The sequence below is a fragment of the Lacticaseibacillus mingshuiensis genome (assembly GCF_016861785.1).
In the GTDB taxonomy this organism is placed as follows: Bacteria; Bacillota; Bacilli; order Lactobacillales; family Lactobacillaceae; genus Lacticaseibacillus; species Lacticaseibacillus mingshuiensis.
The window spans coordinates 57,672-173,014 of record NZ_BOLS01000004.1; the positions used below are offsets into that span (position 1 = coordinate 57,672).

Consider the following 115,343-nt stretch of genomic DNA (forward strand, 5'->3'; position numbering starts at 1 on the left):
TCGTGTACCGTGGCACAATGTCGTTGGGCCAGCTGGTCGCATTCTCCCAATTAGTGATCTTCATCTCCTATCCGTTATTTGCGGCGGTCGATCTGTTGGCGGCTATGAATGCCGGCCGGGCGGTGAAAAAACAATTGAGCGCGTATCTTGCCTCGGCCCCAGAAGATACGACAGGGACATCGGCACTGCCGCTGGGCCAGATTCGGTATTCGAACGTCACGGTTCAAGCGGATGATCGCACAATTCTTTCTTCGATCACTGCGCATATCGACCCCACGGCAAAAACAGTGATCGTCGGCGCCAGTGGCAGCGGCAAGTCCACCTTGATGCGAAGCCTGTTTGGGTACTATGAGCATGTGACAGGCGGGATCACCATCGCTGGTCAGGAGACCAAAACCGCCGGCCAAGCTGCCGTTAGTTCAGTATTGGCGTATCTACCGCAGGATCCCTATGTTTTCAGCGGGACACTCAAAGACAATGTCACATTGTTTGCATCGGCTGAGGACGAAGATGTCGCCAAAGCGTTAAACGAGGCAGGCTTGGGTGACTGGGACAACAGATTGAACGAACCGTTGCACAACAATAATGGCCGATTGTCAGGCGGTGAACGGAAACGGCTAGGACTGGCACGATTAGCCTTAGGGAGTCAGCGTTTGCCAATTTACGACGAGTTGACCTCGGGCCTGGATCCGCTGCTTGCCGACACCATCGAACATCAACTGTTCGCGCGTGCGGGCGGCTTTGTCTATATCACGCACCGAGACAATCCCGAGGTATTTGAAAAGGCAACCCAGATCCTGGTCCTTTCAGCGGGCCATCTGATTGCTGCAGGGGCCATGACGGAGCCTGCCGTGACAGACGCGATGACTCAGATGGGCCTCTTGAGGAATCCGGCCTAAAAAAGAAGCCATCTTCTCGCAGCAACGCGAGGGGATGGCTTCGTTTTTATTGAATCGGTTTTGGTTTCGGCGCCGACTGCCACTTGCTCAGGCAGGCGCGGGCCACCAGCCAGGCCAAAAACGTGCCGATCGCGAGGGGCACCAAGGCGGTCGGATGCAGGTGGCTGACTTCAAAGAGCATGAACATCGCCATCAGGGGGGCCTGCTGGGACGCCGCGAGCAGCGAGGCCGCACCGAGGACCGCGACTTGCCAGATCGGCAGGCCGAGGCCAAGTTGCGCCAGCGCGATGCCGGCCGTCATGCCCAGCACCCCACCGATCGCGATACTCGGCGTCAAGGTCCCGCCAGCCGCGCCGGCGCGCAGGGTGAAAACAGTGACCAGTGCTTTGGCCAAGGCGGCAAGCAGGAAAAAGCCAATCAAGTTGGCCTGTGTGTTGGTCATTGCTGGTTCTGCCAGGGCGCGGCCATTGCCCATGATCTGCGGCATCTGCATCGCGATCAGTCCAGTGATGGCCGCCATCAGTGGCAGTTGCCACAGGAGGTTTTTGTCCCGCGTCGAATGCAGGGTGGCCCATCTAAAGCCCATCCGGAAAAGCGCGCCGACCACGCCGCAAACTGGGCCGAGCACCACCGCGATCAGCGCCACGCGCCAATCAAAAGCCCCACCGCCCAATGCGTAGTACGCGGCAAAGCCCCGGTGCAGCGAGCCGATCAGCATCGCGATCACCGCCATGGGCAAGCTGACGAGGACCGCGCGCAGATCCGCTTTTTTCAAAAGCAATTCGAGGGCAAACATCGTTCCGGTCAGTGGCGATAGGTAAATGCCGGCAAATCCCGCGCCGGCCGCGGCCGCGATCAACAGCCGCCGGTCCTCTTTAGACAGAGTGATCGCGCGCATTTTATGAAGTACGCGCTCCCAGCTTTGGGCGAGCATCGCGCCGAGCTCACGTGGGGCAAGCTCGCGGCCCACCGACCCGCCGACACTGACGTACAAGATCTGGGTGAGAACATGGACCGTTGTGGTGGCTGGCGGCATTTCCTTTTTTTCCAAAAGAGCCTGCGCGATGCTGACGGTGGGGCGCATGCGGCGCCGCATCAGATACCAGATCACCGCCGCCAAACAGCCGCCGATCAGCAGGCTCACCAGACGCCGCGTCGACCCCGCCGCCCAGGCTACCGGCTGCGCCGCGGTCTCGGTGAAGTTGAGAAAAAGATGCACGATGGCTTCGGCGATCAGGCCCAGCAAAAGCGACGCGAACCCGACACCGACGCCGAGCACAACGGTTGAAATGGCCAAAATTAGATCATGATGTTGCGATTTCATGTGGCAGCCTCCCGGAATTTCTTTTTCTACCTTATCGAGCAAAGGGCAAAATAGCAAGGGCCTTGGCAGCTGCAAGCAGTCCTCCATGCGGTAAGTGGGGTGGCGACTCACTTGCGCGCCCCCCTGGTCAGCAGTATCATTCGTGTGTGAATACAACTTTACGTGATGCGCAGAAAAGAGACTGTTATGTCAGACACTGAAGAATTGATGCAGCTCGTCACCCGCGAGCGCCAATATCGGGTGCGCCACGAAGATGCCAAGTTGGCCGCGCAATACTGGCCGGATGCGGCGGTCGAGACCTCTTGGCAGCGCGGTGGCGTCCAGAGTTTTGTCGCCCACGCCCCGGCGGAAATGGACACCGGCCTGCCGATTATCACCCGCGTTTGCGGGCCCGTGGTGCATCAGCGCAGTGCCACACGCGCCTATATCGAGGTCCCGACGATCTCCAACTATTGGGAAAGGCTCCATGGAAAAGAGGTCGTGCTGACGGAATATATGCGGCTTTTGGACCGGGCGGAAAAACGGGATGGTATCTGGAAGCTGGCGGGGATGTTGTCGATCTACGAAAGTGATAGCCTAGCCCCAGCAATTCCCGGCACGGCCCTGACCATCGACCCGGAAGCACTCAAGGGCCTGCGCCATCCGTATCGCTTTTTGGCCTACACGCGCCTAGAAGCTGGCGGCCAGATCAGCCAAGAGCTCTTAGGCATCGACCAACCAGACGCCCTGGCCGCCGCGTATCAGGAAGCGGAAGCGTGGGCGAAGGCCGGGGCATGACATCCTGCGTATCCGGAGAAAATTGGCCCACGAAAAAAGTCGATTCGGGCATCTGTTTTTCACGAAAACAGATGCCCGAACCGACTTTTTGAATCCAGAAGTTAACGAATCTCGCCGCCACGCGCCTTGATGATCTTTTTCCCAAAGGCACTGTTGTAAATGTGGGCCAGCTTGTCCGCAAACTCGGCGCGCGGAATCGCCTCGCCGAATAGCGGACTGCCAGGCTCGAGTACCAGCCCGAAGCGCAGTGGCCCGAGGTCGAAGGGGTCAAAGCCAAAGTCGCGCAGCACAGCCTCCACCACCGGCCGGATGTCGTCGTGGTCCGTCGCATACGCCATCGCCCGCGGCACATCGGGATGACGGTCGACTTCGATCTCCAGATCGTGGTAGCCCATGTGGTTGAACGCCTTGGCGACCTTGCTTTGGGCCAGATGCGCCTGGACGACCTCAGACGACGACTCGATGAGGCTGGAGATCGTATTCACGGTGCCATCGACCTCCGCCCAAAAATTCGTGGCGTCCAGCACAATCTTGTCCGCAAACGCCGCGGGCTCCAAGTCCTGCACGTGACTCAGCGGAATGGCGAGGATGATCACATCAGCCTGACGTACGACCTCGGCCGCCGAAAGAGTTGTGGCACCAGGCGCCAGGGTATCGATCACCCATTTGAGATCCGCGACGGAATGGCGGCTGCCAATCAAAATGGGCAGATCGCGCGATTCGCCGATGCGGGCCAGCGTCGAGCCGAGTTTGCCGGCGCCGAGAATGCCAATGGTTGGTTTGTCTGTGTTAGGCATTATCGTCATCTCCCAGCAGTTCCTTGACCCGCGGCACGACCTTTTCGCCAAAGTTGCGGATGGTGGCTTCGCGCTGGTGAATCAGCTGGCCGCCTGTGCCATAAACCAGGTCGAAGCGCGACATGTCCAGTGCCTTCATGTTATGCGCGATCTTTTGGGCGACCTGTTCCGGCGTGCCGACATAATAGGAGCCCTTGTCGATCTCGAATTCAAAGCGGTCGCGCGTCATCGGTGCCCAGCCGCGATCGATGCCGATGCGATCCATTTCGGCCCGGATGTATTTCCAGCCAACCTCGACCGCTTCGTCGGCATCGTCCAAAATAATGCCGTGGGCGTGCATGCCAAGTGGGTGCTCAGGCATGCTGAGCTGCGCGGCGGCCTTGTGATACAAGTCGACATACGGGCGGAAGCGCACCGGCTCGCCGCCGATGATCGCGATCACCACTGGAATGTTGTAGTGGACCGCGCGGATGATCGACTCAGGCGAGCCGCCGACCGCCAAGCTGGTGGGAATCGTTTCGCCACTTGGCAGTTTTGGATAAACCGTGGTGTCGGTGAGCTTCTGCGTGAATTCACCCTTCCAGTTCATTGGCTTGCCCTCGAGCAATTTTTGCCACATCGCGATCTTCTCGATGAAGAGCTCATCGTAATTTTCAAGCGAGTAGCCGTACAGGGGAAAAGACTCAGTGAATGAGCCACGGCCCAGCATGATCTCCTCGCGCCCGTGTGACAGGCCATGCAAGGTGGAAAAGCGTTCGAACACGCGCACCGGGTCGTCGGAGGACAACACGGTGACGGCGGTGCCCAGCTTGATGTGGTTGGTCACTGCGGCCATCGCCCCGAGCACGACCTCGGGACTAGAGATCGCAAACTCGCTGCGGTGATGCTCACCCAGCGCGATGCGGTCGAGGCCGAGCTTGTCTGCCAAGACCGCCTCCTTGACCACCTGACGCAGCGTCTCGTCGCCGTCCATGGCCGTGCCATCATCATGGAACCCAATATCGCCGAATGTGTTCAAGCCGAACTCATATTTTTTCGTCATCCTGTTGTCCTCCGTCTTCTTACTTTTAGTAAGTACATTTATAGTTTAGCAGGAAAAAACGCAATTGCAACCCTGTTTTTGTTTGAACTCTATCGGGGGGGGGGTTACCCCCGAGACTTCTGGTTGACTCACCTTAGCTAAAACTTGAGACTCGTCCCCAGTGTGAGTGCGGTATATTAAGGTGTCTAACCATTGCCCGCACAAACAGCGGGGCAGACCACTTCACGAAGACGGGGGATCATTCAGTCAATGAAAAAAATACTGATCGGTGGCATCGCAGCGCTTGTCGTTGTTGCGGCGGCGGTCGGCGGCTTCTTCGGCTACAAAAAGTTCGAAAGTAACCGCCAAGAAGAGGCTGCCAACAAAGCGGCGACCACGTATCTGAACGCGTTTCAAAAACGGCAATATGACAAGCTGATCACGGTGATCGACGGCAACAAGTTGAAGGGCAAAGGCTACCACTACACCCTGAAACAGGTCGAGGCCCGCAATCAGGCCGTCTTCGACCGAGTCGGGGCGGATGACATCAAGATCGAGAACAAGAAGGTGGTGCGCAAGAACGCGACGACTTTTACCTTGTCGTTTGATGTCAAAATGGCGACGACGGTGGGACCACTCACCGCGCGGGGTTACGAGACCACCGTTCATCAAGTTGGCGATCAATGGCAGGTCGTCTGGAATCCGCAGATGCTGTTTCCACAAATGTCAGGTAGCGCGACGGTTCAGCTGACGCGGACGGCTGCGACTCGAGGCTCGATTCTCGATCGCAATGGCGAGGTGCTGGCGACCAATGGGACCCGGGTCGAAGCGGGCCTGGTGCGCGGCCAGCTCGGGACCGGCGCAGCGAAGACCGCCAATCTGGCGAAGATCGCGGATGCGTTGGATGTGACGTCCGACTCGTTGGATAAGCTGCTCGCCCAAAGTTGGGTGACCGATGACAATTTTGTCCCGATCAAGGTTGTCACCGCCCAGCCCAAGCTGACTGGGGTCACCTATGAGAATGTGGCGATGCGGACGTATCCGACCGGCGCGGCCAGTGCGCAGCTGATCGGGTATGTCGGCGAGGTGTCGGCCGACGACATCAAGAAGGACCCGCAGCTGGCGGCCGGTGATGAGATCGGCAAGACCGGCCTTGAGCAGACTTACAACAGCGAGCTGGCGGGCAAGGCTGGCGGTGAGCTGTGGATCGAGGATAACGGCAAGACCGTCCAAACCCTGACCTCGCGCAAAATGGTGCCGGGGAAGAATGTTCAACTGACGATCGATGCCGCAGCGCAGGAAAAGGCCTATGCCCAGATCAAGGGTAAAAAGGGCGCGGTGGTCACGCTCGATCCAACCACGGGCGCTGTGATGACGTTGGTCAGCGCCCCCAGCTATGATCCAAACGACTTCGTGGCCGGTATCAGTCAAGCAGATTACGACAAGCTCGCAAATAATTCCGCCGCCCCATTTTCCAGTCGCTACCTGCAGGGGTATGCGCCGGGGTCGACGTTCAAGATGGTCACGGCCGGCGTGGCGCTTGACAACGGGACGATCACGGCGAGCACGACGCGCAAGATCAGCGGGCTGAAGTGGCAAAAAGATTCCAGTTGGGGCGACTACAAAGTGACCCGGGTCGAGGACGTGGCCAGCGAAAACATGGCGCAGGCCCTGGCCTACTCCGACAACATTTGGTTCGCCCAGACCGCGCTGGAAATGGGCGCTGATAAATTCACCAGCGGCGTTTCGCCGTTCTTGAAACAGGGGGACACGTTGCCGCTGACCCAGCAAAAGGCGCAGCTGGCCAATGACGGCTTGAAGCGCGAGGTCCTGCTTGCGGATACGGCATATGGCCAAGGCGAGTTGCTTTTGACGCCGATTCAGCAAGCCACCGCGTACACGGCCTTGGTCAATGGCGGCAAGATGACCCTGCCGCATCTGCTTGAGTCGGACAAAACGCAGACGAAGACCGTCCTCACTTCTGCCAGCGCGGATCAGGTCAAAACAGCCTTGCAGTCCACAGTCACCGATCCGGCCGGTACGGCGCATGCGCTGACCAGCCTCGGCCATTCGATCGCCGCCAAGACCGGCACCGCCGAGCTCAAGGAGAAGCAGGACACGACCGGCAAGACCAACGGCTTTTTAATGGCGGAAGACGCTGCGTCGAATAAGTTCCTGGTGCTGGCCATGCTTGAGGATTCGGACAGCGGGGCGGTGGTCACGGCTATGACGCCTTATCTAGCGAGCTTGTATTGAGGCGGGAGCGTCGAGTCATTGGCAAAGCGATCAAGTGAGAGATCGAAGCGTGGTGTGCACCCTGGAATGGGCGGCACGTCACGCTTTTTGAATGGCGAGGGGCTTATTTGCATTGAGCGGAGGGGCCTTGCTAAGCTGAAATTAAGAGGCGGTCTCATAATGCCAGAAAGGATGCAGGACCGATTCGAACCCAGACGCAACCTATATTGAGAGGTGAGACAAGATGGCAACCCATTTACCCCCAGGCTTACAGGACATGGCGACCCTGGCTGCGGCGCATGCGCTGCGCGAATTGAACACGGATCAGATGACTGAAGCGCCGGCAACAGATGTGCCCGACCGCATCGCCGAAACTTTGACGCGCCAAATGGCCGCAGTGTTTCAGCGAGACTTGGAGACCCAGCTCGAGGCCAGGAAACGGCAAGCACGATAAAAGTGAAGGGGCTGCTGGCTGGATGGCTGGTGGCCTCTTTTTTCGTGGGTGTGGCTGACTGACTCTTGAAACTTATGTATAGAAATACGGCCTGTTTTCCAAAAATGCGAACAGGCCGTATTGTCGTGTATTGGGTCACTTCAAGCGTATGCTTCGGCGGAAAACAGTGATTGCCTTAGATCCGCCTTTCGCTTGTCGCTGGGGGTGAATTTGCGAATCTCCGAGCGATTGAAGCCGACCAGCACTTTCTCGCCATCCATGATGATTGGGTACCGCAAAAGGCTGGGGTCTTCGACGATCTTAGCAATCAAGTCGTTAAGTTGGAGGTTGGCGAGCGAGTCCTTCAGCGAGGCATAGGCCCGACCGCGAACCGAGAGAATGTCGAGAAAACCGTGCTCGCAGCGAATCAGGAGCTTCAGGACTTCATCAAAACTTAGCGGCGACTCGCTGCTTGTCCGTTTGATGTGGGGGATATCATTGTCTTGGAGCCAGGCAACGGCGCGGCGACTGGAACTGCAACTTGTCCGGGTAATGACGGTAACTGGCATGGTGGGGGCCTCCTCTGATAATTTGATTCTCAATATAATCATAATTATATGGGGAGGCGCACACGCACAACAATAGAAAGCAGACGCGTTTTGGTCGCAAAAATAAGGTGGCAGACGTTATTCAATGACGCGCAGAAACAGGATATCGACAACACTCACTTACTAGCCGCCAAGCTCTCAAAATAAGCCTAAAAAGTTGAGACAGTGGTTGAAGCTGTCGGACACGGCATTCGCGACGCAGACTTAAGTGAACTTGGGGGCGGGTGGTCAGTGTTGCCGACTTTTTATCTTTCGCGCTTTGATCGCGTTACGGGGAGCAAGGCTATCGACAAAGCGCCAAGGATGAACAGTCCCAGTGGCATCAATGCAGAGGCTCGCTCGCCTGTTTTTGGCAGTACCTGATCTCGGGTTGGCGCAGCGGCTTTAGGTGAGATCGTAATGGCTGGAGTGCCTGATGGCGGGGTAGAAGTGGTTTTTTGGTGATTGCCGCCGGTCGCGGTCTCCTGACGTGAATAGACATAGACAACTTCAAGTGGCGTTGCGCCGAATACGCTCTTTTCAGAGCCAATCACCTTTGTCAGGGTATAGCCGGCGAAAGATCGACGGGGTGCCTGAAAGGACGTTCCGATCGCGCCCTGAAGATTCACTGAATCGGTCAGCGGCTGATTGTTTTCATCTACATAGCGAACCGTGACAGTTCCAATCTTTGCTGGAACCGGCGCATAGACATAGCGGACCGTCTGAGGCGCTGTTGTGAACACGCCGGTTGCATTGGCAGGAGTAGTGGTCAGGATGTAACCTGGAATCACTTCGGGATGGGTCATGAAAGCTTCACCGACGTTGCCATTCAGGCTAGTGCTTGCGCGCAATGGCTGATCATTCTCGTCGACATAGACGACGGTGACCGTCCCAGCCTGCACTGGGTCTTGGCGATAGATATAGGTGACTGACTGCGGCTCATCACTGAAGACACCTGTCGCATTTTTCGGCGAAGCGGTGAGCGTGTAGCCGGCGAAGGTCTTGGCGTCTGTGGTGAATGGGTCACCGAGGTTGCCAGTAAGAGTGAGCGGTTCAGTCAAAGGCTGCCCATTTTGATCGACATAGGAAACGGTGACGGCCGCACCAACCACTGGGTCTTGCCGGTAGACATAAGTCACAGACTGGGGTGCTGTATTAAAGTGGCCTGCCGCATTCGCGGGCATAGCAGTCAGTGTATAACCCGGGAAAATCTTGGCTTCGGTGGTGTACGCATCCCAACGGTTCTGGTCAGGGTAATCGGGGTCGCGAGTGGTGTACCGGCCTCGTCGACGTAATGGACGGTGACGGTGCCTTGCGCGACAGGAAGCGGGACAAACGGGTTGGTCGATTCGCCACCAAAAATATTGGCTGTGCCAGTGAACGTCGCGTCTTGTTCCTGCACGAGCGCGTTTGGCGCCAGAATGTGAATGCCATTGAAGTTGCGCCCGGCATTGACCGTATCAACGGTTGAGGCGGTCGGTAGATTGAACAGGATCTGATTTGGATTTAGGGCCGAATCAACATTGGATGTGGCGCCTTCAAAAGTCACGTGGTCGTCATTCGTCACGTTGACCACAACTTTTGCGTCAGCGGGAATCGTTTCTCCAGTGGCGGGCGCGAAATCATAGACGGCGTTTGGCTTCATGGCCGCGCCGTCCATCGTGAAGTAGTACGTGTTTGTGGCGGCGTCGTAATGCGCCTCGCCTGGTCCAGCGTGAACGTGTATTGATTATAGGATGGCTCCGTTGGCGTGGCGGTCTGCGCTTGACTGGCATAGAAGCTGGCCAGCGTGTTGACGGCGGTCTTCAACTTGGTGAAATAGTCCTGGTCAAAATTGGGGAATGCCTTCACTTGGTCGGCATTTGCCTTGAGCCAGTTGATCAGGCCCCAAGGTACGGTGCCGCTCCCGGTTAAGCCATGGTCGCCGGAAAAGAGAATCGGCGCAGTGGTCGACAGGGAAAAACTTTCGCCGGCCGCGAAGATCAGATCGCCGTTCAATAGCGCGGCATAGTCTTGCCCGGCCACGTTCGTCAGGTTGAGGCCACTGCCCGCATCGATCTCAAGGTCTGCCCCTGTGGCAAGACTGCCGGTGTAGGTACCCTGGCCGCGCAGCGTTGAGTTTGCAAAGACTGTCATACCAAAGCTGTTGAGATAGTCGACGAGGCGATTTGGATCTGTGCTGATCGCAGATGCGCTTATTAGATAGGTGTCCTCTAGAGTCGCAACAGTGCTGGCATCAGCCGTTGCGGTTGGGACGATCTTCCAACTATTGTTTTTGCCTTCGATCAGCTTGAAGCCATCGGGCAGGGTGACGCCGGATGGTAGGCTGGACTGTGTGCTGATAGATGACGTTGCGGCCGCTGCGACGGTAGAGATTGGCTGAATGATGGCGGTCATCAGGACGGCCACCATAAATAAAACTAAACGCTTCATGTTTGTTCCCCCAAGTGTGACCGTTTCTGTTGATGCGAAGTTTTGTGCGCTTCGTTACTAGTTCAGTCACGTATTTTGATGATTGCTTTTCCAAAACTGTGAACCGAGCTGCTTGCCCAGGGACAGGTCGATCATGCGGCAAAAGCAAAAATGTTTTGAGCATATCACATATTTGTAAAAACAACAACAGTCTGCTCATATTGGGCAACCAATCTTAACAAAATAATTCCGTTTTTCCCGTTGCGTGCCTATTTGAGACGAGCTTTCCAAGTGGCATATTTTTCTGTGTTTTTTCGTCATGCCGGGGGGAAAACCTTCTGTGTATCGCCCGACTAATTCAGTCGCCGCACCGTGTGACACCATCACAAAAGTTTTTGCTGGGCCGCCCCGGGCGTGCGGATCTTCCAAGATGAAATGGTGGTGTCGTAGTCGAGATCACCGTCGAGTTTAGATTGGTTAAAATTGCACCGTTTATTCTATCTTGTGTGCGTCCATGACCACTAATTTCAGTATAAAGCATGAACTATTCGCGGATTTTCAGCGATTGCCGGAACCCGCACTACATCAGCGTTTTAAAATTTCCGATCACATTTTTCTGCGCTCATTCGCTTTATATAGTGTAAGGCCTTCGAAGGTGGTGGCCTTAACGACCCTTTGGGAAGCATGGCGGCAAACAGATACTGTCGTCTGCGCATCACCCGTATCTGACAGGGCTGAGGAGAAGCAACCACACCTACAGAGCGCACGCCCGATCAGCAGCGTTCAGCACAAGTATTACGGGCACCGGTGCCCCAAAGTACCACCCAGTCTTTCATCACAATGTCGTGCAGCCCACCTTCGTTTGCAGGACCTGGAATGCGGCCAATCTTGAGATGGACGCCCAACTCTTCGGGGAAGGGAAGGTCAACGAAATTCTAAGCCAAGATTTCCTATGCTGACTGCACAAGCGATCGATTATGGCGGCGACTCCGAAGAACTCTTTTGGGATGAAAGGCGCACGGCCTGCCTCGGCAGGTCGTTACAAATGCGACGTCACTGGCTGAAAAGCCAAGTCACGCTCTTTGACAACTGAATAGTACTACCGGCATCCACACAAATGTCGTGCAGCCCACCTTTGTTTGCAGGACCTGGAATGCGGCCCATCTTGAGATGGACGCCCGAGTCTTCGGATAAGGGAAGGTCAACGAAATTCTAAGCCAAGATTTCCTATGCTGACTGCACAAGCAATCGATATGGCGGCGACACGGATGCCACAAAAGTTTCAAAGAGCCATAACCGGCACAGCTCACTTCGTTTCCACTGCAGCGAAGTAAAGCTTGCCGCCCTCCGACTTGCAGTGGGGTCGGAGGTACATAGGACACGCTGGATTCCAGAAAAAAACGAGTGGCTTCGCAAGAGATGATTTCAAGTTTGAGTTCGAAAGTGAATTAGTTTTGATCGAAGATGTTCACTCCTCTTTTGAAAGCCGTCTGCCATTTTTTCGTGATGGCCTGCGTTGTGCGAGTAAGTCATCTTTGATCAGTGCGCGCTCCATCGCAGTCCTGGCGGCGACGGCATCGGCAAAAGTAGCGAAGGTCTTGTTCAACACCAACTCACCATGCACGCTCATTCGCGCGACCCAGCGATGAGCCTGCTTGCTCCAACTCACCCCAGGGACGCCGCTTCGGTTGTTGGTGCGCAGGTTGATCGAGGTCTTCGCCCGCATTATTTCGGTCAAGCCTCGCGCGTTCATTTGTTCGAGCATGACGGAATCTTCCAAAATGCGGGCGCGTGATCGTTCACGACGTACACAGCCGCAACTCGTGGTCAGCCCGCGGCGGAGCTGTTGTGCGTCAACGGTTGCCTGTTTGCCACAGGTACAGATGCAGGACCATTGTGAGTTCCCATTTCGTGGATTTGTGCCAGCATATTTTTGGACCACGAGGCGGCCAAATTGCTGGCCGGTCAAATCAAGACGTTTCACGTGGCGGCCTCCTTTCATGCGCATGTCGCGTGTTGAGGCCAATTGTAGAAAGTGACAGGACCAAGGTTGCTGGGAGCCTCGATTCTGCGACTGCGAAGAAGCATCGATGAAAAATCAGTTGTCTCCGGCTGGCGGGGAAAAGAATCGTATAGGGAGGTTAGTCGCTTCACCAGACTCTCGAGAATGCGCTCAAAATTGAGCCTATTTTCGTATCGAAAGATCGAGGTGCGTCCTTGAAAAATTGCCAGAAATACATAATGAGCCCTTTTGCAATGGCGTTTTGAAGACGACAGAAAGCCCGGCCGATTTGTTTTTTAACTCCCAGAACTGCTTGAGCGTGTTAATTGCGGAACGCCGCCCGAACTCGATATGGTTAAAGTGCAGGGCGGGTCACACACGGTCCGCACCGCGTCTGTCTGCCATGACGAAAGGAGGTGCTCCATGTGAGCACGCAACCATCAAGCAACGAGAGTAAGCTCGGCTTTCTGGCACTGACCGCAATGGTGGTCGGGTCGATGGTCGGGGCAGGGATCTTCATGTTGCCCCGGCGCTTTGCGGAAGCGACCGGAGTGATCGGCACCGGGCTGACCTGGCTGATCGCGGGAACTGGAATGTTGATGTTGGCCCTTGTCTTTCAAACGCTCGCCGTTCGCCAGCCAACCTTGGACGCTGGGGTTTTCGCTTATGCCAAGGCTGGGTTTGGCAATTATGTCGGCTTCATCGCCGCGGTCGGCTTCTGGGCCAGCGCCTGCGCGGGTAACGTCACGTACCTGGTGTTGATCAAATCGACACTGGGCGCCGTCATTCCCGGACTCGGCGAAGGAGACACAATTCTAGCGCTGGTTTTGTCGTCTGCGATGATATGGGCGTTTGTGGCGCTGATCCTGCGCGGCGTCCAGCAGGCGGCCCTGATCAACACCATCGCCACCGTCGCGAAGCTGGTGCCGATCATCCTGTTTGTGATCGTCACCATACTCGCCTTTGACCACAGGGTATTTATCGACAACTTAATGGGCGGCGAGGCCGCGACTGCCGACGTGCTGTTCGGCCAGGTGCGGGCGACGATGCTGATCACCGTGTTCGTGTTTCTCGGCATCGAAGGCGCCAGCATCTACTCCCGCTACGCGAAAACACGTCGGGATGTGGGCCGTGCAACGGTGCTTGGATTTGTGTCGGTGTTGGCACTTCTAGCGGCCATCACCATGCTGGCGTACGGCGTGATGCCACGCGCTGAAATGGCGGCACTGCGCCAGCCGTCACTTGCCGGGGTCCTGACGCACGCGGTCGGGCCGTGGGGCGGGGTGCTGATCAGCGCCGGCCTGATCGTGTCGGTGCTCGGTGCGTACCTCGCTTGGACGTTAATGGCGGCGGAAGTCGTGCTTGCGGCGGCCAAGAATCAGGACATGCCGGCCGCGCTGGGACGTGTGTCGAAGACCGGCGTACCGAAAAATGCCTTGCTGGTGTCGGCCGCGTTGACGCAGCTGATCTTGTTGGCGACATTTTTGACGGATGGTGCGCTGGATTTTGCGCTCGATCTGACCGGGTCGCTCGCACTCTTGCCATTTTTCCTGACGGCGGTGTTTGCGGTGAAGATCGCGCTCACCCGCGATGGTTACGACGAGGTCTCAGCGAAAACGCGGCGACGGGACCTGATTGTCGGGGGCATCGCCGTCGTGTATACCGCGTTTCTCATCTATGCGGCGGGACTGAAATTCCTGTTGCTCTCATGCTTGTTGCTGGCGCCGGCCACGGTGCTTTATTTGGTGGCCCGCCGCGAACAACGCCACCCCTTTTTCAAACGCTATGAGACGCTGATTCTGGTGGTCCTCATCATAGGCGCGGCGGTTGCGCTGCATGGCTTGTTGACCGGCTGGATCGCGATCTGATGACGGCGTAACTCGATATTCAACTAAGGAGGAACTCTGATGACGCAATTCGAACCGAACTTCGGCGTGTATTCCGAGGTGGGCCAGCTGCGCCGCGTGCTTGTGTGCCGGCCGGGGCTTGCCCATGAACGCCTGACCCCCTTGAACAACCATGACCTGCTCTTCGACGACCTGCCATGGGTCGACCAGGCCAAGCGCGACCACGAGGACTTTGTGGCAAAAATGGTGGCGCGGGGTATCGACGTCCTGGAACTCCACACACTTTTGGCTGAGACCCTCGCTGTGCCAAGGGCCAAGGCCTGGCTGCTGGACCGCAAGATCACCGCCAATGAGGTCGGCCGCGGCCTGATCGCCGGCACCCGCGCATTTTTGGAAACGCTGGACAATGTGATGCTGGCCGAATATCTGATCGGCGGGCTGGCGGCCAGCGAATTGCCGAAGGAGTATCGAACCGACTACCTCGGGTTGGTGCGCGACTCAAGCGGCGTCAATGAATACCTGATGCCGCCACTGCCGAACACGCTGTACACGCGCGACACGACCTGCTGGATCTACAACGGCATGACATACAATTCGCTGTATTGGCCGGCGCGCCACGATGAAACGCTCTTGATGAAGGCCATCTATCTTTTCCACCCACTGTTTGCCAAGCAGGACATCAACATCTGGTGGGGCGACCCCGAGCGCTCATGGGGACAGGCCACGTTTGAAGGCGGGGATGTGATGCCGGTCGGAAATGGTGTGGTGCTGATCGGCATGAGTGAGCGCACTTCGCGCCAGGCAATCACCCAAGTCGCCCAGTCGCTGTTTACTGCGCGCGCCGCCGAGCGAGTGATCGTGGCGGCGATGCCAAAGTTGCGCGCTGCCATGCACCTCGACACTGTTTTCACCTTCGCCGACCGGGATCTGGTCACCGTGTACCCGCAGATCGTCGACCAGATTCAGCCCTTCTCGCTGTATCCGGAAGACAACGAGCAGCTCAAGGTGGTCCGCGAAAAACAGGGCTTCATTCCGACAGTCGCCGAGGCGCTCGACCTGCCGAAGCTGCGCGTGGTCGAGACCCCGGGCAGTCTGTACACCAGTGAGCGCCAACAATGGGACAGCGGCAACAATGTGGTGGCGCTGGCGCCGGGCGTGGTGATGGCTTATGACCGCAATACGCACATCAACCGGGCTTTGCAGGAGGCCGGAGTTGAGGTGGTGACCATTGCCGGGGCTGAGCTTGGTCGCGGGCGTGGCGGCGGCCACTGCATGACTTGCCCGATTTTGCGGGATTCGGTGGACTATTGAGTTTGATGCGCAGCTCGTGCTTGCCAGTTTTGGCGGGGCGGGCTGTTTTTTTGCTTTGGATTCGAAAATGGCGGGCCGGTCTCATTTTTGAGCGACTCGCGAAGGTGCCTGGTGCGGCGCGCTACACTACCTCAATGGAACATGTGGTCGGCTGGCTGTGGGTCAGCGGGTGACAAGACGTTACAACAAAACTAACTAAGGGGAGATAGTTATGAAGAATCGCGATGGAGCAAAAAAACTGTACCGAGCACATAAGACCTGGCTCGCCGCTGGATTGACCGCAGCCACGCTGTTGGGGGTCCAGGTGATGGGGGCCAACGCGCATTCCGTTTCCGCAGCTGAGGTCGAGACGCCAGCTGCACGATCGGCCGTAACTGTCACCGCACCAACGCAGGCGGAGATCGAGGCAATCATTGCCGCCGACCAAGATGATGCCGCAACTGGCGCTTATGTCGGCGCAGAAGCGGGGCGAACGGGCGGTGATCTCACTGATCTGAGTGCGCATAGCGCCGCCTATATCAATGCCTACAATGAGGCAAAGGCGAAGGCAGAAGCGGACAAACAACAAGCCGCACTCGCTGACACGGTCGCCAAAGTCACGACCCCTGGACCATCGGCTGAGGAACTCGCGGCAATCGTGAAAAAAACACAAACAGACGCGAAAAACGGGGCAGAGGTTGGCACAAAAGCCGGGCAGACTGGCGCAGAGCTGGCGGACCTTGACCAACAAAGTAGTGCCTTTATCAATGCCTACAACATTGCGAAGGTAGACGCCGAAGCCGGGACTCAGGTTGGTACAAAGGCTGGCGAAACCGGGGCAGACTTAGAAGATCTGGCACAACACAGCGATGCGTTTGTCGCCGCCTACAATTTGGCGAAGACCAAAGCTGCAGCGGAAAAGGCCGCGGCGCAACAAGCTGCCGAAGAGGCCAAGCTTTAGGCGGCCTACGATAGCGGGTTCCGCTACGGCTCGACCGGGGCCGACCTCGGCAATGTAGGCGTTGCAAGCATGACGCCGGACGAACAAACTGTTTTCAAACGTGGTTACAGTGATGGTGAGCGGGTCCACGCCGAAAAGATGGCGCAGGCTCAAGCTGCCAAAGAGGCCAAGCTTCAGGCGGTCTACGATAGCGGGTTCCGTTACGGCTCGACCGGGGCGGACCTCGGCAATGCAGGCGTTGCAAGCATGACGCCGGACGAACAAAATGTTTTCAAACGTGGTTACAGCGATGGTGCGCGGGTCCATGCCGAAAAGATGGCGCAGGCCCAAAAGGACGCGGCGGCCAAGGCACAACATGCCCAGGATATTCTGAACAGTCACAAGAAGGGGCAGGACTACACCGACTATAAGAAGATCGATGCCGCCTATGCGAAAGGCTTAGCCGATGCAGCGAAGAAAGCGGCTCAGACTACTGACAGCGGCAACCGGTCGACGGACACCTCTGAAAACACGCAATCCACAGAACCGGACAAGACATCGGCCACAAAGACTGATGGAACGACAGCTGCTACCGCCACGACAGCCACCCAAACAAAGGCCAAGGCAAGCAATAGATCTACGTCCAACGCCACTACAAGCGATAATGACCAGAAGACCGAAGCGGCAACGGCTAACGGGACAACGCAGGGACAGCTGCCAACAACTGGTGATCATGTAGACACAACGGCTGCCTCACTTGGATTTGTTGCGGTTATCGGGATGCTGTTTGGTCTGGCGGGGACCTCGTTGAAGAAGCAACGCTAATTCGGCGACATGGCGCCACCCGAGGCCTTTAAATCAATGCGCCACCACCAGACTGAAAATACCAAAAACGCGCCCCATTCCGATCCGCGGAATGGGGCGCGTTACTGTATCTGGTTTAGTCTGCTGGTAAAAGATTGGTCCACATTTCATCAAAGCTGATGTTAACGGCATGTCCCAGGAACGGGTCAAAGCGCACAAGAGTGGTCTTCAAAGCGAGAAAGTCGGCTTCGGCTGTCGAACTGCTGGCGATTCGCGCGCGGGCCAGGCCAGTAAACTTGGCGATCGACCGCGACATGACGGTGGTCTTATCAGCGGTGGCCCGGGCCAAAAGCGTCAAGGCTTCAGCTTGCATTGCGGCATTCTCGGCCAGCCCGGACGCGTTGATCAGGCTCATATAAAGGATCTCGCGCAGACGGTCATCCAGTTGGGCCTGGGCATCGACCTGTTTGATCACATGGGTGTAAGCGGCCACGACCGGTGCGATCGGAAGGAGGTCCGCCACGACTAATAGAGCGAGGTTCATAAAATGGTTCCAGTCTTCGATGCCAAGCACCTGATGGAGGACCGATAACGCCAAGGTCTGAGCCTGCGGGTAGTCGACGCGCAGTTTGGCATTTTAAAATTGCGCAATGGTGACGACTAAATGATTGGCCGGGGTTGGGACAGCCTGCGCCTTGGCCTCATATTCTGCGATCAGATCCAGCAACGCATGCTGTTGCGCGCGCGGCGAGATGTGGGCCACAAGTACCTCGTTGACCCGGCCGATGCCGTCAAAGGACCGTTCGTGGATGAAAATTGGCTCGGTATAGAGGCTTTGCAGCTCGTCGGCGCGCACATGGAGCCAGTCGAACACGCGCACAACGGTCGATAGCGGTAATTGTGCCGTTTCCTGGCGCACCAGCCGCCAGTAAGTGGCCTTGGAAAGGCCGACGCCGTGACAAAGGGTTGCTACGCTCATTTTTTTATTGAGGCGCAGTTCGTTCAGATCGATGGCGGCGTTGCTCGGCGGACAGGGGATGCGCGGCTTTTCGGTCAACGAGCGCCAGTCTGTGGCTTGGACTGCACGCCACAGATCTTGATACGCGGTAGTTAACGCACCATCCGGATACAAGAGTGTCAAGTCACGGTGAAAAGTGGGCCAGCCATCTGGCGTCTCTTGCAGGCCGATTTTTCCTAGGGCCATGCGGGCGAATCGTCGCTCCAGCGCACAAGTCCGCAAAAGATTGGCGCTTGAGCCGTTATGGTCGTTGCTCGCGACCCACAAAAGCGCCTGCGCCCGCTCCAGTGGCGTGGCGCGGCTGAGATACAGGCGGCCAATCTGTTGCAGGGTCACGCCATCCGGCCGAATGCGCGAAAGGAGGGCTTGATGGGCGGCGGAAAATGGGAGCCACGGGCTGATTAGATAAAAGAGGTTACGCTCAAAGCCGGTCCACTGGGAATAATTGCGTAATTTGATTAAAAGCGCGCTCGCCTGCCTTGTTTGCCCGGCGCGGTCAGGTTGGCGATACAGCGCAATGGCGCCGCTGAGTAGTTGATAGGCTTCGGGTTCCAACTCGTGGACGTGGACGAGGAGATATTTTTGCAGGTCTTCGCCTGCTTCTAGCGAAAGCGCGTTGGGGGCGATGGCGCCCAGCTCACCGATAATGTGTTGCGCCGTTGTGGCCAGCGGCATCATCGTATTTTCCACGCGGACTTCCACGTCTTCCCAACTGAGCGCAAGCGTGTCGAATGCGCGCAGGAGCGGTCCGAGGCGCCAGTCGGCCTCGCCGCGAACGAGTCGCGTGTAGGTCGCATGGGCGAGCCCGGTCTGCGCGCAGAAAAATTGAACCGGAATACCTTGGACGCGGCGCTGGTTGCCAATGTATTCGCCGAGCTCGAGTTCTTGTGACGCCATGCGGGGCCTCCTTTTGCAGTGGTGGTGGTTGATTCCAGTTTACAGGGCTGCTCAGGCGCGGGTCTAGTTTGTGCTCAATTTTGAGACGCGAAGTTGCCACAAATGAAAAAAGCCCGCGAGATGCGGACTGATTGGGGAAACCTGATTTGTAAGCGGCAGGCCTAACTTAGAGAACTGTCCGGACCCCGACGAGTTTTCAGCGCATCGCTTCTGCGCTTGTGCCGAGCGTTTCATTGATTGTTACCTGCTTGCCGGCACGATAGATGGTGAGCTTGACTGTTGCGCCCGGTTTTTGCGCATAAAGCGTTTGGTAAAAATTGCCCGCTGATGTGACGGGCTCGCCATTGAGGCTGACGATCACGTCCTGCGTTTGCAGGTTGGTGCCGGACCCCACTGCCACGACCACGACACCTTCCGTCACGCTGGCGGGCAGGGCAAGCACGCTGCGCTGCTGGGAGCGTGCGATCCGACTGAGGTCGATCGCGGTTGCGGCCAGCGTCGGGCGTTCGATCTCGCCGTCTTTTTCCAGCTGGGCGACGATCTCGGCCACTGTGGCGCTTGGAATGGCAAAGCTCATGTCTTCAATCGTGGCACCGCCACCGGATGTGCCGGAAAGTTTCATCGAGTTGATGCCGACGATCTGGCCGGCCATGTCCACCAGCGGCCCGCCGGAATTGCCACTATTGATGGCGGCGTCCGTCTGCAAAACAGTTGTCTGGATCTCTTTTCCAGTATTCCCGACCGGCAGCGTCATCTGGCGCTCGGTGGCGGAGATCACGCCCTTGGTCGCGCTTGCGGCAAAGGCCAGGCCCAGCGGTGAGCCGACCGCCAGCACGGATTGGCCGGTCGCCGCGGCGTTGCTTGCCGCAAATTGGGCAGTCGTCAGGGCTGAGTCGCTGGTGATCTTCAACACGGCCAGGTCGGTCAACGGGTCGTCACCGACCAGAGTGGCTGTGTGCGTCGTTCCGTCGTTGAGCACGACCTCGATCGCCGTCGCATCGGTGATCACGTGCTCGTTGGTCACAATAAAATACGTCTTATCATCGCGCTTGTAGATGACGCCGGACCCCGCGCCGCTGGATTGGCCGCTCGGTTGCTGGTAGGGGTACAGCGCCTGACTGCCGGCCGTGTAGTTGACCACGGTCACGACGGCTGGGCTGATCACGCGGTACGCCGCAGCGGCGCTGTCATCGGTGGTGACGGCGCTAACGGGCTGGGAGGTGGGGGTCATGGTGCTGTCCGCCAGCGTGGTTTGGGATTCCAGTACTGCGTGGAGATACAGCCGCGCACCCGCGTACCCAGCGCCAAGCGCCAGCCCAAGGCCAATGATTGCGAGGAGGAAGGGCCGGAGCCACTTTGAGATCGGTTGCTTCATGTTTTTACACCGCCTTCTTGTTGTTTGTACTTCAAGCGTAGCAAGACGGTTGGCGCGGTGTCGCGGAATAGGCGCGGGGACTTAAAGCGGTGAGAATGGTGAATTGACGGCGTTTGTGGGCTGATTCCTCATAAAATGCAGCGTGTCTGCTCAAAATTGAGACGGCCATCAGGGACGTTGAAAGGCGGACAACGGTCTTTTAAAGAAAACGAACAGATAACGAGCCGTTTGTGCTTCCTTGCCTTTACTGAGGTGAGCAGCTTTTTGAGGGCGAGTCAGAATTGTAGCTAAATATCAGTATGCTTATTTTTCTTTGATGAGCGGGCAGTCTATGATGGGCTCAAAATCGAAGGAGTTGATCAAGATGCAAGACATTTTTTCAAATACCGTAACAATCGCCGCGCCCGTAGCCCTAGTAAAAGCGTGGCTGCTTGACCCCGCAAGATTGAACGCGTGGAATCCGGAAATCACGGCTATTAGCCCCGCGCAGCCGATTGGCCGGCTTCACATCACCCGGAGCGGACAAGCGTTGAACCGCGAAGAGGATATCCAGATCATTGAAAGCGATGATCTCATTATTTACGCCAGCACAGGCGGTCGCCTCGCATACCGGCTGACGTTTCAATTGACCGACTCGGAAGACCAAACTGTCATTGAGGAACACCTGCTGGTGGACGGCGAGGCGCATCCGCTCTTGCCATTTGAGCTTCTTGCGCCAATCGCGAAGAAGGCCTTTTATGACAATTTGGTTCGGCTCAGTATTCTGGCGCAGGCCGACTCGCCGGCGGGGGACGACAAATGAAGGCAATTATTCAACGGAATTTTGAGGGTATCGCCGCACTGCAAATTGGCGACGTAAAACAGCCGCCTGTCACACCAATCACCGCATTGATCAAGACCGCCTTCACGCCAGTCATACCATATGACTGGATGACCGAGGAAGGGCGGCTTAAAGACTTACGACCGGTTCATCTGCCGATGGTGATCGGTTATGGCTTTTCAGGCGTGGTAACGGCAGTCGGGGCGTTGCGCAGTCCGGCTTTAGTCGGTAAGCGTGTCATCGGATTGAGTCAGAACGGAACGAGTCAGGAATATAATGCGAATCACATCCCGCCACTGTTGATCGAGGTCCCTGATCAAGTCTCCTTGGAGGCTGCCGCAACCGTGATCGGTGGCGCCGATACTGCACAGGCGGTGATCGATGAGGCACGTCTGGCCCCGGGAAGTATTGTTCTAATCACGGGCGCATCAGGCGGTGTCGGAACTGCGTTGATTCAGCTGCTTCGGCGGCAGGAGGTCACGGTGGTTGCAATGGCAAGTACGGAAAATACCGAGTTCGTTCGCGAAGTTGGGGCTACGATCGTGCTTGATTACGAGCAGTTCATAGCGCCACAGCTACAGGGGCTGCCGCCAATCGACCTGATCATCGATACAGTTGGATCAGCAGCACTATTGACGGAACTGTCTGCCGGACTTGATTATCCAGCAATTCTCTCGCTGTCATTACCAAGCTATCAGCCGCATTTAGGTCAGCTCTTTCGCTTCTTGAGTCGGCCAATCATGCCGTCTGCGTACCGGAACTTGTTGCACCTAATGGCAACGGGCGAACTCAAGGCGTATGTGGATCGTGTCCTGCCATTCGAGGAGGTTGTGCAGGCACAACTATTGGCTAAGACTGCCCATTCACGTGGGCGCACACTGTTGTCATACGAATAGACCGGCTCAATAAACGTGAGATAATAGAGACTGACTGGTGCTGAGGGAAAGGCTGAACATAACCGATACATTGCGTGCACATTCCCTGAGGCGCGGTTGTTCAGCACAACTGATCAATGCCTGAACTGTAATTCTCTTCGCCGAGTTTGTGGCCTGCAGTCTCACTATTTCGGCGCAAAAGTGGCGAGGGTTATAAGACCAGATCCGGCTCAACCGAGCGGTCCAACTCCGCCCGGTTGTGATAAAGCCGACCGAACCGGATCGCCAAGGCGGGCTGATCGAGCGTTTTGAACAGAGTGAGCGCAGCCTGCATCTGCTTTCTACCATCCGATTTGGATCGTGTAACGTACTTTAACCATCCACCCATGAAGCGGGCGACGATCCCCGCGTAGTGGTAGGCTTTTCCCAAATTTTGCTGTATCATAGGACGCTGGAAAAGTTAACGAACGTTGGTACCGCTTTCAAAAAAGTTGAGGTGCAACGGTGCAGTTTAGGACCGCAACCTTGAGCTCCAGTAGAAAGGGGGGAGGGGTACCCGTGATCGTCGTATCTGTGGTGGTCATTGCTTTGCTCAGCATACTGGTCATCTTAGTCAGCACACTTATGCGTATGGTCAAGGAAAGCAGCGAATTGTGCAATGTAACTCGTGAGCTAATCCAAGGAAAAAGAAGCCGTCACCTACATCCGGGGTAGCGGCTCCTTTTGTTTAGCAAATTCTTTTCAAAGGCAGTGCAGTATGGTTCCTAAGTTTGCTCGCGAGTATTCAGTACGCAAAAAGTAAAGATTCTAGCTACCTTAAGCATTGGCACTGGGGAGAGCAGCATGATCCTAAAGTCAAAAAAACTTGAAGGAGTTTGCACGCAACCTACAGAGCTTTTACAGCGTAGGTAGACCCGTTGACTGGATTATTCACCCCAAAATAGATGTACCCAGATAAAGACTTTAACGTATACGGGCTTCCACTGGGAGTAATATTCCATTTTTGAGTGATGAATCCGGGATCTGTTGAGCCGGTATTGAACATTGTGAAGGTACTCTTGTTTACTACGATTTGCATCGATCTTGTTGACTCAAGTCCAAACATATAGCCGCTATAGCGCATACCGGCACCCGTGAATGCATTTGAAAGGTATGATTGTCCCTTCTTTAGCCGCTTAATGGTTGTCGGCTGTACGGTACTCCGTCCGGTAAAGCCTGTAGAGGTTGAGTCCGTGGATGGTGGGACGATATTACCGTTCCTATCATAAAGGATTTGTTCTTGCGATGTGAGGCTTGAGTCGCTAACCACCGTGCCGGTACTACTGTTGGTACTAGTGGCCAGAGAATCACCTGGATGCTCTGCAGAGGAATTGGAGACGACGGTGTCGGCTTGTGGAACCTTGTTATTGTAAGCGTCATAAACAACTGCGCTCGCAGCAGTGGAAGTGGCGCCCACGGTTGTGCGAGGTGGATTTACAACAATGAGGCTGATGCCGAGCAGCAATATAGCTCCTAAAGAAACAAACAACATCTTTTTCATTTGAAGCACTCCTTTATAAAATTTCTCCTCTAGTGCTAATTAAGCGTAGCATGAGGGTATTCGTTTGGTTGCTCTGGGCCGGAATTCTTATTGATGATTTCAGCGGTTCTTACATTTGCCTAAAATTTGCGTGTACTCCTGCCTGTGTCGCAACGGGGTATGTTTAACTTAATGGACAAAAACAAAGGCTTCAAAAAGCGCCCGGAATTGTTAGTGTAAAAGAGATGAAAGTACATTGGGGGGCATGTGTCATGTGGCCTGAATGGGCTCTATGGGTTTTTTGGACACTGTGGGAAGTGGCTGCGTGGCTTCTTTCACTAAGCCTGTACGCGATGCTGGCGATTGCAGTGGTGATTTGTTTTTCCTGGGTTTGGGCGGGCGTCCGATATTGCCTCTTCAGGACTATAAAAGGGGGTATCGGAGCAAATTGGATACGGCGCAAACAAGCCGCTCGTGTTGCTTATAAAGAGCTCAATCGGCGACTCCGAAGAAAGTAGAACTTTGACAGATTTACTTGAAATTTAGTAATCATGGAATGGCGGACTGTGATTCGGAAATTTGCTGATTGATAATCTAATAGTTGAGAAGCGTTGCAGCAACAGCGGCTGCGATCTCTGGCTCGTATCCCTGAAAGTTTTGGACTCCTAAGGCGACCGTTAATATAGTTAGGGCTGATTTCAAAGCCGGATCAGCGGGTGCTAAATATTCAAGGGCAGCCAGCGTGACGTCGTCAGTTGTCGTGCCAAAGCGGCTAGTTAATACGCTAGGAATACGAGAGGATACGTCGGATGAATAGTAGTCGTCAAATAACGTAGTAACGAGACTATCGCTATTTTCTTCAGAAAGTACGCGTAAGTTAATGGCGTCTATGTCAGCAAGAAAATCACTCACGCTAAAAGATGAGTCAGTATGAGGCGTTGCAATGTAGTATTCAGCTGCATCGGTGACACTAGAAAATTTGTCTTTGTTGGCTACGGCCTGCCCTGCCGCTGTTACAAGGTCACCGGCCCAACCTGCATAGTCCTCAATTGGAAAAATGGTCGTCAGGATGTTTATGGATAGCAGGGCGTTTAGTGATGCCATCAAATGTTGTAAATCAATAACATTGCCAGAGATTGGGTCGACCAGATCGAGAAGTTGGGTGTCATGAGTGATACTGGTACTTTGTTCGCAATAGGTAAGCCAGGCATCATCAGGCAATCCCGTAAAAACGGTCCATGTGGCGCCACCATAACGGAAGTGCTGATAGAATTCCGCTACCAGTTTTAGAACACTAAGCGTAGCTCCAGTATCCTGTATATAGTCGACCGCGACAGCCTCGATTTCAGACATTTGTTCAAGCGTAGTGGCATTTAAGCCAATTGCGGGCACTAATCCTGTCACGGCTCCATCAAGTCCAGAGGCGGCATCTTGATCAATATCAATCCCATATGCCGTATATTCGACAAACTGATCAAAGGCCCAATTAGATGGCATCTTAAAGCCGAGGTTTCCACTCCAACCATAAGACATATTGGCGACGAAGCTGTAGTTATAGCCAGCTTGTGACTGTGCGTTGAGGCAAACGTTTCGTGTACCATAAACGCCTGCGGTATAGGGACTAATGGCTAATCCGGATACGACCGCTTTCAGATAAGGCAGGATGTTACTGTCAATGTCGCCTTGTTGGGCATCAACATCAACCGCAAAGTAGATCACTGTATTGCGCGGAAGACGCAGGTTGAAGGCGGCTTGCGCAGCAACGTTAGCATCAAGATACCCCTGCGCTGCGGTGAAGTAGTCTAGTGTATACCCACCATCTTCATAGATCGGGAAAAACCGCATCCCACCGTCAACAATAGCCTGACATTCAGGAATTGTGAGAAACTTTGGGGTTTCATTCTCGCCGGTTCCCACGGTACCGGTTAAATAGCGGCCGACATAAGTGAACCCAATCGAAACCATATTTGCGACATCTGCGGCTCCAAGTTGGGTAGCACAGTCCATGGCAGTAGAGTTTCGACTTGTGTCCCCGTTGCTGGTTACCAGACCTTTAATCACCGTGTAGTTAGCGGTTGTTGACGGATTGTCGTAGTGCATAAATTGACTGAAGGCTTTTACGCCATTGGCCGTAGCTGTTGTGTAGGTTGTGCCAAAGTCTCCGGTGTAGTAACCGTTGAGATACAGGCCATATTCAAGAATACGCACGATATCACTGGTGTCGCCAACACTCAGAGATACACTTTTAAGAAGCTCATCGGTTTGCGGGCCAAAGGTACCATTAGCGGTGTCGGGAGCCAGCCCAAGAGCAATCTGAAGAGCGTAAATCAAGCCAACATTAGTATCCCGTTGATAGATGCCATCACAAGGCAAAACTCCCATATTGGTGCTGTATTGTGCGTTTAGCCATTGTTGTAGGCTCCGCACAACCGGGTCGCCGCCTAGCACGAGAACAAAGGCGCTCATATCAAAGAGCGCTGCCATGAGATTTACGGTTACGGTCCCATTCGCCGTAAGGCCGGCGTCGGTTTGAAGTTCTTCAATTGCAGAAACGAGTGAGGAACCGTAAGTATCGGTAAAATCGCCGGGGGAAATTCCCTTACACCAAAATGCGCCTTTGATCAGCTTGGTAATATTCGGCTTTGCTGTGTACCCAGATTTTAGTTCTGGTACGACAGGTATGAGTGCAGCTTTAGTTTGATCACCGAACCCTTCAGCTAGACTTGCTATACCGATTTCATGCTGGAGTCCCATTCGCAAACTATAAATAGTTGGCCAGCCTGTCATACCGTCAGTCGGTGCTTTCTCAAATCCGGACACATCAGCGTAAGTGTCATTGAGCCAATTTTGCACTTCAAGAACCATTTAATCAGCCATTAGAGCTTCCTCCTTTTGGACAACAATTGATTACGAAAAGTTACAACCGGTAGAATGAAAATCGATACTATTCGAACACATTCATTATGAAGTCAACGTCCGCAAATGTAAATTAAAAAATAATACGCTTACACTGACGGCGCGAGGCGTTTCTTGTCTGCACCTGATAAACTGATTTCCAACCGGTTCAAAAAAATCGTTGCCCGAGCGCGAGTTTCGGTTCATACGCGTCAGCGATAAGAACCCTCTAAAGGTTAAAAGTTGATATTCAAGCGAGGACCCGGTGCGTCAGGGATCTCGTGTATAAAAATAGACACGAACCACTCCGCATCAGTATACTTGAGTCGACGAAAACCAAGATGCAAAGTAGAATTCATGTCCATGACAACTAAACAACAACCGGCTACTGATTTTTACCGTTCGATGCATCATTTTGCCAAATTGGTCCAGCTCGGTCATATCTTACGCTAGGCGAATATTCATAAAACTAAAGGCGTCCAGGTCGCGCGGCTCTTTGGTTGGGTGCTTGGCACGATCTTTGCCCGGTACTCGTTCGAGCGGGCCGATATCGATCCAACGTTCACGGCCAAAACGGTGCGTAATTGTCTCAACGACATGCGCACGAACTGGCACGCCTGGTTCTGCTAATGGCGATCCATTTGATCAATTTCGTCTAACACTTCGCCGATGCGCATCGTGCGCAAGCATTGATCATTGATGATTCACTGTTCAAGTGCGAGTTCTCGAAGCACACTGAATTGTTGGCCCGGGTCTTTGACCACGATAACCAGCGGTACTACAAGGGCTTCCGTGCTTTGACGCTGGGTTGGACTGACGGTAATACCTTCTTACCACTAAACCTTGCCTTGATGTCATCCAGGCAATCCCAAAATCAGCTTGCGCCAATGCGCGACTGCGACGAGCGAACATTGGTAGCTAAGCGACGCCACCAAGCCCGTCGTAAGATGAATGATGTTGCCCTTGAACTGGTGGATGACGCCCTTAATGCCGGTAGGCGTGCTAGATATGTGCTTTTTGATAATTGGTTCACCTCACCGCACATGTTTTCGGCCTTGCCTCAACGCGGCCTCGATGGCGTGGGTAGGCTCAAGCGGACTGAGAAAGTATATTTCCGCTACCGTAGTCGCCAAATGAACGTAAACTCACTGTGTCAATTATTACGGCGCAGTAAGAGGCCAGTAAACAACGATTATCTGTATTGTCCCATCGTGAACTTTAAGGTCGATGGCGCAGTAGTACCCGTCAAATTAGTGTTTGTGATGAACCGCGGTGATGCCAGCCGCTCCTTAGTTCTAGGAACAACGAAAACCAGTCTACGTCCAGAACAGATCATTCAACTATATGGTCGGCGCTGGCAGATCGAGGTTTTCTTCTAGGTCGGTGAACAGTACCTCCAATTCGATCATGCGCAAGTACAGAGCTACGACGGTCTCTGTGGGCATCTCGCGATGGTCACAATGAGTTACGATATCCTGGCATTGAATCAACGTAAGAACATCGATGAGCGAACACTAGGTGACTTATTTTATGATTTTGGTCGCGCTCTGCCTAGCGAAAGCTTTACGGTGGTTAATGGAACAGCTGATAGGTCTAGGTGCTCAGTCAGAAGATGCCGGTGACGCCGTGGCCGCGATATTTGATTAGTTTAGCCAAAAAGGCCCGGAAGAAAAAGTTGTCCCAGCTCCATGTGGCTTGAAGCGGATTTCGTACTTATTGTCTGAGATGCCTTGTCCCTCAACGGGTGAGGTCTTTTTAACGTCTTTCAACCATTAGTTGGAAATATATTAGTCGTTTTGATCTCTTAGAATGGCTGGCACACCGGCATCCTGAATCTTCATCAAATCATTTACGGGAATCACTTAATATTGGCTACACCAAGACAAAAAAAATTGTCCATTCGCGGTACGTAAGCTGTTGGCAGACAAGTAGAAACGCTCATCAGAAATGAGCTATAAGATATTGATCCGGTGCTGTCGTGCAGCTATATGAGAGCAATCAAATTGCTGTGTCGTTCCTGAGTGCCCCGACCATCAAGTGCCGCTGATCAATGCCTTTTCAGCAAATTTTCTCGATGAGATTGTGGCCCGGTAGGCACACCATTCCGGCGCAAAAGTGGCGAGAGTTATAAGACCAGATCCGGCTCAACCGAGCGGTCCAACTCCGCTCGGATGTGATAAAGCTGACCGAACCGGATCGCCAAGGCGGGCTGATCAAGCGTTTTGAACAGAGTGAGTGAATCCTGCATCTGTTTTTTGCCGTCCGATTTGGATCGCGTCATGTAAGTTAACCAGCCACCCATGAAGCGGGCGACAATCGTGTAGGCGAGCGCGTCCGCTTTTTTGGCGAGCGTCGCTTCGATCTCGATTGTTGCCGCAGCCGCGTCTAGCTTGTTGGCGGCCATGAAGACTTGAAATTGGGTGAAGGTGATCTCAAGCAAGGCGCTTGTTCCGCCTTCAAGCACCGTTGCTTCTGGCACATGGGTCGCGGCGGTTTTTAGTAAGGGCATATTGACGCTTGGCGGAAACACCAGCGAAAAGAAGCCATATACCAGAATGTCGAAAGTCGTCCAAGTGTCCAAGTTCAGGAGGTAATGCTGAATGACTGTGAGATCGACTGGCAGCGGCGTCAAATCAGGAAAGTGCCGGCGAACATTGTTGAGATGGACCTCGGCCATGCGCAAGGCGATTAGCTGCCAGCGGGTCGGCTGGGCGTGGTAAGCGGCTTGGTCGCGGTGGACCATAGCCTCAGCCTGGGTCAACGTTTGCGGCAACTGTGCCGGCGTGAGAGCCTCTGGCGTCAACCAATATTGCCAAAAGTCGGCAAATTCACCGCGGAAGGTCGATCCGGAGGTTGGGGTATCAGCGGCTGCCAACCGGAAAAACTCGCTGGGCAGGATGTGGAGACGATTTAATAGATGGGTAAATTTGGCCAGGGTGAGATCGGCCTCGCCACGCTCAACGCGGGACAACATTGGCTGGGACAGCTCCGAGTCGACCAGATCCTGCATGCGCAGATGTTGACTCAGTCTGATTTGACGAATGACGGTGCCGTATTCCATGGTGAACCTCCTATTTTAAGGCGATGATCTGATCGAACCGTGCTTGGTTGGCCTGATGTAGCTGATGGGTGATCAATACGACGGTCAGCTCCGACTTGCTGAGCAGGGCATCCTCGACTCCTAGGGCTTCTTGTTCCTCTAGGCTACTGGTCGGCTCATCGAGTAGTAAGATCGCATGCCCGGTCGCCTGCAACAAGCCTCGGGCAACTGCCACGCGCTGCTTTTGACCACCAGAAAGGGCGTGACCGCCTTCGCCAACGGGTTGGTCGAGCCCTTGTGGGAGGTTAGCCACAACGTTGGTAAGGTCCGCATCCTTCAGCGCCTGCATGATGGCTTCTGGGCTGAAGGACTGCCCTAACGTCAAATTTTCTCGCAGGGTGCCGTTGAACAAGTAGGGTGTCTGATCAACATACAGCAGATGACGGTGCAGGTCTGCCCGCGACAGGCTAGTCAGCGGGTGACCGTCAATGGTGATGGTGCCGTGGTAGTCGGTCAGCTTGCCAATCAGGATGCTCATCAGCGTTGACTTCCCTGCGCCACTGGGTCCTGTGACGGCAACCTTACTGCCGGCGGGGATGGCTACGGTCAGTGGAGCCAGGCCACGATGATCTCCGTAGTCGTAGCTCAGCCCCGTCACAGCTAGGGCGGCGGGCCCGACCGGTGCGGGTGTGGCGGACTCGAGCCCGGCTTGGACAGTTGTGGAATCGAGCCCGTATTTAGCAAGCACGGGTGTCAACGCGGTCATCCGCGCCAGGGTAGGACCAAACGCGGCAAACGAATTCAATATATTGAAAGAGAGATTGCCCCCTGAGTTGACCACACCGATTGGAACCAGGTTGTGGATGAACAGCAGGCCGGACCACGCGTAGATGGCGATCTGGCCGAGGATATTCAGGTAACCACCGGTGTTGGTGGCCCATTGCTCAATTTTGACTTGACGTAGCTTGACGTGCATTAACTTGGTGGCCGCGGCGGTGATTTTGGCCGTCAGTCTTGCCTCCAACCCCAGCGCAAAGAGTGTCGGGTAGCCCTGCAACTGATCAGTCACAGTGGCGGTAAAGTTCTCGGCCTCACGCGTGGTGGTTAGGCTCCGGGACTTGAGCCCCCGCCGGAACAATTGCGGGGCAAATACGGTGAGGGCGGCGACGAGCAGCGCGACCACCAACAGGGACCAGTGGAAACTGAGTAACGCGATCACAGAAAATAAGGGATCGAAAACGGTCTGGGCGCAGTCGAAGCAGGAATCAAAACCGTTTTGCTCGATCAAGGTCATGTCGTTGGTCAGCCATGACGCATAGGTGCCAGTGAGATGGGCGCGAAACTCCTGAAAGCTGGCGGCGGTCAACCGAGTCGTAATGTCCTGCCGCATTCGAATGCTCATCTGCTGGACTGCCAGAGCCCGCAGATACCCAGTCAGAACTAGAAGCAGGCACAGCGCGAGGAACACCGCGGCATCGACCAGCATGATCGTCAGGAACCAATCGAATTTCCTGGCGACAAGCGCGGTGAGAATCATTGCGTTGAGCAACGCGTGGGTGACACGAAGCGCAGAACACGCTGCCATCAATAGGACGACTGGCACATTCGACCGCCAACCAGTTTTAAAGTAATGAAAAAGCATGAAGACCCCTCCAATCAAGTTAGGGTCAGCTTAGACGATTACGGATTCTTGTCTCACGAAAAATGCATATCTGCATCTGAAACTAGCGTACCGTTTCTCTCGGATATGTAAACTCAAAGTTGGCGTGAAGTGCCCAGAAAAAAAGAGCGCTCCCTCCAGCGCTAGAATGTTAATTGCTATATAAACATTCTAAGTGAATAGGAGGAAACGCTCTTGTCATCTGTGGAACAACAAATCATCACTGAAATGGTCGAGGCTTTTTCAAAACTTCTGACATCTTTTTTAGAAGGCGAGACATTTATTTAGTCTGTGAGGTGGCTTGCTGACTGGATGAAGGTTTTGCAATTGAAAAAGGGGTAAGTTCAGTTTAGCTTCTGTACCCATACTGTTCGAAGCTACTTGGTTTCTTCTATTACAAGTGAGAATCGGTTTGTTGTAGGCGGGCGATGTCCGCAAGAAATCGGGCGGTATTGTCTTCAAGTTTCAACCTTGTGTCGTTTGTCGTTAGTACATCATTTGCCCGCCACCAAGTGCTAAGTGTGGCTGCGCCAAACGGGTGAGCCTTTTGGTGATTGTTGCGTAGGGTCGCGGCAAATGGCAGATCCAGATAGTAAACGAGCGCTCGTCCTGAAAAGAGGTCAATCAGATGTACCAGCATATTGCCGTAAACATCGCGCCTGAGGATACCTTCGAGGATGATAACAGAATAATAACTCGTAGCCGCGCAGACCATCGCTTCGAGCATGGCGGCCGCTGGGTGGCTGCGTGGTCATTGGCGTGCATAATCTCGCGTCGCATCACATCCTGACTGATCAAAAGACAAGCGTTCGTGCCTAGTGCTTCTTGCAGCTGATTGGCTAGATACGTTTTTCCACTGCTGGAATTGCCGCGAAGAAGAACCAAGATCGGTGCTGGGTGCTTATTCGTCATAAGTGCCTTTGATCACAAAGAACGACCCGCGAATGACGCCAGCCAACGCGGACTTTTGATGCGCGAACTTGAACTTGTCGGCTAATTACGCCGGCACTTCCATGCCATCGGTGAGCTTGAAGCCAACTGCGCGTTTCCCGCCCGCGGCAAGGGTGTACAAAATATTGATCGCCAGGCTATTTTCATAGAAGACATAGGTCCAGCGCACGCCATCGACGGTCAGGTCGGCGACTTCAAGCGGACGATAGGGCAACACTAAGTCGCGTTCTTTCAAGATCGTCGCCACGCGTGCCACCAGATCTGGCCGCTCAGCCGCTGGTTCGGTCGTGAAGACGACTTTATATTTATTCCAGAAATAGCGGGCTTCATTGGCGCGCAGCCCGGCAAAGGCCGTGGCCACAGGCGACGAGGTGAGGCCAACGGTATCTACGTTTTTAAAATCGACTTGATATGACATGAGTGCCTCCATTTATCAAAGAAGTGGTCGTTATGGAATGGATTGTACGCTATCGGCTGGGGACTGGCAACACGCCGAGACGGGTGCGACACGAATACGCCCCGTCATGTTGGCAGGAAAAAGCCGTTGGCAGTCACGCCGGTTATTAGCCCTTCGATATCTCAAAATCTGCGCAACAAATTTCTCAATTATGAGACTGATTTTTCCTTGCGTTTTCACACAACTATCTTGATAATGGCAAAGGTGGTATGGATCTCCCAGTCTTCACCACATATTGTTTGCACAACCCCATGTGCTCTCCAAGTGGCTTACCCCGCTTGGCTCAACATATCAAATAGTCCTCAGCCCGAATATGCCGGTTGAGGACTATTTTTTTGGATTTATGACTGTTTGACTAATTGGATGATCGCTGCCTCTGACAAAAATGGCATGAAGGAGCTGATCTGTTCCTCCGCACCATTTTCCGCGAGGCGGTGGATGTGCGCGGTCAACTGCGCTTCGCTGACAAATGGTGCCAGGGCTTGTAACAGTTTGTTCTGCGGGTCGCGTTTAGCCGTTTGCGCAAAGACGGCATTGTTCTGCTCTTTGGTCAAAAATGGTGCGGCGGCTTTGATCACTTGCGCGTCCGTGCCGGCTTCCTGGACAAATGCGGCCAGTGTCTGGTTCGCGACAAATGGGAATAACTTCTGCAACAAGTTGAGGGGGATGTTTTGGTCGTGCAGGCTCGCCAGCGTGGCGTTGTTGGCGGCACTGCTTCGAAATGGCGCCAAGGCGATGACTGTGGTAACGGTATCTGGCAACTTGGGTGTCACATATTGGGCGATCAGGTGCTCGAGGTCGCTACTCTGAAGAAAGGGTGCCAGTTTCTGCAGGTCATCGAGAAATGTTGGGGTCGCCGAATTTGCCTTGATTCCTTCGACTAAGGTGGTGCTACTTAAAAATGGGGCGAGCGGCACCAGTTCGGCCAGCGTCAACTGTTTTGCGTCGGCCCTGGCCTCGACTTGCTTGGGGGTCATGACCGGCGCGGCATCCTGTAGTGTTGTGGCATCAAGCGGGGCGGCACTTGCCACCTGGATCACGGTACGCGCGGCCTGACTGCCCAAGAGTTGCGCCAGGGGCAAGTCGAGCACCTTGGCAAGGGTCTCGTACTTATCGATATCCGGCAAGCTTTGGCTGCGTTCCCAATTGCTGACGGCTTGGTAGCTGACACCCAGTTCATCGGCTAGGGCACTTTGCGTCATGTTCTTCTGTTTGCGGGCCGCGGCGATCGTCTGCCCAATTCGTTCTGCGTTAAAGACTTCCATGGAGACTACCTCCTCGATCAATGAGATCGATAATTGATTTTGCGTTGGTTGAACGCTGACCTAAGCATCGCACCAGTCCTTTATTTTGCCTATCAAGCAGTGCTTGAGTTGGCCCGCTTGAGCGACTGCTAGCCGTGCACTGCTGATAATATCCCGTTTTTCCAAAGATTTACACAGCCAATTTACCTGAGATCATGTATTGCTCTCAGATCAGCCAGCGCGTAAGATGAAGCTAATCAAAAACGGAAAGAGGGATTCGATCGTGCGTAACTAATTAGCCCATTGCAAAGTCTCAAGCCACACCGTATTTTGGTGTGATTGGATTTGTGTGGTCTAATGCACGATGTCTCCCCCCTTTGATTGCGGTCGTAGTCTCGTGGGGCCGCTATTTTTATCCCGTGAATTGACCACACGGGGAGAATTACATGTTCAAATATCTGACAAAAAAGCGGGGCCAATTTGCCCTGACTTTGACTGTGGCTGTCATGTCCGTGTGCGGTTATATCGGGTGGAGTTTTTTGCTGCAGCTGATCGTCGACATTGCCACTGGTAAACGCAATGGGAGTTTGGTGGCCCTGGGCGGATTTTTCGTCCTGTATTCGATTGTGATGGATACGGTGGGCGGCACGGACCGGTATCTCAGGCCCCGGCTCAAATTGCAGGCGGCGGGATGGGCGCGCGCGGATCTGATGACGCATGCGTTGGCCCTGGCGCCCAGCGCGTTCGCGGAGGTCGGCGTGGGGACGATGATCGGGAAGCTGACGAAGCAGCTAGATAATGTCACGGAGAGCTTCTTTGGTGAGGCGCTGTGGCTGTTTTATATCTCGGCGCAGATGCTGTTCGCAATGATCGCCACGCTCAGCATCAGCCCGCTCATTACCCTGATCATTTTAGTGATGAGTGTGCCGTCTCTATTGTTTCCGTTTGCCCTGAAAAAAATCTTGAACGCTGCCTCCGATGCGCAAGTCGCCGCAATCGATCGGTATACGGCCAAGGCGACGGATCTGCTGGCGGGGTTTGACACGATCAAATTTGCGTTGGCGGGGCGGTCGGCACGCCGCGAACATGCCCGGGTCAATAACCACTTGGTGCAAACTAAGCTACGCAACACACGCATCGAGGCCATCAGCTTCGGTGTGTCGACCCTGTTGAATGATCTGACCTACATTGCCGCATGGTTCATCGGCGCGATCATGGTCCAGCGCGGGGCGATGGACATGGGGCAGATGGTCGTCTTCAGCACATTGACCGGCTACCTGACGTTTCCGATGATGTCGTTGACCCAAGATATTCCCACGATGATCGGCGGGATGCGCGCCGCAGACAAGCTGGCTGCCTTCTTGAAAACGCCGGTGTCGGTCGAAACGAGTGCGTCGGTGGTCTCCTTGACTCAGCCGTTGGTCAGCCTCGATCACGCTTCTTATACGCTGGCGGATCAGTCGGTGCTTGTGGATCTTAACCTAACGCTGCCGCCAACGGCCAAAGTCCTGGTCGTTGGCGCAAGTGGCAGCGGTAAGACCACCTTGTTGCGGCTTGTGCTTGGCGAGATCGCACCGACGAGTGGCCGAGCCGACCTGTTTGCCCAGCCGGCTTCTGAGCTGCCTCGCAGTTCGGTGTACGGCGAGGTGGGGATGTTGGTGCAGTCGGGACATATTTTTGAAGGGACGGTTCGCGAGAATCTCAGCCTCTTTACGCAAGCTTTCTCAGAGTCGCAAATGACGGCGGCGATGACGCGTGCCGGGTTGGGGGAGTGGCTGGCGCGCCACGGGCTCGACACGGCGGTCAGCGAGGCGAACCCGATTCTGTCGGGTGGTGAAAAACAGCGACTGGCCCTAGCCCGGCTGTATCTGCGCCACTACGATTACTTTGTCTTTGATGAGCTGACCACGGGGCTCGATCCCCATGTGGCCGCTGGGCTCCTGCACGATCTGTTTGCCATGCCACAGGGGTTCTTGCTGGTAACGCACACCTACGATCAGGCGGCGTTTGCGGCGGCCGACATGATCGTGGTCATGCATGGCGGGCAGATCATCGCCACGGGGCAGAGTACAGCGCCAGCAGTCGCAGCGGCACTGGCGGAGCTCGAGCTGACGCATGAGGAATTGGCTGTGTAGTTTAGCCTGAACGATGCATCAGTGGATGAGGGCGGGGCATACTTGGCCGAACTACCCCTTGCAGCCCCCTCCGCACGGTGTTAAAGTAGCGATGAAATCAATAGATGGCGATGACGTTCGCCGAAAACACGAGATACTCGTAATGACGCCTGCTGCGCCGCCCCTCACTGAAGGGCGGTGCAACAGGCGTCTTTTGTATAAAAAAGGAGTTGTGAGTGCGATGTTCAAAAGTCTTTTGTTCCCCGCTGCCAAGCCGCCGGATATTAGGGTGTCTGGCAAGGCGATGCTAACGGATCTTCATCTGGATCAGGTCTTTCATGCGATTCAACAGCTAACTGCCCAGCCACTGGACGAGTTTTTGCTGCGCCCGCTGACCACGGCGGATGAGATCACGTATCGGCAGGCAGTCTTCGCGGACCTCGCTGATTCGCAAGTACACGCTGCGCTGACAGCTTTCAGCAAAAATTATGAACCGCATCAGGCCTATGTCGGGCGGGTGACCCGTGTGTATGAGGATGAGGTGAAATGGTACACACTGCTGATTCGGCTGAAGCGCAACCAGGCGGCACTGCACGATCTCGCGACGCAGCTTGCGGCCAGTCACTGCCAAAGTGCGGCGTTGCTAGGATTGCAGGGATATCTTACTGACTATTTTGCCCAGCCGGGAATCCAGAAATTGGAAAGCGCGCTGGTTGCGATTCAGCAGGCACTCGGCGCACTTCGCTATCGGCTGGTGATCGATGACCTGCATGTGACGGTCGAGGAGACAACGGGATTTACTGATGGCCTGCACGAGTCGATCGGCGGCGTATTTGCGCCGATGCTGGCGGACCAGGCGAATGATGATGATTTCTCGGCGATCGAACCGCCCGAAACGGAGCTTGGCGTCAGCAATCTTCAAGCCATGATTCTGCGGGCGCTTCGCCAAGTCTTTCCCGAGGCATTTGCGAAACTGCTGGCCTTTTATCGGCAATATTTGAATGCGCAGGATGAGGTGCTGGACACCGTAGCGGCAGAGGTGCCATTTTATTTGGCCGTGCAGGCGTTTGAAAAACATCTCGGTGCGGCTTACGATTTGCCGTTTTGCCTACCCACGGCGGCGGGTCCGGGCGCCACAGAACAGGTGCAAGCCAGCTTTGATCTGGCATTGGCGGCGCAGCGCGGGCATGGCATCGTGACGAACGACTATCGGTTGGCGGCAGACGAACAGTTTCTCATTATCTCTGGGCCCAATCAAGGCGGGAAGACGACCTACGCGCGGATGGTTGGTGAAAATTATTATCTGTACCGACTGGGCATCCCGATTCCTGGCCGTGATGCCGCGCTGGGCCTCAAAACACAGCTCTTCACGCATTTTGAGAGGGCGGAGAGTGCCGCCAAACTCACCGGTCTGCTGGCGGCCGATGTCGACCGTATCTATGAGATCGTCAACGCCAGCGATGCGGGCAGTTTTGTGATCATGAACGAATTGTTTTCCTCAACCACTGCGGCTGATGCGGAGAAAATGGGGCGCGAGGTCCTGACGCTGTTGGCCGCGCGCGGGGCAAAAGGCATCTATGTCACTTTTTTGGACAGTTTAGCCACGCTGCCAAACGTGGTGCCAATGATGAGTCAGGTTGCGTCTGGCTCTACCGCTCGAACATACAAAGTCGTTCGGACACAACCTGATGGGCAGGCCTACGCGTTGTCACTGCTTGCGCAATACGGCTTGCGGAGCGCCGATATTTTGAAGGAGGCACAGCCATGAATGTTGGATTGCTTGGTGAACGGCTTGATTGGACCGGGCAGTGGACGCCGACTGAGGCACAACGCGCGGTGTTTGCAGATCTGGAAATGCAGCCGATTCTTGAGGCGGCGCTTGATGGCCAGCGGGATCTGGCGCAGGTCGTGACCCGCAGTTGGTTTGAACCGGTCACGGATGCGGCAACGCTGGTGTATCGCCAGCAAATGGCGGCGTATGCGACCCAGCACCTCGACTATTTTCGCCAGGTGCATCAGCTTGCGAAGGACACGGGCGCAGAGGTGCGGCGCAACAACTGGCTTGTTGGGACGCAGGCCGCGGCTTACTCGCTGTCCAGCACTTGCAGTCTGTGTGCGCGCTATCTCAAGGGCGTTGCGGCTATTCGTGCGTTGCCATTACCCCCTGCGCCTTGGCCGGCGGGGCTGACGGCTTTTCACCAGACGCTGACGACGCAATTCGGCGATGGCCGGTTGGCGAAAATGCAGAGTCTGCTCGCGGATCTGAGTGACAATCGCGTGTATGCAGTCGAAGGCCGGCTCAGCGCGAGCTTAGGCAGTGATGTCGGCGAGCGCGAGGTGCAACATGTCCATCGTCTGCTCGATCGGGTGAGCGAACAGCTGCATCTGGGGAAGCGCAAGGCAAGCTTTACCCTGTCGGCCCGGGACGATAACGGGACAAAGGCACTGGTGCGCGTGGAAAATCAGGCGAGTTATGCCAGCGCCAAGGCGATGATGCAGATCTACCATGCCCTTGCCCACTTTTTTGCCGAGCTGGAGGCTGAAACGGGCTGGCTGATCGCAGTCGGTCAGTTGAGTGCGGCATTGACCGGGCCACAAGTCTTCCCAACGGCTGCCCCAAAATTCACGGCCACTGGCTTGACCAATGCTGTCTTGCAACTCCAGCCCGACGTCTCCACTGTGATCGGCAACGCGCTTGATCTGACGCCTGGGCACGGGCTGATCATCACAGGTGCGAATCAAGGCGGGAAGACGACCTTTTTGCGCGCGGTGGGTCAGGCCGTGTTGATGGGCGAAGCCGGGATGCCGGTCTGCGCGGAAAAAATGACCCTGCCGCCTTTTGACCAAGTGCTTACCCATTTCAAGCGGGAAGAGGATGCGCAGGTGGTCAGCGAGAAACTCGATGAGGAGCTCAAACGGATGCGCGGGCTGGTCGATCAGTTGACACCGCAAAGTTTGGTGCTCATGAACGAATCCTTTTCGTCGACAAATGAGCACGAGGGGTCGCAGATCAATTCTGAGATCACCGGCGGACTGCTTGGCCGGGGGTGCACAGTCGTTTCAGTCAGCCATCAGTTCGAATATACGCAGCTTTTGCAGCAAGAGGCACTGCCGGTCCGATTTTTGCGGGCTGAGCGGGCGGAAGATGGAAGTCGGTCGTTCAAACTGATGGCAGGGGCGCCGCTTCCGACCAGCTATGGCCAGGATATCTTTGATCGGCGATTTGGGGCGCTGCGAAAGAAGCACCGGTGAGCTCGCAGTCCCAACACACCGGCTTAGGCAGACGAACAGTGTGAGTGACAGCTGCTTTCAGAGAGATTTGTCTCAGAAAGCCAGTCGTTTTGTCGTTGCACTGGTGACGTCGCCTGTTTTGATATGTTATAATCAAACCACAGAAAAAGGCCACGGGTTCCGCGACCTTTTCTGACGAAGCCGTTAGACGGCTGGCCGATATAAATTACGAAGACACAGAGAATCGTCTACTTCCGGCTAGAAGTTTGGTGACGATTCTTTTTGTGTCCTCTCAGTTCCGCGATTTCTTTCCAAGTCTTTCCACCCAGCCTAATAAGGCCGAACAGTCGGACGAGGAGGTCGATTGCATCATCGAGCGTCAACAAGGCACCTCCCTTCGCATAGAGTCTAACTGTACCCACATAGGTACCACCCCCAGACGATGGAAAGGCCAACCGGCATCAACTTCTTCGCTGGTCCATTATCACATGAATCAAGCGATCTGACCACTATAACGTTATTGATAAAGACTGATATGACGGGCTTTTAACAGGGTGAGGCACCCTGGTCAACTTGAACCAAAACACAAAAAAGATCCGCCCTCAGATTTACGAAGGCGGATCTTTTACTATCTTCTGAAAACAGCTTACTTAAGCCGATCATGTGGTGATTTGAGCTGATTGTTCGGTGGTACCAACCTTTTTTGCCGGCGGGCTTGCCGTTGGAGCACCGATTCGTGTGTTTGCGTTGCGATGCGCATGGTATCGCGATCGCTTTCGTGGACGAATGGCTGCGGCGGGGCGGTCAGCGTTTGGGTCGGATGGCTAGTCCGTGAGGTCGTGGTGCGGCGCTGTTGTTGAAGCGGGGTTGAATGTTGCGCCTGGCTCGCTTGGCCCTGCTGGCGCGCGCTGGCCTGGCCGCGAGACGACTGGCTCACGCGCGTTGCCGGTTGAGCCAGTCGGGTACTAGGCTGCGTTTGGCGCGCACGCTGGACTTGCTGGCTCGCTTGGGCCGGGGCCTGGCGTGCAGGTTGCGCGCGTTGTGACGTCCGGGCCTGTGGTTGTGCTTGGCGGGTCGGCTGGATGCCAGCGTTTTGTCCGGCCTGCTTGCCTTGATTGCGAGCGACGGGTTGTGATTGAGTTGGCCGGGCCGATTGAGCAGGGCGTGCCGCGGTTGTCCGGGCTTGTTGCGTCGGGCGTGCCGTGGCGGTCGGTTTTTGCGGGGCCGCCTGGAACTGGCGCACGATCTCCTTGGCGCGGTCAATGTTTTGCTGGGCGCGCTGGTCGCTTTGCTGAATCTGTTGCTTAGCTCTGGCCGTGATCTCAGCTGCGGTCGGCGTTTGCTTGCGGGCCTTCGTCGCTGCGTTCAACTGCTGGATGCGCTGTTTTTGTTCTTCTTCTTTCCGGCGGGTGCGGGCTTCCTGCTGGTGGTTGAAGAACCAGACCAGCCCCCAAGCGATGGCGGCGAGCCAGAAAATTGCGTTCATGATCAGTCCTTCTGATCAGGCGTCGACTTCGGCGCAGTCTTTTTTTCAATGGCGTTGACCACCGGCTTGTTGCCGGCCTGCTGGGTCAAGGCACCATTGAGCATCCCGCGAATATCGATGCCGGCGACTTCATTAAGCATATCGAGCTGCTTGACGAGGCTGCCGTTGGTCGAATTGGTCAGGTCGCCATCGCCGTAAAGCTTGATGGAATCGACGTTGGCGTACGGGCTCATTGCGGCTTCGATGATCTTCGGCATTGCCTCAATGGTCATCTTGAAGCGGCCGCTTTCATCCAATTGCTTGGCGGCTTCCGCCTGCTTGGCAATGGCTTCCGCTTGGGCGAGCCCCATGGCCTTGGTCTTTTCGGCTTCGGCACGACCGGTTGCGGTGGTTGCTTCGGCTTGGGCGGACCCAATCTTGGTGGTGCGTTCCGCTTCCGCTTCGGCCGCCAGTTTGATCTTGTTGGCATCCGCTTCGGCCGCGAGTTCGACTTGCTTCGCTTGCGCTTCGGCCGCCGCGATCTGCGTGGCTTTTTGCGCATCCGCAGCACGCTGCGCCTTATACAGATCAGCATCGGCTTGCTTGCGGACGGTGGCGGTCAAGGTCTGCTCTTGCAGTTCGGCATCCTTTTGCGCCAGTTCGATATCCTTTTCCTTTTGGACCTGCTTGGCCTTCATCTGTTCAACGATGGCTGCCTGATCCGCTTGGGCTTGGGCGATCTCTTGTTGCTTCTTGAAGTCGGCCAGCTTGACTTGCTGTTCACGTTCGGCGTCGGCGACTTGGGTCTGGCGCTCGATCTCTTGCTGTTTGGCTTCCTGGTCGGCCTGGGCTTGCTGGATCCGGGTGTCACGGTTGGCCGCTGCTTCGGCGATCGCTGCATTTTTCTTCACTTCGGCGATCTGCTTTTTCCCTAAGCTATCGAGGTAGCCGTTGTTATCGGCGATGTCCTTGATGGTGAAGGAAATGATCTGCAGGCCCATTTTGGCCAGGTCAGAAGAGGCAACGTCTTGGACTTTTTCCGCGAAGGCGTCACGGTTCTGGTAGGTGTCCTCAACGGTCAAGGTGCCCAGGATCGCGCGCAAGTGGCCTTCGAGGATCTCGGTGGCTTCGGCGTTGATCTGGTCGTCGTTTTTGCCCAAAAATTGTTCGGCGGCAGTGGCGACTTCTTCTTGGCTGGAGCCGATCTTCAGGATAACTGTCCCGTTGACGATGATCGGCACCCCTTGCTGCGTGTAGACTTCAGGGGTGGAGACTTCGATTGTCCGCGTGTTCAGGGAGAGCACGTCCCAGCGCTGCAGAATCGGCAGAATGAACGACCCGCCGTTGGTGATGAGTTTCACACGGTTGCCGTTGACGTCTTTGAAACTGTGCTTGCCGGAGATCAGCGCCCCGGAAATGATCAGCACTTCGTTAGGCAGTGCCGTCTTGCGGTGCGTGGCGAGAAACGCGAAGATCAAAATAATGACGATGGCTGCGATCAGCCAAGGGATAAGCGGTGCAAAATCCATGGATGACTCCTCCTTTATGCTCCCGGTAACACGAGAGCTTTGACATATGCGGTACCTTGTTTGACTTCAATGATGACGACCTGTGCGCCTTTGGCCAGCGGGGTGGTCTGCGACTCATAAGGCTTTGCCGGGTAAGTTTGGCGCGCCCGGCCGCCCCCGGTGATCATCACTTCACCGGTATGCACGCCGTCGAGCCCCAGGGTCAGGGTCCCCAGCAGATAATCCTGGTCGGGCATGACCGTTGAGTTTTCGCTCGGCTCAAGCGCTTTTTGAATCAACGCGATCACTGGCAGCAAAACCAGCGAAAGCAACATCCAGATCACGGCGACAAAGGCGGCTATCACTAGCAACCCGACGCCGATCTGCCCCCAAAGTGGCAAGGCAGTGAACCAATCAACCATAGCAAAGCCTCCTTTCATGGAAAAGGGTGCGCGGCGGAGCCCGACTGGAAAAGGGTGCGGCGCCCAACTGAAGGGTGCGGACCGCGGCCCCAAAATGCAGTCAAACCAGACGGGGTCAGGATAACATTTTGCTCCGGGAAAATACCGACTTGCTCGGCATTCATACTTAATTATAAAACAATAGTTATTACCCGTCTCGTCAAGGAAAGTATAGCAAACCCGGCCACAGTAAGCGACAATTTTTGGAAAGGGTGTGGAGCCGAGCGATTAGGTCTGAGCAGATAGTTCGGCCTGGGCGGTTGATGGCGTATTTTGCCATCGGGCGCCTGGGACAACTATCTGACTCAGAACTGCTCGGCGGAACCCAACTGGGAAAGGGTGTGGAGGCTCGCGGGATGGTGGGGCGCCGCTTCAACTACCTCTGGGTCCGCTCAGCCCACGGCCTCTCTTCCGCCCTCATAGATTTCGCCAAAATAATTCACGAAATCTGGCAGTCGCCGCCCCATCATATCCGTTATACTTGTCTTATCAATAGAGGGAAGATGACGCTGATGCCGCATATCACAAATGAGCAGATCGCCCCGGATCTGCGCAGCGCCGGCCGGACCGCCCGCACCATGATCAAGGGGATGTCCGTGAAGACTTTTCGCCGCAGTAATTGGCTCATGGCAAAGTTTATGAAGGGCCATTTTCCAAGTGATCTAAACGTTCAGACCCGCGAAGTGGCCCGGCCGGATGGCTCATGGCTGCGGCTGCTGGTGGTGTTGCCAAAAGACCCGAAGCCGCTGGCAACCGGCGTGCTGTGGCTTCATGGCGGCGGTTACGCGATCGGCTTGCCCGAGATGGATTTTGCCTATGTGCGCCGGATTCAACAGGTCGCCAATGCGGTGGTCGTGCTGCCGGATTATCGGTTGGCCACGGAGGCGCCTTATCCTGCCGCCCTGGATGATGCTTACCTCAGTTTGACTTGGCTGCGCGACAATGCGATCAACCTGGGCGTCAATCCCCGCCAGCTGTTCGTCGCCGGGGAAAGTGCAGGCGGTGGGCTGACGGCGGCTCTGCTGTTGTACAATCGCGACCATGGCAACGTCGATGTCGCGTTTCAGATGCCGCTGTATCCGATGTTGGACGACCGGCCAACGGAGACCAATGTCGATAACGACGCGCCAGTTTGGGATAGCACCAGCAACGAAAATGCCTGGAATCTGTATCTAGGCGAGCTGGCCGGGACCAAGGACGTGCCGATCTACGCCGCACCGGGTCGCGCCAGCAATCTCGAAGGCCTGCCGCCTGCCTACACCTTCATTGGCACCATCGAACCGTTTTACGCCGAGACGTTGACCTATGTCCGGCGGCTGCGAGCGGCCGGCATTCGCGCAGACCTCGACCGATATCGCGGCGGGTTCCATGCCCTTGACTTGTTTGGCGCGAAAAAGCCGCTTGGTAAAGAGACCACTGCGCGCTGGCAACGGTCTTTCCGGGACGCGGCCACACACAACTATAGTCAGATCAGACGATAAGGAGACCACCATGACTGCGATCACCAGCACTCGCATCACGCAACTTCTGCTCGGCGGCATGATCGCCGATGCATATGGCGTTCCGTATGAATTTCGGCCTCGGCAGGCAATGGCCAAGCGGCGGATGGATGGGTACGGGACTTATGACCAACCGGCCGGATCCTGGTCGGATGACTCGTCATTGACCTTGATCTTGGCGGCCAATTTACTTGAAAATGGCTCGCTGAACGATTTGATGGATAAAATGGTGACCTACCTCGATGGCGCCTATACGCCAATGGGGGAATGCTTCGATATTGGCAACGCCACGCGCAAAGCCATTATTGCCTACGCCCAAGGCACCGAACCGCGCATGGCGGGGGACCGCTCGCCGGCCGCAAACGGCAATGGCGCACTGATGCGCATCGCCCCGCTGGCTGTGAGTTTGCTCAACGAACCCGATTCCACGGTGCGGCGCCAAGTGATCACGGATACCACGATCGTGACGCACGGCCATGAGCGCTCGGTGATCGCGTCTGTCATTTATGTGGAGCTACTGAGGCACTTGCTGGCAGGAGAGCCCCTGGCCGTCAGCCTGACCGCCGCGCGCGATGCGATCAAGGATGTCGGCTTTTCCGCCCAGGAGCTCAGCTATTACCAGTGGCTTTTCACCCCCTCGTTTCCACTGTTGCCGGAAAGCGACATTCGGTCCTCCGGTTATGTGGTCGACACCTTGGAAGCGGCGGTATGGTTGAATTTTCAGCCGGAGACCTACCCGCAGCTTGTGATGCACGCGGTGGACCTGGGCGAAGATACCGATACGGTGGCGCAGATTGCGGCGACCATTTACTGTGCGGCGCATCCGAACGTGGAATTTCCCAAGGCGTGGCGCAACGACTTGATCTTGCCGCGCGACATCGCCGTGTTGATCGCACGATTTGCCGCCCGGTTCTCGGTGGGCAACTAGGCGAACGCATTGAGCCAATTCAGTCATTGAGACAACAACACCCCAGCCGCGGGTCGACTGGGGTGTTTGCGTTACTCGAATTCGTCCTGATGTTCTCTGAAAAATGCGGCGTAGGCCTGGACTTCCGGCAGTGCCTGCCATTTTTTCGTGCGGACCGGCACACTGTCGAGGTCATAGATCTTGGCATGCGGAATCGCGAGCACGAACGGCGAATGCGTCGCAATGATGAACTGATCGCCGAAAAAGCGGGCGCTGTCGGTCAATAACTTGGCGAGTTCCTGTTGGTGGGTCGGTGACAGCGAATTTTCCGGTTCGTCGAGCAGGTATAATTGATCGTCCTGCAATTTATCCTGAAAATACTGCATCGCGCTTTCGCCATTGGAGTATTCGCGCGCATTCTTCGCCAGGTTATCGCGAACATAGCGCGACTGGGTCTTGCGCCGCGTCTCGAGCACCTTTTTCAACTCGTCATAATCGCTCAAGTCGTGGTAGTGGAAGTCGCCGAACTTGTTTTGCAGATAATCCTTGAACATGTCTTCGCGCGCGTCGTCGATGCCCTGGTTCAGCGCGCGGGTGTGCAACATCGCATCGAACACCTCGTCGGACGTGATGATCGCCGATTTTGCTGGCAGGGCGCGGGCCAGCTGGAAGTCGCACCGCGCCAGATAATCTTCGAAAAAACTGGAGCGGTTGTAGAGCGCCGCCCGGGCCAAGCCGAGTTTTTCCGCAATGATGTTCAACAGTGTCGATTTGCCCGAGCCATTGTCGCCGTACAAAATGGTGACCGGCTCAAAGGAGAGGTCGGTCAATTGCTTGTCTGGAAAAATCTGGAAAGGATAGTAGTCACTGAACGCCCGACTTTTCTGACTGACGAAAAATTGCCACTCCGCGTCTTCATCCGGCAGGCGAAACGACTCGAGGTATTGCATCAGAAAGCTCCTTTACTTGCGTGCATGCGCCGCGGCGCGTTGATGCTTCCGCCAATAGTGAATGCCAAACGTGGCGGCAAACGCGACGAGAACGAAAATGGAAAAGACGGTGTTGGAGATCTCGATGCCGATCGCCGGCACCGATAGCCCGAGCTTCAAGGCGATAAAACCGATGAGCACATAGGCCATCACAAGGAGCTCCGGGATTTTCGCCAGCAGGACGATCATCATCGAGGCCACGAACCGCATGGCCAGAATACCGATCATGCCGCCGAGCAGCACGATCACCGGATTATTATCGATGGCCAGCGCGGTCAGAATCGAATCGATGGAAAATACGAAATCCAGGAAAATGATCGCGGCGACCGTGCCCCAAAACGAGCGCGGCTTGACCGCGGGCTTGTCGACTTCTTTGGGCTGGTGCTGCTCATAGAAGAAATGCAGCGACATCCACAACAGATAAGCCGCCCCCAGCGCCTTGATCACCCAGAACTTGATCAGGAAACTGCCCAGCCCAATGGCGATGAAGCGGAAAATGTAGGAGCCCCACAGGCCCCACAGCAGCGCGCTATTTTCTTTTTTCTTGTCGTGCAGCGAAGCGGTCTGCGCCGCGAGCACCACCGCGTTGTCCACCGACAGCAAGCACTCCATGATGGCCAGCGTGGCGATCGTCATCCAGCCGCTGCCGGTCATGACCGCCGCATGCCAATCGGCGGCGTTAAAAAATGGCGCATATGAGTTGATCAGGGTGTTCATCTGTTTCCTCCGTTTGTTACTGTCCATTATAGCGTAAAACGCGGCCAATTTTGCCCGGACTTGCAGGGGCGTCACTGGCGAGGCAGACAGGCGGCTTGCTACACTGAAGAAAACGGAGGTGTTGCGCGATGAAAAAACAACTCGTTCTGCTGGGGCTACTGGCACTCCTGCTGGCCGTTGGGTCGGTGCTCGTCAGCGTCAGCTATGGCATGGTCGAAGGCGGCGTTTCAGGGGAGGCCCTCTACGTCTCGATGTTCGGCTGGCCGCTGCATTGGCTGATTCTACAAGACGGCGCCACCAATATCGTTGGCGGGCTCTTGTCTCGTGGGCTCGCCCAGCCGGCCTTGCCAAATCTGTTTATGTTGGCGCTGAACTGGGCCTTTTTCTTCGTGCTCTTACTCGGTCTGCGCGCAATGGCTCGGGGCGCGTGTCACCGGATCCAGGCACAACGCGTCAAATAAAGCGGACGGTTCTTGCAATCGCTTTCATTACCTGTCAAACTAGGTGTCAGGTGTCAGGTGTCAGGTGTCAGGTGTCAAGAAGGCCTGACCCAAGCAAAACTGACCCAAGGAGGCAATATATGAAAAAGAAAATGATCTGGGGCTACATTGCGCTCTCCGGCATCCTGACCGCGCTGCTCACCATTTTGGCAAAAAGCGGTGGCGTAGCGGACGGCACAGATGGCGGGTATTTCACAATGTTCGGGTGGCCACTGGGTTGGCTAACGGTGCACAATGGGGAAAACTCGACTTCGGCCGGCTTATTCACTCAACTTGGCCAAGGTAGCGCAAGCGCCAATGTGCTGATGCTATTGATCGATTGGCTGATCCTTTTTGCGGCAGTCATGCTGGTTCGCCGGCTTGTGCTGCGCATCCGCAAGCAAAAAGAAGTCCACGCCTAGGGTAGGCGCAAATTGAATAGTGAGGGAGAACCGGGTCAACTGCAGGCAAAGCTGGCTTGGTTCTTTTTGTTTGAATGGAATCGGCCAAGAGCGGGCGATCAGGAGCATATATCGACTCGGCTAGGTGATTATGGGATATGGGCATGCGGCCCCTCTGAAATTTTGTCTATCGCCGCGCGAAAGGGTACACTTAATAGGAAGATTTTGGCGAGGAGGTCGGCAGATGAAACAGATCACGGCAGGCATTGTGGCGCACGTTGATGCAGGCAAGACTACGCTGTCTGAAGCCCTACTGTACCGCGCCGGCGCGTTGCGGCAGCTCGGCCGGGTCGATAACGGTGACGCTTTTTTGGATACCGAGGCGCTGGAGAAAAAGCGCGGCATCACCATTTTTTCCCACCAGGCCAGCCTCCAGTACGATGACCTGAACTTGACGCTGCTGGACACTCCGGGTCACTTGGATTTTGCCAGTGCGACAGAACAAGTCCTGCCGGTGCTGGACGTGGCGATTCTGGTCGTGTCCGGGCCGGCCGGCGTGCAGGGGTACACCCGCACATTGTGGCGCTTGCTGGCGCGGTACCAGGTGCCTGTCTTTATTTTCGTCAACAAGATGGACGCCGTGGGCGCGGACCGCGACACGGTCTTGGCGCAACTGAAAACACAGCTCGATGATGGCGTCATTGCCTTCGATGCGGACCACGCGTTGGCCGATGCCGCCTTGGAAGATGTGGCCACCACGGACGAAAACGCGCTGGCCACATATCTTGAGACCGGCACGTTGCCCGATGACAAGGTGCAGGACCTGATCGCTCGGCGCAAAGTGTTCCCGGTGTATTTCGGTGCGGCGCTGAAACTGACCGGCGTCGATGACTTGATGGCCGGTTTTGCCAAATGGACGCGAGAGGCGACATCAACGCCTGAATTTGGCGCGAAAGTGTTCAAGATCTCGCATGACGATAAAAATGAACGGCTGACTTGGTTGCGGGTCACAGGCGGGCAACTGCGGCCAAAAGATCTGGTGCTCGGCGACCAAAAGATCAATCAATTGCGTATCTATGATGGCGCGAAATATACCGTCGCGCCGGTCGTTGAAGCGGGGCAGGTCTGTGCGGCGGTCGGGCTGGTCGACACCTTTGCCGGCCAGGGCCTTGGCGTGGCCGCAAATGCCCAGGCGCCGTTGCTTCAACCGGTGTTGACCTACAAGCTCGACCCCATGCAGGAGGACCTGCATGCTTGCCTCGCCGCGCTTCAGACGTTGGCCGATGAGGATCCGCAGCTTCATGTCACCTGGTCCAGCCACTTGCAGGAGCTTCGCGTGCAGATCATGGGCGCGGTGCAGCTGGAGATCCTGCAACAGATCCTTCGCGACCGGTTCGGCCTGACCATTGGCTTTGATGCCGGCAGTATTTTGTACAAGGAAACGGTGACCCAGGCGATCGAAGGCGTCGGGCATTTCGAGCCGCTGCGGCATTATGCAGAGGTCCATTTACTCCTGCGGCCGTCGCCGCGGGGGAGCGGCCTCCAGTTTGATGCGGACGTCTCGCTGGAAGTGCTCGGGAAGAATTTTCAACAACTGGTGCTGGCCAGCCTGCGCGCGAAGGAACAACTCGGCGTGCTAGTCGGGGCGCCGCTGACGGATATGCGCGTCACGCTGGTCACCGGCCGCTCGCATCTGGAGCACACGGTTGGCGGGGACTTCAAGGAGGCCACTTGGCGGGCTTTGCGCCAGGGGCTCATGACGCTTCGCGAAAAAGGGGCCTGTCAGCTGCTCGAACCCTGGTACCGATTTTCCCTAGAGGTGGCTCAAAGTCAGCTGGGGCGTGCGATGACGGATATTCAGCGAATGAGTGGCCGCTTTGAGCCGCCGGTCGACGTTGGCACGGAGATGGCGCTGCTGACGGGCGTGGCGCCGGTGTCGGAGATGCAAAATTATGCGCAGGAAGTCAGCGCGTATACGCATGGCAAGGGGCAACTCGAGGTGTTGGTCGATGGCTACCGGCCGTGTCACAATGCAGAAGCGGTGATCGCGGCTCGCGGGTACGACCCGGTCGGCGATCTGGAAAATACGCCCGGCTCTGTTTTTTGCGCGCATGGGGCGGGGTATCCGGTCCACTGGGATGACGTACCGCGCACCCAGCATTTGGCAAATGTTTATGACGACGCGGCGCTGGCCGCAATGACGCAAGGAGATTCTGATGACAAGTAAAAATGAAGTGACCCCATTGCTCGATGCGTTTATGGACTCGCCTGAAATTGAGGAGATCATTGCGTTTCCGACTGAAGTGATCCGCAAAGTTGCGGAGGGGCTTGGCGATGTGATGGAAAAGGCGTATCACAAACCGATGCAGCAATGGAATGCAGATAGGATCAAGGGCGCTCTCGCGGCAATTATGCCGTCCGATAATGCGACACCAGACGAAGAGGAAGTTTTTGAGACGCACTATTCGATCTGGCGGGCCCTGCTGGTCCACTTGGCATATGAAGGCAAAATTCCGCTGACGCCCAAGACGCTCCAGCCGGTGCTTGATGAATACGAGTGGGTGAACGGCCTTAGTGACGATGATGATGCGTATGATGATGACGACGATCCGATGTGGGATATGGACATCAACGAGGATCCCTCACTGCCAGAATGGCGCGAGTCGGTGTATGACGATATTCAAGGCTATGTGGACGACTGGCTCCACGCGTTTTTCATCAGTCCCGCGTGGCGCAACCACCCGAAAAATGGGCCGGAGCTGGAACAGGACTTTCTTGAGGACATGATTCACGAAATGGTGGATGAAGGGTACAACGAGTACCGCAAAACCCCGAAGTCCTGGTCGAAAGCCGTGCTGCAAAAGATCTACATTCGGCTGGGCAGCACGCTGAACATGAGCCCCGGGGAATGGGTCTTTGCGGTGCAGGACACCAAGGCCTTTTTCACATTCCTGAAGCAGAAGAACTTGTTGCCGGCCAAGCGCGCAACGGATTATCTGCGGTATCTTGAGGAAGCCTCTTCGGCGCTGTTTGATGCGACGGAGGCGGGGCCCGAGACGCCGGCCGACAATGATGCGGTCAATCAGGCCGTGATGCAGCGCCTGGCGGCCAAGGGGGTCGACATTTCTGATGAAGGTGCGATCAGAATGGCGCTACAGGAAATGATCAAGAGTGGGGAATTAAATGAGCTGCTGGAATCGATGCCGGTTGATCAGGAATCGGATGCGGATGATGACGGTGGTGACGCCGCATTGTTGGCATCACTGGATGATCCGGCGCAGCGCGATCACCTTCTTGATCAGGCGGACCCGGACACCAAGCACACGTATTTGACCACGCCGCATACCCCAGTGCTGGCCGGCCGGAAGTGGCAGAAAAAAACGGCGACTGAGGTGCATCGGTTTGCAATCGAAACAGGCATTCGGTTGTGGATGGCGGGCAGTCAGTACACGTTGCCAAATGGCTGGCTCGGCGGGGATGTCATCGGGACTGTCGTGAACATGATGGATATGCAATATGCCAACTTTTTGCTGCAGCCAAAAGAATGGACGGCAGATCCGATCTATCAGATGGGTCGGCTTATGGGTCAGCTGGATCCATCTGAAGGGGCACAGGATATTTTGACTGTTATCTCCGCGATGTTGGCGTTTTTGACGGCGCGCGGCGTCTTGAGTCAGACGACTGGCGCGGCGCTGACTGGGGCCTTACGTGACGGCTTTAGTGGTAAGGAATTCGCGGCACCGGCCACCAAGCCGGGCAAAGTGATCTCCTTTGCGGATGCGAAGAAGAAAAAGAAGAAGTAGTTGGTATGCGGCGGCGTGGCCCTAGGGCGGCGCCGTTTTTTTGAGAGAAGGAGGCGAAACGTGGTGGCCGGCGCTTAGCGGATCGGCGATCACCGTCCGCCGTCCGCCCACTCTGGCCAATTTGAGGGCTTGCACGCAAAAGCGTATGATGGCGGTAATTAGAATGAAGAGGGCCAGACTATGAAAATTGAAGAAGGCTATATGCCATTTCGCGGTTACAAAACATATTATCGAATCGTCGGTGAGCGCACCCCAGGCAAGGCACCACTTTTGCTGATTCACGGTGGGCCTGGGTCGTCGCACAACTATTTTGAGCTACTCGACGATTACGCCGAGACCGGCCGCCAGCTGATCATGTATGACCAAGTCGGCTGCGGGAAGTCCAGCCTGCCCGAAGATGAGTCCGTTTACGTTCGCGAGACCTGGCGCGCAGAGCTGGTTGCGCTGCGCGAGTATCTGCATCTGGACGAGGTTCACATGCTCGGTCAAAGCTGGGGCGGGATGCTTGAAATGTATTACCTCACCACGCTGGATCCAAAGGGCATCAAGTCTGTGATGATCGATGGCTCGCCGTCGTCCATCAAGCTCTGGATCGCGGAACAGCATCGCCTGATTCAATACCTCTCTTATGAAGACCGCGAGGCGATTGCAGAAGCTGAACGCACAGGTGATTTTTCCGGGCCAAAGTACTTGGCGGCCAACGACCGCTACATGGAGCGCTATTGCTGGGATGACCCGACGCCTGATTCGCCGGAGCCGCTGCGCCGCCCGACAAACGGCAAGCGCGCCAGCCTGATCGCCGAGGGCCCAAATGAGTTCACGGAAAATGGGACGATCTCCGATTTTGAAGTGACCGATGACCTGCACAAGATCCACGTGCCGGTGCTGGTGACCAACGGGACAGACGATCTGTGCACGCCGCTGATCGCAAAGACGGTCTATGATCACATTCCCGGCGCCAAGTGGCATCTCTTCGCGAATTCCCGCCACCTTGCACTGCTGGACCAGCACGACGAGTTCATCTCGGTGCTGGATCAATGGCTGAACGCAAACGACTAAACTGAGTGGACCCGCCTGCGGAAAAGGCAGACGGGCCTTTTTATATTATTTAGTTAGTGTGTGTTGACAAAGACTAACTAAGTGATTGTTCTGTTCATTGTAGTTAGGAAGAGTGAAGACTAACTAACAACACGCGAGGTGAACGATGATGAGTGAAAAAGAAGAGACGTTACTGAAGCAATTCAGTCAGTTGTTTGATCACGGTCAGTTGATGTACCTGTTGATGCAAAGCCGCCGACGCCAAGGCGATTGGCGGGAAAATATGCGCGGTCCGCAGCGCTTGCTTCGGCTGATGAAGGACAAGCCCGAATGGACCAATGCCGAGATCAGCGAGGCGCTGGACATCAAGCCAAGCTCCGTGTCTGCGCTGGTCAGCCGGCTGGAAGAGGCGGAATTGGTCGAGCGCCACGCGTCCGCCCAAGACGGTCGGGTGATGTTGATCAGCCTGACGGAAAAGGGCAAGAACGTGATCGCTGACGCGGAAAATAGTCACGAGACAGAGGCCACCAAAGTCTTTGCCGCCTTGACCGAGGAAGAACAGACCGAGCTGTCTGCGCTGATGGCAAAACTGCTCAAGAATCTGGATGACCAGGACACCGTCAACGAGGCCACTGGCTGGGAGCCACCATTTGGCTCCCGCGGCTTTGGCGGGCGGGGTCCGTGGAATGGTGGACGCCCCGGCCCATGGAACGGCGGGCGTCCGGGCCAAGGCACCTGGAACGGCCGGCCGGCGCAAGGCTCGTGGCATGGGCGCGGCGGACAGGGCTTTGGCCCCGGCGCTTGGCAACAGGGCCGCGGTCCGCAAGACTTTGGTGGCCGCGGGCAGGATGATTCTGACGACAAGCCGCGCGCCTAAATGAGCCGAAACAAGGCGTCCGACTGACTGGAACGGATGCGGTCCGCGCAGGTGATGTGCCTCGAGACGATTTCGCATTTTCGCGGAGGGTTTCTGCTTGAAAAGAAACCGCTTCCATGCTATACTCATTCTTGTAATAAGGAATGAGCGATGTCCGTGGGAATGCAGGTTCATCGCCTGCCACCGCTATAACAGTTTATGAACGCCGTCCGAAGCCACCCATTATAAGGAAAAAAGTTCGCGAGCTTCTTAAACTGTTTCCTTGCAGCCGCTACCAGAAATGGTGGGGGCTGTTTTTTTGCCACAGAAAAAGGCCCGCGATGTGGCGGGCCTTACATATAGTCAGGTTTTGGGCCCACCATCCCGCGGGCCTGCACACCCTGTAGTTGGGTTCCGGTCCGCATGGTCGAGGTATCTAGTTGTCTTGTGCACTCGATGGCCAAGAACGCCATCAAGCACCCAAGCCAAACTAGCTACTCGACCATCCCGCGGGCCTGCACACCCTGTAGTTGGGTTCCGGTCCGCATGGCGGGGACATCTAACTGTCTCGTGCACTCGAGGCGAAGTGCGCCTCAAGCACCCGAGCCAAGTTAGCTGCCCCGCCATCCCGCGGGCCTGCACACCCTTACTTTGTCTTTGCTTCTTTTCGCCGGCGTTTCATGACATCGGCCAAGGCTGAGATCTCATTGGCTGAGGCTTTGCTGTCGTTGAGTTGCAGATATGGGAAACTCTTCAACAAACGGCGCTGGACTGCGTTGAGTTGCGGCAATTTATTTTCCGTATCACCGTGTTTGCGGTAGTCTTCCAGCCAGCCTCGATCCGCCGCGAGCTTGTCGGCTGCCTCGGTCGCCCGGGTGCGCAGCTCTGTTTTCTTCGCGTCGATCGACTCGCCGATGCGCTTGGTCGCCGCGCCGAAGGACAACATGTTGGCCAAGGTGAAGCCGAGGTCGAACATCATTAAGGCGATGAATACGATTGCGGCGAAAATGCCGTAAGCGGTGTCCAGGCGGGTGACGACGCTGGCGACCAGCGGATGGACGAATTTCACGATCGCGACGACGCCGAGGCCCCAAAAGGCGGAGATCGGCAGGGCGACGCGGCCGTTCAGGTTCAGGGGCACGTTGCTGTAATCCCACCAGCGGGCGTGGAAGAGTTTTTCCATCAGCCAGCTCGTGATGTATTCGATCACCGTGACCACCAGCGCGGACAGGAGATAGAGGACCACCAGATTATTTTGAAAAGGCGCGATTGCCGCAAGTACGGCGGTCATGGCAAAGCCGTAAACGGGGATGACCGGGCCGGTGAGAAAGCCGGAATTGACCCACTGGTGCTTTTTCACGCTGACATAGCCGCTTTCCCACAGCCAGCCGACAAAGGCATAGGCAAAAAAGTAAAGGACCCAATTCGTAAACGCCTGCTCAACCGCGATCTGATTCATTATAACGCCTCCATTCGTTGCTTTGACTTTAGCACAGGACTTGGCCTGCTGGCTAGCATGCGTTATTATTTGCACGAGAAGCGCCGCGGCTGGCAGGCGGAATCGCCGCGTTTGGTCGCTTGGCGGAAACGTTATTTGACGGTGGCTTTTGCCAGAGGAGGAAAAACATGTCGCTCGTTGCATTGATCTTGGTTGGCTTATTGGGCATCGAACATTTGGGTATTGCCGGGCTGGAAATGCTGGCAAAACCGGACGTGCAAGCAGGCGCCTTTGGGATGCCACTGTCGTTTGTCCAAGAACCCAACGCGCAAGTCGCGCTGAAAAATCAGGGCATTTATAATTTCGCGTTGGGCCTCGTCCTGTTATTGACGCTGGTCCTGCTGCATGGCCAGGCGCAAGTCGTGACGGCGGCGCTGCTGGCCGGCTTCGTGGCCTTGGTCGGGCTGTACGGCGGGGCGACGGTGACGAAGAAGATCTTTCTGCTTCAGGCGCTGCCGGGCGTCGTGACGCTGATCTTGGTGGTGCTTTAAGATGGCGGCGGAGAGCGAGCGCTTTTTCCTGCAAGGCGACCCCACTAATGCGGCGCCCATGGCCCATTACATGAAGGATCGGTTTCCGTTTCTCGGGGTCAAAACACCTGAACGGAAGCGGCAACTGCGACCGCTGCTTGCCGCCAGCCGGACCTGGTCGACCGAGGCGTTGCGGGCCGCTGTCGCAGAGCTGTATGCTCGGCCTGAGCGGGAATATCAGTATGCGGCGATCGACCTGGCCAGCGCCCGCGTGCAGCAGTGGACGCTGACGGACATGCGCTGGCTGGCCGATTTTGTTTCGGTAAAGGCCTGGTGGGACAGCGTTGACGCCTGGCGGATGGTGTTTGGTCGCTACATCGCGCGACATCCCGCGGACAAGGCGGCGATGTTCGACTGGTTTTTCGGCCAGGATGATTTTTGGCTTCGCCGCGTCGGCATCACGCTCCAACTGATGGAAAAACAGCAAACGGACACCGCGATGTTGGCGCGTGCGATCTTGGCGGACCGGACCACCCCGGAGTTTTTCATCCAAAAAGCGATTGGGTGGGCGCTGCGGCAGTACAGCAAGACGGACGCCGCCTGGGTGCGCGCGTTCATGGGGGGACCATGAGCTGATGCCGCTGGCGGTGCGCGAGGGCAGTAAATATCTTTGATTGGAGGCATCGGCGCTCAGGAACAACCGTGTCGCGCCGCCCCGCGAGTCACTTTGATTGACGAATGCGCCGGCCCCGCCGATAATTTGCCCATCACAGAAAGAGGAGGCGGCCGCGATGCAATTGACGATCGTGATCCCGACGTTTCAGCTGGGCAGCTATTTGCGGGGGATGTTGGATGATCTGACCCACCAGACGCAGGATTTTGAGTTGTGGTTGGTCGATGACGGGTCGACGGATGGGACGGGCAAAACGGTGGTGGACTTTGTGCGCGGGGTGCCGCAGTTTCACGCTGCCGTTTTTCCCAGCCACCGCGGCGTGTCGGCGGCGCGAAATTATGGACTGGACCGGGCGACGGGCGAAGCCGTGGCCTTTTTGGATGGCGATGACCTGATCGCCCCGAACTTTGTCGAGGTGCTGACTAGCGGATTTTCGGCGCCGGATGTGGTGGCTTCGAGCGTTGGCTACAACTGGTATTCGCGGCGTGGGGCTGGAAACCGGGCGATGATGCTCGATCAGCGCGCAATGTTTGAGCAGGTCAGCCATCATGGCACAGAGGTCGGCGGGTACGTCTGGAACAAGGCGTTTCGGCGGAGTGCGATCGAGGCGGCCAATTTGCGCTTTGATGAGTCTTTGACGTTGGCGGAGGACTATCTGTTTACCGCCGAGTTTGTCGCGGCAACGCCGGGCCGCTATGCGTATCAGCCCGCGGCGCTGTACACCAAGCGCAATCGCCCCGGAAGCACGATTCACACGGCCAGCTGGGCGGATCGGCGCGGAGAAGATGAAGTGTTTGCGAAAATGCGGGCGCTGGGGGCGCATTTGAAGTGACAGGAGGCCGCCGCGGGGCTGGTTTTTGGAGGGGTTGATAAAAGCCGGTTGCCTTGCCTCGTGCGTTTGGGGACTTGCCCTGCCAACTTGACATGACGGCCCATTCCAAGTTTTGCGGACGCCATCGTTTTTCCCTGATCCGGCCGGCATTTTCGGCGTAGGATGAGGATGACAACGGTTGCAAAACAACAAAGGCAGGTCATCAACGTGGAACTTCATGTGGCAACGTTCAACATCGCAGGTGGGCAGCATCCCGACTTGGAGGCCCTCCAGCGACTTTTCAGCCAGGAACACTTGGCGGTCATCGGGGTGCAGGAGATCGACCGGTTCACTGCGCGCAACCCGTTCGACATGCCGGCCGTGATCGGCGGCACGCAATACACGAATTCATTTGCCGAGGCGATGCCGCTGATGGGCGGGTCATATGGCATTGCGACTTTCGCCGACCGTCCGCTGGCAGACTGCGACGCCACGCATTTTGCCAGCCACGGCGAGGAACCGCGGGTGTTTCAGCGCGGCGTCTATCACGTGGCGGGGCACGACATTGCCGTCTACAACACCCACTTTGCCTTTGAAGATTCGGCGCTGCGGATCAATGAAGCGGCGCAGCTTCTGGACGCACTGGGCGCCGACCCACTCAAGGAGCAGATCGTGTTTGGCGATTTCAACATGGATCAGCGCCACGAGGAATGGCAGGTCCTGGCCGACCAGCTGAACATGGCCAATGGGCAGGACGGCAGGTGGCTGGACACGTACATGTGGCGCGATGCGACGATGCAGCAATTTGCCATCGACAATATCTTCACGAGCCGCATTTGACGATTTCCAATGTTCGCACCGTGACGCCGATCTTGTCGGATCATTTGATGTTGGCGGCAGATGTAGGATTTTATTGAAATAAGATTTTAGGGCCGTGACGGCGAGCTATTGCTGTCGCGGCCTCTTTTTTTGATTCAGGGTGTGCAGGCCCGCGGGATGGTGGCTCAGGCCGTCCCCCTTTTTCCCCGAAAAAACATTTCGCTGGCCGCCCCCAACGCGTAGACTGAAAGAGATCGTCACAACTGGAGGTTACGTCATGCAATTCACCTATCATCAGACCACCCTAAATTTTGAGACCCTGCCCACTGTTTTTTCCCCGACCGCCCTGGATCGTGGCACTCAGGCCATGCTGGATCTGGCGCCAGTGCAGGACGGCAGTCGCATCCTCGATTTAGGCTGCGGCGCGGGCTTTGTCGGGATTTATTTTGCCAAAACGCTGCCGGCCGCTCAGGTGACGATGGTGGATGTGCAGGAGGATGCGGTGGCGGTCGCGACGGCCAATGCCGCCCGCAATGGCGTTGCGCCGCGAATCCTCAAGAGCGATGGCTTTTCGGCGCTGGGCGGTGAGGTGTTTGATGTCGTGCTGTCCAATCCGCCGTACCACACCGATTTTTCCGTGGCCAAGGGGTTCATCGAAGGCGCGTACCGGCAGCTCGCGGTTGGCGGCACGCTGTACATGGTGACCAAGCGCCGCCTGTGGTACGAAAATAAGATTCGCGCGGTCTTCGGCGGGCTCCGCGTGGTCGAGCGCGATGGCTATTTTGTCTTCATCGCGGAAAAACGGCAAGGGGAGGCCGCGCGCCGCAAAGCCGCAACGGCCGCCAATAAGCACGGCCTGTCGAAAAAATTAGCCCGGAAACAAGGAAAGAAGTCTTCTCGTGAGTAAACGTGCCATCATGATCGTCACCGTTGCCTTATTGCTGTCAAACGCCATGAGTGGGCTCGACAGTACCATTGTGAACACCGCGCTGCCGGCGATCATCGCCGACTTGCACGGCCTGCAGTACATGGCGTGGATCGTCGCGTCGTTTTTGCTGGGGACCGCCGTGTCGACGGTCCTTTGGAGCAAGTTGGGCCAGCGCACCTCCAATAAATTTGCTTATGAACTGGCGGCCTTATTGTTTGTGCTTGGGTCGCTGCTTCAGGGACTGGCGCCGAACATGGCGTTTTTGATCGCGGCGCGGGCGCTGTCCGGGCTGGGCAACGGCGGTATGGTGTCCCTACCGTATATCATTTACGCCGATCTGTATCGTGATCCGCGCAAACGGATGCAGGTGCTGGGGCTAGTCTCCGGGTCCTACAGCATGGCGACGATCATCGGGCCGCTGGTCGGTGGGTACATCGTCGATACGTTTTCCTGGCACTGGGTCTTTTATCTGAACGTGCCGATCGGGCTGTTGTCGGCGTTGGTCGTCCAATCGTTTTATCAGGTGGCGAAAAATCGTCAGCAGCGGTCCCCACTGGATCGGTCCGGGGCCATTGCGATGGTGATCGGGCTGGTGTCCCTGCTGGCGGGCATCGAGCTGATCGGCACCGGCACCCTGGGCATGATCGTGTTGTTGCTGGCGATCGCAGCCGCTGGATTTGGCTGGTTGCTTTTTGCGGAAAAACGGGCGGTGGATCCGATCATTCCGGGCCGGCTTTTCAAAAATCGGGCGCTGGTCATCGATTTTGCCTTATTCGCGCTGATCTGGGCGGCGTTCATGAGCTTTATCACATACAGTCCAATGTGGGCGCAGGGCTTGCTGGGAACGTCGGCGCTGATCGGGGGCGCGACGCAGATTCCCAGCTCATTTGCGAATTTCTTCGGGTCGGCGTCGGTCGCCCCGATGCGTCGGCGACTGACGCCATATCGGGTGATCACGATCGGCATTTTGACCCTGACCATCGCGTTCGTCCCGCTGGTCATCGCTGGGGTCCACGCCCCATACTGGATCTTGCTGGTGGCTGGCGTGTTTGAGGGCTTTGGCAACGGGGCCTGCTTCACCGAACTGCAGGTCAAGGTACAGACCGATGCCGCAGCCGCGGATGTCCCAGTCGCCACGTCGTTCTCGTTTTTGATTCGAATGCTGAGCCAGACGTTCATCGCGGCCATTTCGGGCATCGTAATGAACCACGCGCTGGCCGCCGGGGTCGCCGCATCAGCCGGCCACATCACAATGGGCATGCTCAACAAGCTCAGCGACGCCAGCACCGTCGGCAGTCTGCCGCAACGTTTGCTGCCCGAAATGCGGACGATCTTGCATGGCGGGCTACACAACATCATGGCGGTGTCGCTGGCGCTGATGCTCGCGGCCTGGGTGCTGCATATTTGGTCCCAGCGCCGCGCGCGAGTGGCGGCGCGAACCGCGGGGTAGCTGACGGGCTCCCGGAAGAGGGGCGTTACTGCCTTGCACTGCCGGAACCGGGCGGAATGACCCAAGAAAGAAGGATGACACAATGACCGTGATCGATGATTATATTTTCAACCAACCCGAATCCGTGCAGCCACGCCTTCAGGAATGGGCGACGCTCTTGCGTGAGGCCCTGCCGCAAGCGGACGAGCGGCTCGCGTATGGCATGCCGGCTTTTTATCTGCAGGGGAAGGCGGCTGTCTATTTTGCCGCGAATCGCCAGCATGTCGGCTTTTACCCGACGCCGGCGACCATCACCGAATTTTCCGAGGAACTCCAGGCCTTTCACACGAGCAAGGGCGCGATTCAGTTTCCGTATGACCAGCCGTTACCGGCAAAATTGGTGCGGAAGATGGCCCAATGGCGCGCCGCCCATATGACTGATGAGCGGGCGACGGCGGCCGCGCCAGTTGCCCGCCAGCGGGAGACCATGCCGGATGCGGTCGCGGCGGCACTGGCGGCGCATGGCTTGCAAGAGGCTTATGATGCGCGCCCGCCGTATCAACAAAACGATTATCTGCGGTGGCTCGGCCAGGCAAAACGGCCCGCGACCCAGCAGGCTCGGCTGGCGCAACTATTGACGGAACTGGCGGCCGGCAATGTCTACATGAAGATGCCGTGGCAGCCGCGAAAGAGGTAAGCAAATGAAGACAAGTTATTACCGGGTGATTCAGACGATCGATACAAAAGATGATGATGGCCGGCCAGTCACATTGACGCCTGGCACCGGGCTGTACATCACGACCACGGCGGCGGTGAATGCGCAAGGGGATGCGTTGGTGGATGACGCGTATCTGCTTTTTGCAAAAGCGACGGGCCTGACCACGGAAGTCAGCCTTTCGAGTCAGCTGCTCGATTATTTAGCCCCGATCTCGGCCTTGGATTATCAGATCATCGCGGCCGAAGCCAAGTGAGTGTTGTGAGCAGGGACACAAACGAAAAAGTCTTGTGGCTGGCGTGCTTTTCGTTCTTTAATTGGAAGCTTTGAGCCGTGATTATTCGGCGTGATCTCACTGGCTAAAAGATTGTGATTCCGTTGCTTGACCAAGCGAAAGCGACGATTACATCGGACACTTTTCCGAATTGACGACAGCCAAGAAATTCACAAATGCAGGCGAAACCGATACAAACAATTTACAATTTTAGATGTTGACGTATCCGATTACTGGAGTTATTATAATCGCGACACTGAGAGGCGTGGAGGAGCTGGCCACGAGTTCTCTCCCAGCGTCGGTCAGTCCGGCGGGATCCAACCCGCGACCTACCCCGAGCGACGCAATGACGGTCACCTGTTACATGTTGGGTGACCCAAAGGGCTTAAACGGACCCGGTACTGGGGAGTACCGGAAAAATGTACCACCCAATTTCTAACTGAATAAGTTCCCTAACACCAACGGGAGGAATCTCGAAAATGAAGAGGGAAAGGGATCCAACCTAAAATTTGGCAGGTCGGAGGAGACTTCGGCCTGTTTGCTGTGCCGTCAGAACCTTTTTCGGTAATAGGCCCGACGCGAAGGCGCCGGGCAGACATAAAAACTGGGCGCAACCGCTGCGCCCAGTTTTTGTATGCGGGAATCTTCCCATTATCTTATTGATCCACATCTGCCACGCGCCGCAGGGTCACGGTGAGACCGGTCGCTTCGGCGTAGGTGTAGCGCGCCTCGATGCCTTTGACGATGCCACCGGCTTGTCCCTTCTGAAGGGCGGTGTGGTAGGTTTCCAGCCAGATGCCGACCGCCTCAAAGCCAAATTCGAAGCCTTCGAAGACTTGCATATACACGCGGCTGGTCGGCGAAGTTGTGTGAATGGTGATCGCCGTTACCTGGCCGCCGCGGATGTGCAGGGTCAGCGTCAACGTCCCATCATTGAGCAAACGTTGGTCGCCATCTGCGGCTGTTTTTGGCAAACGGTGATCAGGCAAAGCCATATTGCGATTATAGACGCGCTGGACATAGTCATAAGATCCCAGATCCATGGCGCTCGCCTCCTTATCGCCTGCATTATAGGCGCGGGGCGTGCAACCACGCAACGAATCTGACTCGCGCGGCGTGGGGTCAGCTTTCCTTTAAGTTAGGATGGAGCCAGCGCTCGACGAGTTGGCGGTTGGCTAGCAAAACAGGGACGAGAAGCACGAGCGCGAGGATCCCGCAGGACGGAAAGCCCCACAGCCCGGTCAATGCGTCCATCACGGAGCCGACATAGATCGAGCCGACCGGGGTGGTGCCTTGGTTGAGCAGCACGTACACACTCATGATGCGGCCACGCAATTCGTTTGGAATGTCGAACTGGAACGAGGCGTTGGACTGGTTGAGGAAGATCATGTTGCAAAAACCGATCAGAACCATCATCACCATGGCGAGCGGATACGAGCGGACGAAGAACATGGCCGCCTGCAAGCCCGCGGTGCCGACTGCGACCCACAGATAAATGTTGCGCTGCAGGCCAAACCGCGACAGGCAGCTCATCAAAAACGCTGCGGCAAGTGAGCCGATCCCGGTGGCCGAGAGCAGGTTGGCATAAATGTCCGCGCCGCCGCCCAGCACTTGGTTCGCGTAGATCGGGATGATGACATTATTGTTGAAGTTGAGCGTCGACACGATCAGCATCAATTCCGCACTCATGCGGATGCCGGCATGCGACCAAACATATTTAAGGCCATCTTTGACATCGGCCCACAACCGTTTCTTCGACGGGGTGGCGACGACCTTGGTCTGCTTGATCAAAAACAGGCCGCCGAGAACGGCTAAGTAGGAGATCGCATCAACGAGAAAACAGATGCCGACCGAGAATTTGACCATCAAGAGGCCGGCCAGTGATGGCCCGGCGATCTTGGCGAGGTTGAAGATCGTGGAGTTCAGTGAAATGCCGTTCATCAGATTTTTGCGGCCGACGAGTTCGACAACGAACGACTGGCGCGTCGGCGTGTCAAAACTCTGCAGGACGCCGTAACCGAGAGCGATGGCGAGTACCATCCAATACTGGACCACGCCAGTCATCACGATCACCGTCATGATGACACCGAGCACGAGAAAGCCGGCCTGCGTGATCATCAAAATGCGCCGCTTGGGATGGCGGTCGATCAATGAGCCTGCGACCAGCGTCAGGCCGAGAATCGGTAAAAACTGGCAGGCGGAGAGCAACCCCACCAGAAACGCCGACTTGGTCATTTGGTACACGAGCCAGGTCTGGGCGGTGCGCTGGATCCAGGTGCCCATGACGGAGATACACTGGCCGATCCAGAAATACCGGAAATTCTTTTCGCGAAGCGAGGAAAACATGGTGCCTAAGACGTTCAATGCGGCCGCATCCTTTACGGTAAGATAACTTCTACAATAGTCTTTAATTACACTGTGTCAATATAAAGACGGGTGTTGATCACGAAATCGCTCGTGGGGCATTCGATGGTGCGGCGAGGCGTAACGCACCCTTTTGTCTGGTGGTCTTGGTACAATACGGGTAGGCGGGGACGGCACACATGATTAGCACTATCTTCATTCAAGTGCTAAAAAAGTGCGCCGGTCGCCGGCAAATGCGTTATACTGTTGTTGTCCGTAAGGTAAGAAAACAATGATGGAGGTAAAGATCATGGCAGATGTTGAAAAGACGCTTGTACTTGATAAGCCGATGAACGCGGTGTTTGATTGGAGCGATTCCGAGACGCCGGTTCGCGATGCATTGTGGGACTACTACATGGAGAAGAACGGAAAGGATACGATCAAGACCGAAAAGGAAATGAAGCCGGTCCTGGACAAGAGCGATGATGAGGTCAAAGCCCTTGTGGAATCCGTTCTCAAGAAGTAATAGCCGACGCGTGCAACGCTGCGGCGACCCCGTTGTCCGAGGACAGCGGGGCTTTTTTTGATTCAGGGTGCGAAGCGCGGCGTTTAGGTCTGAACAGCTAGTGCGGCCTGGGTGGTTGATGGCGTCCTTGGCCATCGAGCGACCGGGACGACTAGATGTTTCAGACCTGCCGCGCGTAGCCCTACTACAGGATGCGGCGCCGAGCGTTCAGGGGTAGGCAGGCAGTGCGGGCTGGACGCGTGTGACCCGAAGTTGTTATGCTGCCTTTTTTTTCGAGGCGATGGCCCAGTTCTTTAATCAATTGGTCTACATCGCCAAAGGAAGATGAGTGCTGGGCTGGGGGTTCGGGCACTTTCCCTGGCGGAACCAGGAGCGGATGAGCCCGAAAAGTCGTTACCTGCGCGGGCAGACTGTGGTTCGACCTGTTTCGTTGGCTGATTGAAAGACGCAGGATACCGGCCTTTAAGACTACCGGTGAAGCTGCGAGAACGCCGCAGGGTCGCTGTTATTCAGTGGGCAGCATCTTGTTAAAAAATCGCCAATTATGTATAATTTATCTTCCAAGGAACAACATCGCCGTGGGGACGATGTGCGAGCGTTCGGGGGCATTTTTGGGAGGAAACCTGTATGGAGATCTTCGAGATTCTTGATGCAGATGAGCAGCGCCAGCTTCGATTATTACAATTTTTATTGCGGCAGAGTAAGCCGCTCAGTTTTGGTGCGCTCACACAACATCTTGCGCAGTCGCCAGCCACGCTTCACAGTGACCTGAGCGCCTTGTGCAATCGGTTGGTCCGGCTAGAAGGCGGGCTAACACTGGATCTGACGGATGATGTGATCGAGCTGCACGGGACGCATCAGTGGTCGGCCCAAGAAATCGACTATTATTGTTTTTTCGAGCGGTCGTTGTCTTATCGGCTCTTGATCGACCTGCTGATACATCCCGAGCTGAGTTTGGTTCAGCGTGCGGAGATGCTGCATATCAGCCGGGCGACGTTGGCGCGGCGGATTCGCGAACTCAATGGCCATCTGGAAGAATTTCAGGTGCAGATCAAGGCGGGGCGGCTGGCCGGCAGTGAGCCGCAGATCCGCCATCTGTTTGTTCAGTGGATCTGGGCGACGGTGCCGTATGATCTGATCGTCTCGCAGATCATGGTGCCTTCCGGAACAGCGGTGATCGAAGGCATCGAGCGCCGCAGCCCGGGACTTTTTTCCTGGGATGGGACAGTGCGGATGCAGCTGTATTTTGCCATCATGAAGGCGCGGGCGGCAAAACACACGGCGAATCTGCCCCGCGGGGTGTGCCTGGATGACGCGACGCCTGAGCTCGCGCTGATTCGCGATGTTGTGGCGACGCACGCCCATGCGACCGGCATGACTTGGACGGCCGGCGAACAACTGTGGCTCGAGCGCATGATGAAGGCGAACATGGCGTTTTCCACGGATAGCGAGGGTGGGCGGCGCGCGATCGCGGCTGAGACGGCCAAGGACCCGGCGATCACCGCACTGGATCGCACGATCGGCCAGCTGGTGCGCACATCGCTGGGCGCGTTCACGATTGCCGATGATGTGTTTGACATGCTGTCGTATTCCTTGCAGCAAAGCTATTTCAGCGTGCTGTATTTCAACGGCATCATCAACGTGCCCGCCAATTACATTCCGATGCCGGTCATGTTCCGGGTGCCAAGCGAACGCGTCACTAAGGTGCTTGTGCGGATGCGCCAGGCGACGGCCACGATCATGGCGACCCATGGCGGGATCTCAGCTGAAAAATTGGATGAGCTTTCCCTGCGTTACCGCATGGCAATGGATCTGGTGATCGCCAATATTCAGGATAAAATCGTGGTCGGCTGTAATTTTGGACGCGACCGGATGTTCACTGAGGCACAGATCGAATTGATCAGGCGTACGTTGCGGACCACGGTGACGGTGGATTTTGAGGCCTATCACCCTGCGCATCATTACGATGCCGTGATCACGGCGCGTCCAACCAGTGCCGCCGAGCGTCAGGACGCTCGAGTGTTCATTGTGCTGTCGCCGGATTTCACGCCGGACATGGGCGACCTGGAGCTGTTTTTGGAGCACATCTACATGCGCTTTTTAAGTGAGCGGTATGACCGGTTCGTCGCGGCCCAGCGGGAAACGGCCGGCGAAGACTAAGCGCTGGGAACTATTTTCAAATAAAACAAAAAAGTCATTTTCTCCGTCGTGGTTGGTCACGGAGAAAATGGCTTTTTCGGTTGAGCAGACGTCGTGCTAGATAGTTCGGAGACGCTGGTGAGCAACCGCTCTTGCTGTGGGGTGAGCCGGCTTGCTGTAGATACAAAGCCATGTGACCCAGCGCATTCACATGGCCGGCGGCAGATGCCGCTTCAAAAACAGACACTCAATTCGCGAAGAAGAGATCAAGCGGTGAAACGCCGCTGCCACCTGTTTGGACGCAGGTCTGAAGAGAAATGCCGCCGTATTGCGCCTTCAGTGCCTTCAGGGTTGTGATCGCTGCCTGGTCATTGACCACGTGGCGCTTGATGGCAACCAGGTGGTATAGATGACCGTTCACAGTGATTGGTGCGCCGATGCTGAGCTGTTGCAGGGCATCATGCGCGACCCCGGTGGCCTCGACCAGATAATGGTTGGCCACCGCCGTCCATGAATAGACGCGGTCGCCCGGCACGTGGCCAAGTCCAGTGAAGGTGCCAATGGTAAACGTTTGGCCCGCCATCGTGAGTCCACGGACCGGTTTTGGCGCGGTCGGCTTTTTGACGGTCGACTTTGCAGGCGTGGCGGCCTGCTCAGCAGGGGCCTTGCTGACCGGCTTTGCGGGCGTGGCCGTCTTGCGTTTGGTCGCAGGCTGAGCGGCTTTTGCAGAGGCGGCTTGTGCGCTCACGGTTGTGGCTTGCTTGGCTGGCGCTTGCGTTGCCGGTTTTGCAGGCGTTGCGGCCGGTTTTGGACTGGCCTGGACCCGCTCTTTCGGCTTTTGCACACGGACGGACGGTGCGGAAACGGCTGGCTGCTGCCGGTTGCTTCGGTTCACCACCGGGACGACCGGCGCTGGCGCGGAAACGACGAGCGCTTCCGTTGCGGCCGGGCTCGTGGCGCCTTGTTGTCCGCAGCCCGCGCCAAACACGACAAAAATCAGGGCCGCGACGGCTGCCGTGATCTGCTTCTTGTTGACCAAAAAAATTCCCCCAGAAACTGTAAAACAGATGGCGATCCCCATCGCCGCATTACTTACACACCTAGTATGATGTCACATGCCAACTTTCGAAAGTGCTCAGTAATTGATTCTAATAAATAAATTAGTGAGACATTCACATCGCGAATGCCAGTACCTCGGAAAGTGGTGGTTACGGCCTTTCCTATATAAAGAACGCCGGTTTTTTAACGAAAAATCGTCCTTTCGCCTAGACCAATTTTGCTGTTCGCGTCCAATTTCCGAAACGAATTTTGTCAATATTGGCAACGAACTTGTTTTTTTTAATGCTACGCTCAACTTGTTCGAAAACGGTTTCTATCTGCACTAATTAGAATATGGCATAAACAATTCAGCACGGGAACGGTTTTTTCACGGTCATGTGGGGACGGTGAAAATACCAACCGGCTGAAGGCTTTTCGGCATTGCTACGCGATCGATCGGTTATTTCCGGGCGGCTGGCGTGGCGGGCTAGACCAGACTGGAGGGTTCGGAGCATGAAAGAGCACTATAAGATGTACAAAAAGGGCAAAACGTGGTTGTTTGCCCTGGTGTTAGGCGCAACACTTGTGGTCGGCGGTGGGTCAATCGCCCAGCCGGTTGCTGCGGCGGGCGAGCCTGCGGGACAAAGCGAAGTCGCGGCCAACACGGCGATCGTCACGACAACGGATATCAATGGTGATCTGTCGGTCAATCCGGCGCAGACCGGGCAAGAGATCTCGGTCAGCGGCGATACGATGGCCCAAAACTTCACGGCGCGCTCCGCGACAAACGGAGATCCGTTGACGATCGACGGGAATGACGTGCAGCTGACGACTGGGTATGAGACTGAGTCGGATGGAGAAAATTCAAATTCTTATCCGGCTGGTATTGGAATGGTCGTCGCCAAACGGCAGGTCGACTTCACGACTGATTTTCATATCAACATTACGACGAACATCGCATGGGACCCGTCTATGAGCGATTGGCTGGGTGGGGATGGGACGGCGCTGTTCTTTGAAGACGTCTCACCTGAGGACGCACCAGTCACCGCTCAGACTGGTGGCCAACTGGGTATCAGCTACGATGCGACCAAGCTGCTTAGCTTCAATGTGTCCACGAATGCGCTGGGCGCTTCGCCGTCAAAATACTATGACGCTGATGGGAGCATACAATCTTGGACCACACCTGGCATCACGTATTACACGTCGGGCCTGAATCCCGGCCTAGCGTTGGACAAACCGGTCTCTACGGGTATCGTGCCATCTGAAGCCGAAGCAGGGGCGCTCACATACACATTTGACCTCAGCTATGATGCGGCCGCGCAGACAATCACCACGACGGTCTATGATGATAGCGGTACTCAGGTCGCGCGGTGGACGAACGACTACATGCCGAAACAGTACGCCGGCACGCCATTCTCCATCGTTTTGACCGGTTCCACTGCGGCTTCTCATGCCGCGTATTCGGCCACGTTCAACGATTTTTCCTATACGCCGATCGAGACGACACTGGACATTGATTCGACGGGGCTGCCGGCGGGTGTCACCGGCCCATCGCAGACTGGACTAAAGGGCCTGCCTGGCGACGTGATCGCATTTTATCCTGCAGGGACCACGGCACCGACGACGGATAAGGACGGTAATGCTGTGACAGCGGCTTATCCGGTCAACGCGATCGGCAATTCGCGGCTGGATGGCGCACAGTTCATCACCCTGTCTTCTGATGCGGCTCAAAATGATATTGAGTTGCCATTTGTCACATATGGCAATGTCACGGTCAATTATGTTGATGAAAATGGGAACGCGATCGCCCCAAGCAAGAAGCTGGACGAGGCACTCCTGGGGACGCCTTACACGGTTGAGGCCCCGAGCATCGAAAATTATATTTATGATCCGACGGCGGAGGGCTCTTCCCCGTTGACTGGCACTTACACGGCCGGCGATCAGCAGGTGACCCTGGTTTATCGTCCGTCTCACGTGGAGACGACGCCGGTCAAAGCCGGCGATCTGACCGTGAAGTACGTCGATGATTATGGCAATACGATCAAAGCGGATACGGTCCGCGCGGGCTATGTGGGCAATGGTTACTCGGTAACCGCGCCGGAGCTTGAGAATTATACCTTCAATAAAGTTGCCAGTGGCTCCGCTGCATTGACAGGCACTTTGAAGGCCGACGCTCAGACAATCACCCTGGTCTATACACCAAAACGCGGTGAGACGACCCCAGTCAAAGCCGGGGACCTGACCGTGAAATATGTCGATGATTACGGCAATACGATCAAAGCGGATACGATCCGCGCGGGTTATGTTGGAAATGGCTACTCGGTAAACGCGCCGGAGCTTGAGAATTATACCTTCAACAAAGTCGCTTCCGGCTCCGCTGCATTGACTGGCACTTTGAAGGCTGACGCTCAGACGATCACCCTGGTCTATACACCAAAACGCGGTGAGACGACGCCGGTCAAAGCCGGTGATCTGACCGTGAAGTATGTTGATGATTACGGCAATACGATCAAAGCGGATACGGTACGTTCGGGCTCTGTTGGGAATGGCTATTCTGTAACGGCACCGGAGCTTGAGAATTATACCTTCAATAAAGTCGCTTCCGGCTCCGCTGCATTGACGGGCACTTTGAAGGCCGACGCACAGACCATCACCCTAGTCTATACACCAAAACGCGGTGAGACGACGCCGGTCAAAGCCGGTGATCTGACCGTGAAGTATGTCGATGATTACGGCAATGCGATCAAAGCGGATACAAGCAAGTCTGGTTATATTGGCAATGGCTACTCGGTCACGGCGCCAGAGCTTGAGAACTATACATTCAAGAAGGTTGCCAGTGGCTCCGCCGCATTGACGGGTACGCTCAAAGCTGACGCACAGACCATTACCCTGGTCTATACGCCAAAACGCGGTGAGACGACGCCGGTCAAAGCCGGAGACCTGACCGTGAAGTATGTCGATGAAGACGGCAACGCCATTGCACCCGATGCGGTCCATACCGGCTCTGTTGGAAATGGCTATACTATCGCGCTGACCACCATCAAGGGCTATCACTACACGGCGCTGGGCGCGGGTTCTGCAGCACTGGCTGGCCGGTTGACCGCTGACGCACAGACTGTGATTCTGGTCTACACCAAGGATGCTGTGACCCCGTCGACGGATCCGTCCACCAAGCCAGCCACCAAACCTGAGTCCAGGCCTGATACAAAACCTGATTCCAAGCCTGCGACAACGGACGAGACGACGACCAATACGGAAGACAAGTCGACCACGACAAAGACGTCTGATCAGAAGTCAACGGACAAAAAAGATGCTGCTGCATCGCTTCCGCAGACTGGCGAGACTGCGACTGAACCACTGACCGCTTTGGGCCTCGTGGTTTTGGCAACGTCGGCGCTTCTGCTCGGTATGCGCAAACAGCGCCGCGAGTGATTGATCAACCCATCAAACAAGGCCTGGCCAACTCGCTGGGCCTTGTTTGATTCGATGAATACAACCGCATCTTGTTGTTGTGAGAAAAATAGTTATACCGGATTAACTAATTTCATCTTTTGTAAAATCCGATTGTTATTTTGGAACTGTGTTTTTGGCAAAAGAACACAACCGCATCACACCGCCGTTTGTTGATTAAAACCGCGCTATATAAGTGATAACGGTTAATCATTTCACGAACCTTTGCCAATTTGATATTGTTACAGATTTCGGTTATAATTAAGACAGTAATGATAACACTGATAATTTTTACGAGTTATTGGCTCGTGCTGTGGCGAGTTGCTGTTGTCGAGTGACATCGTGTCTAGGAGGTTCTTTATAAATGGCTAAAATGACAAATGAATCGAAACATCGTGTGAAGTTGTACAAGCGCGGCCGTCAATGGGTCGCGATGGGCTTGACGGTCCTGGCACTCGGCAGTGCGGTCGCGGTCACGTTGCCAATGACGGCCCCGGTCCAAGTGGTACAGGCGGCTGACGATGATGTCACGATTCCGACCTTTAATGGGGTTGGGCGGATACAGTTGACCGGCAATACAGCGACAAATCCGCAACCCGTAACGTTGGTGATCGAATATATCGACGTTGATAACAATAATGCAGTGCTGGAGCGCGACATCTTCGCCAACCAGCAGACGGGTAATACAGGTACGTATAATACCGTGGACACAAATTTGACCCCGCTGGATGCCTATAACTTTGGCTCGCAACCGAATCGCTATCAATACACGCAGGGCAACACTGTCAACTTTTCTATCCCCGAAGATGCCACCGGCGAATACGTGGTTCAATTCCCAATGAAGCAGGTCCACGCATATGACACCACGACGACCAGCCTCGCCGTCAGCTACACGGGTCTGCCCAATGCCGCAAGCTATGCGACAAACGCGACCTACACTTGGAACACGGACACCAACAACGCGACTGGCCAGGTTGTTTACACCTATGCCGGACTGAGCGGACTGACGCTGCCGACTGTGATGGGCTATTCGACGACCGCGACGCAGGCCAGCGCGACCCCTACCGTCACGACCTACGATACGCTGACGAATGGCGCGCCACAGGATACGTCGATCACGTTCAACTATACGGCTGACCCGCAATACTCGTATATCCAGTACATCGATGATGACAATAATCACTACCAAGTTGGGACGCTCGAGAACCTCTCCGGTGTGACCGACGAAACGATCAACTGGACGGCGACCGTCCCAGATGGCTATCAGCTCGCGGACGGCCAAGCCGCCAGTGGGACGTTGACCTTGTCTTACAACGAGGATGGCGACATGCCTGTCGTGCAGGTTCACCTGACGCACAAGCACACGCAATCGACCATGACGACCACGAATTCAGTGGCCTACACCTACGCGGAAACGGACGGCTTTTTACCTGCGGCCCAGCGCACGGCCTTGCCTGCCACGCAGAACGTAACGGTGCAGTGGCAAGGCGACACCGACGAAGCGACTGGCATCACGACCTGGACGCCAGGCACTGAGACAAATACGGTGACAAATCCCGCTGTGAACGGCTATCATGCGGCGGCGGCCACCACCGATTTTTCCCAGACAAGCACGACCGCGACGCCTGCGGATCAGACGCAGACGGTCGCCTATGAAGCGGATCCCGAAACGGTGACGGTCGAATTCGTCGACGCCGATGGGAATGTGCTGAAGCAGCAGGTCCTCAACGGTTACACGGATCAGCAGCTGACCATCGACACCGCGGCGCTTGGCTTGCCGGACGGTTATGTGCTGGCAAGCGGGCAGGCCGCCAGCGTGGCGTACGTACTGACGGGGGATGCGGACCAGACCATCCAGATCCACCTCATCAGCAAGGACGCTTCGACCGGCAATGACACCACGGATCCGGACAACAATACCGGCAACCCGGATACCAATACCGGCAACCCAGACACCAACACCGGCACCCCGGATACTGATTCGGACACCACGACCGATAATCAGGGCAAAGACTCCGAGTCGACGGACAGTCAGAAGCCGACAACACCGAAGTCCGAGACGACTACTGGCCAAGCGAAAACAGCGCAGACGACGAAGGCCAAGAATGGCCAAAATAGTCTGCCGCAGACCGGCGACGAAACAAGCCCGGCCGGCGTCATTGCAGGGCTGGTCGTGATCGGCCTCTTGTTCGGTTTTGCCGGCAAGCGCAAGCATGACGGTCAAAACGAGGCGTAATGGCTCATCGCCGCACGCCCGGTAACGCACTCAAGGCATCCTCATCAGGCACTTTCGCTGGTGGGGGTGCCTTTTTTCGTTACCGCGCGTTTCAGGAAAAATAATCCCAAGGCGCCTCAAACCGGCCGTATTTCACCCGTGACTTCTCGCCTGCGACGGTTGAGTGCCCGGCGGTTTTACGGTACACTAGACGGGTACGTGAAACGGCGTCTCTGTTTCACAAAAACCGGCGTTGAAACGCTGAGATAAAGGGCTGGTGCAAGATGGATCCAGAACAATTCAAGGCGGCACTGGCGGCGGCAGACTGGCCGCATGACCCGGCACAACTCGCGCAGTTTGCGACGTATTATCGCTATCTGGTCGCGGAAAACGAGAAGATGAACTTGACGGCGTTGACCGCCGAACCCGATGTGTACCTGAAGCATTTTTACGACTCGCTCACGCTGTTGCAGGCGGCACCGGATCTCAAAAACGCGGAGCTGGCCTTGTGCGATGTCGGCGCTGGGGCGGGTTTTCCGTCCCTGCCGGTGAAAATTCTGAATCCGCAGCTGCATGTGACCATCGTCGACGCGCTTCAAAAACGGATCGATTTTCTGGCCAGGCTCACCGAGCAATTGGGCCTCGATGACGTTCAGCTGGTGCATGCGCGGGCCGAGGCGTTCGGCGCCAAGACCAGCGGCTATCGGGCGAGCTTCGATGTTGTCACGGCGCGGGCGGTGGCTCCGCTGAATGTGCTGGCCGAGCTGTGCCTGCCGCTGGTGAAAATCGGCGGGCGGTTCATCGCGATGAAGGGCAGCCGGGCGGAGCGCGAAGTCGATGCGGCGCAAACCGCGCTCGATCTGCTTGGCGGCGAGGTGACGGCCGAGCTTGATGTGACGCTGCCGGAAACTGGGGATGCACGAGGCCTCGTGGTCATCACGAAGGTCGCCAAAACGCCAGGCAAGTATCCGCGCAAGCCTGGCACGCCGGCAAAGCAACCGTTGGGCGGCAAATAGGCAAGGAGGAAAAAGACGTGGCACTTTCGTTTTTTGGGCGTAAAAAACAGGAACCAGAACGGCCGAGCGTAACTGAGATTCCGCTCGCCGATATCGTGCCGAACCGGTTTCAGCCCCGCAAAGTCTTTTCTAAAGAGGCAATCGCGGAGCTGGCTGAAACGATCAAGGCACATGGCTTGCTTCAGCCGATCGTCGTGCGCGAATACGAGCCAGGCAAATATGAGATCATCGCTGGGGAGCGGCGGTTTCGGGCCATGCAGAGCCTGAAGTTCGACACGGCGCCGGCCTTGGTCCAGAAGATGAGTGACGAGGAAAGTGCCGCGATGGCGCTGATCGAGAACCTCCAGCGTGAGGGCTTGTCCGCCATCGAGGAAGCCGAAGCCTACACCGAATTGATGACGCTGAATCACATGACGCAACAAGCCCTTGCCCAGCAGCTGGGCAAGAGTCAGTCCTTTGTCGCCAACAAGTTGCGTCTGCTCAAGCTGTCCGAAGGCGCCCAGCAGGCCATCATGAACGGCGAGCTGTCCGAGCGCCATGGCCGCGAACTGTTGCGGCTGGACGATTATCATCAGGAGCTGCTTTTGCATGAGATCTTGGCCAACGACCTAACCGTCCAAGACACGCACCAGGCCGTGGAAAAAATTCTGAATCCGGCCGCCACCACGCCGACGCCTAACACGACGCCAGACGCGCAGGCCACGGCCCAACCAAGCGGCCTGAGTGACGCTGGCGCCGGCGCCCCAACCGATGCCGCTGCGTCGTCTGCGGAACCGGCCAAGTCGACCCGCGGCCGCAAGCCGAAAAATCCCAACCGCCACCAGATCGGCGGGCGGGATGCTCGCATGGCGGTTAATACCCTGAAACAGTCGGTCGAGATGATTCGCGACTCCGGCTTCAAGGCCACCGTCAAGCAAACGGAGACCGACGACGAGCTGCTTTTCACCATCGCGATCAAGAAAGACAAGAAGTAGGAGGCACCATGGCACATATCATTGCGGTAGCCAACCAAAAAGGCGGCGTCGGCAAAACGACGACCACCATCAATCTCGGCGCGTGTCTCGCCAACGCCGGCAAAAAAGTTCTGCTCATCGATGCGGATGCGCAGGGCAATGCGACCAGCGGCGTGGGCATTCAAAAATCCCAGGTGGTCAAGGATATCTATGACGTTTTGGTCAACGAAGATCCGATCACCGAAGCGATCTTGCCGACCAGTCACAAAAATCTGTGGATCGTGCCGGCCACGATTCAGCTGGCCGGCGCCGAGATCGAACTGACCTCCCAGATGGCCCGCGAAATGCGGCTCAAGCTCGGTCTTGATCCGGTGGAAGATCAATACGATTATGTCTTGATCGATTGCCCGCCGTCGCTTGGCCAGCTGTCCATCAATGCCTTCACCGCTGCACATTCCATCTTGATTCCGGTGCAAAGCGAATACTACGCGCTGGAAGGGCTGAGCCAATTGCTCAACACCGTGCGTTTGGTCCAAAAGCATTTCAATCCAAAACTCGCGATCGAAGGGGTCCTGCTCACGATGTACGACGCCCGCACAAACTTGGGCGCGCAAGTGATTCAGGAGGTGCGGAAGTATTTTGGCGACAAAGTCTATGAAGTCGTCATTCCGCGCATCACCCGCCTGGCCGAGGCTCCAAGTTACGGCCAGCCGATCGTGGATTATGATCCAAAGTCAAAGGGCGCAGACGTTTACAACGCGCTTGCAAAGGAAGTGTTGAAGGCCCATGGCGAATAAAAATAGCAAAGGCCTCGGTCGCGGCATCGATGCCATTTTCAAGGATTTCGAAAGTCCGGATCTCAGCTTGTCCAACGTGGAGGAGCTGCCGCTGAAGGACATTCGCCCGAATCCTTACCAGCCGCGGAAGACGTTTGACGAAGAGGCGCTGGAAGAGCTCGCCGCGTCGATCAAAAACACCGGCGTTTTTCAGCCGATCATTGTGCGCCAAAGCGTTTCCGGCTATGAGATCATCACCGGCGAGCGGCGCTTCCGGGCGTCCAAAATGGCTGGCAAGGAGACCATTCCGGCGATCATCCGCACCTTCGATGATCCGGCCATGATGGAGATCGCGGTGCTGGAAAATCTGCAGCGCGAGGATCTCACGCCGCTGGATGAGGCGCAGGCCTATGACACTTTGATCAAGAAACTCAAGCTGACGCAGGCGGAAGTCTCCAAGCGCCTCGGCAAGAGCCGGCCGTATATCGCCAACTACTTGCGCCTGTTGACGCTGCCGCCGGAAGTGAAGAAGCTGCTCAACACCAACAAGCTCTCGATGGGCCAGGCGCGCACCTTGCTTTCGCTGAAGGATAAGAAGAAGATCAATGCCGTCGCGAAAAAAACGGTGGCGGATGGCCTGACCGTGCGTCAACTTGAACGGCTGATCAATCAGATGAATGCCGGCGAGGCGCGGCCGCAGCACACCGAAAAGAAGAAATCACCGTATTTGCGCGCCAGCGAGAACCAGCTGGCCGGGCGCTTTGGCACCAAGGTCAATATCGCGCAGACCCAGCGCGGTAAGGGGAAGATCGAGATCGATTTTACCGACAACAGCGATCTGACCCGCATCCTGGAATTGCTGGATGTCGACTTGAATTAACTTGCTTCTATTAGAAGGAGGGACCACGCGATGTATGACTTACACGACCACGTCCTGATGAAAAAGGCGCATGCCTGCGGGACCAATGATTGGGAGATCATCCGGCTGGGCATGGACATCAAGATCCGGTGTTCGGACTGCGGCCACATCGTGATGATGAGTCGCCATGATTTTGACCGGAAAATGAAAAAGATCCTGAGCCACGCTGCCGAGGCAGAAGGCTAAACCAAACAGAAAGCGTGAAGATCACTTATGGCTTTAACAGCAGGTATCGTTGGCTTGCCCAACGTCGGTAAATCCACCTTGTTCAACGCAATCACCAAAGCGGGCGCGGAAATGGCAAACTACCCATTTGCCACGATCGACCCGAATGTCGGCATGGTCGAAGTGCCGGACGCACGGCTGACGCGCATCGATGAATTGATTCCGGCCAAGAAGATCGTCCACACGACCTTCGAGTTCACAGACATCGCCGGCATCGTCAAGGGCGCCTCGAAAGGGGAAGGCCTCGGCAACAAGTTTTTGGAAAATATTCGCCAAGTCGATGCGATCGTCCATGTCGTCCGGGCGTTTGATGACGACGAGATCACCAGCGTCACCGGCAAAGTCGACCCGATCGACGATATCGAGACCATCAACTTGGAGCTGGCCATCGCCGATCTGGACGCCATCAACAAGCGTTACGCCAAGGTGGAAAAAGTTGCCCGCACCAAGGACAAGGCGGCGCTGGCCGAATTTGCGGTCCTGCAGAAGATCAAACCGGCCCTTGAAGAAGGCAAGCCGGTGCGCGCCTTGGACTTCAATGAAGATGAGCAAAAGATCGTGAAGGGGCTCTTCCTGTTGACCTCAAAGCCCGTGCTGTATGTGGCCAACATTGCCGAAGACGACATGGCCGACCCAGAGCAGTCGCCTTACGTGAAGCAGATCGAGGATTACGCGGTGCAAGATGGCGCCGAGGCGCTGGCCATTTCCGCGAAGACCGAAGAAGAGATCGCCGAGCTCGATGATGACGAAAAGGCCGATTTCCTGGAAGCGGAAGGCGTCACCGAACCTGGTCTGGACAAATTGATTCGCGCCAGCTATCATCTGCTGGGGCTGGCCACGTTCTTCACGGCTGGCGGCCCTGAGACCCGGGCCTGGACGTTCAAGCAGGGCATGAAGGCGCCGCAAGTAGCCGGCGTCATTCATTCCGATTTTGAACGCGGCTTTATTCGCGCCGAGACCGTGTCCTTCGCGGATCTCGACAAATTCGGCTCGATGCAGGCGGTTCGCGAAGCTGGACGCCTGCGCTCTGAAGGCAAGGAATATGTCGTGCAAGACGGCGACATCATCGAATTCCGCTTCAATGTATAGGGGGAACAAAATTGGCAGAGAAAGACTTGAACCAAGAGGAACCAAAGACGACACCGGATGTCGCGCCTGAAGAGACCGCTAAGCAAGCCGCAACGCCTGACACGGCGGCTGAAGCGGAAACGACGACCCAGACCACGCCTTCGGAAGCAGCGCCCCAAGACGCGCCGGCAACCGAGACTGATACCGAAACGGACGCCCCGCAAACAACGGCGGAGGTGCGCGCCCAATTGGCCGAGCAAGAAGCCGACGCCAAGCCAGCGGGCCGCAATGCCAGCCGCGCTCAGAAACAGGCGGAAAAGCATGCCGCAGCCAAGGAAGCGGAAGTCGCAGACGCCGCCCTGGCCGAGGCCTCTGTGTCCGAGATGCTGGGCCAACTGACCCGCAAAAACGACGAGTACGTCTTCAAGCTGCGTCGCCAGATGACCGAAAGTGCGCTTTCGGATGAGCGGCAGGAACAGATTCTCAAGGATATTTTGCCTGAGATCCTGACCGCCCAGCGCAAGGGCCAACCGGCAACGGCGCTGTACGGCCCTGTTTCCGCAAAGGCCTCTGCATTGATCTATGCGCCAAAGCCGATCAAAAAGGCGCCCCTGTGGCTCTCCATGATCGATATCTCGCTGATCTTCATGGCGATCTTGGCCTTGGTCAACGGGGTGATGATGTACTTCGTGAAATCCAAAGATGCCGGCACCACCCAGGGCATCATTCCGCTTTTGATGATGTCCATCACAGCCGGCGTGATCTTCGCCTATTACAACGACTGGAGCATTCGCCCCAAGGATCAACGGCCAAAGTTCTGGCTGCTGATCTTGGCGGGCATCGTGGTCTTCATGGTCGGCTCCATCATCTCCGGCGTCTCGGCCCTGATTCCAGGCCCGTTGACACATGGCATGCCGTTCTGGGGTTACCTGATCGCCGCTGCGCTGTCGTACGGCATCCACTACCTGCTCAAGCGCCGTTATCACCTGCCAGGCTTGGTCGGTGGGGCCTTAGCCGCAACCAACAGAAACGCCAAGTAATGACTGTAAGCGTTCGGGATTTTTCCGAACGCTTTTTGTGTCGAAAAATTATTGGCGGAATAAAAACCGAACGAGTTGCGAATTTTCGGCGGATCCGCGGGACCTCGTTCGGTCTTTCTACGCTAAAATGAGGGCTTTATCATTTTAAAAGGGCGCTGCACCGGCTTTTTCCCACGGTTCGTCAGAAAAAATTGACGGGTTTTGGCGAAAATGCTACGATGGTCAACAACAAAATCGAAAGAGGGCCTTCCACTTGTCTAATTGGGATACGAAGTTTGCACGTCGCGGATTTACGTTTGATGATGTCTTATTGATACCGGCCGAGAGTCATGTTTTACCGCAGGATGTCGATCTTTCTGTCCAACTTGCAGACAATTTGAAACTGAATATCCCGATCATTTCCGCGGGGATGGATACTGTCACGGAAGCCGACATGGCGATCGCAATGGCGCGCCAAGGCGGCCTTGGTGTCATCCACAAGAACACCACCATTGAAGAGCAGGCAGACGAGGTGTTGACCGTCAAGCGCTCTGAAAATGGGGTCATCGCCAATCCATTTTTCCTGACGGCCAGCGACCCTGTCACGGCGGCCACGGAACTGATGATCAAGTACCGCATTTCTGGCGTGCCGATCGTCGATGACAAGGACTCGCGCCTGCTCACCGGCATCATCACCAACCGCGACTTGCGCTATGTGGAAGATCACAGCGTTGCGATCGGTACCGTGATGACCAAGGACCACCTGATCACCGCTCCGACCGGCACGAGCCTCAAGGAAGCCGAAGCGATCCTGCAGAAATACAAGATCGAGAAGCTGCCGCTGGTCGATCCTCAGGGCCGCTTGTCCGGGCTGATCACGATCAAGGATATTGAAAAAGTCGTCGAGTTCCCGAATGCGGCCAAGGACGAACACGGCCGCTTGCTGGTCGCCGCCGCTGTTGGCGTCACCTCAGACACCTTCGAACGCGCCCAGGCCTTGCTTGATGCCGGTGCCGATGCAATCGTCATCGATACCGCGCATGGCCATTCCGCAGGCGTTTTGCGGAAAATCGCTGAGATCCGCGCCCACTTCCCGCATGCGACCCTGATCGCCGGCAATGTGGCCACCGCAGAAGGCGCCGCGGCGTTGTATGACGCTGGCGTCGATGTCGTCAAAGTCGGCATCGGCCCTGGCTCGATCTGCACGACCCGCATCGTCGCCGGTGTCGGCGTCCCTCAATTGACCGCCGTTTATGACGCGGCCACGGAAGCTCGCAAACGCGGCAAGGCCATCATCGCAGATGGCGGGATCAAGTATTCCGGCGATATCGTGAAGGCACTGGCTGCCGGCGGTTATGCCGTGATGCTGGGCTCCATGCTGGCGGGCACGACCGAAGCCCCTGGCGACATGGAGATCTACCAAGGCCGCCGCTTCAAGACCTATCGCGGCATGGGTAGCCTCGGGGCGATGGAGCAGGCGCATGGCTCCAAGGACCGCTACTTCCAAAGCGGCGTCAACGAAGCCAAGAAGCTCGTTCCAGAAGGCATCGAAGGACGCGTGGAATACAAGGGCGCCTTGGCCGATGTGATCTATCAAATGGATGGCGGCCTCCGCTCGGGCATGGGCTATGTCGGCGCGCCAAACATCCAGGCACTGCAAGACAACGCCCAGTTCATCCAGATCTCAAACGCTGGCCTGCGCGAAAGCCATCCGCATGACGTGCAGATCACCAAGGAAGCACCAAACTATTCGATCAAGTGATCGATCATTGAAAACACCGAAGCCGGGGTCCCGGTCTCGGTGTTTTTTTGCGTGGAGAGATCATTGCCAGTATTTTGAACCGCGTGCTATGATGGGCGCAATCAAATGGGAGGTGTCTATGATGCCGCAGATCTATTTTCTGTGTACGGGGAATTCGTGTCGGAGTCAGATGGCTGAGGGATTTGCGCGCCACTATTTCGGCCGTGATTGGCAGGTCGCCAGCGCGGGCATTGAAGCCCATGGAGTGAACCCGCTGGCGGTGCGCGTCATGGCCGAAGCCGGCATCGGGATCACCGGTCAAACGTCAAAGAAGCTCGACCCGGAGTCTCTCGCACAAAGCGACCTTGTCGTGACGTTATGCGGGGATGCACGCGACCGTTGTCCGGTGACACCGCCCAGTGTCCGCAAGATTCATTGGCCGCTGCCAGATCCTGCCCAGGCGACGGGAAGTGAGGATGAGGTCATGGCGGTATTTCGGACGGTTCGTGACGAGATCGACAAACGGGTCCACGAACTGGCGAACCAGGTGGCACCATCTAGTTGAAAATAAACACGCTTTGATGCATAAGTCGAGGCGCTTTTTTGACCCTGCGTGTGAGTGCGGTGGCCACCGAAAAAGGCGGCGCACGCACGAAAATAAACTAATTAAACAAAAACGAGATAACTTGTATATTCTGTTCAAAATCGCTATCCTATCACTAACAGACAAGGAGGGACGCGATGCTTTCAGAGGATGAACGCAAAGATGATCTATTGACGCGCATCGATCAGGTGCTGGTGCGCGACGGCCTCAGTGGGTTGACCATGGGCACGCTGGCCAAACGCGTGGGCGTCAGTCGGGGCAAGCTGTATTTGTATTTTGAGTCGAAAGAAGCGGTGATCGAGGCAGTCGTTGCGCGGCAGCTCGCGATCATCGAGGCGGCCAGTGCTGGCAAAAATGAGGCGTTGGCGCTGCGCCTGATGGATGAATTGACAGTCCTGACGGCGGGGAGCCCTCTTTTCCTCAGTGACCTGATGCAACAATATCCGCGGCAGGGCGCCCGTCTCAACCGCGCCTTGAATGAGTGGCAGACGCAACTGGCTGATGAGCTGCAGACCGGTATCAACAAAGGCCGCCTGCAAGCCATCGACCCGGTCTTGCTGATCCGTGTGGTGAAGGCCGGTGTCGGGGACTTGCTCGCCGATCCGCGGTTTGGCGGCGATGCGGCGCGCGAGACGCTCACGGGCTTGCTTCAACTCCAACTCGTGGCGCTGGTTGGGCCGGACAAAGCGGCCAAGGCCCTTGCCAAGCCCAAGCTCCAACAACGCCTCAGCCAACTCGCGACGCAATTGGCGGAACGCTATCCGCAATGACGGCCTGCCTTTTTAAATTTTCTGGAAAGTTTTCACTGAATCCAGCGGCGCCGCGGTTTTTGTGGTGCGGTCTGGTACAATGAACTTGCAACGCACACCCATTTTTCCAAGGAGATCGTGCTAATGAAAATTCTGATCGTTGACGATGACAAAGAGATCGTCGAATTATTGAGTATCTATGTGCAAAATGAAGGGTATGACCCAGTCCTCGCGTACAGCGGCAAAGAGGCGATCACCAAGCTCGCCACCAATCCGGACATCGCGCTGATGATCTTGGACATCATGATGCCGAATATGTCGGGCATCGATGTGGTCAAGCAGGTCCGCAAAGACAGCGAACTGCCGATCATCATCGTGTCGGCGAAGACTGGCGACATGGACAAGATTCGCGGCCTCATTACCGGCGCGGATGATTACGTGACGAAGCCGTTCAATCCGCTTGAAGTAATGGCGCGGGTGAAGAGCCTGCTGCGGCGCACCGAGGGCAAGGTAACTAACGACGAGCCCGATGTCCTGGAAGTCGGCCCGCTGACCATCAAAAAAGACAGCCATGAAGTCACCACGCTGACTGGCAAACAGATTCAGTTGACCGCGCTGGAATTTGGCATTTTGTACCTGTTGGCCAGCCATCCGAACCGTGTTTTTTCGGCCGACGAGATCTTCGAGCGCGTCTGGCAACAGGAGTCGATCGTATCCGCGAAAACGGTCATGGTCCATGTCTCGCATTTGCGCGATAAGATCGAAGAAGCCACAGACGGCGAAAAAGTGATCGAGACCGTCTGGGGCGTCGGCTACAAAGTCGAGGCCTGATCATGGGCGAGAAAGTGCGCCTGACCGGCAAGGAGAAATCCGAGCTGTGGATCGAAGGGGTCGTCACGGTGATCTTACTGCTGATGCTGAACTTCGCGGTCCTGGTCCTGCTCAAGCAGGTCATCGCGATGAATCAGAATCTGCAAAACTCGATCTGGGGCATCAAAAATGTCCTGACCTTTGGCGACGGCGAGCACATTTGGAGCTGGCGGTATCTGTTCATCTGGCTGATGCTGTTGGCCGACGCCATTGTGGTGTATTGGCGGCTGATCAGGCGGTACCGCCAAATTCAGATGCGCCATGTCATTCGCGAGCTGCATTACATCGCGGATGGCCATTTGGATCACCGGATTCGCTTTGCCGTCAACACCGACCTGCAAAAGGTGATCAATTCGATCAATGCGCTGGTCGAGTCGACCGTGGGCTCTATGGAAGAAGAGCGGCGCATGGAGCAAAGCAAAGACGAGCTGATCACCAATGTCTCGCATGACATTCGCACGCCTTTGACCTCGATCATCGGCTACCTGGGCCTGATCGAGGATCGCCAGTACCGCAGCGACGAGGAGCTGTTGAAATACACCCATGTCGCGTACCTCAAGGCCAAGCAAATGAAAGTCCTGACCGACGACCTTTTTGAATACACCAAGGTCCGCCAGACTACGACGCCGCTGAATACCACCGAATTCAACATGGTCGCGATGCTCGAACAGCTCGCCGCCAGCTTTGAGCTTGAGGCGCAAAAAAAACAGATCGCGATCTCGGTATCGGGCAAACCGGATCCGCTGATGATGGAAGCCGACACGGAAAAACTCGGCCGTGTGTTCAACAACTTGATCGTCAATGCGCTGAAATACGGGCAAGGCGCCAAGCATATTTTCCTCACCGCCGAACGCATCGGCTCCGAAGTTGTCGTGAAAGTGTCCAATGATGGCGCCCAGATTCCAAATGATTCACTGAGTCAATTATTCGACCGCTTCTATCGCGTCGAGGAATCGCGCTCACAGGAAACTGGCGGCACTGGCCTGGGCCTGGCGATCGCGCAAAGTATCGTCACCTTGCACGGCGGGTACATCTACGCCGACTCCACCCCCGAGCTCACCTCGTTTGTCATGCATTTACCGCTTAAAGTCGGCCAGCCGCTTGAAAAAAAGTCGGCGCCGGCCAACCCACAGAAGGAGTTATGATCTTGAGTAAAAAATTCTGGCGTCACCTGGCCACTTTGGCCGCAGCAGTTCTTCTCGGCTTTGGCGGCATCGCCACCACCAGCGCGGCGGCGCCGGTTGCGGCTGCCGAGACTAGCGTGGACATCAACGCCAAGGCCGCACTTGCCATCGATGAAGCAAGCGGCAAGGTGCTTTACGCGAAAAATGCCGACACGCCACTGCCCATCGCCTCAATGACCAAAATGATCTCCATTTATCTGGTCCTGCAGGCGATCAAGAACGGCGACCTGAAATGGACAGATACGTTGACACCAGACAGCGGCATCTACAAGATCTCCCAGGACACCTCGCTTTCAAACGTCCCGTTGCGGGCGGACGGCAAATATACCGTAAAGGAGCTGTATCAAGCCAGTTTGATCTACTCGGCCAATGCGGCGATGATGCTGCTGGGGAATGGCGTGGCCGGCACCCAGGTGAAATTTGTCGACATGATGCGCGATCAGCTCAAGAAGTGGGGCATCAACGACGCCACCATCGTCAACGCGACCGGCCTGACCAACAACGCCTTGACCGCCGACCGCTATCCCGGCACCGGCGAAAATGACGAGAACACCATGACGGCCAAGGACTTGGCGCAAGTCGCTCAGCACCTGCTCAAGGATTTTCCCGAAGTCCTCGACACGACCAGCATTCCGACCATGACCTTCCGCGCCGGCACCAGTGATGCGACGCGCATGGACAGCTTCGATTGGATGCTCAAAGGCCTGATCTCCGCGCGCACCGAGTTGCCGGTCGATGGCCTCAAGACCGGCACCACCGATGCGGCGGGTGACTGTTTTACCGGCACGGTGAAAAAAGATGGCCACCGCATCATCACCGTGGTCATGCACGCCAATGGCAGTAAGACGACCCGGCGTTTTGACGAGACCACCAAGCTCATGTCCTACGCGCTGAATAACTGGAAACAAATGACTGTTTTGAAAAAAGGACAGGCCATCAAGGGGTCGACCAACTACACGGTGCCAAAGGGGAACACGACCTCTTTGAAGGCGGCGGCCGATAAGACCATCACGCTGTGGGTGCCAAAGTCCACAACGGCCCAGGACATCACCATCGCGACAAAAAAGACAGCCATCGTTGGCAAAAAGAATGAACTCGAGGCCCCAGTCAAAAAAGGGACAACAGTTGCCGGTTTGACCATCACCGTCAAAGGCGATACGCTAGGTTATGTGAACGGCGGAAAGACTGAAACGGCCTCCGTCAAATTGGCTCACGGCACCGCAAAAGCAAACTTCTTCGTGCTTTTGTTCCGCGGCATCGGCGATTTCTTCAGTAATCTCTTTTAAGCTAGAAGCGTGCCGATCACACGGCGCGCTTTTTTTCTGGGGTGCGGCGCGGGGCGGGTCGCTTTGACTGCACCGCTGTAAAGGAAGGTTGAACATGGTCACATATCATGACATCACACCCGATGGCCTCAAAAAGTTAAAGGCGGAAGTGATTCTCTTACAAGCGGAGCGGCCTCGGCGCATCAAGGCCCTGGCAGACGCCCGCGCACTCGGCGACCTCTCGGAAAACGCGGACTACAGCGCCGCCAAACGCGACCTGCGCCACCTGGAAAGTCGCCTACGTTACCTGGACAAACTGATCAGGTACGCCCAAGTCGTCACAGCCGGCCCAACCGACATCGCGGGCCTGGGCATGCACGTGACCCTCAGATTTGAAGACGATGACGACCTAGAAGTCTATCACCTAGTCGGCCAAGCCGAAGCCAACATGGCCCCAGGCAACATCGCCATCAACTCCCCACTAGGCCGCGCCATCGCAGCCCGCAAAGTAGGCGACACCGTCACAGTAGAAGCCCCAAGCGGCGCCTACCAAGTGACCGTGGTGAAGCTGGAAGCGTGAAGATAGGCAGGGAAGGGTTTAAGTCGTCATGGAAACTGATTGGCGGCTTTTGAAGTAGGCGGTGTTTCAACGGAATGAACATTACTTACTCAAATGAAGAAAATTCAGTCTCACAGGGTCCGAGTGAAACCTGACTGAGGCAATTCTCCTCCAGTCTGGACGCAAAATTTTGGCATGGCGAGCAGTATCTCCAGTGTGCGATATGAGGGTGGGCTCCGGCCAGAAACGGCTCAGCCCCCTCGTCGGCGTTAGCGGCTGTGCCGCTTACGCCGAAAGTGAGCTTTAAGACCGCGCACTTCGCGGGCTTAAAGTCACTTGGGAGCGTTCCAGCCGATTTCTGGCCGGAGCCCACCCGGGCGTTTACACCAAACGTTTTTCCCACCAGCTAAAGAGCTCAGCCTGCTATGGTATAATCGACGCAGTAGTTTGAAACTCAATTACGTAGATAAGGAGCCTTCATATGGCAATCTCTTTGAACGCGTGCATTCTTTTACTCAAAGAACATCACCTGCTGAAAAGCAGTGCAGTCCAAAACGACATCAACACAGAAATGACCGGCATCGCGTATGACTCACGCAAAGTCTCCGGCCCGAGCCTGTTCTTCTGCAAAGGCGCGAAGTTCCGGCCAATCTATCTCTCGATGGCCAAAGACAACGGGGCCATCACCTATGTCGCTGAAAAGCCATACGTGGAAGGCAATGGCATGAACGCCCTGATCGTCGTCAACATCACCAAGGCGATGGCGATCTTGAGTGCGGCCTTTTATGATTTTCCGCAAGACGACCTGTTCGTCATTGCATACACCGGCACCAAGGGCAAGACGACCTCGGCTTATTTCACGCGCGGCATCCTGGAACAGGCCCATCCGAAGCGCGTCGCCCTGTTTTCCACGATCGATCGGATCATCGGCCCGAATCCGGATCAGCGGTTCAAGTCGGATCTGACCACGCCGGAAAGCATGGATCTGTTCCACGACATGCGTCAAGCAGTCGACAATGGCATGACGCACCTCGTGATGGAGGTCTCCAGCCAGGCGTATCTGCGCAACCGTGTGTTTGGCCTGACGTATGACGTTGGCTTTTTCCTCAACATCACGCCGGATCACATCGGCCCCAACGAGCATCCGACCTTCGCTAATTACCTGCACAACAAGATGCAGCTGCTGGTCAACTCGCGCAAGGTCGTGATCAATGCGGAGACCGAGCATTTCGACGAAGTGTATGCCGCGGCGATGACAACGACCTATCCGGACAGTATCTATCTGTTTGCATCGGCCGGCTTTACGCCAAAACGCGATGATCTTGATATTGATTTTCGCTTCGAGAGCCAGACCTTGTCGACGACCCGCAGCCAGTTCACCCTGGTGCCGGCGTCCGACAAAGCCGCGGCCCTGAATGTTGGCGGCCAGTATCATCTGAGCCTCATCGGCGACTTCAACGAAAGTAACGCCACCGCCGCGATCATCGGGGCTGGTCTGGCTGGCGTCGATAATCGCAGCGCCGTCCCTGGCATTGCCGACGTCACCATTCCTGGCCGCATGGAGCACCAGGAGATTCCGGGCCACGGGGTCACATATGTCGATTATGCGCATAACTATGCGAGTGTGCAGGCCTTGCTGCATTTTCTCAAGGCGGAGTACCATGATCCGGCCATTCGCGTGGTCATCGGGGCGCCTGGCGACAAAGGGGTCTCCCGTCGCGCCGATTTTTCAAAAGTGCTCAGTGAATATGCCACCGAGGCGTATTTGACCACCGATGATCCGGGCTACGAGGATCCGGCGAAAATTGCCAGCGAGATCGATGCCGGAATCGATCATGACAAGGTCACGGTCCACATCGAACTCGACCGGGCCAAGGCGATTCGCGAGGCCATCGAAGCCAGCGGGCCAGATGATGTCGTCGTGGTTGCGGCCAAAGGGGCGGATCCGTATCAAAAAGTGCGCGGCGTCGATACCCCATGGCCGATGGATCTTGTTGTGGTCGGGCAAGTCGCGGACACGCTGAAAGAAGGCAATTAGATGGAGCGATTTTTCACCGTGATCGGCGGCATGGGGACCCCGGCCACCAATAGCTACCTGCGCCTGCTCACCGAGCGGACCCACGCGACCAAGGATCAGGATTACATGGATTACATCTTGGTCAACCATGCCACGGTGCCGGATCGCACCACCTACATCCTCGATCACAGCCAGCCGAGCTTTTACCCGGACCTGTTGTCGGACATTCAGCAGCAGAGCCTTTTGAAGCCTGATTTCATGGTGATGGTCTGCAACACCGCGCATTATTTTTACGATGAGCTCCAGGCCGCAACGACCGTGCCCCTGTTGCACATGCCGCGCCAAGCCGTGCGGACCCTGTGCAAGCAGTATCCAGATGAGCGGAAAATTGGCCTGATCGCGACGCAGGGCACCATCGCCGATGGCATCTATGCGCACGAACTTCAGGAAGCCGGCCGCGACGTCGAATTGGGCGATGAAGCCCTGCAGGCGATGGTCACGGACCTGATCTACAATTACGTCAAGGCCAAGGGCGAAGTCAACGCACCGCTGTATCATCAGATTCTCAAGACGATGCACGACCAATTCGGCGTGAACGTGATCGTGCTGGGCTGCACCGAGCTTTCTTTCGCCCAGGAAAAAGCCCCGGATCACCCGTATCACGTGGTGGACGCCCAAAGCATCATCGCCGACGAAACACTGGCACTCGGCCGCGCCTTTCGCACCAGCAAGGATGCCGGGGATAAGATGCTGGCAGAGTTGATGAAGTAGAGCTTTTGTCGCTGACTAGTTTCGGCCTGGATGGCTAGGGTTAACCAAGTAAATCAGATTCAGACACGCGACTGCTTCATTGGGTCGCGTGTTTTTTGTTGGGACGGTTCAGTTAGTTGGTGATCGTAGGATGAGGGGTTTCGAACAGACTGCTGAAAATAGAAAGCTGCTTCAGAGAAAAACCGTTTCTATTGCTGATTGTATTGTGGTGGAACCGGTAGATTGGCGTTTGGCATTTAGACAGTCTGTCCTATCAATGTTCAATGTAAGGGTGGGCGCCGGCCAGAAATGGCTCAGCCCCCTCGTCGTTGTTAGCGGCTGTGCCGCTTACAACGAAAACGAGCTTTGAGACCGTGCTTTTGGCGGGCTCAAAGTCGTTTGTCCGCTCTACTCCGGTCGCCAGCCAGTTCTGGCCGGCGCCACCCGGGGGCCAACGAACACTGAACGAATTAGCCCCGCTGTGTATGCTAAAATAGACCCCAAAGGAAGTGGTTCCAGTGGCCCATTTGACCGGACCGACAGATACGACCCAACTGAAGGATGGGACGCAGATTCCCATCATGGCGTTTCATGCCACAGATGCTGACACGCTGGCGCAAGCACAGGCGGCGGGCTTTACCCATTTTGTCCTCGCCACCCCAGATGACCTCGTGCCCACCTCGGCGCAAACAACCGTCACCATACTGGGCAAAGCGGTGTCCTCATCCGCGACAATAACGCCAACGCTAACAATTCCAGTCCCAACGGCACCCAACACGCCCGCATCGCCCGCTGTGCCCGTCGTGTGGCGCCGCCTTGACCTGCTTCACCAGGATGCGGCCGGGCGCGCGGAAGATCGCGACGCCGGCCAAGTGACAGTGGTGACCGACCTATTTTTCAACGGGCAGCTGAATCAGCTCAAACCCTTACGCAAAATGGCGGCGCGGTTCCAGAAGTTGCCTGAGCAACTCGCGCTTCGCTGGGCTTTGGAGCACGGGCTCCTGCCGGTCGTGGATAGCCAGTGGCTCACCCCGGCGCAGGCCACCGCAATATTTGATTTCGAATTGAGTTTTCAAGACATGCAGGTGCTCGACGCCTTGGATGGCCGGATCTTCAAGCCTAGCCGCTACCAGATTCCGGCCGCCGAACGCGCCGCGACGCACCGCCAGGAAAATGAGGCAAAACACCATGACTGAATTGACACCAGAGCAGATCGACGTCCAATATGCCTACGATGGGCCGCTGGGGCCAACGTACCGCAAGACCTTCACCCGTTTTCGGCTGTGGGCGCCGACCGCCCGCGCCGTGACCCTGAAGCGCTATGCCGACGCGACGCCGGACAGCGTGCTGGAAGAGACGATCGCCATGATGCGCGGCGATCAGGGCGTGTGGACGGTCGATATTGTCGGGGATATGCGCGGCACGGTCTACACATTTTCCGTGGTGCATGCCGACGAGACGCGCGACGACCTGTTTGACCCGTATGCCAAGGCGGCGATCGTCAACGGCAAGCGCTCAGTAGTCCTTGCGCCTGAAGACACGGTGCCGGCCAACTGGGGCGCACGGCTGCCGGCTTTTTCCAGTCCGGTGGATGCGGTGATCGTGGAGGCGGACATTCGTGATCTGTCCATCGCTGAAAATAGTGGGATAAATCACCGCGGGCAGTACCTCGGCCTGACGGAAGCAGACACCCGCACCCCGCGTGGCGCCGTCAGTGGCCTCGCCTATTTGAAGGCAAGCGGCGCCACGCATGTGCAGTTGATGCCGATCTATGATTTCGCGACCGTCGACGAGACCAAGCCGGACGTGCCTCAGCAAAATTGGGGCTATGACCCGCTGAATCACAGCGTTCCGGAAGGCAGTTATGCGACGGATGCCACGAATCCGGCGACCCGCATCAAGGAACTCAAGACAATGATTCAGACGCTTCACAACAACGGGTTGCGCGTGATCATGGACGTCGTGTACAACCACGTCTTTGATGCGGCGACCCACGCGCTGGGGAAAGTTGAGCCGGGCCACTTTTTCCGCCACAATGCGGATGGCAGCCTTTCCGATGGCACCGGGACCGGGAATGATTTTGCCTCCGAGCGGGTGATGGCCCGCAAATACATCGTCGACAGCGTGCGCGATTGGGCAAAAGACTACCAGCTCGACGGGTTTCGCTTCGATCTGATGGGCATTCTGGACGTGGCGACCATGCAGGCCGTGCGCGCGGCGCTGGATGAGATCGACCCCAGCATCATGGTGCTCGGCGAAGGCTGGGACATGGCCACGCCGCTGCCGACTGCGCAAAAGGCGATTCAGGCCAACGCCAGTCGCTTGCCGCACATCGCGTTTTTCAATGACGATTTGCGCGACCTGGCCAAGGGGGATGTGTTCATCGCCAGCAACCCCGGCTTTGTCAGTGGCGCCGGCAATGGGGCGGCCCTTGCGCCTCAGATGATGGGGCAGGTGGCGGTGCCTGCACTGAAGGGTCGGTATCTTGGTCCCGACCAGGTCATCCAGTATGTGGAAGCGCACGACAATTTGACCCTGTACGACAAACTGACCGCAGTCGCGCCGGATGAGCCGGATGCGACCCGTGTGCGGCGGGCGCTTTTGGCGATCAGCATCGTGCTTCTTGCGCAAGGCGTGCCATTTTTGCAGCTCGGCCAAGCCTTCATGCGCACCAAGGACGGCGACGACAATTCGTATCGCTCCGGCGACGCGGTCAACGCGATCGACTGGGACCGCCAGCTGCAATACCCCGCCGCCGTCGCTTATGTCCATGCACTGATTCAGCTGCGGCGCGCCCATCCCGCACTGCGCCAGCCCGATGCCAACGCCTTATTGGAAAATGTGGCGCCATTGGTGGCCACGGCGCAGCTTGTCGCCTACCAAACGACCAGCGGCAACGAGACCATGATCATCGCCGTCAATGCCAGCGACCAGCCGCAACAGCTGACCGTTCCCGCCGGCGAGTATACCGTCTTGGTCGATGATGCGACGGTGGTCGACGCGCCTCAGCTTCAGGCAACGACCACCCTGACCGTGGCGCCCCTCAGCGCCTTGGTCGCAGTGGCGGAGGCCCGTCATGCTTGAGGCGCAGGTGGTCTTAGGCGTGGACATCGGCACCACCAGCACGAAGGTGGCCGCATTTGGCGCCGATGGAACGCTGTACGCCGAAGCCGAGCACGGCTACCCAATGGCGGAAGACGTCACAGGCAAAGCCGAACAGAATGCGGATGCGATCGTTTTGGCAGTCGTGGCCGGCCTGCGCGATATGGCGGGAAAAATCGCCCCAGGCCGGATCAGCGGGCTCAGTTTTTCCGCCGCGATGCATAGTCTCTTGCTTCTGGACAAGGCGGGCCACCCATTGGCCCCGCTGATGACCTGGGCAGACAATCGGCCCGCCGAGGCAACGGAGACGCTGAAGGCCCGGCCGGATGCGGCGACGATCTTCGCCCGGACCGGGGTGCCGCTTCATCCGATGGCGCCCCTCAGCAAATTGCTGTGGCTTCGGCAAACGCAACCGGCGCTGTTGAATCAGGCCGTGCGTGTGTGCGGCATCAAGTCCTATGTGCTGTTGGCGTTGGGCGGCGACTATGTGATCGATCGCTCACTGGCCAATGCGACGGCGCTGTTTGACCTGCACACGATGGACTGGGCGGATGATCTGGTGGCATTGGCCGGCATTTCGCGCGCCCAGTTGCCACAGCTGGTCGAGCCCACTGCGGAAGTGGGGCGGCTGGCGGATGCGGTGGCCGAACAGACTGGCTTGCCGGCAGGACTGCCGTTGTTTGCGGGCGCGAGTGACGGCTGTTTGAGCACGCTTGGGGCGGGGGCCGCGACGGCCGGACGCCTCGCGCTTTCGGTTGGCACGTCCGGCGCGGTGCGCGTGATGACGGAAAAGCCGGTGCAAGATCTCGGCGGCCGACTTTTCACCTATTATCTGGGACAGGATCAATGGGTGCTGGGTGGCCCGCTGAATAATGTGGCCAATGCCTTGGCGTGGCTGCGCGACTTGGTCGGGGCGGGCAGCGTCGAAGTGTTGACCCAAGCCGCTGGGACCCGGCCAGTTGGGGCCAACGGGTTATTATTTTTACCTTATCTGGCCGGGGCTCGCGCGCCGTTGTGGACGGCCGAGGCGCGCGGCGCCTTTTTGGGGCTTGCGCGGCAACACACGCAAGCGGATATGGCCCGCGCCGTGATGGAAGGCATCGGGTTTGCGCTGCTGGATGTCGCCGAATTGATGTGGCCATTGATAGGCGAAATGGATCTGATCACAGCCACCGGCGGCTTTACCCAAAGCGCGCTGTGGCGGCAGATCGTCGCGGATATCTTTGGCCTGCCACTGGCGGTTCAAGCCGGCGGGCAGGCGGCGGCCTTGGGCGCAGCCGCGATCGGCATGCAGGCCTTGAATTGGGTCGTGGCAGCCGAAGACGTGGTCCCGCCAATCACAGGTGCCGTCACCCAACCGGATCCGGCGCGCCATGCCGCGTATCGCCAATTGTTTCATCTGTGGCATCAGGCCAGCCGCCAAAACGAGGCGACCGCAGCGGCCCTTGCGGCGATTCAGCGCCAGCCGCTGTTGTAGCACGCGCGGATCGCGGATATGGTATGCTGAGCCTATCAATTTTCAGAAAGCAGGGACATGATGTACGAGTCTTCAAAGCGCTCGCATGTGAGCGAGGCAGTGGCTGCCGTTTTTCCCAAAGAAGTGACCGATCAGTTGTTTGACGTGCTTCACCTCATGAGCAAAGCCGATCAGCTGGTCACGGCGCCGGTTGCGGTGTTTTTCTCCGATGATCATGATGAGGACGAGATGTACGCGATGATCGTTCAGGGCGACTTGGCGCCGGCCCAGGAATTTCCGCTGACTTACAGTGGCGACAAGCCGTTTCTCGGCCATGGCTACATTCTGATCGCCAAGGACAAGCCGAAGACGATCTACCTGGATTTCAGCGAAGCCAACGATCTCAGTCAGCTCAACCAAAAATAAGTGGAACGCTGCGTGCCTCGGTGCGCGGCGCTTTTTTTCGGAAGGGGGACAAATGTCGTTTTTGGGTCCGACATGTAAGTGTCTCAAGCGCCAGGTCCGCACTTTGGACCAGGCGCTTGAGGCCCTAGCTGCTCGGACCCGGACATTTGGCCCACGACACTGCTATGATATTGGTGCGCTAGACAGAAACTGGGACAAAAGTTTTCCTAGTTTCCTTTTTTTCGGACTTTTCGCCGGTGGGCCGCCTCACCGAGCTGAAAAAAATCGGGTGGGGCACTGGCATTTTCTGCAAACCTCGGGTAATATAGAATTATTAATCGTAACTGTTACTGTTTTGGAGGGATGATATGACGGCGCCATTATTGACCGTCGACCACCTGAGCTTCGGCTTCCGCGATCGGCCGCTTTATGAAGATCTCAGTTTTACCCTGCCGCGGGGCTCGATGACCAGTCTCATCGGGGCCAACGGGGTGGGCAAGACTACGCTGGTGCGCCTGTTGATGGGCGAGCTGCAGCCAACCGCCGGGACGATCACGTTCACGGCTGACATGAAGCTGGGCTACGTGCCGCAATTTCGCAACATCGATAGCGAATTTCCGCTGACCATTGCGAGCTTCGTGCAGCTCAATCAGCTGGGCCACGGTTTTCCATGGCACACCAAGCGGGAAAAAGCGGCGCTGCATCAGGCCCTGACGCAGACCCACTTGCTCGAGCGGCGAACGCTCGCCATGGGCCGGGCATCCGGTGGGGAAAAGCAAAAGGCGTATCTGGCCCAGGCGCTGTTGACGCAGCCAAACTTTTTGATTCTCGACGAGGCGACGGCCAGCCTGGACGTCAACACGAAAGAAGAGTTGATGGGCTTAGTCAAGGAGCTCAACGAAACGCTGGGCCTCACTGTTCTATTTGTCACGCATGACCTCGGCTTGGCCAAGGCTTACACCGATCAATACCTGCTACTGACGCCAGGGCATTACGAGATGCGGGCCACCGCCCAGATGGATATCGCGACGATGCCGGATGAGCTCAAAAGCGGCGAGGAAGAGGAGGCGGCGCACTGATGTTCACGTATGACTTTATGCAAAATGCGTGGCTGGCGGCCACCTTCATCGCGATCACGACTGGCATTGTCGGGGTCTTTGTCACTGCGCGGGGGATGTCGTTTCTCGCCCACACGCTGTCGGAAGTCGGCTTTGCCGGCGCCGCCTTTGCCGTCTTCGTCGCAATACGGCCACTGGATGGCATGCTGCTGTTCACGATTTTGGCCAGCCTGACCGTGGGCAAACTGTCCGTCAAACAGTCGCGGCGGGAGGCCTCGATCTCGGCGGTCTCAAGCGTCTTCATCGGCCTTGGCATCCTGTTTCTCTCGCTCTCCAACGAAAGCTCGAGTTACGCGACGACGATTCTGTTCGGCAGCATCATCGGCATCTCGCGCCAGGATGTGTGGCAGCTGGTCGCGCTGGCCGCCGGGGTGCTTCTGACAATGGGCTTTGGTTACCGCAAATTGGCCTTCGATTCATTTGATGCGGTGGGCGCGCGGGCCCAAGGCGTTCGCGGCAACTGGATCTCGATCTATTTTCTCCTGATCCTCGCGATCTCCGTGTCGATCGGGGCACAGATCGTCGGGTCGTTGCTGGTGTTTATCCTGTTGACCTTGCCGCCGTCTGTTGCCAAATACCTGGGCCGCACGCTGCCGCAGATGCTGGTGATCTCCGTTGCGGCCGGTTTGATCGGCGTGTGGGCTGGCCTGGCGCTGGGGTACCTCACCAACTGGCCGGTGACGTTCTTCATCGCGGCGATCGAGTTCGTTTTCTACTTCATCGCGCTTGGGGTGCATCGGTTGCGGGACTAATGTGGCACACACTTTGAGGGATAGCGGAAGATGGCGGTCCCACCCCTCAGTTTGAGCCCTTAACTGCCTCATCGAATGGCTATCCATGAACACGAGACCTGTAAATACAAAAAGACCGTTCAGCTGCAAATCGCACGCTGAACGGTTTTTTACGTACATTGAGAGCGGTATCGGCTAGATTACCCGATCAAGCCCTCGAGTTCGTTGAGGCGGCTTTCGAATAGCGCGAAGGCGTCTTCTAGGTAGTCTGGCTTGGTCATGTCGACGCCGGCTGCTTGCATGGTGTCGATCGCGTATTTCGAGCTGCCGGATTTAAGGTAGCCGAGGTACTGGTCAACGGCGCCCGGGACGCCATCGTTGATGCGGCCGGCCAGAGTTGAGGCCGCAGCGAAGCCAGTCGCGTATTGATAGACGTAATACTGGCGGTAAAAATGCGGGATGCGTGCCCATTCCAGGGCAATCTCTGGGTCTTTTTCCACGTCCGGGCCATAATAGCGGGCATTAAGCTCCCCGTAAAAGGCGGACATGGATTTGCCGGTGAGTGGGCGTTGGTGCTGATCCTGCTGATGGATCCAATGCTCGAATTCAGTGAACTGGGTCTGGCGGAAAATGGTGCCCTTAAAGCCGTCCAGATAGTGGTTCAGAATGTACGCGCGGACTTTCGGATCCGTTTGGGTCTTCAGAAAATAGTCCGTCAGCAGGTTCTCGTTTGTGGTCGAGGCGATCTCCGCCACGAAGATCGGGTAATCCCCGTAAACATACGGCTGGTTGTGGCGCGTGTACCAGCTATGCACGGAATGGCCGCTTTCGTGGACCAACGTGAACAGCTCATCCAGCGAGTCGTGCCAGTTCAGCAACATGAATGGGTTTGTATCATAAGCCCCACCGGAATAGGCGCCTGAGCGCTTGCCCTGATTTTCCACGACATCGATGTAGCGGTTGTCGTAGATCTCGGTCAAATGGGCCTGATAATCCTCGCCCAGGGGTGCCAGGGCCTTTTTCGCTTCGGCCTTGGCCTCGTCGATCGTGTAGGTCAACGGCGGCTCGCCGGTCAGCGGGACGTACATGTCATACATGTGCAGGTCGTCCACCTTGAGCAGGCGTTTGCGCAGCGCGACATAACGATGCAGGAGTGGCAGATGGGCCTCCACTTCATTGACCAGCGTTTCGTAGACGGCTTCCGGAATGTGGTTATTGCTCATTGCGGCCTGGCGCGCGCTATCGTAATGATGGGCGCTGGCGCGGAAGTTGTCGGCCTTCACGGAGCCGGTGAGGGTCTGCGCAAACGTGTTTTCCAATTGGCCGTATGACTTGTACAAGGTCTGGAAAACATCCTTGCGCACGCGGCGGTCAGTCGAGCTGATCAATTCGCCGTATTTGCCATGCGACAGCTGGACTTCGTTGCCATCCTTGTCGGTGATCGTTCCGAATTCGATGTCCGAGTTATTCAAAATGTTGAAGGTGGCACTGCTTGCGCCGAGCGCATCGGCCGCCGCGGAAAGCAAGGCTTCTTCGGAACTCGTGCGGATGTGGGCGCGGTTGGCGGTGATGCCATCGATGAAATGACGATAGCCAGCCAGCGTTTCGTTGGCATCTAGCCAAGCGGTCAGGTCAGCGGCTGGAATCGCCAAGATCTCAGGTTCCATGAAGGCGAGTTCGCTGTTCACGGAAGCCAGGGTGGAAGCCGCGCGTGCCTTCATGGCCTGATAGACGGCGTTGCCGGTATCCTGGTCGCTTTTCAGGCTGGCATAGACATAAACGGTCTCCAGCTGGCGGTAAACGGCCAAGATCGTAGTGATCCCATTGGCCAGCGTATCAGCGTCAGTCGCAAGTGTGCCGGCCAAAGCGCTGGCTTTTTTGCCGCTGGCCTGCACGTCGGCGAGGGCTTGCTCCCAGGCATCATCAGTTGGAAAAATCGTGGTCAGGTCCCAAGTCGATTCGGTTGGGACAGCATCGCGAGTGGGTAGTTGTTGCATCAAGACATCTCCTCTATTTCTAATAATAATCTAATTGTAACATTGCCGCTCGCCCGTTGCACCACGGCATTCGTTCGCTTTTGACCCGCCAGCGAATTTTGCCGACAGAGCGCAATTTGCTGGGAAATCGGGTAAAATAATTTTATGCCATTTTAGACGGAGGTCCGCCCATGGACGATGACAAATTGAACCGCACGCGCAAGCCATCCCGCAATACCAACCTGATCGGTAAATTGATCACACTGTTTGTTTTGACGGCAGTCATGCTGGTTGGTGGCTACGCGGCGCGTATTTTTACCCAAACGAAAGATGCGATCGCCAAGACCTATGTGCCGGTCAAGACCAAGGCAGGCAAGGTGGAAAAGCCGATCAACACCACGTTTGATGGGAAAAAGCCGCTGAGCATCCTGCTGCTGGGCACGGATACCGGGGCATTTGGCCGAAGCGACCGGGGCCGCTCGGATACGATCATTGTTGTGACGATCAATCCAACCGCCAAGCGCACCACGATGCTCAGCATCCCGCGCGATACCGCGGCCGAAATGATCGACACCGGTAGCGTTACCGGCATTGATAAGATCAATTCCGCCTATGCATACGGCGATTCCACGGCCGCAATCAAGACGGTGGAAAATCTGCTGAATATCCCGCTTGATTACTATGTCACCGTCAACATGGCGGGGCTCGTCAAGATCGTGGATGCGGTCGGTGGCGTCGATGTCAACGTGCCATTCACCTGGACCGACGCCAACACCGGCGGCCAGACCTTCACCAAGGGCCCGGCGCACTTGGATGGCTCGCACGCCTTGGCCTATGCCCGGATGCGCGACGAGGATCCAGAAGGCGATAACGGCCGGCAAAAACGGCAACAAGAAGTGATCATGTCGATCGTCAAGAATGCCCTGTCCGCCGGGTCCCTCAGCAACTATTCAAATCTGATGGACTCACTTTCCAGCAGCATGCGGACGAATTTTACCTTCGATGACCTTGTCGCCATCGTGCAAAATTATCGGGCATGCGCCAAAACCGTGCAGCGCAAGCAGCTCAAGGCGATCGGCGCCTACGTTGGGGATGCGGCCTTCCAAGTGGCCAGCACCGCCAATCTCCAGGCTGCGTCCGACACGATCCGCACTGAGCTAGGCTTGCCCAAAACGACCCTGAACAACCTGATCACCAAGGAAAACGCCCTGAACACGCAATATGGGTTTGACTGGAACTCCGGGGCCAATCCGTCGTATACCTTGTACAGCGTGGGCCAGTAACGCAGACCCCAAAATAAACAGCGCATCGCTTCTTCCGGGTGGAGAGGCGATGCGCTGTTTTTGTGGTCTTTTTGCGGAAGCGAGGTCCTTATTTCCCCGCCGCTGCCAGGGCCTGGGTCAGATCCGCCAGCAGGTCTTCTTTGTCCTCCAAGCCCACGCTGAGGCGAATGAGGTTCGGCGTGATGCCGAGGGCGCGGCGCTGGGCGATCGGCATGTCGTGATGCGTCTGCACATCCGGGACGGTGACGAGGCTTTCGACCCCGCCGAGACTTTCGGCGAATGAACAGACGGCCAGGTGTTGCAAAAAGGCGTTCACGTCCGTATTTTCCGTCAGGTAGAAGCTGATCATGCCGCCTTGCCCCGCGTAAAGCACCTTGCTGACAGCGGGCAGGGTCGCGAGGCCTTTCGCCAGAAACTGGGCGTTGGCGGTGTGCGCATGCATCCGCACGCTCAGCGTCTTCAGCGACCGCAGTAGCAGCCATGAGTCGAACGGGTCGAGCACTTGGCCGGTCGTGGTCAGCTGCGCGCGCAACGCCTCGGCCAGCGCGTCGGTCTTGGCGATCACCGCCCCGGCGAGAATGTCGTTATGCCCGCCGAGGTATTTGGTCGCCGAATGCACGACCAGGTCCGCACCCGTAGTCAGCGGCGTCTGGTAGACCGGGGTCAAAAATGTGTTGTCGACGGCCAACAAAATGTCGTCGCGCACCGCATGGACCGCCGTTGCAACAGCTTGAATGTCGATGATCTTCATCGTTGGGTTCGACGGGGTCTCCAGCCAGATCAGCTTCGTGGCGGGCGTGATCTTGGCCACCAGGTCCTCGATCGCTCGGCCGTCCCAGGTGGTGTAATCGATCTTGTAATTGGCCTTGCGCGTGTCAAAATAGCGGAACGTCCCGCCGTACAGATCGTCGCTGGCAATGATCTGGTCGCCGGTTTTGGTGAACGTGCTGAAGACCAGGTCGATCGCCGCCATGCCGGACGAGGTGGCCAGGGCCTGACTGCCGTGCTCGATCGTGGCGAGTTGCTGCTCAAGCAGGGCGCGCGTCGGTTCGGTCAGCCGCGAATAATCAAAGCCGGTCGACGCCCCCAGGCCGGGATGGCGGAAGGCCGTTGAAAAATACAGTGGGGCAGACACGGCACCTGTGTGGGCGTCGTCACTGCCGTTGGATCCTTGAATCAGAGTCGTTGCTAATTTTGTCATCTGTTTTTCCTCCTGGACTAAAAAACCGCAGTTCAAAATGAACTGCGGGACGATGGACTTCGCGGTGCCACCCGGTTTTCGACTGACGTCACCGCCAGTCGCTCACGAAGCAAACTGCTTCTGCGCGGTAACGGGCGGACCCGGCCAGAGTTTGGCGAATGCTTCACCCAGGCAGCTTCAAGACCATCTTCAGCTGCATGCGGCGATCGGCTTGCACCAGGTCCGACTCGCTAGGCGTCCGCAGGCAGCGTACTCATCTTTTCTACGCTTGCGCTAATCCTAGCCCAACCAGCCAGATGGGTCAATAGTGAAAATCAGATGAGAGATCAGTGGGTGCGGTGAAGGCGAGCGCTGGGCCAAGCCACGGTGATTTTGGGGACAGATTGGCTGATGATCGACGATGGGAAAGTTATTTTAAATAAATATATCTAGTGCTGACAAGACGTCATTCTAAACGCCTTTACACCGCATATCGCGGCCACTTTACTTGCCATCAAATAAAGTTGACAAAACCGTTTTCACGGTGCTATATTAATCGACAGCAGAAGGGGCTTCTGGTGTGGCCACACGGAACGATCTCCCCCGAGGCAGGCGGACCCAGTGCGGGGGATACCGTACGCAAACCTAGAGTGGCTGCTATGAAGGGCATCCGAGTCAGTGGTGTCATAAATTAGGCGAGTGGGTTGTTCCACAGTTCCATCGTTTTACCAGCTTTACCAGTACCACCGTTGTCCGGCAGTAAGCATCGAGCCTTGATCACGCTGTCGCCGTTGAAATCTGATCGCGCCAAGCCCCACAAGCAAGGCGCCTGCAGTATCCTAATCTAAAATCACGCAAACACACTGGCAATGCTTAAAACGACACCTCGACCGGTGTGTTTGTTGTACATAAGGGCCAGAATCTTTTTTTTCGATTCTGACCTTTTTTCAAAAAAGTGAGAATCGACAAAAAATCTAAACATGCACAAAAAATCGCGCCGGTTTTTGGGCACATTGACAAACTGGGAAAAACAAAGACGTTTCAACTCGACCACGCGCACACCTGGTCAGAGTTGAAACGTCTTTTTGCGTTCTGAGCGGGCGGGCAAGCGCGCCACTACCCGCTACCGACCGGAACGACACATCAAAAAAGCCAGGAGACGCGCTCCTGGCTTTGGTTGTGCTATTCAGTTGTGATCAGCCAACAACGTAGACCGTTGCGTAAAGGATCCCGGCTGATGGAATTTGGCTGTTTGGCATTGCGACATCCAGCTGGTTGGGGTTCGCATAGGCGAAGCCGCCGGTGTCGTTGACGGTACGGTACCAAACTGTGCCGTTGGAAAGGACGATCTTCAATTGTGTGCCACGCGGGAACACGGACAGGTTAGCGGCAACACCGCCGTAGCCCAAGCTTGAGCCCATGGCGGCAGGATCGTAGAAGCTGAGCTTGAACGTCCCCTTGTTGATACCAGTCGTGTTGGAGACAGTCGTGGTCGTTGTAGCCTGGCTAGCCGCAGCAGCTTTGGCGGCCGCCGCCTTTGCAGCAGCTGCCTGCGCAGCGGCTGCTTTCTGTGCCGCAAGGGCTGCAGCGGCTTTTGCAGCGGCCGCCTTTTGTGCAGCGAGCTTTTCAGCAGCGGCCTTCTTTGCAGCTGCAGCTTTGCGGGCCGCAGCGGCTTTCTTGGCAGCTGCGATCTTCGCTTCGCGTTTTTCTTCAGCGACGGCGTATGGGTTCACGCCAACGGTGATGACGATCTTATTCGGTTGATTGCGCAAGTCGTTAGTGGCCACGATGTTGGCGGCCATGCTTGCAGCAGCGTTGTCTGAGATTGAGGTTACTTGATCGGCTTGAACGATCTGGGTCCCGGTAGCCGGGCGCGCGATCGCTTCAACAGGTTTGTCAGATGAGTAGAACGCGAGCAGTCCCCCAAGAACTGTGAACATCGCGACTGCCATCATTTTGATTCGCTTCATTAAAATAAAAGTCACTCCCAAAAGTGTGATTCGCGGTTTTTCAACTTAAATCTGAGAGTAGTATATCGAGCTGGTGTGTCATGATAGTGCCAGCAAGTTTACAAATACGCCGTGGACTGTCACAATGTCATGCTCCTGTAATATTGGCGTATTCCCACTTCACTTGTCATAATTCCGTGCAAGCGTTCACACGGTGGGCTATTTTGCCGAAAAGCGGCCGCTCGCGTGGGCCAGCGCCCCACTTTACAAAAATCGTTGTACGTGCAATTTTTCACCCGAGTTCGCCATCTTACGATCCTGACGTAACAGTTGGGCGCCGGCCCGCAAGGTGGAAACATGCGGCAACTCAAGCACTCGACGGCAAAGGACGCCATCAAGTGCTTGAGCCGACTTAGCTGTTCCGCCATCCCGCGGCCTACGCACCCTATAACAAATCCAGTCATGGTAAGATAGACGTATCCCAACGGAACTCAGGCAAACAAACTATGTTGAAACAGCTGACCAAAATTCATCGCCGGATCTCTTTTCGTGCGGTGATCATGCTGGTGATCGTGATCACGGTCGCCATTGCGCTGATCATTTCCGGGCTTTTCGTCGCCGGGCAAACCGCGACCAATGAGGAGACCCGGACCAATCAGACCATTCATAATATCGGCGAGGCCGTGCGCAAAAATCCGGTCGTGCTCCAGCACCTCAAGGCGTATCAGGCCCCCGCGTCGGCGGATAATGCGATCGAGCGCTACACGCACCGCATTCAGACCACGATGCAAGTCGACGCGGTGGTCGTGATGAACATGGACCTCATCCGCTGGTCGCATCCGGTGAAAGATCAGATCGGCCGTTCCTTCCTATTAAGAGATGATGCGGCCAAGTCGTTGAACGGCAAGCCCCACTATTCGAAAACAGTCGGCGTGCTTGGCCCCGAATATCGCTATTTCACCCCGGTGATCAAAGATGGCCAGCAGATCGGCATCGTCTGCATCACCGTCACCGTGAAGACGGTTCAGGCGGAGATTCTCGCGGCGCAAAAACCGATTCTGATTGGTGGCCTCATTGGTCTGTTGCTCGGGGTGTTCGGAGCGGCGTGGGTCTCCTTGTATCTGCGCAAGCGGCTGCTGGGCATGACGCCGGATCAGATCACGGCCCAGGTCACTGAATTGACCGCGCTGCGGGAAAGTATGTCAGATGGCTTGATCGCGATCGATGACCAGCGCGTGATCATTCAGCTCAACGCCCAGGCCAGTCAGCTGTTTCCAGCGTTGACGGCCGGCAATGCACTGACGACAGATCTCTATGACGCGCTTTTTCATGAAGCTAAGGCGATGAATCGGCCAGTCGCGGTCAGGGGCAAGGAGCTGATCGTTTCGACCACGCCGCTGATGGCCGGCAAGCGCAACTTGGGGCAATTGGCCCTGGTCCATGATCAATCCGATTATCAGCAGCTCGTCGCCCAGCTGGCCGGCACCAAGCAATACATCGAAGCCTTGCGCGCTCAGCAGCACGAGTTCATGAACAAATTGCAGGTGATCTCCGGGCTGGTCGAGCTCAAGCAATACGATCGCCTCCAGACGCTGGTCTTTGATTTTCATCGCGATTATCAAAGTGAGTTTGGTAGCCTTAACAGTCGCATCAAGTTGCCGGCCGTCACGGGATTTTTGCTGGCGAAGGCCAACGAAGCCCATGAGCAGGGTAAGACGTTCACCGTGAGCGAGGACAGTCAGCTGCCGGCGCTGAGTGAGACAAATACCAAGATCGAGGCCGAATTGATCAAGGTCCTCGGCAATCTGATCGACAACGCGCTGGATGCCGTTTCGGTGAAAACAGGCACGGTTGCCGTCAGTCTGAATTATGATGAAGAAAGCCGCACTATTTTGCTTGAAGTGGCGGATAATGGACAAGGCGTTGCGCCTGCACTGAAAGACAAGATCCTGGCCAAGCATTTTTCCACGAAGGGCTCGGATCGCGGGTACGGGCTGGCGCTTGTGAATGATGTGGTCAAGGCCCATCACGGCTTCCTAGCGATCGAGGACAACGAGCCGGCCGGCACTGTGATGACCGTGGAATTACCACTGGCTGAAAAGGAGGATGCAGATGACCCAAGTGATGATTGTTGAAGATGACCCGATGGTGCGGGAATTAAATGGCCAATATTTGCGGCGGGTGCTGGGCACGGACCTGACCCTGCGCGAATTTGGCGATGCCCAATCGGCGCTGGATGCCTATCAGAGCCAGCCGGCGGACCTGATCTTGCTGGATGTCTACATGCCGACCCTGTCAGGCGCCGAGATGCTTCAGGAGATGACCGCCCGCAACTGGCATCCGCAGGTCATCATGCTGACCGCCGCCAGTGACCTCGGGCATGTGCGCGAGGCGCTGGATTACGGGGTGCTGGATTATCTCGTCAAACCCTTTTCCTTTGCGCGGTTTCAAACGGCGATTCAGCGTTTCCAGACCGTGCAGAAAATGACTAGCGGGGATGGCTCTGTTTCCCAGACCGACCTCGACCAGCTGTTTGTCGCCGAGACGCCGGCCGAAGCAACGCCGGAGCCGACGCTGCCCAAGGGCCTGTCCGCCTATACCCTCGGCCGCATTCGCCAGCAGCTGCAGGAAATGGCGCAACCTTTCTCCAATCAAGAGGTCGCCAAGGTCGTGAAGCTGTCGCGTATTTCGACCAAAAAATACTTAGATTACCTGCTGGCGCAGGGCGAGGTCAGCGGGGCGGTCAAGTACTTGAAAGTGGGCCGACCGGTCACCGTGTACCGGCTAACGGACAATGAGGGGCCAACGCAAGCCCCAAAATGAGCACGGTGAGACACAAAAGGGCACCGAGGAATTTTTCCTCGGTGCCCTTTGCGCGTTCCAGAGACTTGCGATCAGTCTTTTGGCAACGGAATATCGTTATCCGTATGGCCGGTTTGCTGCGCTTGCTCGACGTTGTCGTACGAAACGGCGATCATATCGTGCAAGGCCGGCTCCGTGTAAGAACCGATATGCGGCGTCATCAGGACCTTTGGATAAAGCTCGCGCAAGGCTTCCATATCGGCCTGCGCCAAGGCCCCATCAAACGTGTGGCCGAGCAGTTCGGTCTCGTTTTTGTAAACATCGGTGGCAAACCCGCCGAGCTTGCCAGACTTCAACGCGGCCAAGACCGCCTTGTAGTCGTTCAGCTCGCCGCGCGCGGTGTTGACCAGCATGACGCCATCTTTCATCTTGGCGATCAAGTCGGCGTTGACGAAATCATCGTTTTGGCCCTTGAAGTACGGGGTGTGAATCGAGATGATATCGGATTTTGCCAGCAGATCGTCTTGCTCCACGAAGGTCACGAACTGGCGGGCATAGTCGCTTGGGTAAGGGTCGTATGCCAGAACCGTTGCGCCCATGCCGTGGTACAAGCTGGCTTCGGTTGCCCCAATCTTGCCGGCGCCGATGATGCCGACGGTGCTGGAATGAATCTCCTTGGAAAAAGTGTTCGGATCAACGGCAAACTTGCCAGCGTTGGTATTGCTGGTGGCCAGGGCCGTGTGCCGATACAGCATCATGCCCAAGGTCATCGCGAGTTCCGCGACCGCATATGGGGAATAGGCAGGCACGCGCGCGCACTTCATGCCATATTGCTTGATCGCGTTTAAGTCGATGTGGTTGAAGCCCACGGTGCGGGTCATTACATATTTGATGCCCCATTCGTTGAACTTCGCCAGGTTCTGCGCGTCGGCGACACAATTCGCCCGTAGCATCACCCCATCTGCCCCTTTGGCCGTTTCGACATTGTCGTGGGTCAAGAATTCCGGCACCAGCTTCAGCTCATAATTGTATTTGTTGAGGGCCTTGAAATACGGCACCTCGTTGTCTCGTACGCCATAAGCAACGATCTTAAACATATCAGACACGCACCCTTTCTATTCACTCAGTTGTGTAGCGGCATAAGCTCGCTATTTTTCCAAAACAAGTCTGCTTGTTAAAACAGTCCTGCGGCATTGAGAATCTGCAGAATCGCGATCCAAAACGGCATGGCGACAACGGCAACGATGGTCGACAGCAGCGAGGCATCCGAGGCCATGACCGCTTCGTGATCAAAGCTGATCGCATACGCAGAGGTGACAGCGGCGGTTGGCGTGGCCATCATAATGCACATTGTGGCGATCGCCGTGTAGTCGACAGGCATGATGTGCGTCGCGTTCAGAATCAGCAGCAAAACCAAGTTGAGCAGCGGTACCAAGATGACCTTGTTGAAGCTGTAGTACCAGGAAGTCTTGTCGGACGCCGCTTCCTTGAAGGAAATGGAGCCAAGCGTGATCCCGATGGACAACCAAGCCAGCGGGGAGGTCAAGTTCGCCAGATAAGACAGTGGCTGGAAGAGCCATTTTGCTGTCTGGTCGATGCGGTAAAAGGCAACTGTTGCGGTGCCGCCAGTGGCAGCGGCCACGGTCACTTGCGGCATGGAGCCCTGGATCAGCCACAGAATCAAGCCGGCAAACGTTGCGATGACAACCGGGTTGAGGAACATTTTCTTAATATTGTCCTTGTCCATCTTCAGCCCAGACATCCGGATGTAGCCGTAGCTATAAAGGAAGATCCGGTAGCCAATGTTGAAGATCGAGCTGTACATGATCCCCTTTGGCCCAAGCACGGCGCCGACGATCGGAATCCCGAAGAACGTCGTCGACCCGAAAATAGTCAAAACAGACAGCGTGGTCCGCTTATCGCCCTTGTACTTCAAGTACGGCAGCGGGGTGACGAAGATCAGAATCACATAGATGATGATCCCCCAGATCAGCACGTTCATCCCTTGTGCAAGCGTCTTGGAGTCGATGTCGGCCATGAATGAATTGAAAGCCAACGCCGGCAATGCGACAGAAAGAACGACTTTGGACAAGACCTTCCCAAAGTTCTCGGCAAAAGTCCCTTTCTTTCGCATGTAGAACCCAAGCAGGATGATAAAGATCACAGACGTAATGGCACTAATAATGGCACTGTTCGTGAATGTCGCCTTGATCGCGTCTAACAAACCCATAGTATTTCCACCTTTCATGAATTGAACTCAACAACAGCTTCACCTTACCGTGCAATTGTGAATCCGTGAACATTTTCCAACTAACGAAACCTTCAGAAACAAAAGAAACACTGTGAAAAACCGTAAGCAACCGCGCCGTAAACCGCTTTCCAGAACCTCTAGATAACGTTCACGAAGTTTCGTATCAAAGTGAAAATAGATACAGAATGTGACGACAATGAGACACACGGGATAGCCGAAGTGGACCGCGATTTTAAAAGAGCTGTCCCAGTAAAAATGCAACAGATCGCGAGGAACGTTTCAAAGCGCGGCGGGCCGGCGCAGGGAAAATCGGCTTGCTCAGTAGAAAATGCATGCGGGAAGGGGCGTGAGGCGGTGAGAACGGAGGAACTCGGACATGGAAGGCGCCTGTTCATCGCTTCGGATTGATGGCGGTTAGAAATCGGATGCGGCCGCTTGAGAAGAGACTATTGCATCGCCTTCTCTGAATCTTTCGCAAAGGTTTTGTGTTTATGATTTAAGCTGAAGTCAAGTCAATGCTGGATGTGAGGGTGGGCGCTGGCCGAAAATGGCTCAGCCCCCTCGTCGTTGTTAGCGGCAGTGCCGCTTACAACGAAAGTGAGCTTTAAGACCGCGACCTTTGCGGGCTTAAAGTCACTTGGGAGCGTTCCAGCCAATTTTCGGCCGGCGCCCACCCGGGAATTTCGCCCAACCCCCGCTGTTTGCAGGTTGACCCCAATTTCCGAAAGTTTCAGTTATAATAGAAGCAATAGGTTATTTAGGAGGCAGCCACACATGGCCATGTATCGGGAAAAACGCTTCGAGGAGATCCGCCAGCTGCTCGCCGAGCGCAAAGAACTCAGCGTCGAGGACATCATGCACGCAGTCGGCGTCTCGCGTGACACCGCGCGCCGCGACATCGTGGCCTTGGTGGCGGCCGGCCAAGCCCGCCGCACCCGCGGTGGCATCGTGGCTCTGACATTCGGCCATTCCGTGCCCAGTTACACCGAGCGCCTCAAGCATTTTTCCAAGGAAAAGACGGCGATGGCCCAGCGCGCGTTGCAGCTGATTCATCCCGGCGGTGTCTATTTCATCGATGATTCCACGACGTTGTTGAAGCTGTCGCAAAGCGTGACCGATGGCGTGACCATCTACACCCATTCGCTGGACAATGCGATCGCGCTTTCCGTTAAAAGTGGCGTGGCGCTTCACATGCTTGGCGGGGAGCTCAATCATCACGGCCGCTTTTTCTTTTCGCCGTCCAATCTCAATACGCTCAGCCGCATCGCGTTTGACGCCGCGTTTATCGGGGCCACCGCGATCGCCAAGGACGGGGTGTATTTTCCCTATGCCAATGATGCCGAGGTGAAGGTGGTCCTGGCGGAAAGTGCGCGGCAGGTCGTTGTGGTCTCCGAAACGGAGAAGTTCCACATTCAGGCGCCTTATCGCGGTTTCGCGCTGAATGCCATCGACACTCTGATCACGGAACGGCCGCTTGCCAGCACCGAGCGCGCCTGGTTCGACCCGGTGACCGAGTTGCTTGACGCGGAAAATTAAGCGCAGATGCTGTTTTGTTTGGCGCTGTCACTTTCCTGACAGAAAAGTCGGGTATACTACGGATAAGGAAGGGATGGTGACAGTGGTTTGACGCCATTAGTCTCAGTGATCATGCCGATCTTCAATCTTCGGCCGTATCTCAAGCGCAGCCTCGACAGTGTGCTGCATCAAACGTATCCCGCGCTGCAGGTGCTGGTGATCGATGATGCGTCGACGGATGACACGGCCGACCTGATCGCAGCCTATGCCGCGCGTGATGCCCGCGTCGAACCAGTCTACCTCTCATTGAATGGCGGGGTGTCGGCGGCGCGCAATGCCGGCCTCACCCATGCCAGAGGCAAATATGTCACCTTTTTTGATGGCGACGACTGGGCGCTGCCTGCCCATGTGGCCACGTTGGTTGCGGCGATGGAACGTGGCGCCGATATGGCCATTGCGCCCTATTTTCTCGATGACACTAACGAACGCAGTCACCAACCGGCGGATCGGCTGGCCCGCCCGCTGACGCAAAGCCAGTTGCTGCGCGGGTTGTTGGCGCCGGTGGGGACGGTGCGCGGCTACACGTGGAATAAAATGTATCGCCGCGCACTGATCGCGGCGCACGACTTATCCTTCAATGAGCATGTCGCGATCATGGAAGATGCGCTGTTCAACGTCCAGTATGTGCTTGAGGGCCGCCGCTTTACATACACCGGGACGCCGCATTACCATTATGTCATGCGGGCGGATTCGGTGACCCAGTCGCTTGGCACCCTCGGCCTTTTGCCGCAGGAGATCCACGCCCTTTGGCTGATTCAAAAATTGATCCGCGTTCGCCATACTGAAGGGGAACGTGCCGCAGAAGATGTGATCAAACAGATGGGCTCTGATCTGTGATCACAAAAAGGAGACCACTGAATGGAAACTGCCTATAAGACGCGCCGAGAACTGAAAAAGACGGCGAAGCAACAGCTGCGCCAGCCTGGCCTGTATGGCGATCTGATCAAAGCGAATATCGTACCATGGCTGATCAACGTGTTTTTCGCGGTGGCGATGGTGCTGGTCTTCCTGCAGCTGCTTCAGGCATACGGCTTTGACAATTGGTTGCGCGATCCCGATGGCTTCATCGACTACTACCTCGGCCACAGCGGGAATACGACCGCGCGCACCGCGCTGCAATCGCTATTGTTGCTGTGGTTCGGCGCCGGCCTGAACTTCACCGCGCTGGATGTGACCCGGGGCAAATTGACCCGCGTGTCGCCGCTTCAAGCCTTGATGCGCACCTTCAATAGTCGCTACTTTTTCGGGTTATTGCTGCTGGTCATCGTCTCAACGATGCTGACCGCGTTTGGCACGTCGCTCTTTGTCATTCCGGGGCTGATGCTCAGCCTGGGCCTGGCGCAAGGCGAGTACCTGTATTACGACGGCCGCGAGCAGGATCCGCATTTTGGCGCCATGCGCGCGCTGGTCGGCTCCTGGGCCATGATGCGCGGCTTCAAAACAGACTTCTTGCTCCTAGAATTGTCGATCATCGGCTGGCGCCTTTTGGAAAATGTGACGCTGCATCTGGCCGACCTGTTGATCGAGCCCTATCTGCAACTGGTGAAGGCGGCGTACTACGACAATCTGCGCAACTTCATCATTGCCCGGGCACAAGAATAAAACGCCGGGTGGGCGCGATGCCACGGCATGCAAAAAAGGACTGGGGAATAATCTTCCGCAGTCCTTTTTTGCGTGCGTCAGGCACGTGGTCAGTCTTGATCTGATTCTGTTTCCTGCAGGTGCAGGTCGTACATGATACTGCGCGGATAGCTGCGCCAGCTCAACCAGGCGATCACCCCGAAGATGGCTGCCCCGATCAAATCGAGCCACCACGCGTGGACCAGGCCGCCGACCATGATCACGGCGAAGATCAGGACCATCGCCAAGCCGACCGTCACGCAGCCGATCGTCCCATTTTGCATGCCTTTTGTCGCGTTGAACTCGGCGGAAAATGGCAGGACTTTGCCCACCATGAAGCGGCCAAACAGGAAGGTGACCGCAAGCGACAAGGTGAGCACGAGGAGCCCCGAGGTCAGTGCGGTCGCCGGCGCCACTGCCAGCATCGCCAGCGGATAGAGGAGCAGAAGCGGCAAAAAGAGCCGGGCGAACATCGCCAGCACAATGCCACGCAGCAGCAGGCCTTGGGTGGCAAACGGCACGAAACGGAAAATGCCCATCGCCTCGGGCTGTGAGGCATACCGCAGCATCATCAAAGCCGTTGGAACGGCCAAGATCAGCCCTACCGACAAATACGGGGCAAAATTTTTCGCCATCGCCCAAGACATGTTGCGCAAAAACGCGCTGCCCATGATCAGGGGAATGATCAGGCCATAAGCGAGCTGCGGATACACGCGCAATTTGTACTCGCGCTCATATTGCAGCATCCGCCATCCCAGTGTGTAGTAGGTAGCCTCTTCGGAATTGGCGGTCAAGACGCGGCGCGACAGGGTGAACCACCAGCCATTTTTCCGGGAGGTGGCATCGCTTTGCTCGAGCTTTTCCAAATATTGCTCGAAGCGGCCCGCGTGCTTGAGGTAGATCACCAGCAAGACGGCCGGCACCACGACGGCCAGCACGGTCAGCAGCCACGCGCTTGGCGCAAACACGCCCGCCATGAGCAGTCCGGGGCCGGCGAACCACACTGGCACAGCCGGCAGGTACCACCAGAAAAAGACGTTGTTGGGGATGGTGAAATTGAACTTGGCCAACACATCGGCGCCGAGCAGGTTTGGCAGTTGGGCGGAGATGTAAAACCCGATGGCGATCACGATCTGCAGGATGTTCAGGATATTTTTCAGCCGCTCGCCGTCAAAGAAGCGCAGGACTAGCAAGTATAAAAAGAGGGAGAGCACGAAGCAAAATAGCGCCAGGAGCAGCGCGCCCAGCAGTGTCCCGAGCACCAGTGGAATATTCTGCTGGCTCATCGCGATCACGATCAAAGAAGGCCCGCCTAGCGACAGAATCGTCAGCAGCAAAAACATCCCGACGATCGACAGGCGCGCGAGGTTCAATGTGCGGCCGGACACACCGCGCACCGTGAAGATCTGGCGGTCGCGCGGATCGAGAATGAGGGTCGAGTAGCTGGTCAGCATCGTCAGGAAAAACATGATGAACAGGGTCGAAAACAGGGTGGTCAGCTGGGTCATCAGCGAGGTGTGGGCATACAGCGCCATCAGGAGGGCGATCACGCCGCCGATCAGCAGGTTGACCAGAAAACTGGTTCGCATGGGATTGGCGCTGGGCTTTTTCGGGCCATTGGTCTGCATCGTCAAACCGATGCCGTTTTGACTGCGCGCAGCCATTTCATATTTGGTGCGGACGACCAGGCAATACTGGCGGTAATCCACCCCGTATTTTTCCAGCAATGGGCGAAGCAGGCGGACCCACTGCAAGGCTTTGGGCATCTGAATGTCCGCCATCAGCGGTCGCCTCCTGTCACGATGTCGACGAACGCCTTGGCCTTTTCCCCGTGTTCCGCAAAGCCGGTCAGCTCGTTGAACAGCTCCTGCAAGTTGGTGTCGGCGCCGCTGGTGATCTCATTGAACGGCCCGTCCGCCTGCACCTCGCCATCGTTGAGCAAAATAATGCGGTCGGAGAGCTTTTGCACCACGTCCATGATGTGACTGGAATAGAAGATCGTCTTCCCGCGGTCGCGGAGCTCGTGCAGGATCTCCTCGATCACCAGCACCGTGTTGGCGTCCAGGCCGTTGAGCGGCTCGTCCCAAAACAGGATGTCGGGGTCATGCAACAGGCTGGCGATGATCAACACCAGCTGGCGCATGCCCTTGGAACAGGAGGTGATGCGGCGATCAAAAGCCGGGGCAAGGCCGACGATCGCGGCCAGCTGTTCCGCTTTTTCCCCGGCGACCGCTTCGTCGAGGCCGTACAGCTGGCCGATCAGCGTCAGGTACTCGCGGGCCGTCAGGGCATCGAAGACATCGACGGCTTCCGGGACATAGCCGATGTGGCGCTTGTAGTCGTTGTCGTCCTCGCGCAGCGGCCGGCCGTTGATCTCGATCGTGCCGGCGTCTTGGCGAAGCAGCCCCAAGATGATCTTGACCGTGGTGCTTTTGCCGGCTCCGTTTGGCCCAATGTACCCCACAATGGTGCCCGGATCGATCGCAAAACTGACATCTTTGAGGACCGTTTTGGCCCCGAAAGCTTTTTGCACGTGTGACAACTTGATCGCTGGTTCCATACCCTGATGCCTCCTTTATAGATGCCTCAAGTATGACAGAGGCAACTGGGATGTCCACTGCTTTTGCGTCGAGCTGACAAAATTGTTAGGGAGGTAAACGAAAACGTGGCGGGCGGGCGGCCAACGTGCAAAAAAAGAGCCGAGACTCGAATGCCTCAGCTCTTTGGTAAAATCAGAAAATCTTCATTTTATTCAGCGGCCAGTAGCGCCAGACCACGACCGATTGGACCTTACTCTTTTTGATAAAGCCAAAATCGCGCCCGTCATGCGACACCAGACGATTATCGCCCATCACGAAGTAGGAGCCTTTGGGGACCGTTTTCGACTTGGTGCTCGGCAGTGTCGCGATGTCGAAGTCATACGTGAACTTCAGCGAATTGAGATCGATGCCCTGTTGCGCGGCATAAGTCTTCATCTCCTGTTTCATGAAGCTCGCCTTGAGGTAAGGCTCCTTGGTCTCCTTGCCGTTGATGTACAGCTTGTCGTCCTGGACCGCCACCGTGTCGCCCGGCATCCCGATCACGCGCTTGATGTACAGCTGGCCCGGCTGATCCGGGGCATCGATGACCACGATATCGTTGCGATGGATGCTTTTGTTACGCAACGAGTACAGGCGGTCGCCATTTTCCAGCGTCGGCTGCATCGAGGTGCCCTGCACCACATCTTTTGAGACCACGTGATTCATGAGCAGCTTGGTGCCCACCAGCACCACCAAGATGATCACGACCATCTCGAGCAACCATTTCACTGTTTCGTTCATCTTTGAAGCTTTTTTGTGCGAATTGGTCGCGCGTGTCTCCCCTGTTGGACGGTCCGCCACGGTCACACCTTCTTGCATCTAATTTTCCCTAGCATAACACAAGCAAGGGCCCCGCGACTAGCATCACAGCAAGGATGACGGGAAAAATAGACAGAGGATGCCGATATTTCTTCTATTATATAGTCACGTGTGCGATGAGGCGGCTGCGGCGGGCGGCAGTCATGCGGGGGTCGGACCGCGATGTGTGCGGGGATGCTGCGGGCATTTTGGCGTGTCACGGGGATCAGTGGGAAGCAGCTCTCAGTCTTCGCCGTAAGTTGGAAAATGCCCGCTGGCTTCGGCTTCGTTGATGCCGGCGACGATCTCACTGTATTTCACCAGCGTCAGGCACCAGCGATGCGGAATCTTCGTGTAGCCATAGCCGAGCCCCGCGAGCCCGCCAGTCAGCGCGCCGGTCGCATCTGTGGTGCCGCCCAAATTGACCGCCGTCAGCGTCGCTTCGCGGTAATCACTGGTGCTGCCCAGCGCAAACAAGACGACGCCCAACACATTGCGCGGGGTGGGCGCCGCCTCGGCCATCGTTTGCGCGCGCCGGGCATCAAGCTGCGTCAGCACTTGAAAATCGAGCGCCTCGGGGACATCGGCAAAATAGGTCAGCGCCCGCTGCAAGGTTTGCGGCAGTGCGGCGGAGAGCGTCATGTCGCTCAACAGATAAAGCGCCGCCTGGACATAGATGCTTGCGGCGATCAGGTTAGCGGGGTCTGGACTAGTCACGGCCAGAAACGCCTGCAATTGTTGCATGGCGTCTGCGTTGCCAAATAGATCCGGCCCATTTTCCTGATAGAGAAAATACGCCAGTGGCAGGACACGCACGAGCCCGCCTGGATCCGCCGCCGTGTTGACCTGCGGCGCCCCATTTTCGACAGCGGCGCGGACACTGGACCACACTTCAAAAACCGGTCCGGTGTAAGGGGCGTAGACGCGGTCGTGAAACCAATGCTGGTACGTCGCCAGCAGGTCGGCCGGGTCAAAGCCGCGGCTCAGCGACGCCAGACTGGCCCGCATGAGCGAGGCCTCATCCGAATAATACCCAGCCGGCAGATCGAAGTGGCCATAGCCGCGCATCGTCGCCACAGGATCCGCCGCAAGCGCCGCCAGTGACTGGCCTTTGACCGGCAACCCAAGCGCGTCGCCGATCGCAAAGCCAATGAGGCCGTGCGTGAGTCGTGAATCGATGATCGCCATCCAGATCAACTCCTTTGATTTGTTATCTTAAGCGTACTTGCTTCAGGGAAAAACGCAAGGAATTTGACTTGCACGGGCTGTTTGAGAGTGAGGCGGGCGAGGCGCCTTCATTGCAAAAACCGCCTCGCTGTGCTAGCCTTAATATCATTGATTTTCAGAAAATAAACGAAGGAGGCAGCCCCGATGAGTGTGCTGACCGTAACGGGTCTTTCCCAGCGGTTCCTGGACAAACAGCTTTACCAGGATGCCAGTTTTCAAGTGAATATCGAAGACCACTTGGGGGTGATCGGCCAAAATGGGGTGGGCAAAAGTACCCTGATCAAGATCCTGACGGGCGCGCTGGAGCCCGACGCCGGGACGATCGTTTGGCAAAAGCACCTGCACGTGGGCTACCTCGATCAATATGTGAACCTCAAGCCTGGCCAGACCATCATGGAATTTTTGCGCACGGCCTATGCCGACCTGTACGCGAAAAATGCGAAGATGACGCAGATCTACAACGACTATGCCGAGACTCCCGATGACGAGCTGCTGGCCAAGGCTGGCGAGCTGCAGGAACAACTCGAAGCCGCCGAATTTTACGACGTGGACACCAAGATCGAGACTGTCGCCAGTGGGCTGGGCATCGATGCGATCGGCCTGGATCATCCAGTTGATGCACTTTCCGGTGGCCAGCGGTCGAAAATTATTTTGGCCAAGC

General features: G+C 56.4%; 97 protein-coding genes and 4 pseudogenes (2 of these 101 cut by a window edge). 64 read left to right on the top strand and 37 right to left on the bottom strand.

What is annotated here, in order from left to right:
* On the top strand, positions 1-899 hold the 3' portion of the coding sequence (locus JUE67_RS03535) for an ABC transporter transmembrane domain-containing protein (RefSeq protein WP_203626278.1). The gene continues 772 nt to the left of window position 1, outside the view; only the last 899 of its 1,671 coding nucleotides appear in the window; the start codon falls outside the window, past its left edge; it ends in the stop codon at positions 897-899.
* A 46-nt stretch (positions 900-945) separates the two neighbouring features.
* Here JUE67_RS03535 and JUE67_RS03540 read toward each other — a convergent pair whose 3' ends face one another.
* A complete protein-coding gene (locus tag JUE67_RS03540) occupies positions 946-2,223 on the bottom strand; it encodes a chloride channel protein (protein ID WP_203636976.1) in 1,278 nt (425 codons plus the stop codon).
* A 186-nt stretch (positions 2,224-2,409) separates the two neighbouring features.
* Here JUE67_RS03540 and JUE67_RS12680 point away from each other — a divergent pair, with 186 nt between their 5' ends.
* The gene (locus JUE67_RS12680; protein WP_225877874.1) at positions 2,410-3,000 is read left to right on the top strand and encodes a hypothetical protein; all 591 of its coding nucleotides are present in this window, start codon (positions 2,410-2,412) and stop codon (positions 2,998-3,000) included.
* Positions 3,001-3,101: 101 nt separating this feature from the next.
* On the opposite strand, the gene JUE67_RS03550 is transcribed toward JUE67_RS12680, so the two are convergent.
* Both JUE67_RS03550 and JUE67_RS03555 read right to left on the bottom strand, forming a co-directional pair.
* The gene (locus tag JUE67_RS03550; protein ID WP_203626276.1) at positions 3,102-3,797 is read right to left on the bottom strand and encodes an NADPH-dependent F420 reductase; all 696 of its coding nucleotides are present in this window, start codon (positions 3,795-3,797) and stop codon (positions 3,102-3,104) included.
* On the bottom strand, positions 3,790-4,839 hold the full coding sequence (locus JUE67_RS03555; protein ID WP_203636977.1) for an LLM class flavin-dependent oxidoreductase: 1,050 nt from the start codon (positions 4,837-4,839) through the stop codon (positions 3,790-3,792). The genes JUE67_RS03550 and JUE67_RS03555 overlap by 8 nt, the downstream gene beginning before the upstream one ends.
* A 249-nt stretch (positions 4,840-5,088) precedes the next feature.
* Between JUE67_RS03555 and pbp4 the strand changes: the two genes are divergently transcribed.
* On the top strand, positions 5,089-7,074 hold the full coding sequence (pbp4, locus tag JUE67_RS03560) for a penicillin-binding protein PBP4(5) (protein ID WP_203626274.1): 1,986 nt from the start codon (positions 5,089-5,091) through the stop codon (positions 7,072-7,074).
* A 223-nt stretch (positions 7,075-7,297) separates the two neighbouring features.
* Positions 7,298-7,507 carry a hypothetical protein gene (locus JUE67_RS03565; RefSeq protein ID WP_203626273.1) on the top strand — a complete coding sequence of 70 codons (210 nt, stop codon included), beginning with the start codon at positions 7,298-7,300 and terminating at the stop codon, positions 7,505-7,507.
* A 140-nt stretch (positions 7,508-7,647) separates the two neighbouring features.
* Here the strand turns inward: JUE67_RS03565 and JUE67_RS03570 are convergent, their stop codons facing one another.
* The 5 genes from JUE67_RS03570 to JUE67_RS03590 all read right to left on the bottom strand — a co-directional run bounded on the left by JUE67_RS03570 (position 7,648) and on the right by JUE67_RS03590 (position 12,469).
* Complete coding sequence (locus JUE67_RS03570; protein ID WP_203626272.1) at positions 7,648-8,055, bottom strand: Spx/MgsR family RNA polymerase-binding regulatory protein; 408 nt, start codon at positions 8,053-8,055, stop codon at positions 7,648-7,650.
* 284 nt (positions 8,056-8,339) lie between these two features.
* Positions 8,340-9,212, bottom strand: coding sequence for a MucBP domain-containing protein (locus JUE67_RS03575; RefSeq protein WP_203626271.1), 873 nt, complete (start codon positions 9,210-9,212; stop codon positions 8,340-8,342).
* 50 nt (positions 9,213-9,262) lie between these two features.
* Positions 9,263-9,718 (bottom strand): choice-of-anchor A family protein, encoded by a 456-nt coding sequence (locus tag JUE67_RS03580; RefSeq protein WP_203626270.1) that lies wholly within the window; start codon positions 9,716-9,718, stop codon positions 9,263-9,265.
* On the bottom strand, positions 9,715-10,506 hold the full coding sequence (locus JUE67_RS03585; RefSeq protein ID WP_203626269.1) for a hypothetical protein: 792 nt from the start codon (positions 10,504-10,506) through the stop codon (positions 9,715-9,717). The genes JUE67_RS03580 and JUE67_RS03585 overlap by 4 nt, the downstream gene beginning before the upstream one ends.
* 1,447 nt (positions 10,507-11,953) lie before the next feature.
* Entirely contained in the window at positions 11,954-12,469 is a 516-nt protein-coding gene (locus JUE67_RS03590; RefSeq protein WP_203626268.1) for an alcohol dehydrogenase, read from the bottom strand.
* A gap of 443 nt (positions 12,470-12,912) precedes the next feature.
* On the opposite strand from JUE67_RS03590, the gene JUE67_RS03595 reads away from it, so the two are divergent.
* From JUE67_RS03595 to JUE67_RS03610, 4 genes are all read left to right on the top strand, one after another.
* Positions 12,913-14,355, top strand: coding sequence for a basic amino acid/polyamine antiporter (locus tag JUE67_RS03595; RefSeq protein WP_203626267.1), 1,443 nt, complete (start codon positions 12,913-12,915; stop codon positions 14,353-14,355).
* Positions 14,356-14,394: 39 nt separating this feature from the next.
* Positions 14,395-15,645 (top strand): arginine deiminase, encoded by a 1,251-nt coding sequence (locus JUE67_RS03600; protein WP_203626266.1) that lies wholly within the window; start codon positions 14,395-14,397, stop codon positions 15,643-15,645.
* 211 nt (positions 15,646-15,856) lie between these two features.
* Complete coding sequence (locus JUE67_RS03605) at positions 15,857-16,585, top strand: hypothetical protein (protein ID WP_203636978.1); 729 nt, start codon at positions 15,857-15,859, stop codon at positions 16,583-16,585.
* A gap of 69 nt (positions 16,586-16,654) precedes the next feature.
* A complete protein-coding gene (locus JUE67_RS03610; RefSeq protein WP_203636979.1) occupies positions 16,655-17,389 on the top strand; it encodes a hypothetical protein in 735 nt (244 codons plus the stop codon).
* A gap of 115 nt (positions 17,390-17,504) precedes the next feature.
* Here JUE67_RS03610 and JUE67_RS03615 read toward each other — a convergent pair whose 3' ends face one another.
* From JUE67_RS03615 to JUE67_RS03625, 3 genes are all read right to left on the bottom strand, one after another.
* Positions 17,505-17,966 carry a hypothetical protein gene (locus JUE67_RS03615; protein WP_203626264.1) on the bottom strand — a complete coding sequence of 154 codons (462 nt, stop codon included), beginning with the start codon at positions 17,964-17,966 and terminating at the stop codon, positions 17,505-17,507.
* Positions 17,967-18,005: 39 nt separating this feature from the next.
* Positions 18,006-19,283 (bottom strand): helix-turn-helix domain-containing protein, encoded by a 1,278-nt coding sequence (locus JUE67_RS03620; protein ID WP_203626263.1) that lies wholly within the window; start codon positions 19,281-19,283, stop codon positions 18,006-18,008.
* A gap of 196 nt (positions 19,284-19,479) precedes the next feature.
* Entirely contained in the window at positions 19,480-20,658 is a 1,179-nt protein-coding gene (locus tag JUE67_RS03625; protein ID WP_203626262.1) for a S1C family serine protease, read from the bottom strand.
* 364 nt (positions 20,659-21,022) lie between these two features.
* Between JUE67_RS03625 and JUE67_RS03630 the strand changes: the two genes are divergently transcribed.
* Positions 21,023-21,460, top strand: a complete 438-nt coding sequence (locus JUE67_RS03630) for an SRPBCC family protein (RefSeq protein WP_203626261.1) — start codon at positions 21,023-21,025, stop codon at positions 21,458-21,460.
* Positions 21,457-22,374: an NADP-dependent oxidoreductase gene (locus JUE67_RS03635; protein WP_203626260.1), complete on the top strand. Its 918-nt coding sequence runs from the start codon at positions 21,457-21,459 to the stop codon at positions 22,372-22,374. Before JUE67_RS03630 ends, JUE67_RS03635 begins: the two co-directional genes overlap by 4 nt.
* Positions 22,375-23,239: 865 nt before the next feature.
* Here JUE67_RS03635 and JUE67_RS03640 read toward each other — a convergent pair.
* Complete coding sequence (locus tag JUE67_RS03640) at positions 23,240-23,893, bottom strand: hypothetical protein (RefSeq protein WP_203626259.1); 654 nt, start codon at positions 23,891-23,893, stop codon at positions 23,240-23,242.
* Positions 23,894-24,466: 573 nt separating this feature from the next.
* Positions 24,467-26,737, bottom strand: a complete 2,271-nt coding sequence (locus JUE67_RS03645; protein WP_225877873.1) for a glycoside hydrolase domain-containing protein — start codon at positions 26,735-26,737, stop codon at positions 24,467-24,469.
* Between the two features lie 393 nt (positions 26,738-27,130).
* Here JUE67_RS03645 and JUE67_RS03650 point away from each other — a divergent pair.
* Positions 27,131-28,414 (top strand): annotated as a pseudogene (locus tag JUE67_RS03650) (IS4 family transposase).
* A gap of 478 nt (positions 28,415-28,892) precedes the next feature.
* Here JUE67_RS03650 and JUE67_RS03655 read toward each other — a convergent pair.
* The 6 genes and pseudogenes from JUE67_RS03655 to JUE67_RS03680 all read right to left on the bottom strand — a co-directional run bounded on the left by JUE67_RS03655 (position 28,893) and on the right by JUE67_RS03680 (position 34,140).
* Complete coding sequence (locus tag JUE67_RS03655) at positions 28,893-29,828, bottom strand: helix-turn-helix domain-containing protein (RefSeq protein WP_203626258.1); 936 nt, start codon at positions 29,826-29,828, stop codon at positions 28,893-28,895.
* A gap of 10 nt (positions 29,829-29,838) precedes the next feature.
* Positions 29,839-31,449, bottom strand: coding sequence for an ATP-binding cassette domain-containing protein (locus JUE67_RS03660; protein ID WP_203636980.1), 1,611 nt, complete (start codon positions 31,447-31,449; stop codon positions 29,839-29,841).
* A 412-nt stretch (positions 31,450-31,861) separates the two neighbouring features.
* Positions 31,862-32,194, bottom strand: a complete 333-nt coding sequence (locus JUE67_RS03665; RefSeq protein WP_203626318.1) for a P-loop NTPase family protein — start codon at positions 32,192-32,194, stop codon at positions 31,862-31,864.
* The gene (locus tag JUE67_RS12880) at positions 32,092-32,379 is read right to left on the bottom strand and encodes an AAA family ATPase (protein ID WP_203626256.1); all 288 of its coding nucleotides are present in this window, start codon (positions 32,377-32,379) and stop codon (positions 32,092-32,094) included. The genes JUE67_RS03665 and JUE67_RS12880 overlap by 103 nt, the downstream gene beginning before the upstream one ends.
* Positions 32,369-32,836, bottom strand: a pseudogene (locus JUE67_RS03675) (DUF8821 family protein). The gene JUE67_RS12880 and the pseudogene JUE67_RS03675 overlap by 11 nt, the downstream one beginning before the upstream one ends.
* Before the next feature lie 380 nt (positions 32,837-33,216).
* Positions 33,217-34,140 (bottom strand): helix-turn-helix domain-containing protein, encoded by a 924-nt coding sequence (locus JUE67_RS03680; protein ID WP_203626255.1) that lies wholly within the window; start codon positions 34,138-34,140, stop codon positions 33,217-33,219.
* 425 nt (positions 34,141-34,565) lie between these two features.
* Here JUE67_RS03680 and JUE67_RS03685 point away from each other — a divergent pair, with 425 nt between their 5' ends.
* From JUE67_RS03685 to JUE67_RS03695, 3 genes are all read left to right on the top strand, one after another.
* The gene (locus JUE67_RS03685; RefSeq protein WP_203626254.1) at positions 34,566-36,254 is read left to right on the top strand and encodes an ATP-binding cassette domain-containing protein; all 1,689 of its coding nucleotides are present in this window, start codon (positions 34,566-34,568) and stop codon (positions 36,252-36,254) included.
* A gap of 220 nt (positions 36,255-36,474) precedes the next feature.
* Positions 36,475-38,001, top strand: coding sequence for a MutS-related protein (locus JUE67_RS03690; protein WP_203626253.1), 1,527 nt, complete (start codon positions 36,475-36,477; stop codon positions 37,999-38,001).
* Positions 37,998-39,485, top strand: a complete 1,488-nt coding sequence (locus tag JUE67_RS03695; RefSeq protein ID WP_203636981.1) for a MutS-related protein — start codon at positions 37,998-38,000, stop codon at positions 39,483-39,485. The genes JUE67_RS03690 and JUE67_RS03695 overlap by 4 nt, the downstream gene beginning before the upstream one ends.
* Before the next feature lie 625 nt (positions 39,486-40,110).
* Here JUE67_RS03695 and JUE67_RS03700 read toward each other — a convergent pair.
* The 3 genes and pseudogenes from JUE67_RS03700 to JUE67_RS03710 form a co-directional block, all read right to left on the bottom strand.
* Positions 40,111-40,950, bottom strand: coding sequence for a hypothetical protein (locus tag JUE67_RS03700; RefSeq protein WP_203626251.1), 840 nt, complete (start codon positions 40,948-40,950; stop codon positions 40,111-40,113).
* Positions 40,951-40,967: 17 nt separating this feature from the next.
* Positions 40,968-42,458 (bottom strand): annotated as a pseudogene (locus tag JUE67_RS03705) (flotillin family protein); the annotation flags it as partial.
* Positions 42,459-42,472: 14 nt separating this feature from the next.
* Positions 42,473-42,859, bottom strand: a complete 387-nt coding sequence (locus JUE67_RS03710) for an NfeD C-terminal domain-containing protein (RefSeq protein WP_203626250.1) — start codon at positions 42,857-42,859, stop codon at positions 42,473-42,475.
* A gap of 551 nt (positions 42,860-43,410) precedes the next feature.
* On the opposite strand from JUE67_RS03710, the gene JUE67_RS03715 reads away from it, so the two are divergent.
* On the top strand, positions 43,411-44,379 hold the full coding sequence (locus tag JUE67_RS03715; protein WP_203636982.1) for an alpha/beta hydrolase: 969 nt from the start codon (positions 43,411-43,413) through the stop codon (positions 44,377-44,379).
* A 10-nt stretch (positions 44,380-44,389) separates the two neighbouring features.
* Complete coding sequence (locus JUE67_RS03720) at positions 44,390-45,325, top strand: ADP-ribosylglycohydrolase family protein (protein WP_203626248.1); 936 nt, start codon at positions 44,390-44,392, stop codon at positions 45,323-45,325.
* A gap of 71 nt (positions 45,326-45,396) precedes the next feature.
* Here JUE67_RS03720 and JUE67_RS03725 read toward each other — a convergent pair whose 3' ends face one another.
* The gene (locus tag JUE67_RS03725) at positions 45,397-46,254 is read right to left on the bottom strand and encodes an AAA family ATPase (protein ID WP_203636983.1); all 858 of its coding nucleotides are present in this window, start codon (positions 46,252-46,254) and stop codon (positions 45,397-45,399) included.
* A gap of 12 nt (positions 46,255-46,266) precedes the next feature.
* Positions 46,267-47,010 carry a TerC family protein gene (locus tag JUE67_RS03730; RefSeq protein ID WP_203626246.1) on the bottom strand — a complete coding sequence of 248 codons (744 nt, stop codon included), beginning with the start codon at positions 47,008-47,010 and terminating at the stop codon, positions 46,267-46,269.
* Between the two features lie 128 nt (positions 47,011-47,138).
* Here JUE67_RS03730 and JUE67_RS03735 point away from each other — a divergent pair, with 128 nt between their 5' ends.
* The 6 genes from JUE67_RS03735 to JUE67_RS03760 all read left to right on the top strand — a co-directional run bounded on the left by JUE67_RS03735 (position 47,139) and on the right by JUE67_RS03760 (position 53,608).
* The gene (locus tag JUE67_RS03735) at positions 47,139-47,471 is read left to right on the top strand and encodes a hypothetical protein (protein WP_203626245.1); all 333 of its coding nucleotides are present in this window, start codon (positions 47,139-47,141) and stop codon (positions 47,469-47,471) included.
* A gap of 119 nt (positions 47,472-47,590) precedes the next feature.
* Positions 47,591-47,911: a hypothetical protein gene (locus tag JUE67_RS03740; RefSeq protein ID WP_203626244.1), complete on the top strand. Its 321-nt coding sequence runs from the start codon at positions 47,591-47,593 to the stop codon at positions 47,909-47,911.
* A 223-nt stretch (positions 47,912-48,134) separates the two neighbouring features.
* Complete coding sequence (locus JUE67_RS03745) at positions 48,135-50,117, top strand: elongation factor G (protein WP_203636984.1); 1,983 nt, start codon at positions 48,135-48,137, stop codon at positions 50,115-50,117.
* The gene (locus JUE67_RS03750) at positions 50,107-51,693 is read left to right on the top strand and encodes a hypothetical protein (protein ID WP_203626242.1); all 1,587 of its coding nucleotides are present in this window, start codon (positions 50,107-50,109) and stop codon (positions 51,691-51,693) included. Before JUE67_RS03745 ends, JUE67_RS03750 begins: the two co-directional genes overlap by 11 nt.
* 180 nt (positions 51,694-51,873) lie before the next feature.
* Positions 51,874-52,752 (top strand): proline iminopeptidase, encoded by an 879-nt coding sequence (gene pepI / locus JUE67_RS03755; RefSeq protein WP_203626241.1) that lies wholly within the window; start codon positions 51,874-51,876, stop codon positions 52,750-52,752.
* 148 nt (positions 52,753-52,900) lie between these two features.
* Complete coding sequence (locus JUE67_RS03760) at positions 52,901-53,608, top strand: MarR family winged helix-turn-helix transcriptional regulator (RefSeq protein ID WP_203626240.1); 708 nt, start codon at positions 52,901-52,903, stop codon at positions 53,606-53,608.
* A gap of 625 nt (positions 53,609-54,233) precedes the next feature.
* Here JUE67_RS03760 and JUE67_RS03765 read toward each other — a convergent pair.
* The gene (locus JUE67_RS03765) at positions 54,234-55,046 is read right to left on the bottom strand and encodes a putative ABC transporter permease (protein WP_203626239.1); all 813 of its coding nucleotides are present in this window, start codon (positions 55,044-55,046) and stop codon (positions 54,234-54,236) included.
* A 167-nt stretch (positions 55,047-55,213) separates the two neighbouring features.
* On the opposite strand from JUE67_RS03765, the gene JUE67_RS03770 reads away from it, so the two are divergent.
* The 8 genes and pseudogenes from JUE67_RS03770 to JUE67_RS03805 all read left to right on the top strand — a co-directional run bounded on the left by JUE67_RS03770 (position 55,214) and on the right by JUE67_RS03805 (position 61,186).
* Positions 55,214-55,576: a DUF1304 domain-containing protein gene (locus JUE67_RS03770; protein ID WP_203626238.1), complete on the top strand. Its 363-nt coding sequence runs from the start codon at positions 55,214-55,216 to the stop codon at positions 55,574-55,576.
* A gap of 1 nt (position 55,577) precedes the next feature.
* A pseudogene (locus tag JUE67_RS03775) lies at positions 55,578-56,229 on the top strand (DNA alkylation repair protein).
* A 117-nt stretch (positions 56,230-56,346) separates the two neighbouring features.
* A complete protein-coding gene (locus JUE67_RS03780) occupies positions 56,347-57,060 on the top strand; it encodes a glycosyltransferase family 2 protein (RefSeq protein WP_203626236.1) in 714 nt (237 codons plus the stop codon).
* A 162-nt stretch (positions 57,061-57,222) separates the two neighbouring features.
* The gene (locus tag JUE67_RS03785; RefSeq protein ID WP_203636985.1) at positions 57,223-57,879 is read left to right on the top strand and encodes an endonuclease/exonuclease/phosphatase family protein; all 657 of its coding nucleotides are present in this window, start codon (positions 57,223-57,225) and stop codon (positions 57,877-57,879) included.
* Positions 57,880-58,135: 256 nt separating this feature from the next.
* Entirely contained in the window at positions 58,136-58,765 is a 630-nt protein-coding gene (locus tag JUE67_RS03790) for a class I SAM-dependent methyltransferase (protein WP_203626234.1), read from the top strand.
* A complete protein-coding gene (locus JUE67_RS03795) occupies positions 58,758-60,236 on the top strand; it encodes an MFS transporter (RefSeq protein ID WP_203626233.1) in 1,479 nt (492 codons plus the stop codon). The genes JUE67_RS03790 and JUE67_RS03795 overlap by 8 nt, the downstream gene beginning before the upstream one ends.
* An 82-nt stretch (positions 60,237-60,318) precedes the next feature.
* Positions 60,319-60,912, top strand: a complete 594-nt coding sequence (locus JUE67_RS03800) for a YdeI/OmpD-associated family protein (protein ID WP_203626232.1) — start codon at positions 60,319-60,321, stop codon at positions 60,910-60,912.
* Between the two features lie 4 nt (positions 60,913-60,916).
* On the top strand, positions 60,917-61,186 hold the full coding sequence (locus JUE67_RS03805; RefSeq protein ID WP_203626231.1) for a hypothetical protein: 270 nt from the start codon (positions 60,917-60,919) through the stop codon (positions 61,184-61,186).
* A 674-nt stretch (positions 61,187-61,860) separates the two neighbouring features.
* On the opposite strand, the gene JUE67_RS03810 is transcribed toward JUE67_RS03805, so the two are convergent.
* Positions 61,861-62,247, bottom strand: coding sequence for a hypothetical protein (locus tag JUE67_RS03810; protein ID WP_203626230.1), 387 nt, complete (start codon positions 62,245-62,247; stop codon positions 61,861-61,863).
* Positions 62,248-62,326: 79 nt separating this feature from the next.
* Positions 62,327-63,550, bottom strand: a complete 1,224-nt coding sequence (locus tag JUE67_RS03815; RefSeq protein ID WP_203626316.1) for an MFS transporter — start codon at positions 63,548-63,550, stop codon at positions 62,327-62,329.
* Between the two features lie 307 nt (positions 63,551-63,857).
* Here JUE67_RS03815 and JUE67_RS03820 point away from each other — a divergent pair, with 307 nt between their 5' ends.
* The gene (locus JUE67_RS03820; RefSeq protein WP_125696644.1) at positions 63,858-64,073 is read left to right on the top strand and encodes a P8 family protein; all 216 of its coding nucleotides are present in this window, start codon (positions 63,858-63,860) and stop codon (positions 64,071-64,073) included.
* A gap of 627 nt (positions 64,074-64,700) precedes the next feature.
* Positions 64,701-66,233, top strand: a complete 1,533-nt coding sequence (locus tag JUE67_RS03825) for a helix-turn-helix domain-containing protein (protein ID WP_203626229.1) — start codon at positions 64,701-64,703, stop codon at positions 66,231-66,233.
* Positions 66,234-66,459: 226 nt separating this feature from the next.
* Here the strand turns inward: JUE67_RS03825 and JUE67_RS03830 are convergent, their stop codons facing one another.
* Positions 66,460-67,251 (bottom strand): hypothetical protein, encoded by a 792-nt coding sequence (locus JUE67_RS03830; protein ID WP_203626228.1) that lies wholly within the window; start codon positions 67,249-67,251, stop codon positions 66,460-66,462.
* A 512-nt stretch (positions 67,252-67,763) separates the two neighbouring features.
* Between JUE67_RS03830 and JUE67_RS03835 the strand changes: the two genes are divergently transcribed.
* The 24 genes from JUE67_RS03835 to JUE67_RS03950 all read left to right on the top strand — a co-directional run bounded on the left by JUE67_RS03835 (position 67,764) and on the right by JUE67_RS03950 (position 95,463).
* Complete coding sequence (locus tag JUE67_RS03835) at positions 67,764-70,682, top strand: MucBP domain-containing protein (protein WP_203626227.1); 2,919 nt, start codon at positions 67,764-67,766, stop codon at positions 70,680-70,682.
* A 382-nt stretch (positions 70,683-71,064) separates the two neighbouring features.
* Positions 71,065-72,936, top strand: coding sequence for an LPXTG cell wall anchor domain-containing protein (locus JUE67_RS03840; protein WP_203626315.1), 1,872 nt, complete (start codon positions 71,065-71,067; stop codon positions 72,934-72,936).
* 263 nt (positions 72,937-73,199) lie between these two features.
* Entirely contained in the window at positions 73,200-73,931 is a 732-nt protein-coding gene (gene rsmG / locus JUE67_RS03845; protein ID WP_203626226.1) for a 16S rRNA (guanine(527)-N(7))-methyltransferase RsmG, read from the top strand.
* 17 nt (positions 73,932-73,948) lie between these two features.
* Complete coding sequence (locus tag JUE67_RS03850) at positions 73,949-74,905, top strand: nucleoid occlusion protein (RefSeq protein ID WP_203626225.1); 957 nt, start codon at positions 73,949-73,951, stop codon at positions 74,903-74,905.
* A gap of 8 nt (positions 74,906-74,913) precedes the next feature.
* Positions 74,914-75,681 (top strand): ParA family protein, encoded by a 768-nt coding sequence (locus tag JUE67_RS03855; RefSeq protein ID WP_125696637.1) that lies wholly within the window; start codon positions 74,914-74,916, stop codon positions 75,679-75,681.
* Positions 75,671-76,540 carry a ParB/RepB/Spo0J family partition protein gene (locus JUE67_RS03860; protein WP_203626224.1) on the top strand — a complete coding sequence of 290 codons (870 nt, stop codon included), beginning with the start codon at positions 75,671-75,673 and terminating at the stop codon, positions 76,538-76,540. Before JUE67_RS03855 ends, JUE67_RS03860 begins: the two co-directional genes overlap by 11 nt.
* A gap of 30 nt (positions 76,541-76,570) precedes the next feature.
* On the top strand, positions 76,571-76,765 hold the full coding sequence (locus tag JUE67_RS03865; protein WP_203626223.1) for a DUF951 domain-containing protein: 195 nt from the start codon (positions 76,571-76,573) through the stop codon (positions 76,763-76,765).
* A 27-nt stretch (positions 76,766-76,792) separates the two neighbouring features.
* Positions 76,793-77,893, top strand: a complete 1,101-nt coding sequence (ychF, locus tag JUE67_RS03870; protein WP_203626222.1) for a redox-regulated ATPase YchF — start codon at positions 76,793-76,795, stop codon at positions 77,891-77,893.
* Positions 77,894-77,904: 11 nt separating this feature from the next.
* Positions 77,905-78,912 carry a DUF1129 domain-containing protein gene (locus JUE67_RS03875; RefSeq protein WP_203626221.1) on the top strand — a complete coding sequence of 336 codons (1,008 nt, stop codon included), beginning with the start codon at positions 77,905-77,907 and terminating at the stop codon, positions 78,910-78,912.
* Positions 78,913-79,165: 253 nt separating this feature from the next.
* Complete coding sequence (gene guaB / locus JUE67_RS03880) at positions 79,166-80,653, top strand: IMP dehydrogenase (RefSeq protein ID WP_203626220.1); 1,488 nt, start codon at positions 79,166-79,168, stop codon at positions 80,651-80,653.
* Positions 80,654-80,774: 121 nt separating this feature from the next.
* Positions 80,775-81,197, top strand: a complete 423-nt coding sequence (gene arsC / locus JUE67_RS03885; protein ID WP_203626219.1) for an arsenate reductase (thioredoxin) — start codon at positions 80,775-80,777, stop codon at positions 81,195-81,197.
* A 176-nt stretch (positions 81,198-81,373) separates the two neighbouring features.
* Positions 81,374-82,006, top strand: a complete 633-nt coding sequence (locus tag JUE67_RS03890) for a TetR/AcrR family transcriptional regulator (protein WP_203626218.1) — start codon at positions 81,374-81,376, stop codon at positions 82,004-82,006.
* Positions 82,007-82,129: 123 nt separating this feature from the next.
* A complete protein-coding gene (croR, locus tag JUE67_RS03895) occupies positions 82,130-82,816 on the top strand; it encodes a response regulator transcription factor CroR (protein ID WP_125696630.1) in 687 nt (228 codons plus the stop codon).
* 14 nt (positions 82,817-82,830) lie between these two features.
* The gene (locus tag JUE67_RS03900; RefSeq protein WP_505744153.1) at positions 82,831-84,000 is read left to right on the top strand and encodes a sensor histidine kinase; all 1,170 of its coding nucleotides are present in this window, start codon (positions 82,831-82,833) and stop codon (positions 83,998-84,000) included.
* A gap of 2 nt (positions 84,001-84,002) precedes the next feature.
* Positions 84,003-85,325, top strand: coding sequence for a serine hydrolase (locus JUE67_RS03905; protein ID WP_225877872.1), 1,323 nt, complete (start codon positions 84,003-84,005; stop codon positions 85,323-85,325).
* A gap of 94 nt (positions 85,326-85,419) precedes the next feature.
* The gene (gene greA, locus JUE67_RS03910; protein WP_203626216.1) at positions 85,420-85,884 is read left to right on the top strand and encodes a transcription elongation factor GreA; all 465 of its coding nucleotides are present in this window, start codon (positions 85,420-85,422) and stop codon (positions 85,882-85,884) included.
* A gap of 460 nt (positions 85,885-86,344) precedes the next feature.
* Positions 86,345-87,901 (top strand): UDP-N-acetylmuramoyl-L-alanyl-D-glutamate--2,6-diaminopimelate ligase, encoded by a 1,557-nt coding sequence (locus JUE67_RS03915; protein WP_203626215.1) that lies wholly within the window; start codon positions 86,345-86,347, stop codon positions 87,899-87,901.
* Positions 87,902-88,651, top strand: coding sequence for an aspartate/glutamate racemase family protein (locus JUE67_RS03920; RefSeq protein WP_203626214.1), 750 nt, complete (start codon positions 87,902-87,904; stop codon positions 88,649-88,651).
* A gap of 497 nt (positions 88,652-89,148) precedes the next feature.
* Positions 89,149-89,826: an aldo-keto reductase family protein gene (locus tag JUE67_RS03925; RefSeq protein ID WP_203626213.1), complete on the top strand. Its 678-nt coding sequence runs from the start codon at positions 89,149-89,151 to the stop codon at positions 89,824-89,826.
* The gene (gene pulA / locus JUE67_RS03930; protein WP_203626212.1) at positions 89,819-91,714 is read left to right on the top strand and encodes a type I pullulanase; all 1,896 of its coding nucleotides are present in this window, start codon (positions 89,819-89,821) and stop codon (positions 91,712-91,714) included. Before JUE67_RS03925 ends, pulA begins: the two co-directional genes overlap by 8 nt.
* Positions 91,707-93,209 carry a gluconokinase gene (locus JUE67_RS03935; protein ID WP_203626211.1) on the top strand — a complete coding sequence of 501 codons (1,503 nt, stop codon included), beginning with the start codon at positions 91,707-91,709 and terminating at the stop codon, positions 93,207-93,209. Before pulA ends, JUE67_RS03935 begins: the two co-directional genes overlap by 8 nt.
* Positions 93,210-93,269: 60 nt before the next feature.
* Entirely contained in the window at positions 93,270-93,614 is a 345-nt protein-coding gene (locus JUE67_RS03940; protein ID WP_203626210.1) for a hypothetical protein, read from the top strand.
* 347 nt (positions 93,615-93,961) lie between these two features.
* Positions 93,962-94,672: a metal ABC transporter ATP-binding protein gene (locus JUE67_RS03945; protein WP_203626209.1), complete on the top strand. Its 711-nt coding sequence runs from the start codon at positions 93,962-93,964 to the stop codon at positions 94,670-94,672.
* The gene (locus tag JUE67_RS03950) at positions 94,672-95,463 is read left to right on the top strand and encodes a metal ABC transporter permease (RefSeq protein ID WP_125696620.1); all 792 of its coding nucleotides are present in this window, start codon (positions 94,672-94,674) and stop codon (positions 95,461-95,463) included. The genes JUE67_RS03945 and JUE67_RS03950 overlap by 1 nt, the downstream gene beginning before the upstream one ends.
* A 179-nt stretch (positions 95,464-95,642) precedes the next feature.
* Here the strand turns inward: JUE67_RS03950 and pepF are convergent, their stop codons facing one another.
* Complete coding sequence (gene pepF, locus JUE67_RS03955) at positions 95,643-97,439, bottom strand: oligoendopeptidase F (protein WP_203626208.1); 1,797 nt, start codon at positions 97,437-97,439, stop codon at positions 95,643-95,645.
* A gap of 170 nt (positions 97,440-97,609) precedes the next feature.
* Between pepF and JUE67_RS03960 the strand changes: the two genes are divergently transcribed.
* Positions 97,610-98,701 (top strand): LCP family protein, encoded by a 1,092-nt coding sequence (locus tag JUE67_RS03960; protein WP_203626207.1) that lies wholly within the window; start codon positions 97,610-97,612, stop codon positions 98,699-98,701.
* An 88-nt stretch (positions 98,702-98,789) separates the two neighbouring features.
* On the opposite strand, the gene JUE67_RS03965 is transcribed toward JUE67_RS03960, so the two are convergent.
* Both JUE67_RS03965 and JUE67_RS12850 read right to left on the bottom strand, forming a co-directional pair.
* Positions 98,790-99,902 (bottom strand): trans-sulfuration enzyme family protein, encoded by a 1,113-nt coding sequence (locus tag JUE67_RS03965; RefSeq protein WP_203626206.1) that lies wholly within the window; start codon positions 99,900-99,902, stop codon positions 98,790-98,792.
* A gap of 1,175 nt (positions 99,903-101,077) precedes the next feature.
* Positions 101,078-101,683, bottom strand: coding sequence for a hydrolase (locus JUE67_RS12850; RefSeq protein WP_373300891.1), 606 nt, complete (start codon positions 101,681-101,683; stop codon positions 101,078-101,080).
* A 653-nt stretch (positions 101,684-102,336) separates the two neighbouring features.
* Between JUE67_RS12850 and JUE67_RS03975 the strand changes: the two genes are divergently transcribed.
* The gene (locus JUE67_RS03975) at positions 102,337-103,965 is read left to right on the top strand and encodes an ATP-binding protein (protein ID WP_203626205.1); all 1,629 of its coding nucleotides are present in this window, start codon (positions 102,337-102,339) and stop codon (positions 103,963-103,965) included.
* Entirely contained in the window at positions 103,943-104,653 is a 711-nt protein-coding gene (locus JUE67_RS03980) for a response regulator (RefSeq protein WP_203626204.1), read from the top strand. The genes JUE67_RS03975 and JUE67_RS03980 overlap by 23 nt, the downstream gene beginning before the upstream one ends.
* A 71-nt stretch (positions 104,654-104,724) precedes the next feature.
* On the opposite strand, the gene JUE67_RS03985 is transcribed toward JUE67_RS03980, so the two are convergent.
* Together JUE67_RS03985 and JUE67_RS03990 are read right to left on the bottom strand one after the other, a co-directional pair.
* The gene (locus JUE67_RS03985) at positions 104,725-105,729 is read right to left on the bottom strand and encodes an NAD(P)-dependent oxidoreductase (RefSeq protein WP_203626203.1); all 1,005 of its coding nucleotides are present in this window, start codon (positions 105,727-105,729) and stop codon (positions 104,725-104,727) included.
* A 77-nt stretch (positions 105,730-105,806) separates the two neighbouring features.
* Positions 105,807-106,817 carry an AEC family transporter gene (locus JUE67_RS03990; RefSeq protein WP_373301789.1) on the bottom strand — a complete coding sequence of 337 codons (1,011 nt, stop codon included), beginning with the start codon at positions 106,815-106,817 and terminating at the stop codon, positions 105,807-105,809.
* On the opposite strand from JUE67_RS03990, the gene JUE67_RS12885 reads away from it, so the two are divergent.
* From JUE67_RS12885 to JUE67_RS04005, 4 genes are all read left to right on the top strand, one after another.
* Positions 106,804-106,887 (top strand): hypothetical protein, encoded by an 84-nt coding sequence (locus tag JUE67_RS12885; protein WP_373301790.1) that lies wholly within the window; start codon positions 106,804-106,806, stop codon positions 106,885-106,887. The two genes, JUE67_RS03990 and JUE67_RS12885, sit on opposite strands and share 14 nt — an antisense overlap.
* A 770-nt stretch (positions 106,888-107,657) precedes the next feature.
* Positions 107,658-108,419, top strand: a complete 762-nt coding sequence (locus JUE67_RS03995) for a DeoR/GlpR family DNA-binding transcription regulator (RefSeq protein ID WP_203626201.1) — start codon at positions 107,658-107,660, stop codon at positions 108,417-108,419.
* An 87-nt stretch (positions 108,420-108,506) separates the two neighbouring features.
* Positions 108,507-109,295 carry a glycosyltransferase family 2 protein gene (locus JUE67_RS04000; RefSeq protein ID WP_203626200.1) on the top strand — a complete coding sequence of 263 codons (789 nt, stop codon included), beginning with the start codon at positions 108,507-108,509 and terminating at the stop codon, positions 109,293-109,295.
* A gap of 21 nt (positions 109,296-109,316) precedes the next feature.
* Entirely contained in the window at positions 109,317-110,060 is a 744-nt protein-coding gene (locus JUE67_RS04005; protein ID WP_203626199.1) for a DUF975 family protein, read from the top strand.
* 89 nt (positions 110,061-110,149) lie between these two features.
* Here the strand turns inward: JUE67_RS04005 and JUE67_RS04010 are convergent, their stop codons facing one another.
* From JUE67_RS04010 to JUE67_RS04025, 4 genes are all read right to left on the bottom strand, one after another.
* Positions 110,150-111,859 carry an ABC transporter permease gene (locus JUE67_RS04010; protein WP_203626198.1) on the bottom strand — a complete coding sequence of 570 codons (1,710 nt, stop codon included), beginning with the start codon at positions 111,857-111,859 and terminating at the stop codon, positions 110,150-110,152.
* Positions 111,859-112,638, bottom strand: coding sequence for an ABC transporter ATP-binding protein (locus JUE67_RS04015; protein ID WP_203626197.1), 780 nt, complete (start codon positions 112,636-112,638; stop codon positions 111,859-111,861). Before JUE67_RS04015 ends, JUE67_RS04010 begins: the two co-directional genes overlap by 1 nt.
* A 172-nt stretch (positions 112,639-112,810) precedes the next feature.
* Positions 112,811-113,398: a signal peptidase I gene (gene lepB, locus JUE67_RS04020; RefSeq protein WP_125696669.1), complete on the bottom strand. Its 588-nt coding sequence runs from the start codon at positions 113,396-113,398 to the stop codon at positions 112,811-112,813.
* Positions 113,399-113,698: 300 nt separating this feature from the next.
* A complete protein-coding gene (locus tag JUE67_RS04025; protein ID WP_203636986.1) occupies positions 113,699-114,643 on the bottom strand; it encodes an ADP-ribosylglycohydrolase family protein in 945 nt (314 codons plus the stop codon).
* Between the two features lie 183 nt (positions 114,644-114,826).
* Here JUE67_RS04025 and JUE67_RS04030 point away from each other — a divergent pair, with 183 nt between their 5' ends.
* Positions 114,827-115,343 carry the 5' portion of an ABC-F family ATP-binding cassette domain-containing protein gene (locus JUE67_RS04030; protein WP_125696606.1) on the top strand. It continues 1,025 nt past the right edge of the window, so only the first 517 of its 1,542 coding nucleotides appear in the window; it begins with the start codon at positions 114,827-114,829; the stop codon falls past the right edge of the window.

Coding starts and splice junctions, on each gene's coding strand:
- JUE67_RS03605 (WP_203636978.1), top strand. CDS start 15,857: ATGAAGAATCGCGATGGAGCAAAAAAACTGTACCGAGCACATAAGACC.
- JUE67_RS03725 (WP_203636983.1), bottom strand. CDS start 46,254: ATGCAATACCTCGAGTCGTTTCGCCTGCCGGATGAAGACGCGGAGTGG.
- JUE67_RS03790 (WP_203626234.1), top strand. CDS start 58,136: ATGCAATTCACCTATCATCAGACCACCCTAAATTTTGAGACCCTGCCC.
- JUE67_RS03780 (WP_203626236.1), top strand. CDS start 56,347: ATGCAATTGACGATCGTGATCCCGACGTTTCAGCTGGGCAGCTATTTG.
- JUE67_RS12880 (WP_203626256.1), bottom strand. CDS start 32,379: ATGACGAATAAGCACCCAGCACCGATCTTGGTTCTTCTTCGCGGCAAT.
- JUE67_RS03975 (WP_203626205.1), top strand. CDS start 102,337: ATGTTGAAACAGCTGACCAAAATTCATCGCCGGATCTCTTTTCGTGCG.
- JUE67_RS03580 (WP_203626270.1), bottom strand. CDS start 9,718: ATGAAGCCAAACGCCGTCTATGATTTCGCGCCCGCCACTGGAGAAACG.
- JUE67_RS03765 (WP_203626239.1), bottom strand. CDS start 55,046: ATGAATCAGATCGCGGTTGAGCAGGCGTTTACGAATTGGGTCCTTTAC.
- JUE67_RS03965 (WP_203626206.1), bottom strand. CDS start 99,902: ATGACAAAATTAGCAACGACTCTGATTCAAGGATCCAACGGCAGTGAC.
- JUE67_RS03680 (WP_203626255.1), bottom strand. CDS start 34,140: ATGGAAGTCTTTAACGCAGAACGAATTGGGCAGACGATCGCCGCGGCC.
- JUE67_RS03855 (WP_125696637.1), top strand. CDS start 74,914: ATGGCACATATCATTGCGGTAGCCAACCAAAAAGGCGGCGTCGGCAAA.
- arsC (WP_203626219.1), top strand. CDS start 80,775: ATGCCGCAGATCTATTTTCTGTGTACGGGGAATTCGTGTCGGAGTCAG.
- JUE67_RS03665 (WP_203626318.1), bottom strand. CDS start 32,194: ATGCTCGAAGCGATGGTCTGCGCGGCTACGAGTTATTATTCTGTTATC.
- JUE67_RS03645 (WP_225877873.1), bottom strand. CDS start 26,737: ATGGTTCTTGAAGTGCAAAATTGGCTCAATGACACTTACGCTGATGTG.
- greA (WP_203626216.1), top strand. CDS start 85,420: ATGGTCACATATCATGACATCACACCCGATGGCCTCAAAAAGTTAAAG.
- JUE67_RS03745 (WP_203636984.1), top strand. CDS start 48,135: ATGAAACAGATCACGGCAGGCATTGTGGCGCACGTTGATGCAGGCAAG.
- JUE67_RS04025 (WP_203636986.1), bottom strand. CDS start 114,643: ATGGCGATCATCGATTCACGACTCACGCACGGCCTCATTGGCTTTGCG.
- JUE67_RS04015 (WP_203626197.1), bottom strand. CDS start 112,638: ATGGAACCAGCGATCAAGTTGTCACACGTGCAAAAAGCTTTCGGGGCC.
- pulA (WP_203626212.1), top strand. CDS start 89,819: ATGACTGAATTGACACCAGAGCAGATCGACGTCCAATATGCCTACGAT.
- JUE67_RS03825 (WP_203626229.1), top strand. CDS start 64,701: ATGGAGATCTTCGAGATTCTTGATGCAGATGAGCAGCGCCAGCTTCGA.
- JUE67_RS03820 (WP_125696644.1), top strand. CDS start 63,858: ATGGCAGATGTTGAAAAGACGCTTGTACTTGATAAGCCGATGAACGCG.
- JUE67_RS03980 (WP_203626204.1), top strand. CDS start 103,943: ATGACCCAAGTGATGATTGTTGAAGATGACCCGATGGTGCGGGAATTA.
- JUE67_RS03715 (WP_203636982.1), top strand. CDS start 43,411: ATGCCGCATATCACAAATGAGCAGATCGCCCCGGATCTGCGCAGCGCC.
- pbp4 (WP_203626274.1), top strand. CDS start 5,089: ATGAAAAAAATACTGATCGGTGGCATCGCAGCGCTTGTCGTTGTTGCG.
- rsmG (WP_203626226.1), top strand. CDS start 73,200: ATGGATCCAGAACAATTCAAGGCGGCACTGGCGGCGGCAGACTGGCCG.
- JUE67_RS03565 (WP_203626273.1), top strand. CDS start 7,298: ATGGCAACCCATTTACCCCCAGGCTTACAGGACATGGCGACCCTGGCT.
- JUE67_RS03945 (WP_203626209.1), top strand. CDS start 93,962: ATGACGGCGCCATTATTGACCGTCGACCACCTGAGCTTCGGCTTCCGC.
- JUE67_RS03770 (WP_203626238.1), top strand. CDS start 55,214: ATGTCGCTCGTTGCATTGATCTTGGTTGGCTTATTGGGCATCGAACAT.
- JUE67_RS03550 (WP_203626276.1), bottom strand. CDS start 3,797: ATGCCTAACACAGACAAACCAACCATTGGCATTCTCGGCGCCGGCAAA.
- JUE67_RS03760 (WP_203626240.1), top strand. CDS start 52,901: ATGAGTGAAAAAGAAGAGACGTTACTGAAGCAATTCAGTCAGTTGTTT.
- JUE67_RS03750 (WP_203626242.1), top strand. CDS start 50,107: ATGACAAGTAAAAATGAAGTGACCCCATTGCTCGATGCGTTTATGGAC.
- JUE67_RS12850 (WP_373300891.1), bottom strand. CDS start 101,683: ATGGCCGCCAACATCGTGGCCACTAACGACTTGCGCAATCAACCGAAT.
- JUE67_RS03585 (WP_203626269.1), bottom strand. CDS start 10,506: ATGAAGCGTTTAGTTTTATTTATGGTGGCCGTCCTGATGACCGCCATC.
- ychF (WP_203626222.1), top strand. CDS start 76,793: ATGGCTTTAACAGCAGGTATCGTTGGCTTGCCCAACGTCGGTAAATCC.
- JUE67_RS04010 (WP_203626198.1), bottom strand. CDS start 111,859: ATGGCGGACATTCAGATGCCCAAAGCCTTGCAGTGGGTCCGCCTGCTT.
- JUE67_RS03625 (WP_203626262.1), bottom strand. CDS start 20,658: ATGAAGCAACCGATCTCAAAGTGGCTCCGGCCCTTCCTCCTCGCAATC.
- JUE67_RS12680 (WP_225877874.1), top strand. CDS start 2,410: ATGTCAGACACTGAAGAATTGATGCAGCTCGTCACCCGCGAGCGCCAA.
- JUE67_RS03835 (WP_203626227.1), top strand. CDS start 67,764: ATGAAAGAGCACTATAAGATGTACAAAAAGGGCAAAACGTGGTTGTTT.
- JUE67_RS03800 (WP_203626232.1), top strand. CDS start 60,319: ATGACCGTGATCGATGATTATATTTTCAACCAACCCGAATCCGTGCAG.
- JUE67_RS03810 (WP_203626230.1), bottom strand. CDS start 62,247: ATGGATCTGGGATCTTATGACTATGTCCAGCGCGTCTATAATCGCAAT.
- JUE67_RS03995 (WP_203626201.1), top strand. CDS start 107,658: ATGGCCATGTATCGGGAAAAACGCTTCGAGGAGATCCGCCAGCTGCTC.
- JUE67_RS03840 (WP_203626315.1), top strand. CDS start 71,065: ATGGCTAAAATGACAAATGAATCGAAACATCGTGTGAAGTTGTACAAG.
- croR (WP_125696630.1), top strand. CDS start 82,130: ATGAAAATTCTGATCGTTGACGATGACAAAGAGATCGTCGAATTATTG.
- JUE67_RS03740 (WP_203626244.1), top strand. CDS start 47,591: ATGAAAAAGAAAATGATCTGGGGCTACATTGCGCTCTCCGGCATCCTG.
- JUE67_RS03940 (WP_203626210.1), top strand. CDS start 93,270: ATGTACGAGTCTTCAAAGCGCTCGCATGTGAGCGAGGCAGTGGCTGCC.
- JUE67_RS03860 (WP_203626224.1), top strand. CDS start 75,671: ATGGCGAATAAAAATAGCAAAGGCCTCGGTCGCGGCATCGATGCCATT.
- JUE67_RS03920 (WP_203626214.1), top strand. CDS start 87,902: ATGGAGCGATTTTTCACCGTGATCGGCGGCATGGGGACCCCGGCCACC.
- JUE67_RS03915 (WP_203626215.1), top strand. CDS start 86,345: ATGGCAATCTCTTTGAACGCGTGCATTCTTTTACTCAAAGAACATCAC.
- JUE67_RS03635 (WP_203626260.1), top strand. CDS start 21,457: ATGAAGGCAATTATTCAACGGAATTTTGAGGGTATCGCCGCACTGCAA.
- JUE67_RS03815 (WP_203626316.1), bottom strand. CDS start 63,550: ATGTTTTCCTCGCTTCGCGAAAAGAATTTCCGGTATTTCTGGATCGGC.
- JUE67_RS03720 (WP_203626248.1), top strand. CDS start 44,390: ATGACTGCGATCACCAGCACTCGCATCACGCAACTTCTGCTCGGCGGC.
- JUE67_RS03685 (WP_203626254.1), top strand. CDS start 34,566: ATGTTCAAATATCTGACAAAAAAGCGGGGCCAATTTGCCCTGACTTTG.
- JUE67_RS03935 (WP_203626211.1), top strand. CDS start 91,707: ATGCTTGAGGCGCAGGTGGTCTTAGGCGTGGACATCGGCACCACCAGC.
- JUE67_RS03785 (WP_203636985.1), top strand. CDS start 57,223: ATGAGGATGACAACGGTTGCAAAACAACAAAGGCAGGTCATCAACGTG.
- JUE67_RS12885 (WP_373301790.1), top strand. CDS start 106,804: ATGGCACTAATAATGGCACTGTTCGTGAATGTCGCCTTGATCGCGTCT.
- JUE67_RS03690 (WP_203626253.1), top strand. CDS start 36,475: ATGTTCAAAAGTCTTTTGTTCCCCGCTGCCAAGCCGCCGGATATTAGG.
- JUE67_RS03960 (WP_203626207.1), top strand. CDS start 97,610: ATGGACGATGACAAATTGAACCGCACGCGCAAGCCATCCCGCAATACC.
- pepI (WP_203626241.1), top strand. CDS start 51,874: ATGAAAATTGAAGAAGGCTATATGCCATTTCGCGGTTACAAAACATAT.
- JUE67_RS03630 (WP_203626261.1), top strand. CDS start 21,023: ATGCAAGACATTTTTTCAAATACCGTAACAATCGCCGCGCCCGTAGCC.
- JUE67_RS03660 (WP_203636980.1), bottom strand. CDS start 31,449: ATGCTTTTTCATTACTTTAAAACTGGTTGGCGGTCGAATGTGCCAGTC.
- JUE67_RS03710 (WP_203626250.1), bottom strand. CDS start 42,859: ATGGTTGATTGGTTCACTGCCTTGCCACTTTGGGGGCAGATCGGCGTC.
- JUE67_RS03985 (WP_203626203.1), bottom strand. CDS start 105,729: ATGTTTAAGATCGTTGCTTATGGCGTACGAGACAACGAGGTGCCGTAT.
- JUE67_RS03730 (WP_203626246.1), bottom strand. CDS start 47,010: ATGAACACCCTGATCAACTCATATGCGCCATTTTTTAACGCCGCCGAT.
- JUE67_RS03600 (WP_203626266.1), top strand. CDS start 14,395: ATGACGCAATTCGAACCGAACTTCGGCGTGTATTCCGAGGTGGGCCAG.
- JUE67_RS03620 (WP_203626263.1), bottom strand. CDS start 19,283: ATGGCGTCACAAGAACTCGAGCTCGGCGAATACATTGGCAACCAGCGC.
- JUE67_RS03695 (WP_203636981.1), top strand. CDS start 37,998: ATGAATGTTGGATTGCTTGGTGAACGGCTTGATTGGACCGGGCAGTGG.
- JUE67_RS04005 (WP_203626199.1), top strand. CDS start 109,317: ATGGAAACTGCCTATAAGACGCGCCGAGAACTGAAAAAGACGGCGAAG.
- JUE67_RS03890 (WP_203626218.1), top strand. CDS start 81,374: ATGCTTTCAGAGGATGAACGCAAAGATGATCTATTGACGCGCATCGAT.
- JUE67_RS03700 (WP_203626251.1), bottom strand. CDS start 40,950: ATGAACGCAATTTTCTGGCTCGCCGCCATCGCTTGGGGGCTGGTCTGG.
- JUE67_RS03950 (WP_125696620.1), top strand. CDS start 94,672: ATGTTCACGTATGACTTTATGCAAAATGCGTGGCTGGCGGCCACCTTC.
- JUE67_RS03865 (WP_203626223.1), top strand. CDS start 76,571: ATGTATGACTTACACGACCACGTCCTGATGAAAAAGGCGCATGCCTGC.
- pepF (WP_203626208.1), bottom strand. CDS start 97,439: ATGCAACAACTACCCACTCGCGATGCTGTCCCAACCGAATCGACTTGG.
- JUE67_RS03610 (WP_203636979.1), top strand. CDS start 16,655: ATGACGCCGGACGAACAAACTGTTTTCAAACGTGGTTACAGTGATGGT.
- lepB (WP_125696669.1), bottom strand. CDS start 113,398: ATGAACGAAACAGTGAAATGGTTGCTCGAGATGGTCGTGATCATCTTG.
- JUE67_RS03570 (WP_203626272.1), bottom strand. CDS start 8,055: ATGCCAGTTACCGTCATTACCCGGACAAGTTGCAGTTCCAGTCGCCGC.
- JUE67_RS03540 (WP_203636976.1), bottom strand. CDS start 2,223: ATGAAATCGCAACATCATGATCTAATTTTGGCCATTTCAACCGTTGTG.
- JUE67_RS03655 (WP_203626258.1), bottom strand. CDS start 29,828: ATGGAATACGGCACCGTCATTCGTCAAATCAGACTGAGTCAACATCTG.
- JUE67_RS03640 (WP_203626259.1), bottom strand. CDS start 23,893: ATGAAAAAGATGTTGTTTGTTTCTTTAGGAGCTATATTGCTGCTCGGC.
- JUE67_RS03555 (WP_203636977.1), bottom strand. CDS start 4,839: ATGACGAAAAAATATGAGTTCGGCTTGAACACATTCGGCGATATTGGG.
- JUE67_RS03805 (WP_203626231.1), top strand. CDS start 60,917: ATGAAGACAAGTTATTACCGGGTGATTCAGACGATCGATACAAAAGAT.
- JUE67_RS03735 (WP_203626245.1), top strand. CDS start 47,139: ATGAAAAAACAACTCGTTCTGCTGGGGCTACTGGCACTCCTGCTGGCC.